The following is a 115,343-nucleotide window of genomic DNA, read 5'->3' on the forward strand; positions in this document are numbered from 1 at the left end:
TTGAGAGGTGTGCTGGAGGTATCAGAAGTGCGAATGCTGACATGAGTAACGATAATGTGGGTGAAAAGCCCACACGCCGGAAGTCCCAGGTTTCCTGCACGACGTTAATCGGAGCAGGGTGAGTCGGCCCCTAAGGCGAGGCTGAAGAGCGTAGTCGATGGGAACCAGGTTAATATTCCTGGACTTTTTATAAGTGGTGAAGTGGGGACGAAGAAGGCTAGGTGAGCCAGGCGTTGGTTGTCCTGGTACTTGCATGTAGGGGGGAAGACTTGGCAAATCCGGTTTTCCATAACTCTGAGGTGCGAAGTGGTTCTGACCTTTTGGTACAGAGAAGTCATTGATGCCCGGCTTCCAGGAAAAGCTGCTAGCCATAACTTATAGAGAACCGTACCGCAAACCGACACAGGTGGACAGGTAGAGAATACTAAGGCGCTTGAGAGAACTCGGGTGAAGGAACTAGGCAAAATGGTACCGTAACTTCGGGAGAAGGTACGCCCTTTCTGGTGATGGGATTTACTTTCAGAGCTGGAGAGGGCCGCAGAGACCAGGTGGCTGCGACTGTTTATTAAAAACACAGCACTCTGCAAATTCGTAAGAAGACGTATAGGGTGTGACGCCTGCCCGGTGCCGGAAGGTTAATTGATGGGGTTATCTTCGGAGAAGCTCTTGATCGAAGCCCCGGTAAACGGCGGCCGTAACTATAACGGTCCTAAGGTAGCGAAATTCCTTGTCGGGTAAGTTCCGACCTGCACGAATGGCGTAACGATGGCCACACTGTCTCCACCCGAGACTCAGTGAAATTGAAATCGCTGTGAAGATGCAGTGTACCCGCGGCTAGACGGAAAGACCCCGTGAACCTTTACTATAGTTTTGCACTGGACTTTGATGATGACTGTGTAGGATAGGTGGGAGGCTGTGAAGTGAGGACGCTAGTTCTCATGGAGCCGACCTTGAAATACCACCCTGTTGTTATTGAGGTTCTAACTTGGTCCAGTAATCCTGGATGAGGACAGTGTATGATGGGTAGTTTGACTGGGGCGGTCTCCTCCCAAAGAGTAACGGAGGAGCACAAAGGTACCCTCGGTACGGTCGGACATCGTACCAAGAGTGTAAAGGCAAAAGGGTGCTTGACTGCGAGAGTGACGGCTCGAGCAGGAACGAAAGTTGGTCTTAGTGATCCGGTGGTTCTGAATGGAAGGGCCATCGCTCAACGGATAAAAGGTACTCCGGGGATAACAGGCTGATACCGCCCAAGAGTTCATATCGACGGCGGTGTTTGGCACCTCGATGTCGGCTCATCACATCCTGGGGCTGAAGCAGGTCCCAAGGGTATGGCTGTTCGCCATTTAAAGTGGTACGCGAGCTGGGTTTAGAACGTCGTGAGACAGTTCGGTCCCTATCTGCCGTGGGCGTAGGAAAATTGAGAGGAGCTGCTCCTAGTACGAGAGGACCGGAGTGGACGAACCTCTGGTGCACCGGTTGTCACGCCAGTGGCATGGCCGGGTAGCTAAGTTCGGACGGGATAACCGCTGAAAGCATCTAAGCGGGAAGCCTCCCTCAAGATGAGTTTTCCCATGAAGCCCGTTGAAGACTACGACGTTGATAGGCAAGGTGTGGAAGCGCAGTAATGCGTGAAGCTAACTTGTACTAATTGGCTGATTGTCTTGACCATATAATCTGAGTGACTTCAGAATAAAATGTGACATTGATTTGAATACGTACAACGTATCGTGTAAACTCTGACTCTTTACCAAACCTGTGGCTTGACAATACAACTCAAAGCCCCAGGTAAACCAGTTTTCCTGGCGACTATAGCGATTTGGAACCACCTGATACCATCTCGAACTCAGAAGTGAAACATTTCCGCGCCAATGATAGTGTGAGGCTTCCTCATGTGAAAGTAGGTCATCGCCAGGGTTTTATTCCTTATAGCGGCTTCCACGCCGCTTTTTTTTATATTACATAACCTTTTGTACTTCAAATGCACGTTACTTAATTTGCTCTTTAAATCTGAAATTGAGTTTAAATGGCTCAGTTTCTTGTTTTTAATTTATAAAAAGTAATATGCATGTAAGAAAAAATGAGTAGGTGCTTACCTAATATGTAAGATATTTATCTTTTAATCTTATATAGTGCCCTGCAGAATATTCAATTTGTTCTATCTCTTTTGCAGTCAATTTTCTGATGGCTTTAGTCGGGCTTCCCAAATACAAATATCCACTTTTGAGTATTTTTCCTGGTGGTACAATGCTTCCTGCAGCAATCATGACATGTTTCTCTATGTGTGCTGAGTCTAAAATTATAGAGCCCATGCCAATTAAACAGTAATCATCGATAGTACAGGCATGTAATACTGCTTTGTGGCCTACTGTGATTCCTTGCCCTAAAATTAATGGCCTACCGCCTGGAGTATAAGGACCATCATGAGTGACATGCAACACAGCCCCATCTTGAATGCTGCAGGAGTGGCCTATTTGAATGTAATTGACATCACCACGGATAACAGCCATAGGCCATACAGAGACATCATCTCCCAAGGTAACGTTACCAATAACAGTGGATTGCGGATCAATGTAAACTCGTTCACCTAATTTAGGATACTTGTTTTCAAATTTACGAATGGAATAGCTCATGTTTATTTACACCATAGTTACAAATTCTTCAGCGCTGGTTGGATGAATTGCTATTGTATTATCGAAGTCTTTTTTACATGCGCCCATTTTTATGGCGACCCCAAAACCTTGTAACATTTCATCCGCGCTGTATCCGACGACATGTAAACCAATAATCTTTTCTTTTTTACCCAAGGTAACCAATTTCATCGCAGTAGGTGTTTTATCAATACTCAATGCATCATACATAGGGATGAAACGGGTTTGATATATTTTAATTTTATTTTGACCATATTTTTCAATGGCCTCATGCTCGGTTAAACCGACAGAACCTGATGGGGGATGAGAGAATACGACTGAGCAAATATTATCATAATTTAAGCAGGCATCAGGTTGATTCCCGAAAATACGATCTGCCAAACGCCTCCCTGCGGCTATAGCAACAGGAGTTAATGCAGGAGCATTAGTGACATCGCCAATAGCATAAATACCTTTAACAGAGGTGTTTTGGAATGCATCAACCAGGATTAATCCTTTGTCATCCATGTTAACTTTTATTTTATCAAGATTTAAATTACTAGTTCGTGGTTTTCGACCTACAGCCGATATAATGACATCAATATTTTCAATAATAGAGCCACTTTGACACAAAATACTTTTTCTGCCATCGCTGTGGAGATGGATACCTTGAGCTTTATGATTTTGGTGAATATAGATTCCCTGTTTTTGCATAATTTCCATTAAAGTATCGCCAATCATGTGATCAAATCGACTCAGTGGCCGTGTTCCTCTCATTAATAAGTGAGTTTCACTACCGAGCGAGTTAAGGATCCCTGCTAATTCAACACCAATGTAACCGCTACCAATAACAGCTACTTTAGTGGGTAATTTGGTTAATGAAAAAAAACCATCGGAATCAATGGCATGCTTAATACCATTAATTGCTGGTAGAGCTGGCTCACCGCCAGTTGAAATAATAATGTGTTCTGCTTGATAAATGGTATGATCTATAGTGATAGAACTTTGATCGTGGAAAATACCTTTGCCTTGAATCAGAGTAATTTTGTGCTGTGAAAATCGTTTCGCATAATTTTCTCTCAACCGTTCAATATATGCATTGCGTTTATTCACTAGTCGTTTCCAATCTAACTTGGCATTGTTTTCCAGAAAGAAACCATAATCAGTGGATTTATGGAGTGTTTCTGCAATGGCTGAAGCATTGTACATGATTTTTTTAGGGACACATCCTAAATTAACGCAGGTTCCTCCCAAGTGGCTTTGCTCAATAACAGCCACTTTGGCTCCATACTGCGCAGCACGAACAGCACTGGCTATTCCGCCACTCCCTCCTCCAAGAACTATAAGGTCAAAATGTTTTGTTTTCATGGTCAATTAATAGGAAAATAAAATAATAGTAGCAGGTCGTACTTGGTCTACCAAGAGATAAAAATGAGTTTTATAAAAATCTAAAATATTTTGCAACTTCAACTGGATTGTTTTAGTGCTGGTTGGTGTTGAAGTCGTGTATCAAACACCAACTTGCGCAAATATAACAGTAGCGTGATAGCCTCAAGTCAGCAAGGTATTAGTACTGACAATAGAAATATAATAGTGAGATTATTGCTCTAATTTTAATAAAAGTTCCTTCCTTGTTTTTTCATCAACAAAAGCAGTCTCAATAGCCATACGGGTAATATTATTCATTGTGTCGTTGCTATACCCATAAGCTTTTTGCACTCTTTTGTACTCTTGAGCAAGTGTCGTGCACATAAAAGGAGGATCATCAGAGTTAATGCTGACTTTAATTCCTTCTTCATAAAGCTTTGGAAAAGGGTGGCTATTCATGTCTTTGAATAATCCCAAAAATATGTTACTGGTTGGGCACACTTCCAATGCAATGCCTTGGTCTTTAACCATGGCCATGATGTCAGGCGAGTCAATCACTCGAACCCCATGTCCAATTCTTTTAATTGGCAGAGTTTTCATTGCTGCTTCCATTCCTTTGGCTGAATCAAATTCGCCAGCATGAACGGTGCATTCCAATCCGGAGTCTGCTGCTATCTGATAAGCTTTGGCAAATAATTGTGGGGGAAATTTTGCTTCATCTCCACCTAATCCAAATCCTGTTACACAGGGAAATTTATCTATAGAAGCTTGTTTTGCAACGCGTTCGCATGCTTCTACACCAAAATGGCGTACTGCGGTAATAATGATGCGCCCAACAATATCAAATTGGCTTTTGGCATCATCAATAGCCTGTTGGATTGCAGCTAAATGTTCCTTTGAAGGAATTCCACTGGATTGCTCGGCATGATCCGGGGAGTACATCATTTCAATATAGATAGCGTGTTCTTGAGCATTTGATTTAAGATAATCAAAGGTAATATCATAATAATCTTGTGGATTTTTAATTACGGATGCCAACGTATCATACACCTTAAGGAAATCGAGAAAATTTTTTGATAAGTAACTTTTCTCATCAGTTGCAATAAGACCATCAGGGAGCGTTAAATGGTTCCTTTTTGCTAGTTTTTTGGCTAGGTCAGGGGAAATAGTTCCTTCTAAATGTACGTGTAATTCTGCCTTTTTTAAATTCATAATATAGCCTATTATCTTACTTGAAAGAAGATTAATGGTAACTTAGATAAAAAAACGATAAAATATATTTTTTAAATAAAGTTATTTTGGATTGAGTATGAATACAGATGATATAAATAAAGCTTATGTCAGTCCTTACGATAAGTTTTTATATGAGTTTGATGCAACACATAAAAAGTCAGCATCACAATTGCATGAAATTAATAAGCATGAGCGTTTATTCAAAATGAGAGACGATAAAGATTATAAAGTCGATCAAAGTGAAATTTGGGAAGGGTTTTAAGCTTCCCAAATTTAACAATCCCTACTACGCAAATTCTCAAGCTAAGGCAAAGCAACCTGGCTATACCAGTGTTGATTCGCTCAGTAAAACCTGCTCTGTGATGCAACTAAGAAAAGCCCCCTGGTTGGTCTGAAACTTTGGCTCCAAATCTTATCCAATTAACTTTCTTATTTTATAGTTGGAGTTGAATTGACATGGCCTTTTTAGGTATTGGTTTTTTGGGATTATCCCAGCAAAGCATGTAAAAGTTTATAGGATAAAATCGTTAGCATTGAGGCTGCAGGTAATGTCAGAACCCAGGACATAAAGATATTACGGATTACAATGAGATTTAAAGCGCCGATACCTCTTGCCAAACCTACGCCCAGAACGGCACCAACCAGTGTTTGAGTTGCCGAAACAGGAATTCCAGTGCTGGTTGCAACAACTACGGTAGTTGCTGCAGAAAGTGTTGCAGCAAAAGCTCGGCTGGGTGTTAAAGCAGTGATAGAACTTCCTACGGTTTCAATGACTTTTCTTCCATACATGAGGAAACCAGTTACTACTCCGACGCAGCCTAATAAAATAATCCAGGAAGGGTAATTATCCGCATCAAATATTTGATTGGAATGCATGACCAGGCTGTGAACAATACTTAATGGGCCAACTGCTAGGGCAACATCGTTGGAGCCGTGGGCGAAAGCCATGGCACATGCCGTCATTGCCATCAGCACAGCGAAATACTTTTCTACCTGAATAAATCGTTCCCTACGTCTTATTTTATGATATTCAGGAATGCGTTTAATAAAGATCATTCCTAGAATAGTAATTATTATACTGGTGGCCAGAGTCACTGCCAAATCCTGTTTTAAATTCAAGTGAATATCAAAATGGTTAAGCCCTTTAAATACAGTGATAAAAGATAAGATAAAACCAATTAAAAAAAGATAAATAGGGATATATAGCTTGGCTTTGGTCAACGGGTTACTTTTTACAAATATGGTTTGCTGTATACTAATAAACAAAGCGTAGGCCGTAATTCCTGAAATCAAAGGAGATGAAACCCATCCAATAGCGATTCGAGCTACCTGGTTCCAATGTATGGCGTCAGGACCCAAGACTATAGTGCCAAAACCAACCATGGAACCTACTAATGCGTTGGTTATTGAAACAGGGACTCCCAGATAACTTGCAAGATTCATCCATATTGTGCAGGCGAACAAAACGCATAACATGCCTTCGATGAGGATTAAAGGTTCATTAGACAATTGACTGGTATTGATAATTCCATCACGCATGGTTTCAGTGACCCCTTCACCTCCTAAAAAAGCACCTGCAAATTCGAAAATAATGGCGATAAGCATGGCTTGACGGACGGTTACTGCCTTTGAGCCCATAGTGGTGCTCATGACATTAGCCAAATCATTGGCACCGACTCCCCAGGTCATAAGAAAACAAAGAATGAGAGCAGCAAAAAGTAGGTAAATTGAATAATCCATGAGTGATAACTACCGGGCAATAAGAATTTGAAGTCGACCACCAACTGTCTGGGCATGGTCAGCCAATTCGCCAATCCATTGGACCAGTTTGTATAGAAAAATTACATCTATAGCGGGGAGTTCCTTTTCTAATTCAAAGATTTTGTGCCTAATGTCTGCCAGTCTTTCATCACAGTCATGTTCGATTTCGTCTAATTTTACTATCATTTCTTCAACGATTTTGACTTCGCTGCCTCTGAACCCGGTTTCAAGCAATTCATCTAATTCATTAATCGCTGTGCAGGCTTGTTTAGAGGCATCAAGACATCGGCTTAAAAAAGGCATAAAAGATGGAATTAATTTTTTAGGTATGCTCATTTGCCTGCTTATAATTAAACCAGCTATATCTTCAGCTTTATTGGCAATTCTATCTTGAGCACTGAGCAGTTCTAATATATCTGTGCGGGCTACTGGTAAAAATAAGCCAGTAGGCAGATGAAGACGCAAATCACGTTTAATTAGATCTGCTTCTTTTTCAATTGTTATGATTTTATCTTTGATCTTGTTTGCAGTATCCCAATCATTTTTGAGCACCGCTTCAAAAAAAGGGTACAATTGCTTGGCACACTGATGTGCTTTACGTATGTGTTGTTCAATGGGCTTTATTGGAGATGGCCCGAACATATTAAATATACTACCCATAATTTTTGATCTCGGATAACAGATTTAGAGGATTATACCTAAACTTTTTGAGGAACAAAACTACTAATTATCTATAGTGAATACAGATTAGGAATTAAAGGGGTGTCTATTTGTAATCTTGTGAGTCCATCGATTAGTGCTACAATTCAATAAAGAATTTTATAATTCAACTGGAACAACAGGAGTGTTTCTATGATTAAGCGATGGCTATTAGTGATATTATTAATCTCTGGCAACGCTTTTTCCCAGCAGATGATAACCAAGGTTATCGAATTGAATTATTTGCAAGCAGATAAGGTCATTCAGTTAATCCAACCATTATTGCAGACAGATGAGAAAGTAAGTGGTTCAGGTCAGACATTAATAGTTAATGTGAGCCCCCAAACTTTAACGCAAATCAGAAATGTATTACATAAAATAGATGTCCCGCCTGTTGTTTTTAACATTACTGTTTATCAAGGGGATCCCGAATGGCTGAGCTCACAAGATGGAAATGATGTCGTTTATAGCACACAACCACAATATGAAGTGCAGCGCAGTCAATCTGTTAAAGTCATGAGCGGAGAATCCGCTTTTATTGCCACCGGTGAACAAGTGCCAGTAGTCACTTCAGTTGGTGTTGGTCTTTTAGCCACCGGGGTGTCTTATGAGCAACATAATATTCAAAACGGTTTATTAGTACATCCTGTTTTGCAAGGTTCACAGGTCAAATTGACAGTGAGGAGAGTGCGAGAACAGGAAAATGTTGAGAGTGATCAACAATTCGATAATCAACAAATAGATACTACGATCATGGCGCCATTGAATAAATGGGTTCCACTAGGTACAGCAGAAGGGGTACAAAATACCGATTCTTCTTCTACTTCTTATACAGCTGGAAGACCTTTTTCTCAAAATTCAACTTTGTATATCAAGGTATCAGTTGTCAAATCCATCCCTTCTGGAGAGACCAAATAAAATCATGGCAAAGCGTTTCATAAGCATCTGTAAGCCATGAGTATCATGATATTTCAGTATTGCAGAAACATACTCGCGACAGATTTGATTTAATTAAATGCAAAATGACAAAACTAAAGTCATTAATGGTATATAATTAAAGTGAACGGAGAGAATTTTGGGGGGAACTTCTTATGGCAATTATCAGTTCACTAGCCAATCACCTATTGATTGCCATGCCCTCCTTAAAGGATCCAAATTTTGAAAGGTCAGTGGTCTATTTGTGCGAACATAATGAGCAGGGGTCAGTGGGTTTAATTATTAACAGACCTTTGCAGTTTCCGTTATCTATTGTTTTTGAGCAATTGCAAATCGAACCAATTCGAGTAGAAAAAAATGGATTGCCTTTATTGTTTGGCGGACCAGTACAACCAGAAAGAGGATTTGTTATTCATAAACAAATGGGCGGTTGGCGCTCCAGTTTGTTTTTGCAAGATGAGGTGACGGTTACTACCTCAAATGATATCATTCGTGCCATAGCTTATGACGAAGGACCTAAAGATGTATTAATCACTTTAGGTTATGCTGCCTGGACAGAGCAGCAATTGGAAAGAGAAATTATGAGTAATACGTGGTTAGTTTGCCCTTATAAATCTGAAATTCTTTATGAAGTTCCCTTTGAAGACCGTTGGGAATATGCGGGATTAACACTGGGTATCAAAATGAACCAACTCTCTTCCGATGCTGGCCATGCCTAGAGGTGTGTATTTAGGTTTTGATTTCGGGTATAAACGCATAGGAGTCGCTGTAGGACAGCGGCTAACTTGTAGCGCCTCTCCTTTATCTACTATTGAAGCCAAAGCAGGAATCCCTGATTGGAATGCCATTCAAAAAGTGATAACCCAATGGAATCCACAAGCTTTAATTGTAGGTCTTCCTACCTGTATTGATGACCGTGAATTATATACAACATCAGCTGCTCGCCGTTTTGCAAAACAATTGCACAAGCGGTTTGCTTTACCTGTGCATTTAGTCGATGAACGACTTTCAACAGTCGAGGCTAGAGGGTATTTGTTTGAGCAGGGTGGATATCGCCAGATTAAAAAAGCCGAGGTAGATAGTATAGCAGCTTGTGTTATACTAGAGCAGTGGTTGCAACAATCGGAATAACTCAAAGAATATTATTCTTTATGACAGAAAATAAAATTTCGCGGGGGAACATGAAGCATTTTCTTGAAATTAGTCAATTGTCATCTGAACAAATTGAATCCTTATTGCAACGAACTTTATATTTTAAACATAAAAAACAATATCCTTCATATTCCCAAAGCATTATTGCTAATTTATTTTATGAAAACAGTACCAGAACCCGGATAAGCTTTGAGTTAGCAGAACGCCATCTGTCAATGTCTATAGTGAATCTGGATCTTCAGACTTCATCAGAAACTAAAGGCGAAGCCATTGAGGATACCATTAGAACGCTGGCTGCTATGGGTATCCAATATTTTGTAATTCGTCATAAGCAAGACAGACTGCAGCAAAATTTAGCCAATAAATTAGGCGATACAGTTCGTATAATAAATGCTGGTGATGGAACTCATGCTCATCCAAGCCAAGCGATACTGGATATGGTGACAATAATCGAACAAAAACCGCAATTAGATCAATTAAAAATTGCTGTTTTGGGAAATATTAAACATTCACGTGTTGCCAATTCTTTCCAATGCATTTGCAGTAAATTAGGGGTCGGTGAGTTGGTTTTGATTTCTCCAGAGATTTGGCAACCATCACAAATACACTTTGGACGTGTAACTGATAATCTCAAAGAAGGTCTGGCGGATGCAGATGTGATAATTTGTCTGCGAGTTCAAAGAGAACGTTTGCTGGAAAATGATCATTTGGATTTGGATTTTTATAGAAACAATTATGCTCTTACTCAAAAAAGCCTATCTTATGCAAAACCTGATGCTATGGTCATGCATCCTGGCCCTATTAATCGTGGGGTGGAAATTGATAGCGAGGTCGCTGATGGCAGACAATCTTGTATTTTACAACAGGTTACTAACGGTGTTTATGCAAGAATGGCTATCATTGAGCTGCTGGTAAGAAGTTAAATGTCTTTATATCCGGTTATCATCCTTCTTTAGTTTCTTGTCTATTAGTGGTTGATTAAAAGAAACCGTCAATTGACAATTCTTGCTCTGGAGTAAGTGGTTTTCCTACATCGGAAGCACAGGCATTTATTTTTAGTTTTTCTCCTGCGGTGCCGATGCAATAAAGCATGACTCCTTTATTGTTTATCATAAAGACTGTTATTTTCCCATGGTCAGCTTTTTTTGTTTTCGTAGCATGGACGCTAATTTTATAATTTAAAGGATTAGGGATTTTATTTAGTTTTTCATTAAAGCAATGAGTAATATTTGAATTAATTTCATCCGATGCATCATAGCATTGTGATAACAGCGATAAGGCGGTATCTGTATATTGATCTGCCATTGTGGATTGCCATGGATAAAATACTAAGAATAGTAAATAGATTAGTCTTGCTATCTGCATATAGTGTATTTTATTTAATTTATATGATTAATTATAGGTCCTTGTTGGATATGTTGGATAATAATTTTTTAAATTTTTAATTTAAGCCTGTCTCTCTTGAGTTGATAAGTTTGTATAGATGTATTTCCAGAGTAGTATTTTTTCCGTTTGATAACGCATTTTATCTGTATTAAAAATTAAAAGACCTCACGGTTAACTATTGTGTGTAAGAGCCATGGAACATCAAAATTATTTCAGGTAGGTCTATTAAGGTAGGTCTATGGATAAAATTTGGCCTTGCGTCAGTGGTTTTCCCTGTTCTCCGGCACAGGCATTTATTATTAAAGTTTGTCCTGTGGTTACTATGCAGTAATACATATATCCTGTTTTATCGACCATAAAGACTGGTATTCGCTCATTGGTGCCTTTTTCGTCAGTTTTAAAATTCATGATTAATTGAAAATCCTCTGCATTAGGCATAGCCTTGAGCTTCTTGGTAACGCATGGAGTAAAGTCATTACTAAGGTTTACTGATTCATCGTAACATGATTTTATAATCGCTAACGCATTATCTGTAGGTCTATTAGCTGTTGCAAATTGCCATGGTAACATTAATATCATGCAATGAAACAAGAATCGTATGCTTCTCATAATGGCCCCGTAATTTATATTTATGTATAATTATAGGACAATTTTCAGTGTATGTGATTAATACTAAATTGTTTTTTATATTCAATCATTTGAGAAGAAATTTTATTTGGGCAAATGCAAGATTTGTTTATAGGATAACGCCTGTTGCAAGTGTCTTAGCCTGACTTTATTACATTCATTAATATCAGCAATGGTTCTCCCTACTTTTAGTAAGCGATGATAACCACGGGCCGACAGTTTTAGTTTACTCATCACGTCTCTAAGAAACAGTTGTTCTTCAGATCCCAGTTCACAAACCATTTCGCATGTTTTGGAATTTAAATTGGCATTGAGACTACCTTGTCGTGCCATTTGTATTTCATGCATCCTTGTTACTTTTTCTCTAATAGCAGGACTTTGTTTTTCTGAATGGATATTGGGTTTAATTAACTCCTCTTGAGATAATGCGTGAATTGTAACCTGCATATCGATTCTGTCCAATAGTGGAGCAGAAAGTTTTGCCAAATAGCGGCTGATTCTATCAGGAGTACATAAACAATTGGCTTGAGAATTACCCCATTGGCCACAAGGACAAGGATTCATTGCCGCAATTAATTGAAATTTTGCGGGGAACTCTATTTGTGCAGCTGCCCTCGAAATGCAAATATGCCCTGACTCCAAAGGTTCTCTAAGTGTCTCCAGTACCTGCCGGTTAAATTCAGGTAATTCATCTAAAAATAATACGCCGTGATGGGCTAATGAAATTTCACCAGGTTTCGGCGGGTTACCTCCTCCGACTAATGAGATAGGTGAAGCAGTATGATGTGGTGCACGAAAAGGAGGCAAACGCCATTCCCTGAAATCAGGTAATTTGCCTCGAATTGAATTAATAGCTGCACATTCAAGAGCTTGCGTTTCGGAAAGTTCGGGTAGCAAGGTACTAAATCTTTTTGCCATCATCGTTTTTCCACTGCCAGGTGCGCCACTTAGCAGAATACTGTGTCCCCCACAGGCAGCAATGACCATAGCATTTTTGGCATGATGTTGTCCCTTAATATCAGACCAATCCAATTCATGATTATTTAATAAAAGATCTGGTTTGGAGGGTAAGCTCTGTAAAGGAGTACCTTGGCATAGATAGTCACAAACTTCGCGTAAGTTATTGGCAGTAAAGACTTTTGGATGTCCGGTTAAAGAAGCTTCGGCGGCATTGGCATTCGCTATAATCAGATGTTGATTGTCTTTATGAGCCGCAAGAACAGCAGGTATAATGGCAGAAACTCCTCTAAGCTCCCCACTTAAAGCCAACTCTCCAATAAATTCGTGATTTGCGAGGTTAGTGAGAGGAATTTGTTCTGATGCTGCGAGTATTCCTAGTGCAATAGGCAAGTCAAAGCCACTTCCCGTTTTAGGTAAATTGGCAGGACCAAGATTAACAGTAATCTTACGACATGGAAATTCGAATTGGCTATTTATAATAGCGCTGCGCACTCTGTCTTTACTTTCTTTCACTGCAGTTTCAGCAAGTCCGACCATAGTAAAACTTGGCAAGCCATTTGATAAATGGACTTCGACAGATACTGGTTGAGCGACAATACCGATAGTACTTCGCGTTTTGGTAAATGCGAGATTCATAAAATTTTTTCCTTATTATGTTGGACTTAAGTCGGCCAAATTTCTTATGTACGACTAATAGTTATTATTTATTATTTTTTAATTTCTTGCCGTTTAATGAAGTCCTCAAGCTGGTGCTGCAATTGCTCCAATTTTTCTCGAGTTCTGGCAAGTACTTTACATTGCACATCAAATTCTTCACGGGTAACAAGATCCATTCGGCTGAATGTTGATTGCAGTACTTCTTTAAATTTTTGTTGAATGTCTTTTTCAAAATTTTGTAGACTCGTAGGTAAAGTAGCGAAAAGCTTATTGGCTAATTCATCAAATTGCTTGGGGTCGAACATAATGGCTCCAGATTATTTTTGAATACAGTCTAGCAAAACTGTTGGATTACAACTATACCCAAGGTGTCTTGAAAAGCAATAACATAAAAATTGCGAGTTACAAATATCATGGGTGGCTCTGCATTTAACGTGATGGAAAAAATATGAAAATGATCACAGCAATTATCAAACCATTTAAACTTGATGATGTACATGAAGCTTTAATGGAAATAGGAGTGCCGGGAATTACCATATCTGAAACACGAGGATTTGGGCGTCAAAAAGGTCATACCGAATTATATCGAGGTGCGGAGTACGTGGTAGACTTCCTCCCTAAAATTAAAATTGAACTGGCATTGCCAGATAATATGGTTGAAGCAGCGATAGAGGCTATTTGCAAGTCCGCCTATACTGGTAAAATTGGTGATGGCAAGATTTTTGTTTATGCCCTGGAACAGGTAGTAAGGGTTAGAACAGGGGAAGTTGGTACAGACGCTCTCTAGAATGTATTTTAGGCCAAGGGGTTTCGCCAATAAATAGCTTTTTGAGTAATTACGGCATCCAGGGGGACATCCCAAGGACGTGATTCAATATAATCAACTCTTTGAAATTGATAGGCGACTCCTAAGAGATGCGCTTTTGATTTATTAGCCAAGGTACGATCATAATATCCTGCCCCCATTCCCAAGCGGGTACAGTAGGCATCGAAAGCAACCAGTGGCATGATAATCAAATCTAACTCGACAACGGGTAAGGCCAATGCAATATCGACATCAGGTTCAGGGATATCATACTTGTTCATTTTAAATGAAGTGTTGGGAGTAGCCGGTAAAAATGAAAGAGTAGAATCTTTATTTAATACCGGGAAATAACAATATTTACCCTGAAGAGGTGCGCTTTTCCACAGAGGCGTTAAATCAACTTCGCCATTAGTTGCAAAGTACAAGGCTATTCGCTTTGCTTGCCTGTATTGTTCCAGCGAACGGATACGAGTACAAATTTGATTGGAAGAGGAGGTTCTGTAGGATACAGAAAGCTTGGCTCTTACCTGTTTTATGGTATTTCTTAGAGCAACTTTATATTGGTCTGACATGATTTAGTATCGCTAATATTCTTTTTTATTATTAGATGGATTGGGCTTAAAGTTCAAGTGTTTCCAGGTATCAATATCTTGTTTTATGCATTAGCTGATTGTAAATGCACGATGTGATAAGTTTATAACATAAAATAATTAAAAAATACTATGCAAAAAATTAAAAATAAGGTATATAGCCGTCCTGGAATCTTGTTCCATTTAAGCGATTATTTAATGTTACTTTTAATTCTTTGAGGGAATGTTATGAGTGACTTGTTTGAAGAAGATGAAGAAGAAGTAATTGAAGTTGTCGACGATTTTGATGATGTTGAAATGGATACTGAAATTATAGAAGCTCCCGGCGTCAGTTTGGATGCGCGCAGGCGACTGGAAAATATGTTGGAGGAAAAGCGATTGCGAGATGAGTTGGATGATTTTGTAGATTATTAATTATGAGATCATAATGCCTACTCGTGTTATTGAAGAAAAAGGAGACATGACGCCGTCATTTGGAATTGATGATCGAATTTTTTTAGGTGAGGGATTATTTGAAACAATTAGAGTCAATAGTTCCAAGCCTTCCTTTGCTTATATGCATTGGGAGAGAATGGGGAATTCGGCTCGTCAATTGGGTATGCCTTTTGAAATTTCATTTGAGGATTGGTTTGAGCATCTTATTCAAAAAATCCAAAAAGATAACTTATACCATGGCGGGATTAAAGCCATTTTGAGTGGTGGTCCTGCTTCCAGAGGTTTGGCAGAACGAGGACAAGTCAGCCAATTAATATTTCAGACTTTTAATTATTCAATACAAAAGCATCCTGTTCGGTTAATCAGTATGAATTGGCTAAGAGATAAGGCTAATCCACTGTATCAATTAAAATCAGTGAATTATTTAGAGGCAATTATTGCTCAACGTCAGGCGATTGCAGTTGGGGCAGATGATGCCTTATTTTTTAACACAGAGAATCATGTTACTGAAACAACTTGTGCCAATTTATTCTTGATTGAAAATAACATTCTGTATACCCCTCGAATAGAGGATGGTATCTTGCCAGGCATTACCAGGTCACGCCTCATTTCTCTTTGTCAGCAACACAAAATTTCAGTGCAAGAAATATCATTAACGAAAAAAAGGATTGAGGACGCTGATGCTGTTTTTTTAACTAATAGTTTGCAGGGTATCAGAAGGGTGCTCTCTTTGGATAGCATTATTTTTGAAGTCAATCATCCAGTTATAGATAAATTGATCTTTTTATTAAATCAGAATGAATCTTGGTAAATCTCTATTAATTGAAAAAAAGACGATTACTTTTTTTTCATTATTCTGATAACAAGCAAGAAGAAAATCGCTAATCCAGCGAGAAAAATTCCACCATTTCTATAAAAATGTCCTGGCTGTGTCAGAGCATCCATTCCGGCATAGCCGAAATAGGTATAAATAATTTCTGCAGGGATTAGAAAAACAAAAGTAGTTAGCAAATAAAGGCGAAATGATATTCCAGTAACTCCCAATCCATAATTGACCAGATTAAAAGGGACTATTGGAAACAATCGCAAGAAAGCCACAAAAACCCATCCTTTTTCATCTACTCCGGCAATCAATTTATTTAGTTTTTCACCCTTTTTGGTTGAGAACCAATCGTAAACCAGATGTCTTGTTATTAGGAACGCGAACGCAGCACCACTGGTAGCTCCCAATAAATTAAGCAAGGTACCAAATACAGGTCCAAACACAGCTCCTCCAGCGAGAGTTAATACCATCGTTGGCAAAAGCAACAAGGTCGCGAGACAGTAGGTTATCAGGAAAAGAACAGGTGCAAGCCAACCCAGATCGTCTATATAATCAATGATCTCTAACGAATGATGATGAAAGACCACTGCGAAAATAATTAAAACTAATATGGCTAAAATGAAGAAAAATGTCTTAATGGTTTTTTGTGTTAAAGTTAAGATGCCCTTCACTTTATTACAGGAATTAAGGACTCGCAAGCTTTCTCTCAATATTCCGAGTAAATTATCATAAAAACAGATATTGCTTTTCACTTAAATTTTTTAAATGAAATCAACATGATTCATAAATCTGTCTATTCAAATCGTTGTAAATCTTGCAGAATAAAAGGCAATACAAAGATAACTGATGCGACATGATGACAAAAACAAATGAGGAAAATTTGACCTGGAAGGGAAAACAAAAACAGCTAGCCAGAGCATGGATAAAAATTTTTCTGGTGAAATGGTTTCGAATAGAGGTTAAAGGACAATATCAACCCAATACCCATTCTGTCATTATTGCCAACAGGACTTCTATAATTGATGTATTACTCCTTTCTGTATTTTTACCCGAACGATTAACATTAGCTTTACACCCTAATATGTTTAAAAAAATATGGGTAAAAATGTTATTGCTTTTTACTGATGTCATAGTAGTTGATCCTGGTAGCGCTCAAGCCACAAGAATTTTAATAAGGGCAATACAGGCTGGCAAGCGTTGTCTTCTCTTTCCACAGGGGTTATTAAGACAGCAAGAGGATAACTTAAAGGTATTTGAAGGGGCTGGATTGGTACTTCAAAAGACAGGTGCTGAGGTAATCCCTGTTCGGATTGAAGGGGCGGAGCACAGTATTTTTTCTAATAGCAAAAATAAACATCGAATACGGTTTTTTCCGAAAATTACTCTTCATATATTACCTGCTCAAAAATTTGGTCAAGCTGACAATACTGGTGTAGCTAGAGAAGCTATGAGTTTACGTTTATTTCAACTAATAAGTGATTTGTCATTTGCCAATAGTTTTAAGCCCTATGTTTTATTTTCTGCTTTAATTGAAGGAGTGAGCATAGGCACTAAAAACAAAAATAAAATAGAAGACAATAATCGTACGCCTTTAACTTATAGACAGTTCCTTGCTCGTTGTTTTATTCTGGGACGTCAAATTAAAAAACAAACGGCTGTAGGTGAAACTGTTGGAGTAATGATGCCTACTACTATAGCTGGCATGGTTACTTTTTTTGCGTTACAAGCTTATAGACGAATACCTGCCATGTTGAATTTTAGCATGGGCTTTTATAACTTATATTCAGCTTGTAATACAGCAAGAATTCAATCAATTTATACCGCAAGACAATTCATAGAAACTGCCAGATTAGAACCTTTGGTAGAGGAGTTACAACAGGCAGGTATAAGAATTCATTATTTAGAAGATTTTAAATTAACCATTCATTTAGGTAATAAGCTCTCCGGGGTATTCAAAGGTTTCTTTCCCACTCTAAGTTACCGTTTTCTTGGTGACAAAATATCCCCTGATGCAACAGGAATAATCCTGTTTACCTCTGGTTCTGAGGGAAAACCTAAAGGAGTTGCTCTTAGTCATGCCAATATATTGGCTAATTGTTGGCAAATGACTTCCAGAGTCGACTTTACTCCACGAGATGTTTTATTTAATTCCTTGCCTATATTCCATTGTTTTGGCCTTACAGCAGGAAGTGTGCTTCCTTTGGTTAATGGTTTGAATTGTTTTTTCTATCCTTCCCCCCTTCATTATAAGGTAATTCCTGGATTGGTTTATCAAACAGGGGCTACTATTTTGTTTGGCACAGATACTTTTTTAACGGGTTATGCAAGGGCCGCGGGCAAACATGATTTCAACAGTGTCCGCTATATCTTTGCTGGCGCCGAGAAAGTGAAACCGGAAACCATTAGACACTGGAGCGAATCGTTTGGGACAAGAATTTATGAAGGCTATGGTGCTACTGAGGCATCGCCAGTCATATCGCTTAATTGTCCGTTGGCATCAGTACCAGGCAGTGTCGGGATGATTTTACCTTTTATGGATTTCAAAGTAGAACCAGTAGAGGGAATTGTACAAGGCGGGCGTTTAAAATTACGCGGACCCAATATCATGTTAGGTTATCTTGATGAGGATAAACCTGGAGTAATTATAGAACCCAAAGAGGGTTGGCATGATACCGGAGATATAGTCACCGTGAATGCGGATGGATTCATTACTATAGCAGGCCGCGCCAAACGTTTTGCCAAGATTGCTGGTGAAATGGTATCTCTTACAGCGGTGGAAGGAATTGCAGCTTCAATTTGGCCTGAATTATTAAATGCCGCTGTTGTTCAAAAATCCCCAAGAAAGGGGGAGCAAATTTTCTTATTTACTGAAGCAGAGTATGCAGATAAAGTATCATTTATAAAAAAGGTTAAGGAGAGAGGGCAATCAGAATTGCTAGTTCCTCATATGATTTATCCGGCATGCCAAATTCCTGTCCTGCCTTCAGGAAAAATTGATTATGTAACGCTTGAAAAGCAATTTTTAAAACAGAAAGAAACCATGGAAACAGTATAAATGAAATTGATATGCATAGTATTAGCCCTTATTTTAACACTTATTATCATTTTGTATTTATTTCCTCAAATCAACTTTCGAGAAATGCCAAAGGGGTTAGTTGGGGGGCGATTGCCTGATGATAAGCCAAACTGGGTAAGTAGTTTGGTTAATGAATCGGATTCTCACTATATTGCTCCTTTGAAGGTTGAGAGTATGCCTCAATTGGTAGCATGCATTGAACGCAAGATCCCGGAATTGAAAATCCAGAAACAGGAGGCATCCTTTCTGGTGGGGTATAGACAAAGCCCCTTTTTCCATTTTGTTGATTGGTTATGCATCCATGCGGATGGGAATGTTATTTCAAGTGCCACCATGGGGTATTCTGATTTTGGCAAGAACAGAGAGCTGGTGGAGAAAATCAGATCCCTGTGTTTATGATTTATCTTAATCAATCCATGTCAATGCACCTTATCCTGGTTATTGCTGTGTGCTTCAACCAGGACATCAGCAGGGAATAAATCGAATTATCTTTTATAGATTTCAGCCACGGTTTTGGATAAACGCTTAGCAGAATAATTCAACCAACGAGATTGAGCGATGTATTGTATCCCCTCATTCAAATTAAAGCTTCCGGTCGCGATTCTTGCTTTTAGACTGTCAACCCCAAAAACAATTTCACAATCAGCAGGAGTATTTGCGCAAGCTGCTTCTACGATATCGGAGTTAATACGAATCGCATTATCAGGGGGAATAACACAACTGGAAGTCAATTCACAAGAATAGGATCCTATTGTCACATATCCCAGATCATCTGACGTATTAACAACGGTCAAATCTTGAGAAGCAAGGGCATTCAGGCTGCCTAGCGAGAATAAACTTGCCAAAAGTATCCTGTTTTTTTTTCTCACAATACAACTCCTTTTATGTTTTAATGTATGCTTATTGAGTTCAAAATATTATTTTTTTAGTACATAACTCCCTGGGGCATCCATTATAGGTGCGAATGGCAAGTGATTGATATCAGGGGAATTGATGAGTCTTCCGGAATGCAATTTAAGCCAATTTAACCATTCTGGCCACCATGAACCGGAGTGTTCTATGGATTTTTCAAACCATTGCTCAGCAGATAAATCCATGCTGTTATTAGTTCTATAACCATATTTTTGCTGAGTTGGCGGATTGATAATTCCTGCAATATGGCCAGATCCACCTAAAACAAAACGTTTTGGCCCCTTCATTAATTCAAATCCTTTATATGTTGTTTTCCAGGGAGCGATATGATCTTTTTGAGTAGACAGAAAGAAAGTGGGTATGTCGATATTTGTTACGTCAATAGGGGTATGATTAAGGCGAATTTTTCCAGGTTTTATCAAGTCATTATGCAAATACATCCAACGTAAATATTGAGAGTGCATGGTTGCGGGCATATTCGTTGAATCAGCATTCCAATAGAGTATGTCAAAGGGAACAGGGTTTTTCCCGCGCAGGTAATTTTTGATGAAAAATGACCATATCAGGTCATTTGCTCTTAGGGAATTAAAGCTGGATGCCATAAATTTCCCGGCCAGATAACCTTTGGATTTCATTTCTTCTTCAAGTTTATTAATCTGCTGCTCATCAATAAAAACAGCGATGTCTCCAGGATCACTGAAATCAATCATTGCCGCTAAAAAGGTTGCACTGCGAATGGAAAGATCCTTGGTTGCCTTATTGTAGGCTAAAAGAGAAGCCAGAAGTGTCCCGCCTATACAGAATCCCAGCGTATTGACTTGTTTAACACGCAATTGTTTTTGAATTACTGAAATGGCTTCTTTGGGGCCTTCATTTAAATAATCATAGAAACTTTTATTGGCATACGTTTTGTCAGGATTGACCCAGGAGATAATAAAAACAGTAGTCCCTTGTTCGACCAACCAGCGTATTAATGAATTATGCGGGCTTAAGTCTAAAATGTAGTATTTATTAATCCAGGGAGGAATTATAAGTAAAGGTATGGATTTTACTTTTATTGTTCTGGGGCAATATTGGATTAACTCCATCATGGAATTGCGAAATATGACTTTACCAGGCGTTGTAGCCAGATTCTCACCGATTTTAAATGCTTCCGTATCAGTCATTTTAATGATTAATCTGGAAGATCCTGCTTCAACATCGGACAGCAAATTATGTAATCCACGTAATAGGTTTTTGCCATGGCTTTGTAATGTTTCTGCCATGAGCTGAGGATTTGTGTGAATAAAGTTAGCTGGGGATAAAGCATCAAGATATTGCCGGGTGAAAAAACGTACTCTTTTTGCCAGATTCTCGTCACCGTATTCCATATTTTCCAGCAATGAATTCATATGCTCATTTGCCAAAAGATAATGTTGGCTTAGCAAGTTAAAAAAAGGATTATTTATCCAATCTTCCCCATTAAAACGCTGATCGTTAATAGGCAGTGGTTTTCCTTCAAGCCAATAATTAAATTGTGCTTGAGCCAGACTTAAGGCATCTTCTAGGTAATTCAACTGCATTTGCCATACTTTTTCAGGATTTTTTAGAATGACGGCAATCAAATTTTGGAAATGCTCCGTGAGATCGATGTATTGACTAACCAGCGATGAAAGCGGAATGGGTTTTTCTTTGAAATCGGTCATAATCTGCAGGCTTTTTTTAGCTACAGCCTGCATCAGTTCGCTTAGTTCAGTATCGTGAGTCATCCTGGCTCCTGAAAGCAAATAATTGAATAGCCTATTTTTATGGGTTTGTTTCTGTTTATCAAGAGTATTCTATATTAAATCCAGGGCTCATTATAGACATATGAATTATTGATAAGCCCATTCTGTTTATTACTAACCTATTGTAAAAAATATTAAAACGCATGAAATTGCCAGGATAGAATAGAAGATTTTATTTGCTTATTTCCTTATCAATAAGGTAAAATCTGTCTTTTATCGGATATAGAACCAAATTAGTACTATATTTATAATAAGGTAATAGAATTTTGCTTTGGATGATTGTGCCAGAAAAGCTCATTTAGAGGATCAGGTGTTATTGAATCAGTAAGCAATTGTATAATCCTTGTTCTTAATAAGATATTCTTTTCCTCTATCTGAAAATAAGACTTATTTGGTACTAGATTATTCGAGTAGGGGGTGTTATGCTGCGCGTCAGTAAATTGGCCGATTATGGAACAGTTGTAATGGTTTATTTAGCCAAGCATTCGCAGGAATTATGCAATGCGCGAGATATTGCTTTACATACGCATTTAACGGTACCTACTGTTAGTAAAATACTAAAACGCCTGACTAGTGCGGGGTTGTTAACTTCGGTTCGTGGTGTATCCGGAGGATATAGACTGCAAAGACCAGCGACTGAAATTTCTGTGTCTCAAATCATATTTGCTTTGGAAGAGCACAGAGGTTTCACAGAATGCAGTATGCAACCTAATGATTGTTTTCTACAGGGAGTATGTACCATTCAGGGAAATTGGCGATTAATAAGCCATGCGATAGAAACTGCTCTTGATAGTGTCAGTTTGGAGGCATTGGCAAAACCAACTCTTCCAACAAGGGATGTTGAGCGAGTTCGGCAATTAGCAAGTGGAGTAAATCGTGGCTAAAAGCAGTGAGCAACTAAATTCTCTGCTCGATAGAGAATATCAACATGGTTTTATAACCGACATAGAAGTTGAAACTTTTCCTCCTGGATTGGATGAGGATGTCATTCGTCGTTTGTCTGCAATAAAAGGTGAACCTGAGTTTTTGCTCGAGTGGCGGTTGAAAGCATTTCAGCACTGGCTCACTATGCCTCATCCTGAATGGTCAAGTGTGCACTATCCTCCAATTGATTATCAATCAATTTCCTATTATTCCGCACCTAAAAGTAAAAAAGATGCACCCAAAAGTCTGGATGAAGTTGATCCTGAATTGTTAAAAACCTATGAGAAACTAGGTATCCCTTTAAGGGAACAGGAAATGCTGGCAGGTGTTGCTGTTGATGCGGTGTTTGATAGTGTTTCAGTTGCGACTACTTTTAAAGCGAAATTAGCTGAAAAAGGAGTAATTTTTTGCCCATTATCTGAAGCAGTACATCAATATCCGGATTTGGTTAAGAAATATCTAGGCTCAGTTGTTCCTTACAGGGATAATTTTTATGCGGCTTTGAACTCTGCTGTGTTTAGTGATGGATCATTTGTTTATGTCCCTAAAGGTGTCCGATGTCCCATGGAGCTATCGACCTATTTCAGGATCAATGCCGCTTCTACCGGGCAATTTGAGAGAACACTGATTATTGCTGATGTTGACAGTTATGTGTCCTACCTGGAAGGATGTACCGCTCCGATGCGAGATGAAAATCAATTGCATGCCGCAGTCGTTGAATTAATTGCGTTAGATGGGGCTCAAATAAAATATTCAACGGTACAAAACTGGTATCCTGGTGATAAAGAAGGTAAAGGGGGGATATACAATTTTGTGACCAAGCGAGGGGCTTGTCGAGGTAAGAAATCCAAAATTTCCTGGACACAAATTGAAACAGGTTCGGCCATTACCTGGAAATACCCCAGTGTGATTTTGCAAGGTGATGATTCTGTTGGCGAGTTTTATTCTGTTGCCTTAACCAATAATTTTCAGCAAGCCGACACAGGTACGAAAATGATTCATTTAGGGAAAAATACGCGCTCAACAATTATTTCGAAAGGGATCAGTGCCGGGCGTGCGCATAATGCTTATCGAGGATTGGTACGCATCGCACCAACAGCCACTAATGCGCGTAATTATACCCAATGCGACTCCATGTTAATGGGTAGTCAATGTTCAGCGCATACTTTTCCTTATATAGAAGTCAAAAATCCAACGGCACAAGTAGAGCATGAGGCCACTACTTCAAAAATTAGTGAAGAGCAATTGTTTTATTGCCAGCAACGCGGTATCGATACAGAAGATGCGGTTTCTATGATCGTGAATGGATTTTGTAAGCAAGTTTTAAAAGAATTACCTATGGAATTTGCGGTGGAAGCCACTAAATTATTAGGTATAAGCTTAGAAGGGGCAGTCGGTTAATATGTTAAACATTAAAGAACTCAATGTTGCTGTCAATGGACAGTCTATTTTAAAAGGTATTAATCTTGAGGTTAAACCAGGAGAGGTTCATGCGATTATGGGACCTAATGGTTCAGGAAAAAGTACTCTCTCCAAGGTATTGGCAGGGCATCCTTCTTATGAAATAACTCGTGGTGAAATATCCTATTTGGGACAAGATTTGCTGCCTATGTCCCCGGAGGAAAGAGCGCGGGCTGGTATTTTTATGTCTTTTCAATATCCGGTAGAAATTCCTGGTGTAACCAATATCAATTTTCTTAAAGCATCAGTGAATGCGGTTCGCAAAGGACAAGGGAGAAATACCCTTGATGCTATAGAGTTTTTAAGTTTTATTCGAGAAAAATGTCAGCTTCTGGATATGGACGAAAGCTTTTTATACCGAAGTATTAATGAAGGATTTTCAGGCGGGGAAAAGAAACGTAATGAAATATTACAAATGGCTGCTTTGGAACCCAGGCTAGCCATTCTTGACGAAACCGATTCTGGCCTGGATATCGACGCATTACGAATTATTTCTCAAGGGGTTAATGCAATGCGCTCTCCTGAGCGTTCTATTATTTTAGTGACCCATTATCAGCGTTTACTGGATTATATTGAGCCTGATTTTATTCACGTCTTGGCAAATGGCCGCATTATTACGTCAGGAGATAAATCTTTGGCGCTGGAACTGGAGAAAAAAGGTTATAGCTGGCTTGAAGAAGTGGAGCAGTTATGAGTGATATTTTGGATTATTATCAACAGCAAGCCCAATCAGGTGTATCGCAAATACCTTGGCTTGCGCAGTTGCAGTCTAAAGCATTAACTGATTTGAAGCGTCGTGGTTTTCCCGGTCGGTATGACGAGGAATGGAAGTATACTCTTGTTGACTCCCTATTACAGCAGCATTTTGTACCACCTGATCCTACAGTAAAGCCTGCTCTTAAAACCGTCTTTGATGATTCGCCAGTCAAAAACCAGTTTTTAATACAAAATGGATTCATTTCCCAAGAGAACGAATGGATTAACGATCTGCCTGAGAACGTGTTAATTCTGCCTTTATCTCTTGCTTTAATACATTATGCTGATTTGATTAAGCCTCACCTTGGAAAGATTTTAGAGCAGGAACATGGTTTTCATTATTTAAATACAGCGATGATCCAATGTGGAGTCTTTATTTATATTCCTGCGGGAATTTGCCTGGAACAACCCATTGTTTTAAAGCATAGGCAAGATCAAATGAACCAGGCTGTGTACTTAAGGCATTTGATTCTTATGGAAAAAGAATCCCAGGCTACTCTTATTGAAGAATATCATGGCGAAGAAAACATTTGCTATTTCACCAACGGCATTACCGAAGTGTTTCTGGAGGCAGGTGCGAAACTTAATCATTATAAAATTCAAAGAGAAAGTAAATCAGCTTACCATTTAGGACATTTATCGGTTAAGCAATCCGCATCCAGTCAATTTTCCAGCCACTCGTTAAATTTGGGCGGGAAGTTAGTACGTAGTGATATAAGCATATCCATGCATGAAGAGCATGCACAATGCCTTATGAATGGAATTTACGCGCCAGGAGATGGACAACATGTCGATCATCATACTGTGGTGCATCATTTGGTGCCTAATTGTCGAAGCGAGCAAGATTACAAAGGGATTTTAAAGGGGCATTCCAGAGCGGTATTTAATGGCAAGGTTATTGTAGCCAAGAATGCGCAACATACCGATGCCAAGCAACAAAATAAAAACTTGCTTCTCTCCGCAAACGCAGAAATTGATACCAAACCGCAATTAGAGATTTTCGCTGATGACGTGTTATGTTCGCATGGCGCTACGGTTGGGCAACTGGATGAAGAGGCAATATTTTACCTGGCAACACGTGGTATTAGCCGGGATGAAGCTTCTCATTATTTGATCCAGGCGTTTGCCAATGATAATTTGCGCCTTATTCCGAATCGTGATTTGGCTGATTGGATGGGTCATTTATTAACTCAACAGTTGGGGTACGCAAATGAGTACTAATCCGTTATTAATGACATCCTTTGATGTCAACAAAATCAGGAAAGATTTCCCCGTTTTGCATCAGAAAATCAACGAGTATGATTTAGTGTATTTTGATAATGCAGCCACTACTCAAAAACCCAAGGCTGTGATTGATGCTATTGCTCAATTTTATGAGAAGGATAATTCCAACGTACATCGTGGAGTTCATGCCTTGAGTGTCAGGGCTACGGAAATGTATGAGGCAGCCAGAGCAAAGGTAAAACGATTTATTAATGCCAGGTCACCGAGAGAATGTATTTTTGTACGCGGTACGACAGAAGCCATTAACTTAGTGGCTCAGAGCCTTGTAGCTCCTCGTATATTACCTGATGAAGAAATTTTGATAACCCATATGGAACATCATTCCAATATAGTTCCCTGGCAAATGGTTTGCAAGAAAATGGGTTGCAAATTGCAAGTTGCCCCTATTTCTTTAAATGGCGAGGTAATACTTGAAGAGTTTGAAAGAAAATTAAATGAAAACACTAAAATGGTTGCGATCAATTACGCCTCCAATTCTTTAGGAACCATTAATCCTGTAAAAACAATGATTAAAATGGCTCATGAAGTAGGGGCTAAAGTATTACTGGACGGGGCACAGGCAACAGCTCACCTGATTGTAGACGTTCAAGATTTGGATTGCGATTTTTATGCGTTTTCCGGGCATAAAATGTATGGGCCCACAGGAATAGGTGTTTTATGGGGAAAAGAAGAATTATTAAATAGCATGACTCCCTATCAAGGCGGGGGTGAAATGATCAACTCCGTAAGTTTTGACGCAACGGAATACGCAGCCATTCCCCAAAAATTTGAAGCAGGCACCCCCAATATTGCAGGGGCGATTGGTTTGGCTGCTGCAATTGATTACATTTGGTCATTAGATTTGGATGCGATAGCGGAATATGAAGCACAATTATTAAACTATGCTACCAAGGCAATTGAATCAGTGAAAGGGTACAATATTATTGGAACGGCTGCCAACAAAGTACCTATTATTTCTTTTGTCCATGGAAAAATTCATGCCCATGATATTGGAACTATTCTGGATAGTGAAGGTATAGCGATACGCAGCGGGCATCACTGCACTATGCCTTTGATGGATTTCTACGATGTTGCCGCAACCTCTCGTATTTCCATGTCCTTTTATAATACGTTTAAAGAAATTGATTATTGTATGGAAGCCTTACAACGAGTTAAAGAGGTATTCGCATGAGTATGGAGTTGCGTGAACTTTACCAGGAAATCATTATCGATCACAATCGTAATCCTCGTAACCATCATGCGATGGAGGACGCGACCACTGAGGCTAAAGGGTTTAATCCTTTATGTGGGGATAAGCTAACAGTGTACCTCAAATTAGAGGATGATTTGATTCGTGATGTCAGTTTTGTTGGATGTGGCTGTGCTATCTCCCAGGCTTCTGCATCGTTAATGACTGATGCCTTAAAGGGCAAATCAATCAAAGAAGCTCATGAGCTGTTTCATCGTGTTCATCGAATGCTGACACAAGAGGAAGAAGATTATTTGATTTCCATGGATAAATTAACAGTTCTTGCCGGAGTTAAAGCATTCCCGGCGCGTGTAAAATGCGCCACTTTGGCGTGGCATACTTTGGAAGCGGCTTTAAACAAAGAAACGGAAGTGGTGAAAACAGAATAATGTTATGGCAATAGTGGCAGGGCTCGTGAAAGAGTTTGTCTGTATATCGCAAAATAGACCAGAGGCAGCTCATGTTTGGTTTTAAGAAAAAACAGAGTAACGAATCAATAAAGGAAGGCGTTATTACCGCGTTGAGGGGAGTTTTTGATCCCGAAATTCCGGTCAATATTTATGATCTGGGTTTGATTTATGATATTGCCGTTAATGACGAAGGCCATGTTCATATTCAGATGACGCTAACGACCCCAGGGTGCCCTGTGGCGCAAACCTTTCCCGGTACGGTGGAGCAGGCGGTCAATCAGGTTGAAGGAGTCAGCGATTGCACCGTTGAGTTGGTGTGGGAGCCGCCTTGGACCCAAGATCGCATGACAGAAGCTGCTCGTCTGGAGTTGGGAATATTTTATTGATCATGTCAGATAACTCCTGGTTACCCTCTGCTTCAATTCAATTATTACGTGCTCGAGCGGAGCTAATAGGTAAAATCCGTCAATTCTTTACTGAACGCCAATATCTGGAAGTGGAAACCCCTGTGATGGCGCGGCATGGGGTTACTGATGTTTACCTGAGCAATATCAAGGCGATTTTCAGAGGTGAAACATACTACTTACAAACTTCTCCCGAATACCATATGAAACGGCTGCTCGCTGCTGGCAGCGGGCCTATTTTTCAATTAGCGCGAGTTTTTCGCGATGACGAGTTAGGGCGTTGGCATAATCCGGAATTTACTTTACTTGAATGGTATCAATTAGATATCAATCACCATGTTTTGATGGATGAAGTGGATTTGTTATTACAAATTATTCTTAAATCCCAGCCTATGATCAGAAAAACCTATCAACAGGCCTTTGAAGAGGCTTGCGGTATTGACCCTTTTTCTGCATCCATAGAACAATTCACCAAGATATTAGCACAGCATGGTTTAGATGGTGTCTTATCTCCTCACGAACAAGACAGGGATCAATATCTGTTTTTATTAATGAGTCATGTCGTGGAGCCTTTTTTGGCAGAAGAATCAACCCCCGTTGCTGTGTATCACTTCCCTGCCTCCCAGGCTGCCTTGGCACAAGTAAAGGAAGGCGTAGCTGAGCGTTTTGAAGTGTACTATCAGGGAGTTGAACTGGCTAATGGTTTTCATGAGTTGACCGATGTCGAGGCGCAAAAAAAGCGTTTTATGCTGGATCAGCAACATAGAAAGCAAAAGGGATTGACGGCAATGGAAGCCGATGCCTATCTTTTGGAAGCCCTGGAACATGGGTTACCACCGTGCAGCGGGGTAGCCTTGGGGATTGATCGATTGTTGGCGCTCGCTTTAAAACAGTCAAGCATTGAAAAAATTCTCTCATTTAATTTTTCAAGATCTTAAGTCGTAGAAAATTAAATTAGTTCATCATTTTAGTATTTTTGCAGCCATAATAGCTAAGTCCTGTTATGTTTATACCGGATAAAAAAAAGTAACTTCATGTTTGTTATAAAACAGATTTATCACTCTGGAAGCAGGTATGGATTGAAATCGTTTGATTGTATTTAAGTCCGTTTCTCCCTGTAGTTTGATGGTAAAAATCAAATGTTTTGCTTTTTTTGATGCTATCCATTTTTTGATGAGGGTGTAGGCTCTGTCAGGATAGCAGGCAACATCGGAAAGCACCCAGTCATAAGACTCTGTGAGTTGTTCAGGATCTAAGGCAAAGGCGCTTTGCTTTAAGAAACTAACTCTGGGAAGCGCCATGATTTTTGTATCCAGTTCTGCTTTATCGACGGAAGTGACTTGAGTTCCGAGTGATTGCATCACGTAAGTCCAACCTCCCGGGGATGCTCCCAAATCTAAAACTGTTTCACTAGGCTTGGGGTATTTATTTAACAGGAACAAGGCTTCCCATAATTTTAAATAAGCTCTGTTTGGAGGATTAACTTTGTCTTCAATAAAATAACATTGTCCATCCGGCCATTTTTTTAGTCGTTTGGCGCTAAAGAGTAGAGTGTTTCTATCAAGAAGGCTAAATACGCCTATGGGTGGAATGTCATGGGCTACTGGAAAATGGGACATGAGTGGTGGGCATTTGCGAAGTTGTTCCTCAATCAAGCGCGATCGGCGAATTTCAGTAAGAGGGTGCAAATACCAGAATTTTCCGGCTTGCCGCAATATTTTTGCTGCTTCTGAAATGGATTGAAATGTTACTGTCTCAGGTTCAAGCCATACATCCAGTGCGAAACAAACATCAAGTTTCTGATGAGGAGAAAAAATGAGAGAGCCTATTTTATTGGATACTTCGCCTAACTCCTCACAAAGTGTTTCTATAAATTCTGGTTTTGACACATAGACAGTAGAGAAATGATTGGGCAGTTCCATGATAAATAGTGCTCACAGGTTAATAGTGACAAAGTCAAATGCCGTAATTTAGGCGATTTTGTAGTCTTTTTCTATATTTTTGTCCGGATTAGCGCTTTATCTGGCCTCCTGAATAACTTGCCTTGTTTATTTTACTGTCGTGATCCAAACGTTTCAGCAAAGCTTATTCACCGCACGTAAATTTTGCGCCCTGCCCCAAAGCAAAATAATCAGTTTATGCGTGAGGTGTATTATTTACTATTATCGATCAGGGTTATTTCAATGCGTTCAATGGATTTGCCGGGATGCGAGCGTTTGAGACGAATAAAGCCCACTTCCGAAGTGGAATGAACGTGTGTTCCCCCACAAGGTACTTCAGCAAAACCGTCTATTTTCCAAAACCGCCGTTGATTTGTCACATCATGGTATCCTTTATGGATAACCAGATCTTGTCTAATGATGGCATTATATTCGTCAAGCAGCTGGTCAAAAATAGAAGCGATATTAAAATTCGCTTTAAAATCTATTCGAGCTTTGAATTCTGAGATGTGAGCTCCTACTTTTTCAAGCATACTGGTTCTGGTCACCAGTTCCAGAACCAGTTCTGCCGCAAAATGAAGACGCATCAGTCGGTACCTTCGAGGCCAATCTATAGTCATTGTGACTGGGTCATTGAGGGCAAGATTATGGCCCTCGGGCAAGGTGTAATAAATAAGATTTCCATCTATTCGTGAACCGAGTACTTCAAGGCTATTGATGAATGCTCTATCGCTTTCCTGTCCTCCTGAAAATGAAAATGCGATGGTTTTTTCTAATAGAATTTCGTTGTCATTAATTGAGATTATCTTGGTATCGAGTGTATGATGGTAGGGATTAGACCAAAAAATTTTTTCCATAGCTACACTCCTGTCAATGAAGTCTTTTTCATAAACTCTGGAGCTGCATAAGCTCTTGTTTTGATATGAATCAATACAATAAGCAAACTGCCACATAAGGCACAGAATGGAATGAGTGACAACGCCCATTGATACGATTCGATTTCATATAATTTAAGTCCATTAGCGCTCATTTGCCCGCTCCAACTGCTATTCATTAATTTACCAATCAATGTGTGGAAAAAAGACCCGCCTAACATATTGATGCAATTCAAGAAGGCGATTGTGACGCCTAAATATTCATAGGGAACCAAAGAAGAACCTGCGGCGAATACAACAACCTGATAACAACACAACAGGCCAATTGCAAAGAAGAGGGTGCCCAGCTGCCACCAGTGAGGGGTCGAGGAGTAAAGAAGGATTAGGAATAAGAAGGCCAAACCAGCACCACAGGCAGCTATTACAAAGTAGTTTCCTAGTTTCTGACTGAGGAAAGCAAGTAAAGGACCACCAAATATCATTCCTAGAAAGATAAACGACATAAGAAATGCCGCATCAGTTTTGTTCATTGCGTATTTGGCGATAAGATAAGGGACTCCCCATACGTCTGCGAACCCCTCCAGGGCACCGACCATTAATAAATTAGCAAGAGCAAGAACCCAGATGATCCACGAAGAAAATAAAAAGGAACAGTGAGACAAATTCATCGTTTTTGTTTCTGAGTGAGTATTATTTGAGGGAGAGCGCAAGATCAAAAGCGCGCAGCATCCTAAGAGGATGGAGAAAATAGCTAAAGCCAGACCGACCTTTTGTCCGCTAAAATTCTGTATCAGGTGAGCAAGCGGTTTACCCCCATAGATCGCTCCCAATAAGCCCACGCTAAAGGAGAATCCGAGCATTCTGGAGTACTGTGAATGGCTGAACCATTCTGATACGACTTTGGAGACGCCAAGAAAGCCAGCTGCAGAGCCTACGCCTATCAAAAACCTGCCTGACAGGGCCAAGTAAAAATTATTGCTACCTATGAAAAGTAAAGTTCCAATACCACATAACATCGCAAAGGCAAATACAATGAAGCGAGTTCCAAATTTATCCAGCAGTAAGGCTACCGGGATTTGCATTCCTGCGTATCCATAATAATAGAATGCGGCAATAAGGCCAAAGCTTGCGGCATCAATTGAAAATTGCGCCATAATATCTTGCATGGTTAACCCAGGCCAAAGACGTAATAAGAATTGAAAAGTAAAAAAAGATAATGGCAATGCCCACATCACCAACGAGACGTAAATATTTCTTGGTGTGAAACAGTTTTGATTCATGATGCCCTCCAGTTGAAATCAGTTAGTGCTAATTCTTTGGAAGCCTCCCCAGAGAGGCAGAGAATTAGCAACAGCTGACCGCTCTAGGGGAAAGAGGGCAAGATAATAATAATGATTGAAAGGTTAGCGATAGACGGAGAATCACTGCAAAGCAAAACATTGGTATAAGAATTTACAAAAAATTCATGGTATGTTTTGCTGTCTGGATGATTCATAATCTTTGTCAGGTTGAGTTAATTTCGTCTTTTGATTAATTAAATTAACAAATTGTGTTTCTATTTGTCAATAGGGGCGCTGCTGTTTTCAGGTATTGGATGTCATTTTAAACTCGCCAGGACTGAGGTATTCTATTAACATAAAGGATTGAATTACATTTGTAGAGAGTGAATATTTTTAGTGAAGATAAGAGCGAATCTGAAATTAAATCATAAAATGGAATATTTTTAATGTATAACATTCTGTTAATTTTTATTGCATTCCTGTTGGTGCTTCTTAATGCATTTTTTGTATCCGCCGAATTTGGGATGGTTAAACTCAGAACTACGAGAATTCAAGCCATTAAAGAAAGTTACGGGTTAAGAGGCCGTATTCTTGAGCAAGTTCACCAAAATCTGGATGCTTATTTATCAGCATGCCAGTTGGGGATTACTCTTGCCTCATTAGGATTGGGTTGGATTGGAGAACCTGCTTTTGCCGAGTTATTGGAACCATTGTTTATTGCTTTGGGTATTTCATCAGTTCATATCGTTACCATATCCTCTTTTTTTATTGCATTTTTTCTCATTTCCTTTCTACATATTGTAATCGGTGAGCTCATGCCCAAGTCCATTGCCATTCGGCAATCCGAATTTATTTCAATATGGACGGCAGTCCCATTATATTGGTTTTATTGGATAATGTATCCCGCCATTTGGTTGTTAAATACCTGTTCCAATTTTTTTCTCAAACTGTCTGGCATGGATATAAAAAACGAATACGAAGGTTTTTATTCCAGTGAGGAGCTTAAATTAATTTTAAGCGGGCAGCATCTTCAATCGGAATTAAAGGAAGACGAGCGTGAAATCCTGGAGCATACTCTCGATTTGGCTGAATTAAATGTCACTGAGGTAATGCGTCCTGAAGATGAAATGATCATAATAGACATCAATGAGCCATTCGAAACGATTAAAGATAAAATTTTAAAATATCGTTATAGTCGTTATCCTGTATATGACTCCAAGACTAAGGAAATGATGGGAGTCATCCATGTTAAGGATTTGTTTGCTGATCTGTTGCTCGAGAAAGACATCAACACCTTAAAACCTTATGTACGACCAGTACTTAAAGTCAGTCATAAATTACCCGCTATGGATTTGCTTCGTAAATTCCGAGCCGGTATGCCCCATTTTGCTTTGGTATACAAACACAAATCGAGTTTACTTGGATTTGTTACTCTGGATAATTTGCTCCATGTACTGATTGGACGGATTAAAGACGAGTTTCATAAAACCCATGAAGATTGGGCGAAAAATGCGGATGGGACTATAACGACAAAAGGAGATTGCTCCCTTTATTCTTTAGAGCGGGCTCTTGATTGCGATATTACTTTATCGCCAGATGAAGAAGAACTGAATACACTATATGGACTCATCATTACGCGTCATGGAAAATTGCCCAATGAAGGTGAAATGATTCAATTTGTTGAATTTGATGCCTTGATTGAAAAGGTACAGGATTCTTTTATAACCAAAATTAAAGTGTTTCCCAAGATCAAAAACCAGGAATAGCATTTGCTCTGCGGTATAAAAAGCCAATGGGCAGCCTTTTATACCTGGTTTATTTAAGTCAAAGTTGACATATCGATAACAAATCGATATGTCACATCTCCTTTTAACAGTCTTTCATAAGCTGAATTTACTTCATGCATTTTTATTAATTCAATGTCTGCAGTGATTCCATGCGTCGCGCAAAAATCCAAAACTTCTTGTGTCTCTTTAATTCCACCAATCAATGAACCGTTAATTCTCAGTCTTTTTAAAATAACAGGAAACATGGGAACTTCAATTGGATCCGATGGAAGTCCAACCTGGGTTAGTTGTCCATCTACTTTAAGAAGATTTAAATATTGACCAAGATTATGTTTGGCTGAAACAGTATCAAGAATAAAATCGTATTGATTGGTCAGTGTTTGCATGGCATTGTTGTCGGTAGACAAGACAACATCATGAGCTCCCAAATCTTTCCCCGCTTTTATCTTGCTTGTTGAAGTGGTAAATACAGTGACATAAGCCCCCATGGCACGGGCTAATTTGACAGCCATATGTCCTAAACCACCCAGACCTACGATTCCTACTTTACTCATTTTGCCTACTTTAGCCCTTTTCAAGGGGGAGTAAGTGGTTATTCCAGCACAGAGCAATGGTGCTGCGGCGGCAGGGTCAAGTGATTCATCGATTTTTAATACAAAATCTTCCGTGACGACAATATACTTGGAATAACCACCGTAGGTCACACCTCCAAGATGGTTGTCTTGACTATTATAGGTAAAAGTTGCTCCAGATTTGCAAAATTGTTCTTCATGCTGATGGCAATAGGTGCATTGACGACAAGAGTCAACCATACAGCCAACACCGACTAAGTCGCCTGCTTTGAACCGGTGGACTTGATGTCCTATTTCCTTGACTCGTCCAATGATTTCATGTCCTGGTACCATAGGATAAAATGCTCCTCCCCAGTCATTATTGACTTGATGCAAATCGGAATGACAGATACCACAAAATAAAATATCAATTGCTACGTCTTGTGCGCCAACAGGGCGGCGTTCAAAAGTGAAAGGCTTTAGAGGAGCTCCCGCTTTGTAGGCGGCATAGGCAATAGTTTCCGACATTTTTTATCCTTAAAAAAATTATAATCAGTACTTACCAAGCCACCCAATATCTTCATTAAAAAATGTTTTAAATTCGGTTATTTAGTTTATCTAATCGCACACATTAAAAGCATTTTTTGCCTTGACCTTGGGGGTTTTAGTAAGTCCTGATAATATCTCACCCCATAATGGGCTGAGTCCCAAAAACATTGGTTGATTGAATTTTTAATTTACCTGCAAAATTGTTCTAACCAACATTGTCCATAAGGATCACAAACCTCCATTTCCTCACATGAGGGTACATAATAACGTTGAACTGGTACATTGATCACAACATTCGGTACAATCACATTAGGAACGATAATGTTTCTTGCTCCATTATAGTAATAATTTCTGTCGTAGTATCCATAGCCCCATGGGCTATATACTCTGATATCATCTCCGTAATAGTGAACATTACCTCGGGCAACACCTATGGTGATCCCGGGGCCATACCAGGCATTATTGGTGGTACTGGCAAATAGCCCTGAAACTAATAAAAATATCCTGACCATATTGTTCTTGTGCTTGCGCATTTTCTATCTCACCAGGGACTAAGAGGAAAGTAATTATCATAATGAAATTGGTGAAGTTTGCCAAATGAATTGAATTTTTTTTAATATCTGAGGGCGAAATTTTTTCAATATGCATTTTGGTTAATAATTAATCATTATATTCTATAATTTTATATATATAATATCGTAGTAGAAGACTGGAAATAAAATGCACAAGTTAATTGAACTGGAAGGCATAGGCCCAAAATATGCTGAAATGTTAAAACGAGTAGGAATTGAAAGTCAGGAAGATTTATTACGAGTTTGTAGTGGTCGCCGAGGACGTTTTAGAGTAGCTGAGCAAACAGGAATTAGTCATAAATTGATTTTAAAATGGACCAATCAAGCTGATCTTGCGCGCGTGAGTGGTATTAATGAAGAATATGCTGAGCTTCTGGAGCGGGCTGGCATTGATTCAATTCCAGAGCTAGCGCATTGTAATCCTGAACAACTTTATAGTTCATTAAAAGAGAAAAATGAACAATGTCATTTGGCGCAACATGTGCCTGGATTATCTCAAGTAGTCACTTGGGTTGAGCAAGCTAAAAAATTACCAAGGGCAGTTTATCATTGAAGTCAATTCATAGAAGATAACTTGGAAATGCTGCCTTATTTTTTTAGTTTTTTTGACATGATTTGATCAAATAATTTTTGTTTTTCTACAGGCAATTCGGCACGACGAATAGTCATCATTTCTTCAATAGTCCCTTGTACACAATCGGGAGTTAAACGATCAGTGATTAATACGCCATTCAGATGATCAATTTCATGTTGTAAGACCCGGGCATAAAAGCCACTTTCGATTTGTTGATGAATTTTTCCTTCTTCATCATAGTACTTTAGTTGAATTTCATCATATCTTGGCACTTTGCCTGCTTTACTGGATACAGAATAACAACCCTCAAAGTCGCTAATAATACGAGTGTTTGGTAGGGGTTCGTAATTTGGATTGATTAGGATATGCATTGGATAGACTTTCGCATTATTACGTAAAAGCTGAGCTTCTTCGGGGATGTAAACCGCGATAATTTGTTTGGCGGAATTGACTTGTGGTGCTGCCAAACCAACTCCTCCCAATGTATATAATTTTTTTTTCATTGCTTCAATTAACTCTTCATCTTCTTGATTCAAGGGAAATTGAATATTTTCAGCCCGAGTTTTGAGCATGTGATGGTTTTCTTTCTTTTCTATAGTAATAATTTCTAAAGCCATGACTTGTGGTATCCCTAATAACAAGCTTATTAAAATAAGAAATTGTTGAGATTTCTTATTTATTTTCATTAATTTGGTGGGTAGCAAATTCTGAGTTTACAAATTGAACAAGTAACCATTTTATATTGTCTTAAAAAATACTTCAATTCTGCAAAACAAATCGATGTGTGTTATAAAGTAAGGTCGGATTTTCAGAGGAGGTATGGATGATTGATGTTGGAAAAATTATAACCGACTTGGCCTGGCCTATCAGTATGTTGATAGCCTGGTTTGCAGGTGAACTTGGATATCGATGGGCAAAATTGCCTCATATTAGTATCTATGCGATAGTAGGATTTTCACTAGCATCAACTCAGATAGGATTATTGCCATCTATTCAACCACCATCTATTTTACTTTTAGCCAATATTGGTTTTGGGCTAATCTTGTTTGAATCAGGCTATAGAATTAATTTACGTTGGTTAAGTTATAATCCCTGGGTTGCGGCATCCAGTATTACCGAAGCAACTTTAACGTTTTGTCTGGTTTATATTTTAGTGAAATCCTTTGGGTTACAAACTTCGACCTGCCTTTTATTGGCTTCGTTGTCAATGGCGACTTCACCAGCCACTGTAGTCAGGGTGATTAATGAACAACGTAGTTCAGGCCAAGTGACAGAACGTGTTTTACATCTCTCCGTGATCAATTGTGTGCTAGCAGTATTTTTATTCAAAGTCATCATTGGCTTGGTTGTTTTCAGAACTTCAGGAAATCTTTGGGAAGCAGCTTATGCCAGCTTAACGGTTACAGCCATTTCAATTATTTGGGGGATTATTTTTGGAGTGGTAATGCCCATGTTGCTTAAAACAGTTAAAAGCACCTGTCAAGACAATACGTTGGCATTTGCTTGCGCTGTGATACTGCTGGTTATCTTAACCCATAATCTCAAGTTGTCTCCGGTTTTAGCCACATTAACCTTTGGATTGGTTTCCCGCCATGGGCGAATGGTCTTTTCTCCTTCACAGCCAGGATTTGGCACATTAGGTGATTTGTTATCGGTACTATTGTTTGTATTTATTGCAGCAACCATAGAATGGCAAAGGGTAGTAACTGGTGTCTGGATAGGCTTATCAATTATAACGGTCAGGTTCATAGCTAAAATTGTCGGGATTAGTTTATTTGCTCATATTAGTGGGATTTCGTTTAAGAAAGGTGTCTTGACTGGTTTGGCTATGACACCTATCTCTGTTTTCGTCATTTTGATTCTCGAACAGAGTCGATATATTGGTATTAATTTGGTAGATACCCTCGCCCCTCTGGCTATGGTTGCCCTGACTTTAGAAATATTGGGTCCAATAATGGTTCAACGCGCTTTAATTAAAGCAAACGAGATCTCTGCAATGAAGGAGTTTTGAAATGCCTTTACAACCATTCAAAACATCTAATTTACTGACTATGGGTGTCGAGCTGGAATTACAATTAATCAGTTTAAGTAATTTTGACTTGACTGCGGCCAGTCCTGATATATTGGAACTTTTAGGGCGCTCGTCTTTTCCTGGCAGTTTTACGCCGGAAATCACAGAAAGTATGTTAGAAATAGCGACAGATGTGCATGAAGAATATGATCAATTACTGAAACAACTGTTTCATATACGCGATACCCTGGTGACAGTCGGAGACCGATTAAATATTGGTATTTGTGGTGGGGGAACCCATCCATTTCAAATGTGGTCTGATCAGCGAATTTTTAATAAAACCAGATTTATAGAGGTCTCTGAATTATATGGCTATCTAACCAAGCAGTTTACTATTTTTGGACAACATATTCATATTGGTTGTGAGGATGGTAATCAAGCTCTTTTTTTACTTCATTCTTTAAATCGTTATATCCCTCATTTTATTGCATTGTCTGCTTCATCTCCCTTTGTTCAGAGTAAGGATACCTTATATAACTCTGCTCGATTGAACTCGGTGTTTGCCTTTCCATTAAGTGGGCGGGCTCCTTTTGTATTAAACTGGGATGAATTCTCACTTGGTTATTTCGAAAAAATGGAACACACGGGTATAGTGAAAAGCATGAAGGATTTTTATTGGGATTTAAGGCCTAAACCGGAATTTGGAACAATTGAAATGCGGGTCTGTGATAGCCCCCTTACGGTTGAGCGAGCAGCTGCTTTAGCGTGTTATATGCAAGCACTTTGCTGTTATTTACTGGAAAATAAAGAATCCTCTCCTCACGAGGATGATTATCTTGTGTACAATTACAATCGTTTTCAAGCCTGTCGATTTGGTCTGGATGGCACTCTGGTGCATCCCAAAACCTATGAGCAAATTTTGCTTCGAGAAGATATTTTAACCACACTACGTCGATTAAGGCCTTACGCTAATCAATTAAACAGTACTATGGCTTTGGAGCATATTTATGAAATCACTCACAAAGGCAGTGATGCCAGTTTTTTGAGAGAAATATATATAGAACATAGAACTCTTGAAAGTGTTGTCAATGAATCATTAAAGCAATTCAGGAATCCTAAGTAATTGACTAGGGTTGTAAAAAATCAAATAAGCTATTTTAGACTAAAAAATAGCTTATTGTTTTTCCCTAACTCTCGTCATACCCCATGACAACCAATATACATGGTCCTCCGGAAATGACATTAATCTTGTGATCCAAACAATACTGAATGGCCAAGTCACTCTCTGCTCCTGGTTGCATCCATATGTGTTTAATGCCTTTTTTGACTGCTTCCTTGACGGTTTTTTCAGTGATGGGTGGAGGGGTGATAATGGAAATACTGTGCACATCATCGGGCAAATCGTTTATAGAATGGATAACAGGCAAGCTTTCAATTACTGTTTCATGTGGATTTACAGGATAGACTTTTTTGCCATTCTGAAGATAGCATCGCAATACTTTATTGCCGTATTTTGATCTCTTAGAGGAGGCCCCAACTACAGCAAAAGCAGGAGATTTTAAGAATACTTCTATCTGTTGATTAATCATGGGTAAATGGACTCCTTTAAATGGTATTTCCAGTATCTCTCATTAAACCAGGACTTATGAAACACCCCAATCTCTTTGTTAAAAAAGTTTTTAATTCGGTCATTTAGTTTATCTAAACTCCCTCATTAAAAACATTTTTTGCCTCGACCTTGGGGTTTTTCGTAAGTCCTGTAAATATAGTTTATTTCATTTTTTTAATAAAATGTTGACCCTCACGCAACGTGATAGATTATAATCATTTTGTTTTTTAGAGTTACAAAATGAAATTTTATAAGATTAAAGAAATCAGCAAACTGACTTCATTAAGTATTCGTACCTTACAATATTATGATGAAATTAATTTACTAAAGCCATCAAAACGGTCAGAGTCGGATTATCGACTGTATTCATCGGATGATTTATTACGCTTGCAGCAAATAACTACCCTGCGGTACCTGGGGTGTTCACTTGCTTCAATCAAAAAAATTATTCAGCATCCTGATTTTAATCTGAAAACTTCACTTGCTGTACAAGCCAAGGCTTTGGAGGAAAAGGCGGAGCAAATTCAAGAAGCGTCTTCTTTGTTAAACTATATTGCAGCGCAAATTGAGGCCAGGCAACCAATCAATTGGTATAGTACAGCGCAAATCATTACTATTTTGGAGGCATCAATAATGAATAAGGAACTTGAAAGTACTTATCAGAATATAGCGAATCAATCGGAGCTGGGACAAAGTTCGAACTATGATGACCATTACAATCCTAAAAGACTGTATCCTATCCCCAGAGCTCCTAAACGCCAGGAAATTAATTTGGATCCCAACTCCATCACTTTCCATGGTTTTGATTGCTGGAATCATTATGAGGTGTCCTGGTTAAACTCCAAAGGTAAACCTGTTGTCGCTATGGCTCTTATTTCTTATGATTGTCATTCTCCATGCATTATTGAATCAAAATCATTAAAACTCTATTTTAACTCGTTGAATAACACAATTTTTCCTGATGTTGAAACTGTTGTTCAAATTATCCGTAAAGATTTGAGTCACTGCATTGGCTCCGATGTGGTTGTTAATTTGTATCCTTTGTCGGAAATCGCTAATCAAACTATTTATGCTGCATTCAGCGGTATTTGCCTGGATGGGCTTGATATTGAATGCTCTGTGTATCATGTGACCCCTGGTTTTCTTTCAACTTCACCTGAAATAGTTGAAGAAGTACTGTATTCTGATTTACTGAAGTCAAACTGCCTGGTCACTAATCAACCGGATTGGGGAAGCGTTCAAATTGCTTATAAAGGTAAAAAGATAAATCATGAAGGTTTGCTTAAATACCTGATTTCATTCAGAAATCATAATGAATTTCATGAGCAGTGCATTGAACGCATATTTGCCGACATTATGCGATTTTGCCAACCTGAATCATTGACTGTTTATGGACGATATACAAGAAGAGGAGGCCTGGATATTAATCCCATCAGGTCAACAGAGCCTTGTGTTTTTGATGGGCGAAACACTCGTTTAATACGTCAGTAAAGAGGTGGTTACCAATACAAGGAAATCTTCTGTTCGTAAATCATGAGGTATGATTATCATGTCTGGAAAATATGCTATTATCCAGGCACAAGAAGATAAACAGAACTTCAAGATGATTAATAAAGATATCGTTTTCATAGAAAATCCTACTGAAGACGATCACGGCGCAATCATTGATGGTATCAATCATTACGCTTCGCAATGTGGTTTGCCAAGTACCGGGGGATATTTTTTTGCCATCTATGATACCTACCAGAGGCTCATTGCCGCTATATCAGGTTTTGACAATTTTGGACCCGCAGAAATTGGAGGATTATGGGTTGCAGAAGCTTATAGAAACCAAGGATATGGCAAGGCTTTAGTCCAAAAAGCTGAGGAATGGGCAATGAAAAAGGGTTGTCAGGCTATGACTGTTTTTACCCTTAAGGATTGGCCAGTTTGCTCATGGTATCAAAAATTGGGATTTACAATAGAGTTTGAACGTCCTGGTCACAGGAATCATTTGACAGGGTGCTATCTTATAAAAAATATCAATTAATCATGACAAACATTAGTTTATGTTTACAATTTAATAATTAATTTTCAATACATTACATTTCTTCTATGCTAAGATTGCCTGGAAATTTGTACCAATTCAGGCATAAATCTTAAATTTAACTCCACAGATTTACTCATCGCTGTTCGGTTGGTCCATCGCTGAAATCCATAGATTAAAGAATAGAAACTTGGTTTTAAAGTTTATTTTGATTGATAGAAATCATGCATTAGGGAGGATTCATTAAATATGAAGAAATATCATCAATTACTTATGGGAATTACTTTACTGTTGTTTTGTGTAAGCAATTATGCCGGTGATACAGGAGCAATTGAAAACAACGACCTTTTCCGAGTTTTCATTCCTAATTTAAAACCAGGATATGAATTTTCTGCAACAGCTTTTTATCTGCAACCAGGAGCGAATAATTTAGGTTGGGGCGTGATTACTACAGTACTGCCAATACCATCGCCTAATTGGCAGGTCGTTACTTTTAATCCAGATTATCAAGTTGGGTTTAATGTGGGAGGGCGTTATGTATTTGCCAATTCTGGAAGCGATTTGCAATTAACCTGGTCTCATCTGCGTACCAATGATACTGATAATGTATTGGTGAATCCCTCATCGCAATGGATCTCTCCTTTTTCTCAGACTGGTACTCCTCCTACGCCTTCTGGCCAAATTACAGGAGTGGCTTTATTAAAGCTTGCACATGCCAGTCTTGATTTTAATTATGACGCAGTTAGTCTCGATGTTGGAAAATTTATTAACTTCGGTTCCAAATTACAGACAAGACTTTTTACAGGATTAAGTAGTGCCTGGATAAAGGAAGAGCTGATATCCACTTTTCGGGGCTTCTCACTCCCTATACTTTCATTAAATAATACATCCACTTACAAAGGTGTCGGTCCGAGATTAGGATTCAATAATAGTTATAATATTTCTCATGGGTTAAATTTGGTTGGACAACTCGCCGGTTCGGTCTTGTATGGCAGAATGCAACCAGCTCAATACCAATTCACAGGAACTTCCCAGCAATTGATTATCGCGGGAATCTTTGTGAATCGTGAGGGACTTGCTAATCCCAGTGTCAATCAACTGGTTCCAGCTCTGGATGCCAAAATTGGATTAAGTTACCTTTACCCATTGAAACAAAATTGGGATTTGAATTTTGAAGCAGGCTATATGGGGGCTTTGTATTTTAATCCTTTATCCAGTTATGAAACAAATACCAATGTGATTGCTTTGGATACTGGTTCGTTGTCTACATCAAGCGCCAAACACACGCAAAGTAATTTTTCTGTAGGTGGTCCTTATATTACCGTCAGCTTAAGAACCTAAACGCAATTGTTTCAGTATCATGGCGTGATCTAACAAAATATTAAAAACTGGATTTCCAATTTATTGTTAGATCAGGTCATGATAGACAATTAGTTTTATGAGTATTCTCAGGAGTTCTTATTCTTCTTATTTGGCTCGAAAGCATGTGATGATGTGATCATTTACCATACCAATGGCTTGCATGTAAGCGTAGATGATGGTTGAGCCAACAAAGCTCATCCCTCGTTTTTTTAGATTTTTGGATAACGCATCTGATTCTTTGCTGGTTGCTGGTATTGCTTGTATGCTTTCAGGACGATTTATGATAGGAGTCCCATCAACAAATTGCCAAACATAGGAATCAAATGATCCGTATTCTTGCTGAATAGACAGAAAAACCTTTGCATTTTTTCTGGTAGAAAAAATTTTAAGTCGGTTACGGATAATTTCAGGATTAGTTAGTAAGGCACTTAATTCATCATCGGTCATTTGAGCTACGGTTTGCGGGTTAAATTGTTTGAAAGCTCTCCGGTACCCATCGCGTTTTTTTAGTATAGTTTCCCAATTTAACCCCGCTTGAGCACCCTCCAGAATGAGCATCTCGAAATGTTTTTCATCATCATGAACAGGAATTCCCCATTCAGTATCATGGTATAGTTCATAATGGGGTTTGTTTTGCCCTACCCATTCGCATCGGTTTAGAATGATATTTTGACTCATAACGTAATTTTTAATTTAGTCTAAGAATATTTAATCCTGGAAATGGTGGTATTTATAGCATTGGTCTACTATTCTTTTTAAACTATTCATTAAGTTGTATGAGTTGTCAAGTAATGAAGGTAATCAGAAAATAGTTTATTAACAGTATAAGACTTAAAAAAAACACCAATCTGATTGTTAAAAATGTTTTTAATTCAGCCATTTAGTTTATCTAAACTACTTCATTAAAAACATTTTTTTCCTCAACATTGGAGATTTGCATAAGTCCGAAGTATAAATAAAATTGTTCTAAAAAAACTAAATTATAGGAGATTCTTATGACACAAGCCGCGTTTGGAGAGTTTTGTTGGAATGAATTAGCCACTTCAGATGTTAAAAAAGCAAAGGATTTTTATGGCAAGGTCTTTGGTTGGCAATTTAGAGAGATTGAGTCAAAGGAAATGACCTACACTCTAATTCAATGCAATGATAAGGAAATAGCTGGCATATGGCAAATTCCCAAAGATCAACAAAGTCATATTCCTCCTCACTGGATGGCTTATATTTATGTCAAGGATGTATCAGAGGCTTTAAAAAAAGCAAAACAGCATGGTGCTCAGGAAGTGAAAGGAATAACCCAGGCTGGTGAAATGGGGCGTTTTGCTATTATAGTCGATCCGACTGGTGCACATGTTGCCCTATGGGAGTCCCTTGAATAATACAAAATAGAATAGACAGGTTATGCAAGAGGTCTAATGTAGTTTGTAATTAATTCCTGGAGATTAAAAAATTGTAAAGGCCATTGGGTTTATTAGGGGAATGGTTTTATGAAAAGAGATTACTATTCATTTCCTGATCTCGGTCAGTTTTTGCAAGTTTGTCAGGAGCCTCTGTCAGGATTTTAGCCAATCCCCCATGTTTATTAATAATTTTCCCCAAACGACCATCAGAAAGCGCTTTTCTTTCTGATGGGTTTAGATTGCATTGTTCATGGCATTTGGGATCAAGAATTTTCTGTAATTTGCTTGCAGCAGTTAATTTGACTTGACGAGTTTTACGATTGAAATGATCAGTTCCAAGAATTAAATCCTGTATGAAATAAACGAAAGCCACTATGCCTAGAAAATTATAATGATAACTCCATTCATTTTTTCTTTTGTTAATATATTGAGTAAGTTCCTTAAGGATAGGGTGATCAGTATTCGCTTTGGACCGTTTAGGTGAAAAGATAGTCATTTGGGGAGGTGGATTTGTTTTTTCTGTTGTTTCCCCTTTTATAGGGGAGTTCAATTGATGTTTGACAAGTAACTCAGTTTGTTGACAAGGAGAATAACCTTGACGAGAAATTTGTTTAAAAACCCTATTACACATCTCATAAAGAGGATGATACTTGTTTTGATAACCTGTTTCTTTTGAATTCAGGTAATAGGAAGCGGCTTGGAACAAGGTCAAACTTGAGATGAATTTACGGTCATCAGGAAAACCACTCATCAGATCAGATAGAGGAATGCTCTTTAATTTTTCCTCTATGAGTTTTATTAACTCAAAATAGCGCTTGAACAGTACAGGATCTTTTAAATAATCACACGCTTCATTAAAATCTTTAATTCCATAGAGCTTGGCCGACGGGCTTTTGCCTAAATTTTCCAATTGAGGAAAAATATACCAAATCCAATGGCTTCTTTTTCTTCCTGCTTGTATTTCTATGAACGCTTGATCGTAGCCATAAGTATTACTATTTTGAGCATTGTGAAAACGGTCAAGTCTTTTATTTCCGGCCATGGATTTTTCCTTAATTGAATTGATTTTTATATTCACTCACCAGGTATGGTGCATTAATTGTTTATTTATAAATCAATTATAACAAAGTTATAAAAAATAATGACATTTGTTAACGAGTTGTTTTTGGTATGGAATCAAACGTTGTGGGTGCTTGTTCATTGGTTGTTTCAGCTGTTTTCTGTTCAGTTACTTTTATATGCTCCCGAGAAGATGAGCCAAATAAAGTAAATCTAGAGTCTAATGAGATCACTGTACTGTCAGTTGACGACAAAGCAGGCTCTTTATCGTGAACCGTTAATAAATTTTTCACCTCTCCTGCAGGGTTTGAATGACTGGCTAAATCAAGATTTAATTGTTGCCCATAAACATTTAATGCTTCATCCAAAACTGCGTCTTGGTGTTTCGCAGTTTCTTCTGCTTTTAATTGAGCATCCTCTGTTTCGGCCATTTTTTCAGCAGTCCACTTGATTAAACCAATAACCGCCATAACGCTACCTACTGCAAACATGATAGGAATCATAATCGGGGGAGCGGCAATCACACCAGCTACCACAAGTAAACCGGCTATTGATATTAAGGTACTGGCAGCTGCTATAGCAAAGGTACTGTAACTTAATGGCAAATTAATGGTAGATTTCAAATTGTCTCGTTCAATTTTAGCAAGCGGAGCTATGATTTCTTCTATGCTATCGTCAGTTTTAGTTATTTCTTTTTGTAATGATTTGATTTCATTTAGGAGCGCGTTTTGTTCGGAATTTTTTATAATTGAATGGATTAAAGCAATTTTATCTACAAGGGTTTTCAATTGCTCAGCGCGTTTAGTGTAGAGTTGATTTAGTTTATAAGCGTCGCTCTCTTTATTGTTTCCAGGGATGATATTTTTTTTCTTAAGTACTGCATTAATGAAGTTCAACTCTTCTTTTAATTGTTTTTGTTCCATTTTATTGGAATAAGATTTTTTAAGTTCATGTTGAAGTTCTATGGCACGAATTTCGAATAAGTCATTATATTTATCATGGTCAGGTTCTATGCGTTGCGCTACAAGATTTATAAATGCCTTTTTCATTTTGTAGGAATTTGCCAGCTGAAATTTTTCAGCAATTTTTCCAAAGAATCCCAAACCCTCCATGATAGTGACTGCGGAGGCGATTACTGTTCCAATAATTGCGGCAGCCAGTCCACCGAGTGTGATCGCTGTAATAGAAAGAGCGATAATAGCAGCAATTAGAAGGGATGATACAATTTTTTCGGCTATCGGTTTTTCCGGATCACTCACAATAGAAATTGATTTGGCGAGTGTGGCCACTAGTTGCAGTATTCCTCCTACCAGTGGAATTTGTCGATAGGCGCTTAAAAAGGAGTCAATGACATTAAACACATGACTAACTCCCGTTGTTATGGTTGAAACTGTGGTTGTTCCGGCATGAATTTGCTCGCCTAACGATTTGGATTGTGCAAGTTGATCCTGAAGATTCTTTTTAAGAGTTTTCATCTTGTCTGACAATGGGATGGGAGTTCGATATTTTTTGGCCATAAAAAGAACCCTAAAGGCACATATAAAACTATATGAATTATTTTAGTACATAATTTTACTTGTTAATTTTCTTTTTGGGAAGATATTTGTTTGGAATTTAAACAAAAAACCAACAAAGAAGACCTGGGTATACTGTTTTTATTGTCTCATTCATGGTGTTTTAATTATTGCTGGCAAAAGTTTTATAATGAATAGTATATTTCGTTTGCCAGTGTGAGGAAGGCACTTGCTTTGAGTTAAGGGAAAATGAAATAACCTTTTTACTTGCCAGGTAATTATTCTGGCTAAATAATAATCCAAATTCAGCGCTGTTTTCTACGAAAGGCGATAATAGAAAACCGGATTTTGCCATATTGGAAATGAGCCTATATTGTCTTAGGGTACCATTGTTTAATTCCAAATTGGCTTGAAGCTGATGAGGCTTGAAAAAGATGGTTGCGAGCATACCCCAAAACGTTGGTTGAATATCTATTTCGACAAAAAGAGGTATATCAGTATCGGGTATTTTAACTTGCTCTCCAAAAGTATGAATTTCTGTTTTTAATGGCACTAAAGGTGTTACAGGCTTGTTAACTAATTTTTTTCTTAAAAATAAAAAATCATTTTCGAACCGTACTGGTTGATAATGATTAATCAAGGTTGGCCAGCTCATCCCGTCTTCCATTGAAGGAATTCTATTGTCAATTGGTTCTACTTTAAAAATGATATTATCCGGTTTGTTCTCACTCAAAAGATAATTCTTATTGATTTCTGCCATTTTTGCGGTAAAAACAGAATAACTCTGAAAGATTGGCCTTGGTGACCATTGCATTCCCGAGGCGATTAATGATGTTTGATTGTAGGAATAAATATCAGTAGTACCTGGTAATATGGGGAAATCATCACGGGCTTTCAAATAATTCATAGTTAATGAAAAATTTTCTTTTAACCAATTCTTATGTTGAATTCTGTTTTTAAGACCATAATAAGCGGCGGTATAGGTGGAAATGAAATTATCGTGAACGGATATTTTGGTATAGTGCCCGTTGATATAACTCGCTGTATAAAGGGATAGGGCTAATACTGGGATTATTACTTTGTTGTTGGGATTTAAATACGGCAATAAAAAAGAGGCTAGCAAAACAGAGGTACCAGCGATAAAGGCATGGCCAAAATGTCTTGTGAAACCCGTTTTATAAGACAGGAAAAGAAAAACAAAATAGATACAAAATAGAAAGACTTTGGATAATAGTGAAAGCTGTTTTTGCAAAAGAATTGATAAGAGAATACAAAAAGAGGTAATCCCAAAGAATATTAGTTCTTTATTGTCTCCTTCAGTTGCCATGGCTTCAGTAAAACCTGAGGCGAGCCAGATCGTGTTACTAAGATAAGCTGGCAGATGGAAAATAGACTGTCCGGATGCTATCCAAAAAAACAACAAGGACACTACTGGAGATGCCAGACAGATCACAGCAAGAGTACGCTGTTTATAAAGGCTCAAAAAGACAGAACACAAGAGTATGGTAATGATACTTAATATTAAAAGAGAGCCTTTGATCAGAGGAAATAAACCGAATGGGGTAAAAAGCAAAGCAAATAAAGTGAAAAAATTGCTTTTTAAGAGGCTCTTTTTTCCATGAATTTCTTTATGAATGAGTAATCCAATGATTAACGAATAGGAAAAAAACAACGCATCCCGAGCATAAATCATACTGAAAAGAAGTATTGCAAAAGCGATACTCCAACGCCATTTAATGCCTTGCATCAAAAGAATAATGGCTTTCCAGTAACACAGGGCCAAATACAAACTTCCGCCAACCATCATGAAATCTGTAGCAGGGTGGTAGAATTTAGTATAGATGGAAGAATAAGGTCCTAAGGTAAAAAAAATATCTTTGCCAAAAGCCAAACCTTGGGCAACTGCTTGATTGAGTCCTACTGCCCAAGAGGCATCAAGACCGGGGGCTGGCATTTTGGGGGATAGTGGAATAAAAACTGCGATTATAATAATGAGCAAAGCGAATTTTAATAACCAGTTCAATACGAGTGGAATTATTTTAAGGGTTGAAAAAACGATCGTTTGATAAGGAAAATGGGCTTGGGTTCTAGTCATTTTGTTATAGGTATATCACATTAAGCATCATATCATAGCATTCCTTGCTGCTGAATTAACAATGTCTTTATCGCTTCCTTTCTTTCCCTAAACAAAATGAGCCACAGTACCTACTAACTCTTCGTTTATCTCAAATAAACATAATAGACATTAAATAACAGGAATAAACCAATAATAAAGAATATTACAGCTGCTATTTTTAGTCTCATTGGATTATCGACAAATGATTGGCCTACTCTAACTGCGGTATTGGGGCATAAAAATCTAATTAAACCACCAAGCAAGACTAACCATGCAAAAAGAGTAATAACAACAGGCCAGCCCATTACCCAGATATTATGACTGACGACTAAAAGTAAACCTATAATCAAGGTTACTATAGCCATAATCAATTGTGACCCGCGATGAGCTATAATCTCTGCCATAGCTGATTTTGCATGCTCATTATGGAATAATAAGAATAAGCTTACTATGACTAAATACCAGCCAATCACTGTGGCTAGAAATGTAGTTAACATCTTCAAACTCCTTACAATGACCTCCTACTTTAATTATAGCAATTTTGTGAGCTATGTGTCGGAAAGTTAAAGGAAAATTGAGAAATAAGCGAAATGATACACTGTTATTTGATTTGAAAATGGAGAGTAATTTAACATGATGAAAAAAATTAATTTATTCAAATGGGTTATGATCTTTATTCTGGGTACAAGTGCGCTCCAGGCTGCAGGATTATCAACCCAACGTATTGAACAATTATCTAATGCCAGGGTAACGGTGTGGAAAACAATTATCTATCCCTCTTCAAAACAAGTTTTGCCCATGCACAGGCATGATAACGATCGGGTTTTGGTTGCATTGACGGATGGGACATTGAAAATTACAAACAATAAAGGAAAAGTACACTATTTAAAATTAAAGAAAGGTAAGGCTTATTATCTCACCAAAGACATTCCTGACGAATTACACAATGATGAAAACGTAACTAATCATCCAATTCAGGTGATGGTAATTCAGTTAAATGATAAAGCATGATTAGGGGGGAAGTGGGTAATCTGATGTTGTATTAATACCTAGTCAGGAAAACAATTTTAGTAAGAGTACTTGGAACTTTGCCCCTGTCATCGAGATCTCAGGTCGTATTATCATCTAATAGGAGAGTTACTTCCATCTTTATTGCTTATTATTTGTGCTATCATTTAATCATTGCTTCATTCATTGACAGGATTTCGAGAATGCATACTCAACGTGGATTGGAAGTAACGACAGGCTCCATAGAGGCAGTAGATAGTATCAATTATTTTCATGAACAAGTATTAAGTTCCGGTCAAAACGCAATCCAAATTCTGGATTCAGCAAAAAAATATACCGACAATTTATTAATTCAAACTTATGCGGCTGCTTTTTATTTGTATGCACAAGAAGATGTAGCGAATGAACAAGCCAGCAATTATTTGCAAGCAGCATCCAGGTTATTAACATCAGCGAATGAACGTGAAAAATTAATTTTTGAAGCAGTAACGAATTGGTCTAAGCGAGATTATGCCAATGCCATTAGTTTGTTAGTAACTCTGCTTGAAAGGTATCCCAGAGATACTCTGGCACTTAAATTTGTGGAATGGCTTTTTTATTGTACAGGACAGGCTTTTAATGCCGAGTATTTTCTTAAAGTATGTGATAGGTGCGCTCCCGAGAATCAGGATGAGTCACATTTTTTAGCGATACATTCCTTTGCTTTGGAGTTATGCGGACAATATTCTAAAGCCAGGGAAATGGCTGAAGAGGCTATCATAATGAATTTGCTCACTCCTTGGGCACATCATACCCTGGCTCATGTGTATTTATTAACAAGTGATATTACTGGTGGTATCAATAGACTTCGAGATTTACAAAAAACCTGGGAGGACATTTTACCTTTGTTGAAAGGTCATAACACCTGGCATTTAGCGCTATTTTATTTGGCAAATCGTAATGAAGAGGAAGTTAAAAAGTTATATCCCCATATTTCAGGGGCATTGCCTGATACTGTGCTTGAGCAGTTGGATACTATTTCCCTTTTATGGCGCATGGATATGGCAGGTTTACCCCAAGACAGATTATTAAATCAGGTTGTGGACCATTTAAGTACCCATCCATTGGAATATTATACCGGGTTTACGAGTGCTCATTTTATTTATTGTCTGGTGAGATCGGGTTATAAAAACGAAGCGGATGAGTCGTTGAAAAGAATGAAGTCTTACGCCTGTTCACCTTCTTCTGATGCTCTATGGGGCGATGTCGTTTTACCTTTATGTCAGGGTATTTATGCCTTCGCCGATGCCGATTACAAGACTGCCTTGAAGTTGATGGAGCCAGTGATTGGCGAGTGTGCACAATTAGGCGGAAGCGATGCACAGATAGAGCTTTTTTTCCAGACTTATTTGTTGGTGTTGATACACACTAATCAAAAGGACAAAGCGTTACAATTTTTTACTGAACATTTAAAGTATTACAATAATACGCCATTGAGTGACTGGTGGTTCCAATCGGCTAATAAGACTTAGAGGTATAGCACTTGGAATGATGAAGTAAAATACATTGGTCAGCCAATGCATCTATTCATTTAGCCTGCATACAGGTTGGTCTGTGAACTTTACCTGATGCAGGTAGTTTGATTTCTGCCATTCCGCATTCGTCTGTTCTAAAAAAAGTGATATCTAATGTTTTCATGCTTTGCAAAGTTTTAGAATGCGGAAATTTGAAGCGATTATCAAATCCCAAAGATGCAATGGCATAAAGCGGACTTACTTCCAGCAAAAATCGATAGGATGAAGACGTTTTACTCCCATGATGAGGCACAACTAAAATTTCGGATGCCAGCTGACTGCCGTAGTTTCTTATCAGGTACTCTTCAGCCGCTTTTTCAATATCTCCTGTTAATAAAACCCTGCCAGTCGAATTACTTACCTGTAAGATACAAGAGTTATTATTTTTTTTAGTGAAAGATTCCCGGATAGGTAAAAAACGAAAAATCACCCCATCCCATTGCCATTGTGGGTATGAATGACAACTACTTCCACGTTTATAAAAATAGGGATCATTCACTATTAATTGATTGACTTGCATCTCTTTTTCAAGAGAATTTAATCCGCCCTTATGATCTTTATCGGGATGACTTATTACTATTTTGTCAATTGTCTTTATTCCAATTGACCTGAAAAAGGGTATTATCGCCATTTGCCCTAAATCACTCCCCTGAAAATAGGAATCTCCCGTATCGTAGAGTAAAACATGATGTTGTGTTTGTATCGCAACAGCCAGCCCTTGCCCAACATCCAAAATATTAATTAATGCCTCACCCGGATAAATTGCAGTACGAGGCGGAAATAAGGGAATGATAATCCAAAGGATAGCCAAGTGTCTGAATGGCTTGACAGGTAATAATACCCTTAAAAACAGTCCTGCAGTCATAGCGAGCATCATTGTTACCGAGGTGATGGACCAGGTGATATTGATCACTGCTATTTGCTCAACATACGTTAGCCCTTGCAGTAACAAGGCAACAAGCCATGCCAATGGTTTCATTAATATCCATGACCAATCAAATGGGCTCATAATCATAGTCATTAAAGCCAAGGGTACTATCAGAAAGCTGACTAAAGGTATGGCGAATAAATTGGCAAGAATTCCATTAATAGAGCCATAGGAGTACCAATGGAGAGTTAAAGGCATCAATCCAATGAGGCAGCTTAATTGTAATGCTAGTGTTTTTTTATAATTTTTCAGTGGCCAACGTTGGTGAGTCAATAAAAGACAGGCCACAGCAAGAAATGAAAAATAAAACCCTTGCAGGAATACGGCATGGGGTTCAATACACAAGACTAAGAATAAGGCATATCTCCATATTTGCCATGGCGTAAAGCGTTGTTTTCCAATCGCGTATATTGTGTAAAGTAGACAACCAATTAAAGCACGCTGTACAGGAGGTTCAAACCCGGCTAAAAAAGCATAGGGCAAGGCGGCCAGTAATCCACCGATACTCGCTATGGTATTGGCCGATAAGAGCAAACAGCAACGATAGCTCATTGACCAAATCCATCTTATCACTATAAAGAAAATGCCAGAGACCAGAGCGATGTGCTCTCCTGAAATCCCGAATAAATGTACCGTTCCTGTTCTTCGGAACAAATTCCAATGTTCTGAACTGATATGGTGAGTTACATTTAACGTCAATGCTTCGATAATGCCTGCTGTTTCCATATCAGGTGACAGTTTGGTCAGAGCATCACCTATTTTTTCACGTAGTGTTAACCAACTGAAAGAGGGGGGGTGATTGCTAATTAGTTTATTATTCCCATAACGAATATAACCAGTCCAATGGATATGACGAGCTGCCAGGTAGTGTACATAATTAAAACCTCCTGGGTTGCGGAAATTACGAGGTTTTTTTAGTTTCACTGAAAGTTGCCATCGCTGACCAGCGCGTAAGACAGGTGGTTTGTTATACCAGTTTAATTGGATCAAGCCTTGAGCAGGGTTATTATTAATTTTTTCAATTGCAAAATGGAATTGAGTTTTGTTAGGACGTTGCATGGGGATAGAAGCAATTGTTCCTTCCAATTGGGCTTGAATGATTACTTGCGTATCAGGCATGCCCTTGGGTAATACAATCCACTGGTGAATCAGGGCAAAGCCGCACCCGGCGAGGAAGAACAGGACAATTGGATATCTTGGTGTGATATAAAAGAGTAAAGGAATCGCAATAGTTAGATAAATATTATAGGTATAGACATAAAGTACGCCTATTAAAAAGCAAAAAATTTCCATTTCAAATTAAGTTGGACTTTCCCTTACTGGCCAATCTACTCGAATTAAATCCTCTGTGTAAAGGATTTTTTACAGCATTAACTGGGATTCCAGCATTCTGGTTGCGCATTAGCAGAGGAATCTACTGCTGTTTTTACATTGGCCTGATTAATTGACATGCTGGCACACTCAGTATCTTTGGCTTGGGTTCCGACAGGGGTTGCGGTTAAGGTATACGTTGTGGCTGTCAGGTTTGAAATATTGATAGTATAGTACCCGTTCGGCGTTGTTTGAGGAAATGCTGGTAAGGCGCCACATGCTGCAGCATAGGAAAAATTCTGTGAATAGCAGCGTTCTAAAATGATTTGATCTTGCGTCAATGTGGCGTGAGCATCGGCACGGCGGGATTTTTGGATATATTGTAAATAGGATGGATAGGCAATTGAAACCAGAATTCCCACAATGACCATGCTGATCAGAACTTCAACCAGGGTAAACGCTGATTGTCTCATATAGTTATTCTTCATAAAATGTTCATTGCTGCGCATTTGGGTATCCTCTATTGAATTTGCCACCAGCCTATTTTTCTTGGTGTAATGTTAGGGGCGATAACAGTGGTTTGTGTTCCATCCGATTGGGTGATCAGAATGACCAGGTTGTTATCTTTGTTAGGCCCAAGCACAGTTGGTGAGTTGGCATAACTGTTGGACAAACCAATTCCAACTGGGTAGGCTCCATTATACTGATCGGCTATATCGAAGCCTCCATCGCCGGAAATATCAAATCGTGCATATTGGAAAGCTCCACCATTTAAGAAATTCAGTTCCAGCAGCATGGATGTGAATCCAAGACCGCACGAATTAAGAGGGGGAGTGTTTATTGTTGCAATAAATGCTCCGTTAATTAGTTCAGGTGTTGTGATTAGTCTTTGTCCTACTATAGGCAGATCGGCAAACCATCCCACTTTGTTGCTCCAGTTGATGGTATTGGCCGTGGCAGTGATAATGTTTGTAGATAAACCGGATGTCGCTGAGTTAACCAAGGTCAAAGTTTGTTGTTGCAGATTGGCACGAACATAAGGCACGGATGAAAGCGGCTTGTCCCATACTCCATAAATGGTTTGTCTTTGGGTAGTCACTAAATCGGCTGTTGTTAGAAGTTGCCCGGTACCAAACACAACAAAAAGGCCTGGATTGCGAGGATAATTAGGGTTTAATGTTACTAAAGGAGGTGTAGTGATAGGCTGTGGTGTTCCTGCAGAATCTCTTGCCTGGAATAATACGCGGGCACTCCAACTGGCAGGATCAGCGGAAGAAACATCTATTGCCCATAAATTGCCTTGTAAATCCCCGGCATATACTACAGTAATAGGATCAGCTTGCAGTCCGTCTTTTTGCCCCAAAGCGACTGTCGATAATCCTTGGGGTAAATTGACATTACAAGCTGAAGGCACAGCAGCACAAAGATCTATTTTTCTTAGTAGTGTACCTGTTTGAGGGTCGACAGCATAAAATACAGATGTGTTGTTTGTACTGTTGTATCCATTGCCAAAAAAGACGGCAAAATTTAATGAAGATGGACTTCCTGATCTGATTTGACCTATTTGAGGTTTGCTGTAAGTTAACCCCAAATCCATATCCGTAAATTCCCATAGCACGGCATTGGCCACTCCTGGTTCAGAACTCAGGTTTGTCGGATTAGTGATATCCAGGGCAAAAATGCTTTTACCACCTGCATTTTCACCTCCTACCAGAATGGTATGCCAGGAACCATCTGAAAATTGTACATCAGCGCTTTCAGGAGATCCGTTGACAAAGAATAAATGATTTTGATTGTACAGGGGAGAGGTGAGTTGATGAAGATTATTAAATACTGCATTGGGAATAAACGCAAAAAACTCTTCTCCGGTGGTCGCATTAAAGGCGTGAAGCATTCCGTCATTTGCCCCAACGTATAACATGGGCTGTCGATTGGCATTGGCTTTTGCAAAGCTGGTGTAACTGGTTGTTAAGTAAGGGGATCGTGGCGGGCCAACATAAATTACCTGGCTATCGATAATGTCTCCCAATACATGCGAGCGATCACGGAATGTTCCTCCGTTTCTTTTTTCCAGGGCAGCATTGCCACGTAGGTATTCTAATCGTTTTTCTCCTAATAAATCACTTGGTTGTAATTGTGCTTGTTGTGCTGCATTAATATTGGCCCAGCGAAACGGTATTCCATCTGCGGCTATGGGATCCCAAGTGGCTATCTTTCGATTGTTTGACCATCCGGTTCCTGATACTAAGGAATCAAGTGCCGATTGAGCTGACCATTGTATAGAATTGGTTGGTTCTCCGGTATTCTCATCGAGTTCTATGGCTGTCAAATTACCTGTCCAATCCTGATAAGGGGTGTCTCTGGTTATAAAGTTGGCTTGATATTCCACAGTACTGCTGTCAATACGAGTTGAGCTGATGGCTGCGGCAGAAGTTGAAAAAGAGCCATTTTGAATATTTGAGAGAATGGAATTCAAACTATTGACTAGGGCTTGAGGACTTGTCGCAGGGTAGTAGTTTTCTGTACCTCCTGCAACGGCCATAGCCCTGAGGGTTGCTGCTGCCTCAGGATTTACAGCAGGATCGACACCAGCTCCCATCCCTATTATAAAAGTTAAAACACCATCATTTTTTAAAGCTTTTATTTCGTTGATCACATCGGATAGAGCCTGACTGTTTGTGCTGTTCAGTGAGCCATCGGCATTAAATGTTGCGGTGACCCCATAGCCAGTCGCAGCCGCACTACCTAGTGGTGGCCAATACCTTGATTGGAGGTCTTGGGTTGGTAATCCATCAGAAATTAATATGATGTATTGTTTTTGCGGGCAATTGCCACTGGTAGTTCCTACAGTCTTCATAAAACTTCGAGAGCGGGTCAATAGTCCTGCAAGAGGGGATTGTACTGCGGCCGCTTTTATTTCAGTGGTCGCAGTGGAGTTGGTTTCAGGCTTCAAATGGGGTAAAAAGGCATTAATGGCATTGGTAACACTGGTCGTGGTTGGATTTGTTCCTGCTGTAGTCATATTAACTCGCATATTACCCGTGTTAAAAGATTGATTACTGTAATAGCCAAAACCTCGTTGCACATACATTACCTGTTGTGAAAAGGGGACAAAACCTGCATTGGTAGGTCCTGTAGCAAAACTTCCAATCGAAGGTCTGGTTGAAGAATAGGAAAGAAGCACATTACCATTATTATAATTGCCAAGAGAAAAATTTGGAGGATAAGGGGTTGCTGGAGATGGGCCATTAAAACTGACAAAAACCCCAGGAAATCCACTTCCAGCATAGAGCACGTCATTAATAGTTGGATCATCGCTTGATCCACCAATTTGTAAATACTGGCTTGAAGAAACCAGCGTAGTACCATACAAGTTTCCAATGGATGAACAGTTACTTGAAACAGTTGATGAAGCGGAACCGTAATTATAACAAGGATTGATAACGTACCGATTTCCAGCTACCGGTGTGTTGGTGAACACAAAATTACTACCGGGTGGCGACATGTAATAAACCCAGGTGTTATACGAGCTGATGTTACTTGTACTGTAGGTGCCCAATGCAAAGTCGGTGGTAGGCATGTAATTTTCAATAATGGCTTTCACTCCAGCTTTTGCCACATTGAGCCGGCTTGCGCTGTTATCGACTTTATTACCGCTCTGGATGACAGTATAAGGCGCCAAGCCGTTGACATCAGGGCCTTGTACTGGCGGGGTGAAACCAGCTGGTACGGTATAATTCACCGGTGAACTGGAATTGTAAAGGGAGCTTAAACCGGTTGACAGAGAGCCGGATCCCGTCATAATTGCCCCACTCAAATTACCATCCATCGATTGAGAGTTACCTATAAGTATCAGAACTTGAGGATGAATCGGGCTGGCAATGATGAGTGGGATTTGTGGAATTGTTAATGGAACGGCATAAAGAGAAACAGAAGCAGACAATAAAATAGCTATAAATGTTCGCGGTAGAATTTTAATTGCCTTCTGAATTCCCTTTCTGATTAAATTCCAAAATTTTAAAGCGTCCATGATAATCAAAACCTACTGTTGAATTTGAATTGTACTTTGTATGAGTACGGAAGTATCCCCGCTTGCTCCTGCTGATCGGGCAGTTATTCTGTAGACATTACTCGGTTTTTTCATATTCTGACCTGGCATAATAACGGATGGCAGTTTTTCAAGAAAATAGCTGGCTTGTGCCCCTGTGTTGCCTTGAAAGCTATTAATGACGGCCGAACTACTTGACCAGTTAATCGTTTTCCAAAGTGGAGTAGTAGCACTTTGGTCAAATAAATACATTCCATTATTACTGGCGAGAAAACTTTGAGGATTATAAGTACCATTTATAATCAGATTAATGGCTTCATTAATGGCGCCTTCAGTTTTTTCAAAACTGATTTCTGAATCGGTTGCATTGGTTGCAATCCGAGTTTGAGACGTGTTTTGTGATATCTGGGTCAAGGCTAAAACAGTGAGCATTGACATAAGCACAAGAGAGGTTATCAGGACATAACCCTGTTGCTTTGTATATTGATTTGTAGAGGTTATGTTCATGATATGGAGTTCCTCAAGTTGATGGTCAATTCAAAAACATGCCTTAAGCGGTTATCAGCGGGTACCGTGATTTGCGTATCCAAAACGTTATATTGTCTCGTTGTTAAGCTTCCTGATCCGAGTTGACCTGCTATCAAAAATCCCAAACGAATAGCATAGACCTGTGCCCAATCGGTTACGGCATTGGCAGAAACGTATCGAGTAACGACTCCGTTATTGCCAATACCATACTGGACTTTCATGATTTCCACACCAGGAACTAATGGCTGTATAGTCCAGCTGTTGCCAACGAGAGAGGCTCGCATTAATGCGCTTTGCCCTCCTTGGCCTTGACCAACAAAAAATGCAGTTTGTTGGATGGGTATGAATTGGGAGCCGGTTTGAAAATTGACAGGGAAAGCACTGCTTCCATTTTGCAGTACTCCAGCACCTGCATCATGAGTAATCGTAGTTCCTGCTACTCCAGTGATTTGAAATATTACGGTTTTACCACAATCAGAGACCGATCCAAACATTCCAGAGGTAAGGGACATCCCGCTAGTGCCTTGAACTACAAAGGTACTGCTGCCGGGATCAATCGTAGTTATTCCTGTTGGATAGCTGTCAGAGGTAGAACCTAATACCACCAACACATCACTACCTTGCTGAGCATTGCCAACAAGGGTAGAGTCTAATGCGGGTGACCAATGACTGGCATTGGTGCTATTTGCAGGATTACTTTGGGTTATGGTAAAGCTCGCTCCGCTTCCATTGTAACCCATAAGGATTGTTGGTGTTGTATTTAATACTCCCAAAGGCCTTGGGCCACCAGCATTTAGACTGGAAACTGCGGTGATGATGGATCCACAGCCGGCAAATCCAGCCGATCTGATCGTTGGTATGAGTAAATTGGATATGGCATTTTCAGTGCTTTGAATAAGATCCTGAGAATTAGAGGCTTTGTAGAGTTGGGTTTGGGCAAGGTATATTTGTAAAATAGAATAAGTGAGTATCAATCCAACCAAGGTGGCTATCATCAACTCGACTAATGAAAATCCTTGTTGTAGTCTGTAGTTAATATTCATATCTGACTCTGTACTCTGAATTGAACGAAATTGGCAGTTCCTGAAGAAGCGCTGCTTGCCCCTAACTCATTTTGTGCTTTGCTATCATCCCATTGTACAGTGACGGTAATCACGGTATTCCCTGCCACACCAGAGAGGGCAGAAGTTATTGAACCACTTCCATTAGGCAGTTGCGACACCACCCTGGTAAGCCAATACCAGGTATCATATTGTGCCAGTTGATTTGGATTGCACACCGATGCATTGCATAATACTGAAGGAGCAGTCACCGACGTAGGGTATCCATTACTACCAATATTACTGACATTATAACTCCCATTCGATGCTGCTTCTGAATTCGCTCGAATTCTGTCAAAAATATCATAGACCGCCTGTACGGCTTGGAGTTTTGCATAACTGGAATTATTCGCTTTATTACTGACTATCAACATGCTGGCAATCCCTAACATGCCAACGGCTAATATGACTACGGATATCAATACTTCCAGCAAGGTCATCCCTTTATATTTTGCGAATGTACCCATTCGGTTCATCATATTCTATCTCCGCTAAGGGCAGTTTAGAGCCCCATTATTCCAGACAGCCTGGCCTGGTACAGATCCTGATTGAACAAATCCAGTGGCCAAAACCATTGCCGAGCGGGCAAACGCATTTCCTCGGTTATCACACATAGTGAAGTTACTTTGAGTTGTTGATAACCCATGTGGGTCAAAAACAACACTGGCTACGTTCGAAGTGATAACAGGATCATTCACTGAGGTTTGATGCGTTTTTAAAAGAGTAGGTGCTCCTGCTACTGGTTGGGTTACTACTATCCATCCTGAGCTCCAGTTGGCTCCACAGGCAGTTGAACCTGGTGAACCTAACGGACATACTGCCACATTGACTGCCCGATCAAGTGCCACTCCACGCGCGTAATTTAATGAGCTTACCAGTGAATCAATGTTTGAAGTTAAACGGTTATTCAAAATCATGGTTCTTAACGAAGGGACAATTAGAGTTAAGATGATGGCAAAAACAGATAGGGTTACTAATAATTCAACCAATGTGAATCCAGCTATGGAAAGAGGGTTGCTGTTAAGAGGGACCTCAGTATCGAAGCTATCTTTACAAAGATCATTGTAAATTATGCTTTTTGTTTGTATATTTGCTATATTAGATTGTGTGGGCAAAACAGTTCTATCCACGCAAAATAACATATTAGCCAGGTTGCGCAGAGTGAACTTTTGTGATTCCTTTATCACCTTGTTCAAAGCATTATCCCTATCGTTTGATCAAACCCACTGCCTTGTTAATTATAGATCAAATTAATTAAATTTTTTACAAATGGTTGTATCAATTAGTTATTGCAATTTTAAGAGTAGCAGGGTTACCGAGGTTAAACAGAGAGAATTATATAGGAGCCAGAAATAATGGTCTGGCAAAAAAATTTTACAATCTGAAGATTTCATCGTGGTTATTCATCCCAATCCATAAATGATTCTATGTTTAAATCTGTTTCTTCTTCGACAGGTTTTTTTAGGGTTTTATGGCAATGATAGTTATCTTTGAATGTTTTTAAGGCATCTTCCAGGCTCACAAATGTGTAACCATTTTGTTTGTATAAATTGATAATATCGGGTAGGGCATAAGCATTCAGTAAGTTAGCATGGATTAACAGGATTTGCGCTTGATCTGGATTACGATGATATTGCGTATGGTCTTCTGCTTTTAAAGTTTGTTGCCAGATAAAATCCAGATAAAAAGGCTTCAACTCATCCAGGTAAGCTCGCCTGCCCATCTCAGGAACAGACAATAAGCGTTGATTAAAGACAAAATCTTTGCTGTCAATGGTAATCGGGGCAACTTGGTAGTGATGTTTTTCAAGATAGCAGAGGATTTTATTTTTTTTATTACCAGAACTCATCGCCAAGTAGGGATAGCGAAAATACTTGGGTGCAGTGAGGACAGGCATTAAAAGTGAATCTGCTTCTTTAATTTCCTGTATATATTCTTTCGCTTTAAGTTTGTTTAAATTGGCATGAGAAAAAGTATGGTTGCCCAAGCCGAAACCTGCATCACGAAATTTATGGAGTATTTCCCAATTATCAGGCCTTACTTCTTTGGCAATGATAAAACCTGTTGCTGGGACTTTTTCATCCTTCATTGTATTCATCATCATATTCAGATGAAAGTTGCGGTATTCACCAACAAAGGGCAAATCATCAATTGTGATTGCTATCGCTTTTTTTTGAGCAAATACGTTGTTAAATCCTATCAGGAAAAATATTGAGAAAAGTAGTAAATATCTCGTAACAGTCTTGATTTTCATTCGAAATTTAATATGTGTAAGTTCAATTGAGAAAAATATTGTCACTATTGTAACAAAAATTACGATGAATAGCTTATATTTAAGAATTTATTAAAATAAGAAATACAAATAAACAGCCTTACTTTTAAAGTAAGGCTGTTTATGAATGAAAAACGACGTTAATTGTTCAAATGAATTATACTGTCGGTTTACTAGTTTCTTCTGCAGTGTTTTGATCTTTTAAGTCATCCTCTTCGTCTTCTTCAGATGTGGTTGGTGCTTTTTTAAACCAGCTACCAACATATCCAGTAACTGAACTCGTAATGGAATAACCCTCTTTTTTGGGTTTTAATGCTTCCAGCTCTTCCTTACGTTTGGTGACACAAGCTTCAATGGCATCAGTACGACATGTTTTTATCATGTTTTGTATTAACGTCAAGACAGAAATCAATTGGAATCCAGCGATGTCTGAAAACATGTTGTTTTCTCGAATGGATTCCTTAGTGATTTTTTTATTTGACTGTTCAGGACGTTCAATGACCATATGACGAATGAACTTATTGGCAGCAGCAATCAGTACTTCCTTGTCTTCACAGCAATCTGCATTAGCATGAAGTATAGTGCTTAAACCAGTATGTATCACAGTAGCGCTGATTTTATCGTTGCTTAATGGATCTTTTCCATACTCCTGGGCTATTTGGCCACGAACAATATACATCGCTCCCGCAAGAATTGCCATTTTTTCAGACGACTCAAGAGACTGGTTAGGGATCTTGTCCAGTTGTTCTGCCATGGTTTGTAAAAATTTCAGTTGTGCTGAACGGGCTTGGCTTAAAGCAGAAATTTTAGCTACGTTCTTATCAGAAAGTTCATCAAGAATTAATTGATGAAGAGCACCTTTCATCTCATCCCAGGATTTGAATTGCTCAACAATGGATGAGTCGATTTGTTTTTCCACATGGAAGCTATTCGCATTGGCTTTGGTTTTTCCATCAGCAGTCAATTTTGCCAAAGCACTATTTTCAGCTGATTCTTCTTGCTCATAACTCAATTTGGCTAGAGAGAATATCTTTTTTAACGAAAGGACTTGCAGGAAATGCTCTTTTTTTAAGCCTTTACGAGAATCATTGTTTTCATAAATGAAATTTAAGAATTTATTTAATCCTCTGTAAAACATAATGTTTTGCTCAGAGGTCGGTATGTTTTCATCAGTAATACCCATTCCATCCATCAAGCGAGTAAACAGTAAGCTGTTTTCTTTCTTTTCCATCACCCGCAGATTATTTTCAACGTCTTTGCAAACTAGCAGCATAGCACCATAAAACACATGGACATAGCTTGCTAATGAACGTGGTTTCAGTTCATCTATTTTTGCTTCTAGTTGATTGAGAACGGCAGTCAGAAATTGAAGCTCTTCTTTTCTGGGGTTAGGAAGGTCTTCAATTTTGTCTTTTTTTTCGCGTTGCAGGATGATTTTAACGGTGTCATTAAAATGACTTTTTAGTACATCAAATTCCTTTAAAACAAACGTCATGTTAGTCTCCAAAAATCCAAGTAAGATTAATGTAAGAAATACTTACAGTGGCCAGTGTAAACTAAACTTAAGCTGACGTCATGTATTTTCATTATACAATTTAAAAATATATAATATTCATTTAAAAATTGAGAAACCTGGCTTGGGCGTGAAGATTTATCAAAACGGAATGGTAGGTTAGGGAATAATTGACTTTATGGAGTTTATTCCTGGAAACGCTATGTCCAATATACCACAGGCTCACTCCAATGCTTCACTAAATGGTACTCCGATTTAGTTGTTTAAATGAAAGAGGTATATTTTGAGTTTTCAAGCAGATAAAGAGATTCAACAAAAATTCTTTAATTACACCTTGTTTGTACTGGCTTTTCTGCTGATATGTCGATTGGTTGCCAATTATTTTTTTCCTTTATTTGATACGACCGAATCCCGTTACGCTGAAATTGCACGCAAAATGTTGGAAACAGGTAACTGGGTGACTTTGCAGCAGGATTATGGCGTTCCTTTTTGGGCTAAACCACCTTTATCCACCTGGTTGTCTGCTTTTTTTATGCAACTATTGGGTGTTAATGAATTTGCAGTCCGCTTGCCGGGTCTTTTGCTGTCTATTGGTGTTTTATGGTTGATTTGGGGACTGGCAAAAAAACAGAGCGGCTCAATGGCTGCGCTTTTTTCCTTATTAATACTGGCAGGATCGCTTTATTTTTTCCTTGATGCAGGCACAGTGATGACTGACCCCGCATTACTTTTTTGTATCACGCTTGCAAGTGTCTCATTTTGGCAAGCCATGGTTTATGAAAACAAAATATGGTCTTATGCATTTTTCACAGGATTAGGCCTGGGTTTATTAGCAAAAGGCCCAATTGCTGTGGTACTGGTCGGAATGACTGTATTTTTCTGGGTTCTCTTACGTAATGAATGGCTTAATCTATGGAAAAGATTACCGTGGTTTAAAGGCACATTTCTTCTTTTGTTAATTTCTATGCCCTGGTATGTTCTGGCTGAATTACGAACTCCTGGATTTTTAAATTATTTTATCCTGGGAGAGCATTTCCATCGATTTTTAACCCCGGGCTGGTCTGGTGATAAATACGGAATAGTACATCATGTACCTAAAGGAACGATATGGTTATATGCTATAGCAGGCATCTTTCCGTGGAATATTATAGCAGGCGGCTGGTTGGTGAAACATGGAAAAATGCTGCCTTCGCTATGCCAAAGTGAAGACGGGTGGTTAAGTTATTTAACTCTTTGGATGATTACTCCACTTCTTTTTTTCACTTTTGCCAACAATATCATATACCCCTATGTGTTTCCTTCTCTACCTGCATTTGCTTTGCTTTTTGCTGAAATTTTGAATCGTTTGAATCCAGGACTGAAACATTTGAAGTGGATCTTTATCTCCTCATTACTCTGTGGTGTTTTATTTTTGGCAGGGGCTTTTGTTCTTGGTATAAAACCAGACGTTGTGCCTAATACACATAAACAGATTATTACTGCATGGTTGAATCAGAAGCCAACTGCACGCAGCCATCTGGTTTATTGGGGATACAAGACTGATTTTTCCGCTGAGTTTTACTCGAGAGGTCAAGTGAAATCAGTTAAAAACCCAAACGGATTATGTAAATTACTCTCCAACCATTTGGAAAACTATTTAGTTATCAATAGCAAAGAAACTCAGCAGATTCCCGGGGAATTACTTGCAAGATTCACACCCATCAACAAGTTCAAAGTTCATCGGGATACCTTGATATTGTTTTATTCACCTGTGCTGAGTTGTTGAGCAGTGGTTTCCGATTCCATCTCATAGTAAAGTAAAGCAAACGAAGCTCAAAATAATAAATCCATGGCAAAATTATATTTCTACTATGCCGCTATGAACGCAGGTAAAAGTACGGTATTACTGCAGTCTAGCTATAATTACAGAGAGCGAGGTATGCAAACTCTGTTGTTTACCCCAGCTATCGATACACGTTACCAATATGGAACTATCTGTTCACGAATCGGTCTATCCGAACAGGCTTATGCTTTTAACAATTCGGATAACCTGTATGTTTTAACTCAAGAATTTCAACTACAAACTCAGAAATACTCTTGTGTCCTGATTGACGAGGCTCAATTTTTGACTCGAGAGCAAGTGTATCAATTAACGGAAATAACAGATCAAATGTCTATCCCAGTACTAGCTTATGGCTTGCGTACTGACTTTAGAGGCGAATTATTTCCGGGAAGTCAATTTTTACTGGCATGGGCAGACGAGTTAATCGAATTAAAGACAATTTGTCATTGTGGCCGTAAAGCAACTATGAATATGAGAATTGATGAAAATGGGCAAGCTGTTGTTGAGGGTGAGCAGGTATTGATAGGCGGCAATGAATCCTATGTTGCTACCTGTCGGTTGCATTATAAACGAAGTGAAGCAGGGATGAAGTCCCCAAGAAATAAATTGTTCAATAAAGATACCAATACTTTTTAAGTTTTGATATAATTTGCCGCAGTTTTTAGGCCTTAAATAAAGGAGAGGTGGTGTCGCATTCTGTCGCAGTGGAGTCGAGAACTTTTGTTCCCCGTGGTGACTTTATGGCTTGGGTAGTGTGTCTTTCCGCGGGGCTTTTCTTTTTATACGAGTTTTTTCAACTCAATATTTTTGATGTTATTAATCAGTCGCTTCGAGAAGATTTTCATATAGATGCCACCCAATTAAGTTGGATGTCGAGCACTTATTTATGGGCTGATATTCTTTTTCTTTTACCAGCCGGTCTTATTCTCGACAGGTTTTCAACCAGGAAAGTTATTCTCACCGCAATGTTTGTTTGTGTTGTTGGAACAATAGGGTTTGCAGTTACGGAATCATTTTTTCTCGCCTCATTTTTCCATTTTCTCTCAGGAATAGGCAATGCGTTTTGCTTTTTATCTTGTGTTGTTTTGGTCTCTCATTGGTTTCCTCCCAGAAGACAGGCATTAGTCATTGGCTCATTAGTTACCATGGCATTTATTGGTGGCATGATGGCGCATACCCCTTTTGCTTATTTGAATGATCTGTTTGGCTGGCGACGTGCCTTGTTAATTGATGGGGTTGTTGGAGCTTTTTTAATATTATGGATTTACATGATTGTGCAAGACAGGCCTGAAGAGTCACCAGCACATAAATTAACCAATGAAGGACAAATACTATCGAGTTTCATGAAAGCTCTATCCAATAAACAAAATTGGCTGGCAGGCTTGTATACCTCTCTGCTTAATTTACCCATTATGGTTTTGTGTGCCCTATGGGGCGCAAGTTACCTGCAGGTAGCTCATCATTTGCCTGATATTGCGGCAAGCAATGTCGTAAGCCTTATTTTCATGGGGAGTGTTGTTGGTTGCCCTTTGGTTGGTTGGTTATCCGATACTCAGGGACGTCGCAAACCCTTAATGATTTTCGGAGCGATAGCTACTTTGATTACTACTATTCCTCTATTTATCAATGTGGTTCTGACTCAAATGAGTCTCAGTATCCTCTTTTTTGCTTTGGGATTATTTACCAGCACGCAAGTGATTTCTTACCCCCTGGTTGCTGAAAGCAATCAGCCAGAAAATACTGGTGCTGCAACTGGAATTGCTTCTGTCATTATTATGGGTGGGGGCGGTGTTGCTCAAGTTCTGTTTGGTTGGCTTATGACACATCACGCGGGAACAAATGTTACGGCATATACGGTTAGCGATTTTCAATTTGCCATGTGGATGTTTCCTGTTGCCGCAATTGCAGGACTGGTTGCTGTGCTCATGACTCGTGAAACATACTGCAAGCGATAGAGAGGAGAAATAATGCAGGTAGTGGATGAATTTAAAGCATTCGATGTTAAAGCATCGCTAATGCCATGGCTGGTTTGTTTTGCAGCAACCATGTTTTTCTTTTATGAATTTATTCAGGGAAATATGTTTGCTTCCATTGCAGCAAATATCATGCAGGATTTTCAGATTCAAGCAGATAAAATGGCTTACTTATCCAGTATCTATTACTTGGCAAATGTGATTTTTCTGTTTATTGCCGGAATCGTTTTGGACAGGTTTTCAATCAAAAACACCATTTTAATAGCTATGTTTCTGTGTGTGATTAGTACGTTTATCCTCTCCTACTCAGATTCGTTTTATGTGGCTTTATTTTGCAGGTTTGTGACCGGAATAGGTAGTGCATTTTGCTTTTTGGGTCCCGTGCGTTTGGCGTCTCATTGGTTTCCTCCCCAACGTATGGCTTTAGTGACTGGCGCGATTGTAACTGTTGCAATGACAGGAGGAATGCTGGCGCAATACCCCTTAACTAAACTGGTTCTATATGTTGGATGGCGCCAAGCAGTTCAAGACGTAGGGATATTGGGCTTGGCCATGTTAGTTCTCATGTTTTTTTGGATTAAAGAAAGACCTCAAGTCGCAATCAAAAAAGAAGGAAAACCTATCAATGTGCTTTTGGCTGCAAGAAAAGCCTACTTAAATGCTCAAAATTTGCGAGCAGCCTTATACACTAGTCTTATGAACATGGCCATTGCTGTATTTGGCGCCATGATGGGGACTTTATATCTTGAACAGAGATTAGGCATTAGCCCTGATCAGGCAGCTATGATCAATGGTATGTTGTTTTTTGGAGCCATTATAGGTTCACCTTTGATGGGGTGGATATCTGATAAGGTAGGGTTGCGTGTGTTGCCTATGAAAGGGGGAGTCCTTGCCTCTTTACTTATTTTGCTGGGAGTACTTTATTTACCTGTTTCAGTGACAATGATGGCCGTATTGTTCTTTTTATTAGGATTATTTACTTCAGCTCAAGTCATTAGCTATGCCTTGGTTGCTGAAAGCAGCCCTCCCATGATGACTGCAACGGCTGTCAGTGTCGTGTCCATATTAACTCAAGGCGGGTATCTTATTTATCAAAACCTTTTTAGTGCTTTATTGATGAATTATGGTGATGTTCGTTTGATTAATGGTGTGCCAGTTTATTTACTCGAAGCGTATCAGCATGCAGCAATCATTTTACCCATAGGACTATTGATCGCATTACTTTTGTTGTTTGGATTAAAAGAAACTCGTTGCCAACAAGTTGAGCATACAGTATGACCGGACGAGTTTGTGTATTAGTAATGGATTCCTTTGGCATCGGAGCCAGCCTTGATGCAGCTAGGTATGGAGATGCGGGTGCTAACACCTTGGTTCACATTTATGAAGCGTGTAAACGAGGTGAGTGCGATATAGAAGGGGTTCGCAAAGGTCCTTTAATGCTTCCAAATCTTGCGGGCAAGGGGCTTTACCATGCTGCTATGGCCAGTTCCGGGTTACCCTTTATCGATTTGGCTACTTTAGCTATTCCTTCTGGATATTATGGATATGCAGTGGAACAAAGCTTGGGCAAAGATACCCCCAGTGGTCATTGGGAAATGGCTGGGGTGCCCGTGACTTTCGAGTGGGGATATTTCCCTGATAAACCTTACTGTTTCCCTGAAGAATTAATTTCAGAATTCATTAAGCAGTGTAATTTGCCAGGAGTTTTGGGAGAAAAGCATGCTTCGGGAACCATCATTATAGACGAGTTGGGTGAGGAGCATATTCGTACCGGTAAGCCGATCGTATACACTTCTGCCGATAGCGTATTTCAAATTGCCGCACATGAAGAGGCATTTGGTTTACAACGTCTCTATGATATCTGCAAAATTGCTCGAAATTTAGTAGATAAATATCAAATTGGTCGAGTGATTGCTCGCCCTTTTACAGGAAATCCAGGGTCGTTTAAAAGAACAGGTAATAGAAAAGATTATGCTACACCTCCTCCGGAAAAAACATTGCTTGATTTTCTAAAGCAAGCCGGTCGGGAAGTGATAGCTATAGGAAAGATTGCAGACATCTATGCTCATCAAGGGGTCACCCAAGAAATCAAAGCGGATGGCAATATGGCTTTGTTTGATGCCACTTTATCTGCAATGAAAATAGCCCCACAAGGCAGCTTGGTATTTACTAATTTTGTTGATTTTGATTCTTCTTATGGGCATAGGCGTAATGTAGCTGGTTATGCGCATGCACTAGAAGAATTCGATACGCGATTGCCAGAATTAGACGCTGTTTTACAACCCGATGACATGGTCTTTATTGCAGCAGATCACGGCTGTGATCCTACATTCCCTGGATCTGATCATACCCGAGAGCATATCCCTGTATTAGTGTTTGGTCCCCAAGTAAATAGTAAATTTATTGGGCGCAGAGATTGTTTTGCTGATATCGGTCAGAGCATTGCAGAGTATTTGCAATTATCCTCGCCACTCACTCATGGTGTTTCTTTTTTATAATTTTATATCCACTCCCTTACGATCGTTCAAACCGAACCACGATCGTAAGGGAGTGGATATGACGATTAATATTTTTGAGATATTTAAGAACACTTAATTTTTCTCCCAATCCCCATTGATTTTTTACGTATCATCCCCATTTACTTTATTTCTGCAATGTAATTGAGGATTTTATTTTGGAACAATTTCATGGGACAACAATACTTTCAGTACGACGCGGTAATCAGGTTGTCATTGGCGGTGATGGGCAAGTTACCCTAGGCAATACCGTGATGAAAGGCAATGCACGTAAAGTTCGGAGATTGTATAAAGATAAAGTGATTGCTGGTTTTGCAGGAGGTACTGCTGATGCTTTTACTCTTTTCGAACGGTTTGAAGCAAAACTGGAAATGCATCAGGGGCATTTGATTAGAGCAGCTGTTGAATTGGCTAAAGATTGGCGAACCGATAGAATTCTTCGTCGATTAGAGGCGGTGCTTGCAGTGGCGGATAGCAAGGCTTCTTTAATTATTACCGGTAATGGCGATGTCATTGAGCCCGAAGAAAGTTTAATTGCAATCGGTTCTGGCGGCCCCTTTGCTCAAGCTGCAGCAAGAGCTCTTATGGAAAACACCCAGTTATCTGCCAAGGAGATTGTCCAGAAAGCTTTAACAATCGCTGGCGACATTTGTATTTATACTAACAATAATTTAACCATAGAAGAATTAAATGATGAAGGCAAATAATATGGTCATGACCCCTCGAGAGATAGTTCAAGAATTAGATAAGCACATTATTGGTCAAGATGATGCAAAACGTGCCGTAGCCATTGCATTACGAAATCGCTGGCGTCGAATGAAAATCAAAGATCCAGTATTGCGCAACGAGATAATGCCTAAAAATATTTTAATGATAGGTCCTACCGGTGTTGGTAAGACGGAGATTGCAAGGCGTTTGGCTAATTTGGCTAAAGCTCCATTTATTAAAGTAGAAGCAACCAAATTCACGGAAGTAGGATATGTGGGGCGTGATGTTGATTCGATCATTCGTGACTTAACAGATATGGCAATCAAGCAAGAGCGTGAATTTGCCATGAAAAAAGTGGAGCACCTGGCAGAAGATGCGGCTGAAGAACGAATCCTGGATGTTTTACTCCCTCCTGCTCGAGGAACATTAACTCCTGGTGAGAAAAACACGACAGCTCGTCAAGTGTTTCGTAAGCAATTGCGCGAAGGTGAGCTTAATGATAATGAAATTGAAATTGAAGTAGCGGCAACGCCTGTTGGCATTGAAATTATGGCTCCTCCAGGTATGGAAGAGATGACTAGCCAATTGCAGTCTATGTTTCAACAAGTTGGAAGCTACAGAACGAAAACTCGAAAAATGACCGTTGCCAAGGCAATGAAGATTTTGAGAGAGGAAGAAGCGGCAAAATTAATTAACGAAGAAGATATCAAGTTAAAAGCGATTGAAAGTGTTGAGCAAAATGGAATAGTGTTCATTGATGAGTTGGATAAAATTGCCAAACGCTCTGATACTGTAAGTGGAGGAGATGTATCACGTGAGGGAGTTCAGCGAGATTTATTGCCATTAGTCGAAGGAACTACCGTTTCAACAAAATACGGCATGGTAAAGTCTGATCATATTTTATTCATTGCTTCAGGTGCTTTTCATGTAGCTAAACCTTCTGATTTGATTGCTGAATTGCAAGGGCGTCTGCCGATACGCGTCGAGTTGTCAGCCCTCTCGGTGGAAGATTTCGTACGAATCCTTACTGAGCCAAGCGCCTCTTTAACTTTACAGTATTCCGCTTTGATGGAAACCGAAGGATTGACTCTTACCTTTGATGAAACAGGAATTCGACGTATTGCTGAAGTAGCCTGGCAAGTGAATGAGCGTACGGAAAATATCGGAGCAAGAAGATTATATACCGTCATGGAACGTTTACTGGAAGTGGTTTCATTTGAAGCGACTGATAAAGCTGGCGAAACTGTGCATGTTGATAAAGCTTATGTCGATAAGAATTTAGGCCAACTAATCGCTGATGAGGATTTGGCTCGCTATATTTTGTAATCCAGAATAGTTAAACTGAAATCAAGAATGAAATCTTTTTAACATATCAACTTTTTGTGGGGGATATTTCTCGAAAAAGAGATATCCCTCATGTGACTCTGATTGTCCAACCATGCAATTTACTTTTACAAAGGGCAAGGCAATGCTAATTATATTCTGATATCATTATGTACATAATGGTTGTTTATATCAGAAATAAATGAAAACTCAGAGAATTATCCATCCCAATATTGATATTAGAAAGTTTCCTGAAGTAAATGCAGATTTTTCCATGACCGATATTAGCATGGGAGATTTGCATGCTAATGCCTTGCTTTTTCTCAATATCCTTGTTCGCCAGGGAATAATTGCTATTTCTCCCGAAAATTATGCCAAATTTTCTGAAATTTATACTTTGCCAGAGCTTCAGGCAGATTATTGGGGGACAGAAGCACCTGTTTTTAGCGCTGAAAATAAAAAGGAGCGCCTGAAAGAAATCAAGGAACAATATAATGAGTTAATTGCGCAAATCAAAATTATTAATACTAAAAAACTGGTTCGCTTGATAGGTGATGAATTAGTCGATCGCGGTGTTATTGATTATTTCATCTTAAAATTATTACAAGCTTTGCACGATCAAGGCGCTGATTTTGAAATATTACTATCAAATCATGGAATTGAGTTTGTCGAGGCCTGTGAACTATTCAAGGAAAATGGAAATAAATTAGTAGCAAAAAGATTAGGAAATATTCAGCATGGTAATTCGTTTCATGCTTTGCAAGAAGCAATAGCTGCTGGTGCGATTTCAAATGAAGAAGTATTAAATATTTACCATCAAGTTTACAAAAGGCACTTGAAGATTATTTCTTACTCATTGGATCCAGAAGCAAATGAAATTAAAGTGTTTAGTCATGCTGGCATCGGTTTAAATCATATCCGAGGGCTCGCCCAAAAATTTAAAGTACCCTATTTAGAGGAGTCGGCTGTTGATTTGGCTAAAACAATTGATGCAATTAACAAAAAATTCGCAGAAAAAGCATCTACGGGAGAAATTCACACGCTTTATACCCATGACATGATGTATAGAGGTTATGCAGGTGAATATTTGAATTCAACAGACGAAGTAGTTGCCGCAACGGTCTGGGGACGTGAATATGAGGATTTGATTCGAACGTCTAAAAAATTTAAAGTCACCTTTATTCATGGCCACGATAGTTACGATCCTGAAAAGGTAGAACATGTCACTTTAAATAATCAACTAGGGCAATTCCAAAATAATGTAGGTGATTTATATCTGTATTCCACCAATGGCATGAGAGCGGTTCCAACACAATGTTTGAATCCAGATAAAAAAGTTCAGAGCCTAAGGGAAAAAAATCGACCAGATAAACCGAATGATTATGTTGTAAAAATCCATCATACAAAACCATCATTTTTTAAAACGACTCATCCCAAGATGACATTCCCGGACAGCTACAAACGAATATGGGATAGCACACCAGGACATTCCAATATAACCAAAATTAAGGCGTTACTTAAAGATTATACCAAGGAAGACAGTATTTTGGGTTCTTTCTGGGGATTAATATTCACATTGCACTGGGGAAGACATCATGTTAAATCCGTGCATCAGATTGCACAAACCCAATATACATCAGTAGAAGCTATTCTTTCGGATTTGAAAGCACTTAAGCCAAGAGCAGGTGGATCACTGGATAAACGCATTAAGTTTATTGAGTCACAAATTATAACTCAGAGAGGTGATAATCCAGATTTACAATTCAATTTGAAATAGTCTTTTTGTTTTGTCTTTTTCGCTTAAGTTATATTTATTTGATTTTTAAATGACAATATCATTCAGGTTTTTGAGACTTTATTTTTGTTATCCATTCGATTGCAGGGGTTATCTTGACCCCGGAATAAACCTGAAATCATTACATGTGGTTATTTAAGTACTGTTCCTGTTTTCTTGAATAATTCTTCCAAATTAATATCCAGGGATTTTTTCAATTCTTCATTATGCCTCTTAAATGCGGCTCTCCATTGTTCCGCCAGAGACGCTTTGGAATATTGCAACTCTAGATGAGTTGGCAAGCGATAAGGTAATAATTGAGTTAAATCATAAAGAGTAACGTGGCTGAGATCACGGCTTAACATGTAGTGCCCATCAGCGGTAGCATGGATCAGTTCATGATAAATCAGAGCATTGATCATTTCATCCACATCCACAGCAAAAGGTTGTTTGCTGGCATCCACCAGATCATTAAAGCTTAATCCCTTTCCATGCTGTTGCGCTAACCATAACTGGTGCAACCAGAGCAACGCATGTGAAAAACCATCGAGGGACTTCCCTCCACGACGCTGATGGTGCACTGAAAAGGCATAACTGATTTCAGCGCCTAACAAAGTAATAATCCACACCCAATAAACCCAAATAAAAAATATAGGTACTGTGGCAAATGCCCCATACAACAACGCATAGGTATTGTAGCGTATCAGGTAATAAGCAAATGCATGTTTAGCTGATTCAAACAGGATTGCGGCAACCAATCCACCCCAAAAAGCATGACGGATTTTGACAGGACAATTGGGAACCACCACGTACAAAAAGGTAAAACCGATTAGTGAAAGAAAAAAAGGGGAATAGTGAAGAATAGTGTAAGGAGCTCGATGATCTGCCAATATTGGCATGGAGAATAAATAGGAGCTTGCTGCCAGGCTCAAACCTAATAAAACCGGGGCAAGAGAAATGATAGCCCAATAGAGTAAAAAGGCAGAAACACCATGCCGAGAGGAACTCACTCTCCAGATTTTATTCATTGCTCGTTCAATAGTGAACATGACCAATAACGCAGTAAAAATTAGAAAGACTATACCCCAAATTGAGAGTTTTGATACTTGAGAGGTAAACTGCTGCAAATAGCTTTGCACAATTTTACCTGTGGCCGGAACAAAATTGTCAAAAATAAAATTCTGTACCGGCTCCGCCAAACCTTGGAATACTGGAAATGAAGAAAATATTGCCAAACCCACAGACATCAATGGCACGACTGCCAGTAAGCTTGTAAAGGCTAATGCCGAGGCAATATAGGTACAATCGTCTTGTATGAAATGTTGGATAACAAACCGAACAAAGCGATCGCAGGAGTAGAATTTAGTTTTTACTTTTTCTTTCCAATTCATGGATTAAATACAAGATTTTTATTGTATAACTATATCGTTTTATGCCCGTTTTTGTATAGTCAGGACTTACGTAAATACCAAATTCATTATCAAAAAAGTTTTTAATTTGGTCATTTAGGCTGTTTAAATTCCCATGACAAATCAATTACATAAAAAGTTATGTATCTAATCATCTAATTTATCAATAATATAATATTCCTTTACAATTTTGTGATCATCCAAGTACTCTATCCAATCCAGGCAAGTCAATGTCATATCTCAAAACTGTTAAAGCAAAAAACCTATAAAAACAAGATATAATTATATCAATATGATTCAAATGTTTACATTTTTGTTACATTTGAACTACCAGGAAGCATAATCCTTGAACTATTATTAATATGAATAATAGTAAACTTTGAGGACAGGACATGTTAGTAGAATCTGTTATCGGTATAGTGAGAGCCGTCAATGGATTACTTGAAAAAGTAAATGCGCAAGGACAGGCAAGCCTGGTAAAGTCAGGTGCTCGATTAGAGGAAGGGGATGTACTTACTTTATTAAGTGGTCAGGCTTACATACAATTTATTCATGGATTTCCTGAAGCCCTAGCTTTGGGAAAACCGATCAAATTGGATGGTATTTCACCCGCACTGCAAAATGGTGTGGAAGATTTAAATGAGCAACTGGTCCAGGAAGCGATAGCCAAAGGTATTGATCCTTCAGTCATACTTGATGTTCTCGGCTCAGCAGCAGCAGGTGCGGTAGCTGTTGGTTCAGGCGGCGATGCTTTTATTATCGATCCTTTGTTTGGTTTCGGACATGTCACAGCAGGATATCCTACCGGCCCTATTTCCTTTGCTTATGGGGCAGACACTCAGCAATTATTTTGGTTTGTGCCAGAAGAGACAGGGGTGATAGAATCTGAATTGACTCAAGAGCCTGAGTCTACTCCGCAAATTCCTCAATTCACCACAAATCAAGCAGTGCTAACAGTCTTTGAGGATGCATTGCCAAGCGGTATTCCTGATTCAGCAGGACAAGCAAGAACAGCAAGTTCTTCTCTAAGTGCTTTGCTGACCTCTTCACCAGACGTTGCTTCTTCCTTTGCTTTTAATAGTAATTCAAGTTCTCTTCCTACATTAAAATCAGGTGGTATAGACCTTAGTTATGAGTTATCCGCTGATAAACGTACCTTAACCTTAAGAGAATCAAGCACTCAAGGGCCAGGGGCAGAGGTCATGAAATTTGAGCTGACAGCCGATGGGCAGTTAACTCAAACATTAATGAATTCAATTGATCACCCAACAGCTGATAGCGATGACGGCGAATGGATGAGATTAGACCTTTCACCTTTAATTGATGTGACTTTCACAAGAACAAGTGATGGCACTGTTTTAGAGTCAAGAACACTGCCTGCTAATGCAGTTGTTGCAGGAATTCAAGACGATGTTCCAATAGCAAGGGCTCAATTGACCAATAATGAAATCCTGCTGGATGAAACTATAGGAATGAAAGTCGGTGATGCTGATGCAGCTAATGACGATTTTAATCCAACAACTACAGTGGATCCTTTTAATAATATTTATGGTACACCCATAGGTTTGGTGCAAAATGCGAAACTCATTGATACTAGTGCTTCTGAAATGGGGGGGGATTATAAAAATGCAACAATGGCCCATTTGTTAAAAATTACCAATGCGGTTTCAGGATTACAGACAACTGACGGCACTCCTATCAATCTCTTTTTGGAATCTAATGGTGATATTACGGGACGAGCAGGTGACATTGGTGCTCCTGCACTTTTTGCAATTCGCATGAATCCAAATACTGGTGCAATTAGCGTTGCACAGTATGGCCCAATTAAACAATTTGATACCAACAGCCATGATGAAGCAGTTGATTTAACAGGACGCATTTCAGCCGTCGTTACCGCCAAAGACAGTGATGGTGACGAATCTAACGCAGAAATACCGATAGGACAACTGATTATTTTTGCCGACGACGGTCCGAGTGTGACGATGGCGGTGAGCGATAATAATGCGATCACCTTGAACACCCAGGATGCGGAGACGATTGGTGTACTTTCTGACAGCGACAGCGCAAGCTTTGCGGCCGCCTTTGCAGTGACCCCGAATTACGGGGCCGATGGTGCGGGTACGACGGTGACCACTTACGCCTTGAGTGTGTCCGCCCAAGGGGTGGATTCCGGCCTTGATAACAACGGCAACAACATCTACCTGTACAACATCGCAGGTTCTGTGGTGGGTTCGACGTCAGCCACGCAGGCAGGCATTACCACAGGCAACACCATCTTTTCATTGGGTGTGAACAGCAGCAGCGGGGTGGTGACTTTAACGCAACATCAGGAAGTGGACCACGGTTTGCCGGGAGCCAGTTCCAATTACGCGGCTCAGGAAGCGATATTGAATACGGGCCTGGTCTTTTTGAACGCCACCGCAGTGACGACGGATGGGGATGGGGATACGGCGACCGCCAGTGCGTCCTTGGATTTGGGCGGCAATGTGAAGTTTGATGACGACGGTCCGAGCGTGACGATGGCGGTGAGCGATAATAATGCGATCACCTTGAACACCCAGGATGCCGATACGATTGGGGCAGCCAGTGACAGCGACAGCGCAAGCTTTGCGGCCGCCTTTGCAGTGACTCCGAATTACGGGGCCGATGGTGCGGGTACGACGGTGACCACTTACGCCTTGAGTGTGTCCGCCCAAGGGGTGGATTCAGGCCTTGATAACAACGGCAACAACATCTACCTGTACAACATCGCAGGTTCTGTGGTGGGTTCGACGTCAGCCACGCAGGCAGGCATTACCACAGGCAACACCATCTTTTCATTGGGTGTGAACAGCAGCAGCGGGGTGGTGACTTTAACGCAACATCAGGAAGTGGACCACGGTTTGCCGGGAGCCAGTTCCAATTACGCGGCTCAGGAAGCGATATTGAATACGGGCCTGGTCTTTTTGAACGCCACCGCAGTGACGACGGATGGGGATGGGGATACGGCGACCGCCAGTGCGTCCTTGGATTTGGGCGGCAATGTGAAGTTTGATGACGACGGTCCGAGCGTGACGATGGCGGTGAGCGATAATAATGCGATCACCTTGAACACCCAGGATGCCGATACGATTGGGGCAGCCAGTGACAGCGACAGCGCAAGCTTTGCGGCCGCCTTTGCAGTGACTCCGAATTACGGGGCCGATGGTGCGGGTACGACGGTGACCACTTACGCCTTGAGTGTGTCCGCCCAAGGGGTGGATTCCGGCCTTGATAACAACGGCAACAACATCTACCTGTACAACATCGCAGGTTCTGTGGTGGGTTCGACGTCAGCCACGCAGGCGGGCATTACCACAGGCAACACCATCTTTTCATTGGGTGTGAACAGCAGCAGTGGGGTGGTGACTTTAACGCAACATCAGGAAGTGGACCACGGTTTGCCGGGAGCCAGTTCCAATTACGCGGCTCAGGAAGCGATATTGAATACGGGCCTGGTCTTTTTGAACGCCACCGCAGTGACGACGGATGGGGATGGGGATACGGCGACCGCCAGTGCGTCCTTGGATTTGGGCGGCAATGTGAAGTTTGATGACGACGGTCCGAGCGTGACGATGGCGGTGAGCGATAATAATGCGATCACCTTGAACACCCAGGATGCCGATACGATTGGGGCAGCCAGTGACAGCGACAGCGCAAGCTTTGCGGCCGCCTTTGCAGTGACTCCGAATTACGGGGCCGATGGTGCGGGTACGACGGTGACCACTTACGCCTTGAGTGTGTCCGCCCAAGGGGTGGATTCAGGCCTTGATAACAACGGCAACAACATCTACCTGTACAACATCGCAGGTTCTGTGGTGGGTTCGACGTCAGCCACGCAGGCGGGCATTACCACAGGCAACACCATCTTTTCATTGGGTGTGAACAGCAGCAGTGGGGTGGTGACTTTAACGCAACATCAGGAAGTGGACCACGGTTTGCCGGGAGCCAGTTCCAATTACGCGGCTCAGGAAGCGATATTGAATACGGGCCTGGTCTTTTTGAACGCCACCGCAGTGACGACGGATGGGGATGGGGATACGGCGACCGCCAGTGCGTCCTTGGATTTGGGCGGCAATGTGAAGTTTGATGACGACGGTCCGAGCGTGACGATGGCGGTGAGCGATAATAATGCGATCACCTTGAACACCCAGGATGCCGATACGATTGGGGCAGCCAGTGACAGCGACAGCGCAAGCTTTGCGGCCGCCTTTGCAGTGACTCCGAATTACGGGGCCGATGGTGCGGGTACGACGGTGACCACCTACGCCTTGAGTGTGTCCGCCCAAGGGGTGGATTCCGGCCTTGATAACAACGGCAACAACATCTACCTGTACAACATCGCAGGTTCTGTGGTGGGTTCGACATCAGCCACGCAGGCGGGCATTACCACAGGCAACACCATCTTTTCATTGGGTGTGAACAGCAGCAGTGGGGTGGTGACTTTAACGCAACATCAGGAAGTGGACCACGGTTTGCCGGGAGCCAGTTCCAATTACGCGGCTCAGGAAGCGATATTGAATACGGGCCTGGTCTTTTTGAACGCCACCGCAGTGACGACGGATGGGGATGGGGATACGGCGACCGCCAGTGCGTCCTTGGATTTGGGCGGCAATGTGAAGTTTGATGACGACGGTCCGAGCGTGACGATGGCGGTGAGCGATAATAATGCGATCACCTTGAACACCCAGGATGCCGATACGATTGGGGCAGCCAGTGACAGCGACAGCGCAAGCTTTGCGGCCGCCTTTGCAGTGACTCCGAATTACGGGGCCGATGGTGCGGGTACGACGGTGACCACTTACGCCTTGAGTGTGTCCGCCCAAGGGGTGGATTCAGGCCTTGATAACAACGGCAACAACATCTACCTGTACAACATCGCAGGTTCTGTGGTGGGTTCGACATCAGCCACGCAGGCGGGCATTACCACAGGCAACACCATCTTTTCATTGGGTGTGAACAGCAGCAGCGGGGTGGTGACTTTAACGCAACATCAGGAAGTGGACCACGGTTTGCCGGGAGCCAGTTCCAATTACGCGGCTCAGGAAGCGATATTGAATACGGGCCTGGTCTTTTTGAACGCCACCGCAGTGACGACGGATGGGGATGGGGATACGGCGACCGCCAGTGCGTCCTTGGATTTGGGCGGCAATGTGAAGTTTGATGACGACGGTCCGAGCGTGACGATGGCGGTGAGCGATAATAATGCGATCACCTTGAACACCCAGGATGCCGATACGATTGGGGCAGCCAGTGACAGCGACAGCGCAAGCTTTGCGGCCGCCTTTGCAGTGACTCCGAATTACGGGGCCGATGGTGCGGGTACGACGGTGACCACTTACGCCTTGAGTGTGTCCGCCCAAGGGGTGGATTCAGGCCTTGATAACAACGGCAACAACATCTACCTGTACAACATCGCAGGTTCTGTGGTGGGTTCGACGTCAGCCACGCAGGCAGGCATTACCACAGGCAACACCATCTTTTCATTGGGTGTGAACAGCAGCAGCGGGGTGGTGACTTTAACGCAACATCAGGAAGTGGACCACGGTTTGCCGGGAGCCAGTTCCAATTACGCGGCTCAGGAAGCGATATTGAATACGGGCCTGGTCTTTTTGAACGCCACCGCAGTGACGACGGATGGGGATGGGGATACGGCGACCGCCAGTGCGTCCTTGGATTTGGGCGGCAATGTGAAGTTTGATGACGACGGTCCGAGCGTGACGATGGCGGTGAGCGATAATAATGCGATCACCTTGAACACCCAGGATGCCGATACGATTGGGGCAGCCAGTGACAGCGACAGCGCAAGCTTTGCGGCCGCCTTTGCAGTGACTCCGAATTACGGGGCCGATGGTGCGGGTACGACGGTGACCACTTACGCCTTGAGTGTGTCCGCCCAAGGGGTGGATTCAGGCCTTGATAACAACGGCAACAACATCTACCTGTACAACATCGCAGGTTCTGTGGTGGGTTCGACGTCAGCCACGCAGGCGGGCATTACCACAGGCAACACCATCTTTTCATTGGGTGTGAACAGCAGCAGTGGGGTGGTGACTTTAACGCAACATCAGGAAGTGGACCACGGTTTGCCGGGAGCCAGTTCCAATTACGCGGCTCAGGAAGCGATATTGAATACGGGCCTGGTCTTTTTGAACGCCACCGCAGTGACGACGGATGGGGATGGGGATACGGCGACCGCCAGTGCGTCCTTGGATTTGGGCGGCAATGTGAAGTTTGATGACGACGGTCCGAGCGTGACGATGGCGGTGAGCGATAATAATGCGATCACCTTGAACACCCAGGATGCCGATACGATTGGGGCAGCCAGTGACAGCGACAGCGCAAGCTTTGCGGCCGCCTTTGCAGTGACTCCGAATTACGGGGCCGATGGTGCGGGTACGACGGTGACCACTTACGCCTTGAGTGTGTCCGCCCAAGGGGTGGATTCCGGCCTTGATAACAACGGCAACAACATCTACCTGTACAACATCGCAGGTTCTGTGGTGGGTTCGACATCAGCCACGCAGGCGGGCATTACCACAGGCAACACCATCTTTTCATTGGGTGTGAACAGCAGCAGTGGGGTGGTGACTTTAACGCAACATCAGGAAGTGGACCACGGTTTGCCGGGAGCCAGTTCCAATTACGCGGCTCAGGAAGCGATATTGAATACGGGCCTGGTCTTTTTGAACGCCACCGCAGTGACGACGGATGGGGATGGGGATACGGCGACCGCCAGTGCGTCCTTGGATTTGGGCGGCAATGTGAAGTTTGATGACGACGGTCCGAGCGTGACGATGGCGGTGAGCGATAATAATGCGATCACCTTGAACACCCAGGATGCCGATACGATTGGGGCAGCCAGTGACAGCGACAGCGCAAGCTTTGCGGCCGCCTTTGCAGTGACTCCGAATTACGGGGCCGATGGTGCGGGTACGACGGTGACCACTTACGCCTTGAGTGTGTCCGCCCAAGGGGTGGATTCAGGCCTTGATAACAACGGCAACAACATCTACCTGTACAACATCGCAGGTTCTGTGGTGGGTTCGACATCAGCCACGCAGGCGGGCATTACCACAGGCAACACCATCTTTTCATTGGGTGTGAACAGCAGCAGTGGGGTGGTGACTTTAACGCAACATCAGGAAGTGGACCACGGTTTGCCGGGAGCCAGTTCCAATTACGCGGCTCAGGAAGCGATATTGAATACGGGCCTGGTCTTTTTGAACGCCACCGCAGTGACGACGGATGGGGATGGGGATACGGCGACCGCCAGTGCGTCCTTGGATTTGGGCGGCAATGTGAAGTTTGATGACGACGGTCCGAGCGTGACGATGGCGGTGAGCGATAATAATGCGATCACCTTGAACACCCAGGATGCGGAGACGATTGGTGTACTTTCCGACAGCGACAGCGCAAGCTTTGCGGCCGCCTTTGCAGTGACCCCGAATTACGGGGCCGATGGTGCGGGCACGACGGTGACCACCTACGCCTTGAGTGTGTCCGCCCAAGGGGTGGATTCAGGCCTTGATAACAACGGCAACAACATCTACCTGTACAACATCGCAGGTTCTGTGGTGGGTTCGACATCAGCCACGCAGGCAGGCATTACCACAGGCAACACCATCTTTTCATTGGGTGTGAACAGCAGCAGTGGGGTGGTGACTTTAACGCAACATCAGGAAGTGGACCACGGTTTGCCGGGAGCCAGTTCCAATTACGCGGCTCAGGAAGCGATATTGAATACGGGCCTGGTCTTTTTGAACGCCACCGCAGTGACGACGGATGGGGATGGGGATACGGCGACCGCCAGTGCGTCCTTGGATTTGGGCGGCAATGTGAAGTTTGATGACGACGGTCCGAGCGTGACGATGGCGGTGAGCGATAATAATGCGATCACCTTGAACACCCAGGATGCCGATACGATTGGGGCAGCCAGTGACAGCGACAGCGCAAGCTTTGCGGCCGCCTTTGCAGTGACTCCGAATTACGGGGCCGATGGTGCGGGTACGACGGTGACCACTTACGCCTTGAGTGTGTCCGCCCAAGGGGTGGATTCAGGCCTTGATAACAACGGCAACAACATCTACCTGTACAACATAGCAGGTTCTGTGGTGGGTTCGACATCAGCCACGCAGGCGGGCATTACCACAGGCAACACCATCTTTTCATTGGGTGTGAACAGCAGCAGTGGGGTGGTGACTTTAACGCAACATCAGGAAGTGGACCACGGTTTGCCGGGAGCCAGTTCCAATTACGCGGCTCAGGAAGCGATATTGAATACGGGCCTGGTCTTTTTGAACGCCACCGCAGTGACGACGGATGGGGATGGGGATACGGCGACCGCCAGCGCGTCTTTGGATTTGGGCGGCAATGTGAAGTTTGATGACGACGGTCCGAGCGTGACGATGGCGGTGAGCGATAATAATGCGATCACCTTGAACACCCAGGATGCGGAGACGATTGGTGTACTTTCCGACAGCGACAGCGCAAGCTTTGCGGCCGCCTTTGCAGTGACCCCGAATTACGGGGCCGATGGTGCGGGTACGACGGTGACCACCTACGCCTTGAGTGTGTCCGCCCAAGGGGTGGATTCCGGCCTTGATAACAACGGCAACAACATCTACCTGTACAACATCGCAGGTTCTGTGGTGGGTTCGACATCAGCCACGCAGGCAGGCATTACCACAGGCAACACCATCTTTTCATTGGGTGTGAACAGCAGCAGTGGGGTGGTGACTTTAACGCAACATCAGGAAGTGGACCACGGTTTGCCGGGAGCCAGTTCCAATTACGCGGCTCAGGAAGCGATATTGAATACGGGCCTGGTCTTTTTGAACGCCACCGCAGTGACGACGGATGGGGATGGGGATACGGCGACCGCCAGTGCGTCCTTGGATTTGGGCGGCAATGTGAAGTTTGATGACGACGGTCCGAGCGTGACGATGGCGGTGAGCGATAATAATGCGATCACCTTGAACACCCAGGATGCGGAGACGATTGGTGTACTTTCCGACAGCGACAGCGCAAGCTTTGCGGCCGCCTTTGCAGTGACCCCGAATTACGGGGCCGATGGTGCGGGCACGACGGTGACCACCTACGCCTTGAGTGTGTCCGCCCAAGGGGTGGATTCAGGCCTTGATAACAACGGCAACAACATCTACCTGTACAACATCGCAGGTTCTGTGGTGGGTTCGACATCAGCCACGCAGGCAGGCATTACCACAGGCAACACCATCTTTTCATTGGGTGTGAACAGCAGCAGTGGGGTGGTGACTTTAACGCAACATCAGGAAGTGGACCACGGTTTGCCGGGAGCCAGTTCCAATTACGCGGCTCAGGAAGCGATATTGAATACGGGCCTGGTCTTTTTGAACGCCACCGCAGTGACGACGGATGGGGATGGGGATACGGCGACCGCCAGTGCGTCCTTGGATTTGGGCGGCAATGTGAAATTCGACGACGACGGTCCTGTTGCATCAAATATAACCAGATCAGGATTAGCAAATGAAGGTGCTGATACAAACCTTATGCTAATTCTTGATACTTCAGGAAGTATGGCGGGTTCAGGAATTCAAACCTTAATTAATTCGACTTTGGAATTACTTGAGCGATATGAGGCGCTTGGTAACGTAAAAGTACGTATTGTAACTTTCAACACAAGTGCAACGGCTATTGGCTCTGTTTGGATGACCGTAGATGCAGCTAAAAATGCACTCCTTGGACTTACTACAGGAGGCAATACAAATTTTGATGCGGCGCTTATTACAGCTATGAATGCATTTAATTCTGGTACTGTTGGTGGAGCTGATGGAAGAATAGCGGGAGCACAAAATGTGTCGTATTTTATCTCTGATGGTAATCCAACGGTTAATCAAGATTGGCCTAGTATTCCAGGTACATTAACACAAAATGGGATTCAGCCAAGTGAGCAAGCAGCATGGGAAGCTTTCCTGCAAGACACTAATGGTACATCTGCTGGTGGCGAAAAAATTAGATCTTATGCCTTAGGCATGGGTACAGGGATTACTGTCAGCAATCTTGAGCCTATAGGATTTAATGGGGTAAATGGTACAGATATTCCTGCTGTTGTCGTTACAGATATTAGTCAACTAGATAGTGTATTAGCAAGTACAATTACTGCAAGCCCAATTAGCGGTACTTTGATCTCAGATCCTAACCCTGGTGTTAGCTTTGGAGCTGATGGAGGGCACGTTCAATCTATTACAGTGAATGGTATAACTTATACTGTTAATGCAAATCTTAGTTCTCTTTCTACAAGTGGCTCTGCTACTCAAGGATCAAATACTCATTCCTACGATAATTCAACGCATGTGTTAACAGTAACAATTAGTACGGGTGAATCGCTTACCATAGATATGGATAATGGTAGTTATACATTTACACCACCAGCAAATATTACCAGCTCAATAAACCGCATAATCAACTATGTTCTAGTTGATGGTGATGGTGATACTGCTGCTGCGACAATTACTTTTAACATAGATATTTCTGGATTGAATGATCCGTTGGTAGTTCGTGATGATTTAGTTCTTACCAATCAACCCGCTGTAGGTGGTAGAGATGTCATTTCTATACCGACATGGGCATTACTGGCTAATGATACGGGTGGAAGTGGTGTGTCTACAGTCGACAGTGTGACAAATCCAGCTGCTGAAGGTACTGTAGTTATCGATGCTGGTTCTGTAGATTTTACCGAAGAATCTAATAGTGCAGCGGATGGTACCTACAATGGAAGTACATCTGATCCTTTTAGGTACACTAATATGACAGGTTCGGAATCAGGAACTGCAAAGGTTGATCTCAATCGAGCGCAAGCTGGAGAAGGATCTTTAGATGGAACATTCAGAAATGAGATTTTATTGGGTCGTGATAATTCTGTTGACACAATAAGCGGTAATGATGGTAACGATATACTGATTGGACTAGGGGGGAATGATATTTTAAATGGTGGTAGTGGCGATGATATTCTTGCAGGTGGCGCTGGTAATGATATGTTAGATGGTGGTGCAGGCAATGATACAGCTACTTATATTGATGCTACTGCAGGTGTCACGGTTTCCTTAAATACCAGTTCTGCACAAAATACTGTTGGTGCAGGAACGGATACACTTACCAATATAGAAAATCTGACCGGTTCCAAATTTAATGATACTCTAACTGGAAACAATAGTGCGAATACAATCAAAGGATTGGAGGGTAATGACACAATAAGTGGATTAGGTGGAAATGATATTTTAGATGGTGGTGCCGGAGACGATGTCATTATTGGTGGGTTGGGTGATGACAGACTCACTGGAGGCTCAGGCGCTGATCAATTCATACTTGTGAAAGGACAAGGTGGTGCTAGTGCAGGCGCAGCTCCGATCGACACTATCACAGACTTTGAAGTGAACATTGATAAGATTGTTATCAATGGTAATAACATTACTGGTGTTAGTGTTTCCACCCCTGTCTCTAACACTTATACCATTACGGTTAATTATTCTGATGCTGCTACGGAACACTTTAAGGTGACATTATCCAATGGTGCTTTATTGAATGATTCTGGAAAAACTCATTTGAACGGAGTGGTTATAAGCGGCGGCACAGCTACTATTGATGGAACAATCGTTGGCGCAGTTTTGTATCTGGATTTGAATGCCAATAATCAGGAAGATGAAGGCGAACGGCTTGGTATCACTGACCAGTATGGCCATGTGGAATGGGTCGTTGACCTTTCTAAATTTGATGTCAATGGTGATGGCCAGTATGTTATAGGCGAGGCGCGTGCTGTCCAGACAGGTGGTTTTGATATAGATACAGGATTAAGTTATGAAATTAATCTTTATGGGCCAGTAGGTTCAGCAGTCATATCACCACTGACAAGCCTCTTGCAAGCTCAGTTAGAAGCTGGTATGGATTATGAGACAGCTAATGCTGCTTTGGTCGCGCGCTTGGGACTGCCTGAGGGAACACAAATTATCAGTTTCAATCCCATTACTGGCAGTGGTGAAGTCTTGGCTCAAAACGCAGGTGTAATGACCGCGGCCATTCAGTTTGCTGAAATAGCCGCAATACACTATTCAACCGATGAAAGCCATGTTTCATTCGCTGTCTTTGAGGCCATTAGTAAAGCATTACTTGATCTTCCGGAAGGGATAGTCGCTGATTTTAGCGATCAGGGTTTCTTACAGTCTATTTCAAATCATCTGGGATTAGATACTCTGGTTACAGCGGATATCATTGATTATATGGCGAACAGCCAGAAAGCGTTAGAGGCTAGTATTTTGACTCTTGCGCCCGGAGAAGATGCTCTGACTGCCATCAGTAAGATACAGCATGTCACGCAAGGCGTATACGCTCAAGTTATAGAAATGGCATTGATAGGTTATTTACCACTCGATACCCTTAAAGACATGAGTGCCGTACTTAAGGCTTATGTTGATGGAGATATTACGGATGAACAACTTAATTCCTTTGAAGACAAACTTTCCGCTGTGGTTGTGAATTGGGAAGATAATAATGTTACGGACACATCTCATCAGGCTGCATTGCAAACAGAACATACTGCTGATGACTTTTTAGCCAAATCAGAGGTTAATCATGAATTGGCGCAAGAAGTTAATGCCGTGATCAATGATTTTATGGATGAACATAATATTTCTCTCTACTATTATGATCAACAGACTCAAATGACACAGGAATCACAAGAAGAACAACAGCCAGAAGAGGCTCAGGCTGAAGAGACGACAATGCATGACGACGTTGTTCAAGATCTGTTGCTTGATGATCATAGTCTTACCATGTTGGCTAATAATCCCGAATTAAATGGTGGTAATGGCAATGATGTTCTGCATGGCACCACTGGAAATGATTTTATAAGAGGCGGCCAGGGAAATGATATGATGACAGGTGGTGGTGGTGTTGATACCTTTTTCTGGTTAAATGGCGATGATGATGGTGGTGTAGATACCATAACTGATTTCAAGGCCAATCCTGTCGATCAATCATCAGATGCCAGTGTTCTTAATTTAAGTGATTTGCTATCTGATGCGGATCTGGAAACCAATAGTTTGGATAATTATTTGAATGTTTCTACCACAGAAGAGGGTGACACAGCCATTAAAGTAGATCCTAATGGCAATGGAAATTTTGATGCCCCAGCGCAAACCATTATATTACAGGATGTGGATTTAACAGCGGTTTTCGCTACCAACAATTCGCATGATATTGTGAATCAAATGATCGCTAATGGAAACTTGATAGTAGAACAGTAAGATGAACTCATTGCATTGGTGAATACTAAGTTCACCAATGTGTTATGAATTAGAAAATATCCTCGCGACATTTTTCTCGCTGCTATATACTCATACGTTCATTCAATAATAAGCCTTGCAATTCATTTTGCGTTGTTAACATGATGAAAAAAGGCAAGAAACGCTATGGAGCAGTATCATGTCTAATCCTTATGTCTTGGTTTTATACTATTCCCGCACTGGTGCAACAGCACAATTAGCACAATATATTGCACGTGGAGTGGAAAGTGTGTCTGGGATTGAAGCCAGGTTACGTACTGTTCCTCCTGTTTCTACCACCTGCGAAGCAGTGGATAAACCTGTCCCTGATACTGGAGCAATTTATGTTTCTTTGGATGATTTGCGTCATTGTCATGGTTTGGCTTTAGGCAGCCCGACTCGCTTTGGTAATATGGCTGCTCCAATGAAATATTTTTGGGATGGAACGACTTCTTTATGGCTGGGAGGAGATTTGGTAAACAAACCAGCTTGTGTGTTTTCTTCTTCAGCAAGTATGCACGGTGGACAGGAGACGACTTTGATTTCCATGATGATTCCTTTGTTGCATCATGGCATGATTTTATTGGGTGTTCCCTATACTGAACCAGTCCTAACCAATACGCAGTCTGGCGGCACACCTTATGGAGTAACCCATGTGGCTGGTGCTGATAGCGATAATCCATTAAGCCAGGATGAGATCACATTGGCTAAAGCAATGGGGGAAAGACTAGGACGTATAGCAATGGGACTGAAGGTTTGAGAGGGTTTGGATGTTTATTTCCCCTCTCCCTTACCCTCTCCCCAAAGGGGCGAGGGGATCCTTAATGAAACTAAAGCTTTCTTAAAGTTGATGGTTATGTGAGTTGATTGATACTGATATTTAAACAAAAACTCCCTCTCCCGCGAAAGAAATTGTATAAAAAATTAGGTTATGATTCGCGGGAGAGGGGTGGGGAGAGGGAAATAAGTGGTTCCAACTGATGCTAAATTATTGAAACAAGCAAGATCTCTTCGGAAAAGGAGCACTGATGTTGAAAAATGTTTATGGTACTATCTAAGAGCGCATCGATTAAAAGGATATAAATTTAAAAGACAAGTTCCTATCGGAAATTATATTGTCGATTTTGTTTGTATTCAGAGAAAACTCATTGTTGAATTGGATGGTGGGCAACATCTTCTAAATAAAGAGTATGATAAAGACAGGACTACCTATTTTAGTTCATTGGGTTATAAGGTTTTGCGGTTTTGGAATGATGATGTCTTATTGAGAACAGGGGATGTACTTGAGAGTATTGTCGGATGTTTAGAAGAATCATAAGTTTGGTAAAATTAATATTTAACCGTTCAGTAATGACAGCGGAGTAGCCTAAGTAATGAAAGTAATTAGTTTTAACGCCAATGGTATACGCTCTTCTGCCCGTAATGGATTTTATGATTGGTTTGCAGGGCAGGATGCCGATTTTGTTTGTATTCAGGAAACGAAATCACAAGTCGAGCAATTAATTCCGGAAGAACTCTATTTTCCAAGGGATTATTTTTGTGATTATTTTGATGCTGAAAAGAAAGGCTACAGTGGGGTAGCCATTTATTCAAAATACAAACCCGTGCGTATTGTGAAAGGGCTGGGGTTTGATTATTGTGATAAAGAGGGGCGTTATATCCAATTTGATTACCCTAAATTAAGTGTGATTTCTCTTTATTTGCCTTCTGGAACAAGTGGGGAGGATCGGCAGGAAGTGAAATATGCGTTTCTGGGGCAATTTGCCAGACACTTGATGAGTTTAAAAAATGAGGGGAGAGAGTTAATCATTTGTGGTGATTACAATATTGCTCATAAAAAGATAGATTTAAAAAATTGGCGAGGAAATCAGAAAAACTCGGGATTTTTACCCGAAGAGCGTGCCTGGATGGATGAATTGTTTGGTGCTATGGGGTTTGTAGATGCTTTTAGGGTACATAATCAGGAAGAAGAACAATACACCTGGTGGTCTTATCGGGCTAGAGCCTGGGAAAAAAATGTGGGGTGGCGGATTGATTATCAGGTGATTACGCCTGGCCTGACTGAATGTGTAGCAGACAGCCGAATTTTTCGTGAAGCGCGTTTTTCAGATCATGCCCCCTTAATGATTGAATACAAGGGAGACTGGTGTGTTTAAACTCGCTAGCTGGAATGTTAATTCATTAAAAGTCCGTCTGGAACAGGTGTTGGAATGGCTCGAGTCAACACAAGTTGATGTGCTTGCCATGCAAGAGACTAAGTTGACTGATGAGAATTTTCCTGCGGCTTCATTTACAGACAAAGGCTATCAAGTCATTTTTTCAGGCCAGAAAACATATAATGGAGTGGCTATTGTTAGTCGACATCCTATGACTGATATTCAAACCGATATTCCAGAATTGGAAGATCCTCAGCGGCGTATCCTGGCTGCTACGGTAAAAGGTATAAGATTGATTAACCTTTATGTACCTAATGGAGGAGAGCTGATCTCAGACAAGTACCAATATAAACTGGATTGGTTAAACAAAGTTACTCATTTCATTCAACATCAGTTAAGTATTTATTCCAAAGTAGCAGTTGTAGGTGATTTTAATATTGCACCTGAAGACAGGGATGTCCATGATCCAGTTGAGTGGGAGGGTTGTGTTTTGGTCAGTCCTGCTGAAAGGCAAGCATTCATGAAGATACTTGAACTGGGTTTACATGACAGTTTCCGTAATTTTTCTCAGGAAGAAAAAGCGTTTAGCTGGTGGGATTATAGAGCCGCAGCATTCCGACGTAATCGCGGTTTGCGCATTGATCATGTGCTATTGAGCCATGAGTTAAACGCCTTATGCCGACAATCCAAAATTGATAAAGAGCCAAGAAAAGTAGAGAGGCCATCTGATCATGCACCGGTTTGGGTTGAGTTAGAGTTATAAATGTCTGAGCTGTTTGAGAAAAAATTGCTTTATGAGATCATTTCTGCTATTGTTTTGACTCATTTGTGTAGAGTATGGTGCTTGGCAATAGAGTCCAGGTGGCGATACTTATTTGAAACTAGAAGAGAGTGGTATTATGAAAGCATCAGTTCATCCTGATTATCAAACAGTTAAAGTAACATGCAGCTGTGGTGAAGTATTTGAAACTCGTTCTACTTTGTGTAAAGATTTGAACATAGAAGTGTGTTCAATGTGCCATCCTTTTTATACAGGCAAACAAAAGTTGGTTGATACTGGTGGTCGTGTTCAGAAATTCCGTGACAGGTATAATATGCGTACTGGACAAGCCAAATCAAAAGAATAATATTTTAATTCTTGGATTTTTAATAAAGGCACAATTTTTTTGTGCCTTTTCTCTAAGAGAAGATTAAAAATTCAAATTTTTAATATGATGTTTTCACCGCGTGATCTGAAATAGAGAGTATGCACTTTGGATAATGAAGTAATAAAGCAGCGGGCATTGGATTATCATGAGTTCCCTGTTCCTGGGAAACTCTCTGTTCATCTTACAAAATCGACTAATTCTCAAGATGATTTGTCTTTGGCCTACACGCCGGGTGTCGCTGCTCCAGTTTTAGCTATAGCGGAAGCGCCCGAAAACGCTTATCGTTTTACCAGTAAAGGCAATCTGGTTGCGGTGATGACCAATGGCACTGCAGTGCTAGGTTTAGGGAATCTTGGACCTTTAGCGAGTAAGCCTGTAATGGAAGGCAAAGCGGTATTATTTAAACGATTTGCCGATCTTGATGTCTTTGATATAGAAATCGATGCAGAGGATCCACAGTCTTTTATTGCTACTGCAAAACGGATTGCCCCGACTTTTGGCGGCATAAATCTGGAAGACATCAAAGCCCCAGAGTGTTTTGAAATAGAACAAGCTTTGATTGAGCAGTTAAATATTCCTGTATTCCATGATGATCAGCATGGTACTGCCATTGTAGTTGCAGCTGGCTTGTTAAACGCTTTGGAACTACAGAACAAGAAATTAAGCGACATTAAAATTGTCTGCATGGGTGCTGGAGCTGCTGGCATTGCTTCTATGCGACTTCTTGTGGCATTAGGAGCTTCCAAAAGCAATATGCTTCTTCTGGACACCAAGGGAGTTATTCATTCAGGCAGAGAGGATTTAAATCCCTATAAGTTTGCTTTTGCCAGAAATACTTCCTGTCGAACACTGGAAGATGCTTTGGTCGATGCTGATGTGTTTATTGGCGTTGCAAGGCCAGATTTGCTGAATGCCCATTTATTAAGTTTGATGGCGCCCAATCCGGTGATTTTTGCTTTATCTAACCCTGATCCTGAAATCAAACCCGAATTGGCTCATAGTGTGCGTAAAGATCTGGTGATGGCAACAGGCCGAAGTGATTATCCTAATCAAGTTAATAATGTATTATGCTTTCCTTATATTTTTCGTGGTGCGTTAGATGTACGTGCCACTTGCATTAACCAGGCCATGCAAATTGCAGCTGTTGAAGCCATTCGTCAATTGGTGCATGAGCCTGTTCCTCAGGTAGTGAAGGACAATTACCCAGGAGTTGTGAATTGGGATTTTGGACCTGACTATATTATTCCAAAGCCTATCGATCCTCGTCTTAAGGAGAGGGTTCCTGCTGCTGTAGCGAAAGCTGCAATAGCGAGTGGCGCAAGTCAATTTAATAATTTATAAGGTAATAACGCCTTATAGAAGTAGGCAGTTTAGGTCTTAATAGCGTTTAAATGAAGGATATCTTGGAAAGTTCTTTGGAAACCATCCGCTGGTTTTCTGGAAAGCTGCAAGGTAAGCTTTTATGTGCTTATTAAGATATGCTGGGATGCAGAAATGGGAACTAAGATAGGATTTAAGAATACTTGACTAATTGTTAAGGAGATAATTTTGCATACTGAAAACCGAACTAACTATGCAATGATAGGATGGCTACTTTGTGGGCTAGGGGCAATATTTTATAGTTATGAGTATTTGTTACGCATTGCACCAAGTGTAATGGAAAATGCGTTAAGGACTCATTTTAATTTATCGGCGTCTGGTTTTGGCTTCCTTTCTTCAATTTATTATCTAGCTTATGTTCCTATGCAATTGCCAGTTGGGGTTTTATTGGACAGATATGGGCCGAAAAGACTGTTAACAATGGCTTGTTTGGTATGCGTTATTGGAACGTATATGTTTACTGGGACAACTATTTTTTGGGTAGCCGCAACCGGTCGCTTTTTAGTTGGATTTGGCTCCGCTTTCGCCTTTGTCGGTGTGTTAAAGATCGCAACTCTTTGGTTACCTGAAAATCGATTGGCCATGATATCTGGCATGACGTCCGCATTAGGACCCATCGGTGCTATGCTGGGCGATAACTTTCTGGAATTGTTCATCGTTAAAATGGGTTGGGTTAAGACACTTAACATGACAGCAGCTTTTGGTATTGTATTGACTTTAGTCTTGTGGGTAGGGATCAAAGATAGGAAAGGGCACCATAGGCAAAGTGGAACAGTACCTACTCTTAAGAAAGGGTTAGTTGATCTGGGTATTATTATTACCAGCCGACAGATATGGGTTAACGGAATGTATGGTTGTTTAGTCTATCTGCCTACTACGGTTTTTGCAGAATTGTGGGGTATTCCCTATTTACACCATGCCCATGGTTTAACAACCCAAGCAGCAGGATTAGCTAACTCTATACTATTTTTGGGATTCATTATTGGTGCTCCAATAATGGGATATATTTCAGATCGCTTGTATCGACGTAAATTCCCAATGTTAATTGGTGCTAGTGGTGCTGCAATTGTCATGATGATGATTTTATATTTGCCCGGGTTAAATGAATCCAATATTCAGGCGTTAATGTTTTTATTAGGATTGCTTTATAGTGCTCAAGCCATCGTTTTTGCTGTAGGTAGAGAGTTGAGTCCTGGTGAGGCAGCTGGAACAGCAATGGCGGTGACTAACATGATAGTCATGCTTGGCGCAATGTTTTTGCAACCGTTGGTAGGACATTTATTAGACTTCAGCTTATCAACTCATTTAAGTGATGCTACTGGTATTGCAGTGGATAACATGAGTAAACTATATACTGTAGATGATTATCAGTTTGCCTTATCCATAATTCCATTGGGTATACTGATAGCAGCCATTTTAACTTTCTTTCTAAAAGAAACTCATGCAAAAGCACCTAAATAATATGACTACTAAAAAACAAATTTCATATGGTGTCCTGGTTTGTTTTGTCGGGGCTGTTTTTTACTGTTATGAATTTATCCTCAGAATTGTTCCAGGAGCTTTGCAAACGGAGTTAAGTACGGCATTGGGACATATTTCTGCTACCACTTTTGGGCAGATTTCAGCCCTGTATTATTTTGCATATTCGCCCATGCAAATGCCAGTAGGGATGTTAATGGATCGCTATGGGCCGAGACGACTTTTAACTTTTGCCTGCTTGTGTTGTGCCTTAGGTTCCTGGATGTTTACTTTGACCTGGTCAATTCTACTGGTGGGTATTGGTCGATTCCTGGTGGGATTTGGTTCATCCTTTGCTTTTGTTGGTGTTTTATCTCTGGCCTTGCATTGGCTGCCACGCCGTTATTTTTCTTTAGTGGCTGGTTTGATTACTACCCTAGGTATGCTAGGACTAGTTTATGGTGAAATCAAAATAACCGAATGGTCTGAGATCATAGGTTGGGATCATGTTTTAATGCACATTGCAATGATCGGTTCTGCGTTGTGTATCTTAACATTCTTTGTCGTTAGAGATGGTCCAGAAGGATATCAGCCCAACAAATATCCTTGGCCTGAGTTTTTTCATAATGTGCTTAAGGTACTTATGTCTCATGAAGTGTGGCTTATTGGATTTGTTGGAGCCTGTCTTTATACTTCATTATCAGTATTTGGAGAGCTGTGGGGTAAAACTTATTTGGAGCAAGCTCATCATTTAACCAAAGTCGAAGCTGCAAAAACTGTTTCTGCTGTTTTTCTTGGATGGGCAGTAGGAGCTCCGTTGGCTGGGTACATATCCGATATTACACGCAGGCGATTGCTGCCTTTGGTGATTGGTGCGATAGTATCGTTAATATGCATTAGCTTTGTTTTGTATTGCCCCGGGCTATCCTATCTTACCTTGAATATATTGTTATTCTTGTATGGTGTTTTCAGTGCGACTGAAATTATAGTTTTTATTATGGCTAAGGAATGTAGCGGTGCCAAATTATCAGGGACAGTTTTTGCAGTAACCAATATGATTATTTCTCTGGCTGGTGCTGTTTTTCAACCGCTTGTGGGAAAGTTACTGGATACATTTGGCGATAGCGGTATAGTGGCAGGTGAACATATCTATACTGTTGATGATTATCAAGTCGCACTTTCGATACTACCTATTTCATTACTTTTGGTAACTATTCTGGCTTTCTTTATTAAAGACAAAGACCACTCCAATAACTCTTAATCCCTGACAAAGATTCTTCTTTGTTTTTGTCAGGATGGACAGTTGAATATCGCAATCAGCTCTTTAACAGGTAGCCGCAACTGACTTCTGCAGCTTATCCAGCGCGGCACATAGAAACTCTTTATTTGTGCTTTTTTGTAATGATGTCGTGTAAATTCAGTATCATGATTCGATATAACGACAGGAATTCCTTTGGAGGCTGTTTCCTGGGCTAATTCTGCCAGTTCAATTTGATCTTCTAAAGAAAATAATTTTTGGTTATAGGGTAATGTTTGATTGTTTGCGGTTAGTGGCACATAGGGTGGGTCACAGTAAATGACATCCCCAGGTTCAGCTAAAGCAAAAGTGTTTCTAAAATCGCTGTGAATGAACTGGGCCGAAGGGCATTTTTTATAAAACAGCACCATTTCCTTACGTGGAAAATAAGGTTTTTCGTAAAGACCAAAAGGCACATTGTATTTTCCTTTTGAATTGTATCGGCACAAACCATTATATCCATGCCGATTAAGATAGAGAAAAACTGCTGATTTTTGATTTAAATCCATTAAATTATTAAATTCACTTCGCAGTTCATAATATTTTTCTTTGCAATTGGCTTCAGGGGTAAAATATTGCTGACAATAGTCTATAAAAGATTCGCCATTTACTTGTAGAATTTTATAAATATTAATCAAGTCAGAATTGCTTTCAGCCAGTAGATAGGATGAGTAGCTGGCATTCATAAAAACCACACCTGAACCTGCAAATGGCTCAATTAAACGCTGACCAGTGGGTAAAGACGAGATAATTTCATTTAAACAATTGTACTTACTTCCTGCCCATTTCAGAAAAGGTCTGATTTTTACCATAACTTATAAAATCAATATTTTAGGATGAAGTATCTCTTATTTTTAGGATAAAGAACAGAACAATGAATCAAGGTTCCTTATCTGATTTACAGTATAGCCCTTCTAATTGGTTTCGCTGTATTTTAAAACTTGTCAAATTTGTACTTTTTAAAACTGATATTCAGGCTTTTAATTAATACATGATCGCAATGATAAGCAAACCAATGGCAATAAATCCTATAAAGCCTAAAGCTGGATTTCCTCCAGGAACCAAATGAGTGTCTGATGGAGATAGGCTACAGGTTTGTCTCCCTTTCCATGCCATGATAGCAGGTAATAACAACAGTAAAATGACACAACAAACCCCAGCATAACTTAATGCATGCAGGTAGATACCTGGGTTAAACAACACTACTGCCAATGGAGGAATAAAAGTGAGAGCCAGCGTATACTTGCCTTGATTACCAGATTTTTTAAGTTTTAATCCATCAGCAAGAAAATCAAATAATCCTAATGAAACTCCCAGAAATGCGGTAACCATACAGATAGAAGTGAAAAAACCAAAAAATCCACTGATCCACTGATTGCTTACTGATTGACTAAGTGCTTCAGTGAGACCGCTGGTTGCATGCTCCGAGTTCATTAAGGACAATAAACCATTTTCTCCCTCACGTGAGATAACACCCATAATCACTGCATCCCAGACGATGTAGCAGAATAATGGGATAAGCGAACCAAACAAAATAACCCGACGCAGGCTACGTATATCATCATTAAAATAATCACGTAAGCTAGGCACGATGGATGCAAATCCAAAAGAGGTAACCAAGATCATGAGAGTACCAGTAAAGGCTTTCGCTGATCCACCTGTTAATCCCACTGTGGATACATGCGGACTGATAATGATAACCAATAAAATATAGACGCCTAGCTTGCCAAACATAAGTCCACGATTAACGTAGTCTACAGAGCGTATACCGCTATATACAATAAGGCTGAACATGGCAGTAAATATTACAGACGTTATCCAATTCGGTAAGTCAATGTGTACTTTATGTAGTAGGCTGCTAAATACATCACTTCCACCTGAAATATAGGCTGCCAGGAGCGTATAAAGAAGAAGAAGATAGGTTATCCATGCAATCACTTGACCTGGTAGGCCCAGGGTTGATTTCGCCATTGAAATCATATTGCTTCCTGCTGGGAGCCGTAGATTTACCTCAAGAATTAACAAAGCTCCTGCGGTCATCACCAACCAGCAAAAAAACAGGAAAAATAATGAGTTAGCAAATCCCACCTCGGCTGTAGAGACAGGTAGCGCTAGCATCCCACCACCAATCGAAGTGCCTACTATGAGTAATATACCGCCAATTAATTTTGAATTGATCACGAAGTATAACCCAAAAACAGTACAAATATAGAACAAAATGATACTTTGTTCCTCAAAAAAAGTCAACTTCCTTATTATAGACCTCGATCATTTTTCTGCTCAAATGACCTGACGTTCAATTTACACATCCTGCTTATTAGGTTTTAATGTTTTAGCTGCTATCAAAGTAAAAGTAACGCCAGTAATAACATTAATCATTTTTATTTAAAAAGCGCAACAAATTCATGTGCCAACAAAACTACAGAAATAATAATCACCGTGAACTGTGATATTTTACCTCCCGGAACCCAAAAGGGTGATTTGTAACGCTTTCTGCCAAAATAACACATTAGGGCTGGCAATAACAGTAGTAATATGATGCAAAATATACCGGCGTAGCGCAAAGCATAAATATAAGCCCCGGGATAATAAATGACGATCAGTAAAGGCGGCAAAAAAGTCAAAACAAATAAACCAAATCCATGGCGGCCTCGCTCACGCAATTTTAAGCCATCGGCAAGAAAACTGAATAAACATAGTGATACACCTAAAAAGGCAGTTAACATACAAATAGAAGTAAAAAAATTAAAGAGAGCACTGATGGTGGTGTTTTGGACTTTATCGGTTAACAAACTGGCTAGTGCACTGGTTGTACGCGGATTTTGCATTAGACTTTCAAGTCCATTGCTCCCGGCTGAAGGAAGTGAACCAATAATTACGGCATCCCATGCTATGTAGCATATTAAAGGTATTAATGAACCAATAAAAATGACTTTTTTTAATGTCTTAATGTCATCATCAAAATAATCTCTCAGATTTGGCACGATAATAGCAAAACCAAAAGAAGTAATTAAAATCATAATGGCACCACCAATGTGCCGATAATCACCATGTTGAAAATAGTGAAATTCGATGTGCGGGGCAATAAGGATAACGAGTATGCAGTAAACGGCTAATTTACCTAACATGAGAGCACGGTTAGCAACGTCGACAGAATGAATGCCGCCATATACCACCAGGCCAAAAATTAAAGTAAATATCGAGCTTGCTTGCCAATCACTGAGATGCCAATTGACCTTGGACAAAAGGCTGTTCAATACATCAGCACCGCCAGAAATGTAAGCAGAAAGCAAGGTGTACAATAAGAAGAGGTAACTAATCCAGGCAGTAAGTAATCCATAATCACCCAGAGTTGCCTTAGCCATAGAAACCATGTGTTTTCCTCTGGACAAATACAGATTTGCTTCCAGGATGAAAAAGGCCCCGAAGGTCATAAAGGCCCAGCAGATAAGAAGAAACAGAGATGATTGCCAAAAACCGGTTGCTGCATTGGCTACTGGGAGAGCTAACATTCCACCGCCAATGGAGGTACCAACTATCAATAAGATGCCGCCTATAAATCTTGAACGCATTAATAAACCTTTATTTTACATAAGCCACTTGTTGTTGCGCGGGTTGAGCAGGGCTTGTAAACCACTGGATCTCGATTCTTCTGTTCTGAGCGCTGCCATGAATAATAGCATTATCAGAAATCGCATTTTTATCTCCATAACCCTCTGCTTTTAGTCTTTTAGCTGCAATGCCATTAGCCCAGAGAAAAGTCATCATTGTTTCAGCTTGCGCTTGAGAAAGCTTTCTCTTATGACTGCGTGATCCAACATTATCAGTAAATCCCGCAACATAAATTGTACTTTGAGGATAAAAATTTAATAGTCTGATGATGTTGTTTAAGCCAGGATAGCATATTTCATTAAGACGGGGGCTGCTAAACATGAAATATTTGTCTGTAGGAATAATTAACGTTCTTGTATCTCCATATTCAACATACTGAATATCCTGTTTTTGCAGGTCTCTGATAATTTTGCGTTTGCTGTCTCTGTAGATACTTGCAACGAGACCTACCGTACCGCCAGCAGCTGCTCCAATAAGCGTTCCTGAAGCAGTGCCACTGGCGATTACTCCAGCTACTGCGCCAATCCCGGTGTCTACTCCCACTCTTTTAACAGCGCGTCGATCGGGTTGAAAATTGTTATAAGGAGGATGAAAGCAGCCCGCAAGAAAGCAAATCATTAATCCATAACCAAGGATTCGTGTATTGGCTAATTTGCGTGACATATCCACTCCTTTAATCAATGATTTAATCATTATTAAGCATCTCATTAAATTTCGCAATCTAACACTTTATATTTTTACAGGGCGTATATAAAAAAATAATTTTCTTCGTCTATAATTAAAATTATCAAGGAAGAAACAGAGTGATGCACTGTGAAAGGAAATTCAATGTGCTAACTCGCCCAAATGCAAGGAGCGGTATGCCTGGGTCATTACCTGGTTTGCCGAGAAAGCTATGAAAATTCCAGTCCAACTCAAAAATCTAGGCGGTAATATCCCAGAAAATGATATTGCTTTGCAAGTTTCATATTTTGTTAAATCTCAGAATGAAGAATTGCTTCCCCAAAGTGACTCTTATATTTCTCCTGTTTCAGGCAAGATTGACATCAGCTTTGGGAATAATCTTGCGCGAAATAAAGATGTTTTCTTTGCTGTTGCATTACAAAGCAACAATATTCTGGCTCAAACCTCAACATCTGCTACTCAATTAAGAGACGAAGTACCCATTACTTTGGAATTTGATTATAGCCCGCTGGTGTTATCAGAGCCTGATGATCAAATTGTTTCTCCCAGACCATTGTTTGTTTATGGGCGCTTGCTTGATAAAAAGGGCAAGAAAAAACTGGAAGATGTTCAAATCATTTTTGAAGCAACACGTGCTAATGATGGAGGTTTACAACCTATCGCAAGCGTAAGAACAGAAGCTGAGGGTTATTTTTTTATTGAGTATCCGCAAGGTAGTTTTATTGATGCCTATGCCCGTGTGGGATTGCCACTTCGTGACAACCCAATCCCTATCCGCCTTGATGAAATCAGGATTGATGGTGACATTTCGCATAAGGTATTTCCTCGCAATGTCATTTTAGTCGCAGAATTAATCGAAGCGGAAGAAGCGGTTGTCGAGAAGGAATGTGGCTGTGAGGTACTGGATGTTCATGGGAGTAAAAGGATTTTGGAGGAATATTCCTTTTATAGCGTGGTGCGCACTACAGAGCCTGAAATATTAGGGTATGTTTTAAAAGAAGAAGATGAAATTACTTTGGATGAAGTATTAACTCAACATCCTATCCGTATTTGGGAGATTATCGATCCTATTTTTCAATTACCCGCATTTAGCCATCTTGCAAATCGTGCAAGAGTAAACTTGCCAGAAGTCACAGAAAGAAGCATCAATACAGAAATAACAACAAGAACTCACGGCCGGGCAAATCCTGCACCTAATCCGCCTCAAGACAATGAACTGGCTGAAACTTTAAAACAAATTAAAATTAATCGCAGCGTGTTAAATAATTTTTTACAAAGAGAAACCAATATCACCAAAGATAACATTGTCAGTCTCATTGAAATGAATGAAAGTTATCGCTTTAAGCAAAAAATGACTTTGGGAGAAACAAAACCTCTGGGAAGAGTCGTATTGAATTCTGAGAATTCCGTGGATTGGGATTTGGAACCCACACTATATCAGGCTGTATCAGTTGCCCATGGGCATTTACTTCATTATAAGTCAGAATGGATTGCCGATGGTTATTCTCTTGGAGATCTCCTTTACAGCTTACCATTGGCTCCAGGCCAAAAGAAACAGATGGTAGTATTTGATTGGGAACGAAGAGAGTCAGCCACCAATATACAATCTTTAGAGTATGAAGAAAGTTTATACAATTCACTTAGCCGCGATAGAGATATCTTTGAAATCACGAAAGGAGTGATTGAAGAAAACATAAAAGGTAAATCGAGTGCAACTACGGCGAGTGCCAGTGCTGGTATTGGAGGGGTGGTGGGTGGTTTACTTTTTGGGGTTTCAGGTGGGGTTGGCCATTCTGGCTCGACTGCCTCTCAAAATAGTCTAAGGCAAACTTCGGCAAGTGACTTGCAAAAAATTAGAGATCGTATTGTTCAATCGGCTAATGCTGTTCGTAGCCAGCGTTCTTCAGTGATTCAAACGGTTTCTCAGGGAGAGCGTTTTGAAGTGTCCTCTGAAACAGTCGCTAACTATAACCATTGCCATGCCATTACGATTCAGTACTATGAGGTATTACGTCATTTTAAAGTGCGTCAGCGTTTTGCAGAAGCGCGCGAATGCTTGTTCGTTCCATTGCTTATGAGTCAATTTGAGTTAAATAAACTATTACGTTGGCGAGAAAGCCTTCAATTCGCCTTATTGAATCCCAATCTATCAAAAGGGTTTGACGCTGCAGAAAGAATTAAAAATAAATGGATCGGTAGCAATTTTCCAGGGGGGACTTTCGCTTCCGAGAAAATTCTTAATGCATCAGGCAACTTCCAGATTAAATTTATCATCCGCAGGCCTGACGATAAGATGGTTGAAGTGGATGATTATTCAAAGCCTATCTATGGTGGCCAGAATATGATTATCGGATATCAGAAAAAAACAGTCGAGGATATCAACGAAGCAAACTGGCAAAGTTTAATTCCTTTTCTGGGCTCAGATACTCCTAAAGGATTTTATGATCATCATTTAAGAGATGCAAAAAACAAGGATGAAGTATTTCATCGATTGCTTGGAGAGAAAATTGCAACGGCATTTGTTGGTGCGCTCACTTTTCATGTTGCGGATGAGACAGGTAATGAAATTTCCTCAATCTCTTTTGATACAACCCTGACTTCAAAATATAGAAAAGAAGGTGTTTTAAATGTTTCTGTGCGGTTTATGGGACCTTCCCAATTTAGCAGAGACAAAGTGCATTATATTAAAATTCGTTGTGGTATGACCAATGTGTTACCCGATTATTCATCAATTATCGTTACTTCAGGATTTATAAGATACAAGACGTCTCATTATGAAGGTTTTTTATGTCGTTTCCAAAGTATTTATGACGATTTATCTCCTAGCGATGGTGTAACGCTTTATGCTGGTCCTTCACTTGATGAATTACGTGATCCAAGAAAAGAAGATATTGCTCTGGTAAATTCGCTGATTGACCATTTAAACGATAATTTGGAATGGTATCACAAAGCGATCTGGCAACTGATGTCTGCCGAAAGAAGGTTTTTACTTCTGGATGGTATCGTATTGCCCGGTAATAAAGGGTTAGGCAGAAGCCTGGCATCGCTGGTGGAAAATGAGCTAATTGGTATTGTAGGTAATAGCCTGGTTTTTCCTGTGGCAAAAGGATTAAATCTGGATCCTAATTTTGGTGCTTCGGATTCTCTGACCGATTACTATATGGTGGCTGCTGGTGATCCTGTCAATGTTTCAATCCCAACGAAAGGTGTCTATGCCGAGGCGATGATGGGGCGTTGTAATTCTTGTGAAGAAAAAGATGAAAGTCGCTTCTGGCGTTGGGAAGAGTCTCCTATACCCGACACTCCAACAACAATCAATCCGATCAGTACCGAGAGTCGAAGAGCGGAACCTGGTAATTTACAACCTGTGGCTTTTCCCAATCCAATGGTTAATATTCAAAATGCACCAAATGCGCCTGATCCCACTGGTTTGGCAGGAACACTTTCTTTATTGGGTAAAGGAGACTCATTCAGAGATATTACAGGCCTTGCTCAAAATCAAACCAACGCGTTGGATGCTTTGAAAGCATCCTTTGATGCGACCAAAACATTTGGGCAAGAGGCGGCGAAATTGGAAATTCAAAAAATGATGGATAAACGATTAGACAATGCGATTAAAGCGATTAATAACAATCCCAATCTGGATCCAAAACAAAAAATGGAGCTCACAGAAAAGGCATTAAATGCTTATCTTGGCGCAGGAGCCAATACAACGCAGCCACCGAAAGATGCCAATGCTGACAAGTTGCAGGAAGGCATTAATAAAAATCTGGATAAAGTGAACAGCAGCAAGAGTGGCGAGATGTCTGTAACAAAACCGGATGGAACCAAAGTCAATACAAAATTTGACGGGGGTACCACGTCTCCAGCTATTGAAACCAAAATAGGTAAAGGCGGCATTACCCCTATGAGGCAAGAAAACAGCAATGCCTGTTGGGCAACAGTCGCTACCATGATGTTGCGGTGGAAAGACAGCAAGAATTATACAATTGAGGAAGTTTTAACGAAAGCAGGAGCTCAATACCTTAATTATTACAAGCAAAAGGTTGGCTTGCCGTATACAGAAAAACAGAATTTTATTACCTCTTTAGGCATGAAAGGAGAGCCCTTAGCCAATTATACAGCACAAAATTACCGTGATTGGTTAGTTGAGTATGGGCCATTATGGGTCACAACAGATACCGATCAAGGGAAAGGTTTTTCAGCACATGCTTTGATTATTACTGGTATTAGCAATGACTTAAAATCCCTGGAAGTTATCGATCCCTTACAAGGTAAAAAGCTTGTTCAATCTTTCGATGAATTTGCCAATGCATTTAAGGAGCTTATTACAGACAGTGATCTTTTGCCAACAACGCAAGTGGTTCATTTCCTGGAGAAAATTGAGGCAACAGAGGGGGCTCCAACTCCTGCTGATATTGTTAAAAGTTTAAATGAATACAATCCCGCTAACTCAGAAACCCTGGTAATTAATATGGTTGAATTCAATACGGGTATTTCAGGGATAACCAATTACAAAGATTGGAAAACAGACAGTTCCGTGATACACAACAAGCGTAAAAATGCTTACAGAGATCCTTTTGGTATTAAGCACCTCGTGCTTCACGAAACAGCGGCTGAAAGCGGTGATGGCTTTGATGATTCCAATAACGAAACCTCACATATGTCAGTTAAAAGAGATGCAAGCATTTTACAATTTAATGACTTGGTCGAGTTTGAAAATCATGGTTCAGGTATGAATACAACCAGTATTGGCATAGAGTTTGTGAATCGTGGATGGCTATCTTCTTCCACAGCTGATGGTGGTGAAGGGATACCTGCGAAAGAATCCAGCATGACTGCAGCACAAAAAGAAACCTACAAAGAGGCTAATGGGTATTTATGGGCGTTTTGGGGATATGGCTTTAACATTTATCGTGTTCCCCCCTCTCTTGATCAGTTAGAAAAAGAGGTGGAACTTGTGAAGTGGCTCACCAGAGATTTCCCTTCCTTATTGCAATCCATCAGCGGTATTTCTATTTATAACCTCTTCCCCTCAATTGACGATACCTGGTTACAGCTTGTTTCCTATGCTGAAGTGAAAGATGTATGGACTTTCAAAGCAACAGATATACCTCCTGAGGCAGAAAGGACTGATAAGAATCTCTTTGTTATGACAACAGGTTATGAGTATCTGGAGCCCAGTTACTTAACAGATAAGAGTGGTATTATTTCACATAATGCTTTTTACGAGAATCACAGCGATGGTTCGTTCCTAACATTATATACCTGGCTGCGTTTGGAGAAAGGAAAATCAAAAACGGATGCATTGGATATTGCCAAGAAACTGATGAAGGATCATTACATCCGTGTTTCTTTAACTAGTGATACCGACAAGAAAATAATTTTGCTAAATGTTAAGGATGGTAATTTGGTTTGAGGTGTGCGTTCCAGAATCAGGTAATGCAACTCTATGTTTATCCGATATACAATCTTTGGGAGTAGAGCTTTTGTGTAAATTGTTATCCGCCCCCTCATGGTCTTGGCTCAGATTATTAATCAGAATTAACTTGTTCTATGTCCCCGATTTAAAACTATTTTAAAATGATAAATTATGGCATGATGAGGCTTTAGTTGTACTTTCTTACATAAGAACAGGACTTAAGAAAACCTCCAAGATCGAGGAAAAAAAAGAGATTGGGGTTTTGCTTAAGTCCTGAAGAAAATATAATGCGAACAAAGGGTTAGTACGCCAAGGAATTCATGGAGAACTATATGAGTAAAAAAGCGATAGCAATAAGTATCGTCATCGCACTTTTTTTCATTACTGCAATTTGGTTTGCGTACAACTTTGTCAAACAAGAAGAAAATCAAAATTGGCTCACCCTTTACGGAAACATTGATATACGTGACGTTTCATTATCTTTTCGTGTCTCAGGGCGTATTCTGTCTATGGATGTTGATGAAGGTGCTCATGTTAAGAAGGGTCAAGTACTCGCAAAGCTTGATAAAGATACTTTTATAGCCAATCTGGAAATGGCGAAAGCCCAATTGGAACAAGCCATTGCCAATCAAAAAAATGCAAGCAGAACTTATAAAAGACGTGAACAACTGGTAGACAACGGGGCTGTTTCAAAAGCTCTTTTCGATGATGCCGTTGCGATGAAAGATTCGAGTAGTGCGGAAGTTTCTGTGGCTAAAGCGAATCTTGAGAAAGCTCAAATATCACTGAACGATACGGAAATTCATGCTCCTACTCATGGGACGATACTGACCAGAATTCAGGAACCAGGAGCTATTGTTAATATTGCGGAGCCAGTTTATACATTGGCTATTGATAATCCGGTATGGGTAAGGACTTACATTGATGAACCTTTTTTGGGTAAAATTTATCCGGGACAGGAGGCTTTGGTTTACACGGATTCCAATCCGGAAAAACCCTATAAGGGGCATATTGGTTTTATTTCCCCACAGGCAGAATTCACACCCAAAATTGTTGAAACAACTCAATTGCGAACGGATCTTGTCTATCGTATAAGAGTAGTTATTGATCAACCTGATAACGGATTAAGACAAGGAATGCCTGTTACTGTGAAAATCCATTTGAAAGCGAATTCATAGTAATGAATAGTTCAAAGCCACTTGTCAGTATTAATGGGGTCAGTAAATGTTTTCCTGGAAACATTGATCCTGCGTTAGATAATGTTTCTGCAACAATTTTTGAAGGGCAAATCACGGGTTTAGTTGGACCGGATGGGGCGGGAAAATCAACTCTTATGCGTCTTATATGCAGCCTGATGATGCCTACGGAAGGAACAATTACAGTAGATAATCTCAATACCCGGACTGGCTCGGAAAAAATCCATGCGATTACTGGCTATATGCCGCAAAAATTTGGTTTATATGAAGATTTGACCATTATAGAAAACTTGAGGCTTTATGCTGAACTTAGAAATCTGCATGGTGAGAAACGTGAAGATCAATTTAGAACATTACTTAAATTTACAGCACTAGAGCCTTTTCAGAAACGCCTGGCTGGTAATCTCTCAGGGGGAATGAAGCAAAAGTTGGGACTGGCTTGTGCCTTAATGGGTGAGCCTAAACTGTTATTACTTGATGAGCCGAGTGTTGGTGTTGACCCAATATCCAGAAGAGAGTTGTGGAGTATGGTCCAGGGTCTACTTGGAAAGGGTATGGGCGTTGTTTGGTCAACTGCTTATCTTGATGAGGCTGAAAAGTGTGATCAAATTCTTTTACTCAATGCTGGCAAGCCAATATACCATGGAAAACCGGGAGATTTTTTGCAAAAAACCAAGGATCGGACTTTTCAAATTTGCGGTGTTTCCCTGTTCAATCGTCGCCGGGCTCTAATGAGCGCCCTTAATACCCCTGAGGTCATTGATGGTGTCATCCAGGGAAAGAATATTCGTATTGTCATTAGTGATAAAAAAATAAAGCCAAATTTGGATGGTATAACTCGGGAACCTGGTGTTCACTTTCAAGAAGTTGAACCGCGTTTTGAAGACGCTTTTATTGACAGCCTGAAAACTAAAATAAGCGGCCGCTCTTTATTAGCCGAGCATATCGCAGCAAAACCTCATAGTGACAAGCCTATTATCGAGGCACGAAAATTAACGAAACGCTTTGGTAATTTTACTGCCGTTTCGAATAATGAATTTACAATCAAACGCGGTGAAATCTTTGGCTTATTAGGCCCTAATGGAGCAGGCAAATCAACCACATTTAAAATGATGTGCGGTTTATTGCAACCGACTGAAGGTCAAGCATTTGTCATGGGGCTTGATTTGAAAACCTCATCCTCAGAAGCAAGAAGCCGTATTGGGTATATGGCTCAGAAATTTTCGCTATACAGTCATCTCGATGCGTTGCAGAACATGCGTTTTTTTTCTGGCTTATACGGGTTATCCGGAAAAAGGCAGGAATCACAGATCAACAGCATGATTGAAATTTTTGATCTTAAAAAGCACTTGAAGCAAAATTCGGGTGATCTTCCATTAGGATTTAAACAACGTCTAGCTCTGGCCTGTGCCGTAATGCATGAGCCTGATGTGTTATTTCTTGACGAGCCAACTTCGGGGGTTGATCCATTGACCCGACGCGAGTTTTGGACACATATTAACGGTATGGTGAATAAAGGTGTGACTGTGATGGTAACCACCCATTTTATGGATGAAGCGGAATATTGCGATCGTATCGCTCTTATTTACAGGGGGAAGAATATTGCCACAGGAACACCAGATGATTTAAAGGATAAAATACGTAACACTACATTACCCAATCCTACTTTAGAAGACGCTTTTATCGAGTTAATCCGATTGGATGAGTTGCGAGAGGCAGTACATTAACACAGGGAGAACAGTGGTTGAATATTCGCTTTCTAAAGGCTTTGGTCATTAAGGAAACTCTGCAAATTATCCGTGATCCCAGTACTATATTAATTGCTTTTGTGTTGCCCTTAATTTTGCTTTTTATTTTCGGTTATGGTGTTAACCTGGACACTGATCAAGTCAAGTTTGGCCTGGCCTTAGAGAGTTATGATTCTTCGACTGTCAGTCTTTCTCAATCTTTTAGCAGTTCCCGATTTTTGGAGGTATCCATTTCAACCAACAGGCAGGAGTTTCGTTATGGCTTGGTTAATGACAGAATTCGTGGTTTTATTGATATCCCTCAACGTTTCACTGCCAATAGTCTGAGTGGAAATCCTAAGCCGGCTCTGCAAACTATAGTGGATGGTTCTTATCCGCAAGTTGCCGGTTTTGCAGAAAATTATGCGCTTGGCGCTTTGCAAACCTGGATTAGCTCCCAAGCTTATGAGCATGGTCAAATGGCAGTTAATTCCGGCATTAACCTTGAGCCTAGATATTGGTACAACCAGGAGCTAAAAAGCAGGAATTTTCTTATTCCTGGCTCAATAGTTATTGTTATGACTTTGATTGGAACATTGCTCACCTCACTGGTGATCGCTCGTGAATGGGAAAGAGGAACGATGGAGGCGATGATGGCAACACCAATCTCTATTGTTGACATTATCTTGGGAAAATTAATACCCTATTTTGTGTTAGGGATGGGTTCCATGTTTTTATGCACCATTATTGCAACATTGTATTATGGGGTGCCTTTCCAAGGAACTCTTTTGGCGTTGACATTAGTTTCCGCTGTTTTTCTGGTTGCAGCTTTAGGGCAGGGATTATTAATTTCTACTCTTGCAAAAGATCAGTTTGTGGCTTCGCAATTGGCTTTAATGTCCGCATTTTTACCCTCATTTATCCTTTCCGGGTTTATTTTTGAAATTTATTCGATGCCAAACTGGATACAAGCACTCACTCATTTGTTTGCAGCACGTTATTTTGTGACAAGTCTGCAAACCTTATTTTTGACAGGTAACATTTGGCCTCTTTTGATTCGTTGCCTTTTTGCAATTGCACTGATTGGATTCGCATTCTTTTTTATTACAGCTCATAAAACCAGAAAAAGGCTTGATTAATGGCAAAATTATCTCCAACAACAAGAATTTTTGCTCTTGTCATTAAGGAAATATTGACTTTATTCAAAGATCCGAAGGGGCGAATTGTATTGATAGCTCCTCCTCTCCTCCAGTTATTGATTTTTTCTTTTGCAGCGACTATGGAAATTAAAAATATTTCCATAGGCATTTTGAATCAGGATTCTGGAAAGCATGGTTATGAAGTGATTCAACGCTTTATAGGCTCACCAACTTTTTCAAAAGTTTTTTTTATTCAAAAACAGTCTGATATCAAACCTATTATTGATAACCAGGAGGCAATGGTTGTAATGACCATCCCGCAAGATTTTTCTCGTAAAATCGAATCGCATTCACAAGCGAATATTCAGTTAATTTTGGATGGCCGACGTTCCAATGCAACACAAATTGTAAATGGTTATATCAGCAATATTATTGAAAATTATAATCAGGAAATTCAAAAAACGAGTGATTCAATCATGACCCCTCCGGTGATGGTGACTCGTAGTTGGTTTAACGAAAACTTGCTTTATCTTTGGTTTACCGTTCCTTCATTAATTTGCATATTATCCATGCTGATTTCTCTTGTGGTTACTGCTTTGTCGGTAGCCAGAGAAAGAGAATTGGGAACTTTTGATCAATTGTTAGTGTCACCTCTTACCCCCTATGAAATTCTTATAGGAAAGACTATTCCTGCCATTATTATTGGGTTGGCAGAAGGTTTTTTGATGTGGATTGCTGCGGTTTGGTTATTTGCTGTTCCTTTTTATGGCTCTTCATTACTGATGGTTTATGTTTTATTTATTTTTATTATGTCAACGGTGGGTGTTGGTTTATTCATTTCCTCTATGTGTAAAACCCAGCAGCAAGCTATTTTGGGCGTATTTATCTATATGGTGCCTATTGTGACGCTTTCCGGTTACGCGTCTCCGGTTGAAAACATGCCGGAATGGCTTCAGGATTTAACCTGGTTTAACCCATTAAAATTTACCTTAATAGCAGTAATTGGCATTTTTTTAAAGGGGATGCCGGCTTTAGAGGTATTTATCACAACGTGGCCACTTCTACTGGTTGGGGCTGTGACATTATTTATTGCGGGCTGGTTTTTTAAACAGCGTATGGAGTAAGAAACAGTATGGACAGAAAATTAGTGCTACTATTTAGTATTTCTTGTTTATTTGGCTGTACTGTCGGCCCTAATTATCAACGGCCGGACATTAAAATTCAGGAGAAATGGCCAACAAATAAGGCAGAGATAAAAACTTCCAGTAGTGCCCCTATCAATTTAACCTGGTGGAAGTCATTTCGCGACCCCTTACTTGACCGATATATTAACGAGGCGGCTACTAATAATCTTGATATAAAAATAGCAGAGGCTCGTATCCTTCAAGCCCGCGCAATGAAGCAAATGTCTATAGCCAATTTTTACCCTCAGATAAATGGTTCGGCAATAGCTAATTCTTTGCAAATCAGTAAGGGTACATTGGAGGGTATTTTTGCAAGCTCTCCAACATACACTCTTATTGATAGAAATCAATGGATATATAATTTAGGTTTTGATGCGCAATGGGAGTTGGATTTATTTGGTAAAACAAGAAGAAAGGTTGAGGCAAGTAAGGCAAGCCTGGATGAATCTTATGAATCTCGCCGTACCATTTTATTATCCACGATAGCTGAAATCGCTAGAAGTTATATAGAATTGCGAGGCGCTCAACAATTGTATGGCATTGCGCAAAAAAATGTGGAGTTGCAAAGAAAAACGCTAACCCTTGTCCGTCAACGCTATAAGGCAGGAGTTAGCAGTGAAGTGGATGTTTCTTTGGCAGAGGGCCAGTTAAAAAATACAGAATCTGTTTTACCTAATTATATTGCTCAAATACAGGTGAACGCTTATCAAATTGCCGTTATGCTGGGTAAAGATCCACAAGCGATTCTCAAAGATATTGCAAAAATTCAATCTTTACCCAAACCACCCAAAAAAGTACCTATGGGATTACGTTCGGATATTCTGCGTCAACGCCCGGATATAAGAGCGACAGAGAGGCAATTAGCGTCCGCCGTTGCTGAAATTGGTGTTGCAGTTGCTGATTTTTTCCCGCAATTCAATCTTTCAATTACCAATCTTGCTTTTCAGAGCACCTCACTTGATACCTTATTTCAATCCAGCAGCGGGTTTTGGCTCATGGGTCCCCAAGTCAGCTTACCTATATTTCATGGTGGCCAGATTAGAGCTAATGTTGAGAGTAAGAAGGCGGCTGCTCAGCAAGCAGCAATCCAATACAAAAAAGTTATCCTCCAGGCATTACAAGATGTTCAAAGTGCTCTTGTCCGTTATAGCCAATCGCTTGATACAAGCAATAGTTTGCGCGCTGCCATTATTGCTAATAAGAGGGCAGTGCAATTTGCTAAGAAACGATTTCAATATGGTGAGGATGATTATTTATCACTATTGCAATCAGAGGCTGCTCTTCTGAACGCTGAGACTCAAGAAGTCAATTCAGAGGTTTCTTCATTGACTGCATTGATTAGTCTATATAAAGCGCTTGGCGGAGGTTGGGAAAACTTTGAGGCTTAAAGTAGGCTTTAAACATCTACGTATGCTCTAAAATCAGGAACGTTATCAATAAATTAATGTAATAAGTTATGGATAAGGCAGGCCATTATCTTGAATCGTTCGGGCTGAGGAGGCATTTATGCCGTCTCGAAGCCTTGTATGGAATTTAATGTTTCTTGCCAAGGCTTCGAGACGATGTTTATGTATCTCCTCAGCCCAAACGGACCCTAGATACTGACAGCTTCTTATATAATCCTTATCCATTACGTTAAATTAGCAAAAATCAGACAAGTAGCTTGAAAACGTAGAAATGGCTATAGAACGATTTACGTTTACTACCATGAAAATATCTCTTACAAAGGTGTTAGAAACCTATTCATATCGGGTTGTTGGTTTAAACGGTACTGATAAACAATATAAAAAGCCATGACATTTTTTAGATAGTTTCTTGTTTCTTGCCAGGGCAGTGTTTCAATCCAGATATCTATTTCTTTGGGAGGATGATTTTTAAGCCAATAGACTACTTGTCTGGGACCCGCATTATAAGCGGCGGCAACAAGAACAGGGTGGTTACTGAAGCGCTTGGTCAAGTGTTGTAAGTAAGCAATCCCTATATTGATATTCTTTTGGGATAAAAACAATTGCCTATGATCCGAATACGGTATTTTGCTGGTTTTGGAAATGGCGCTGGCTGTTTGTGGCATGACTTGCATTAGCCCTTTAGCCCCGGCAGACGATACTACATCTTCTCTAAAACCACTTTCCTGGCGAATAATAGCATATACAAGCTCGGGTGGTATGGCGTATTTTGACGCATATACTTTTATTGTGTCTTTGTAGGCCAATGGAAATCTTAATGCTAATTGATTATTGAGGGTGTCATTATTGCTTAAGTAGACTGATTTTCCGTGCCATTTTAGTTCGGTAGCTATCCAATAGACCAGAGCGCTTGCTTCATTTTTGGGTAATTCACTAATGAAGTCATTTAATAATCTTGATGCCTGCAGTAGCTGTTTGGAGTTGTAGAGATTTTTAACTTGCTCTATGACAGGTTGATAGGGTTTGAGAATCTCTTTGTTGGTAGTGGGTTTTTCATTATCAAAGCTGGGTCTTTTTTTCAGGCGTTTGCTGGCTAGAAAACCATAATAATGTCTGTTTTTAGCTAGTGGCTCATAAATTTTAATTGCCTCTGCTTTTTTCCCTTGTTCTTCTAGGGAGCGGGCCAACCAATATTGCCAACAAGGCATCTCTTTATTTGGGGCGTTGTTAATTAATTTCTCAACTTGTTTCCAGTTTTTATTTTTCAGAGCAAAGCGTATTTGCCAATCGACTAACACATCGGTGTAGTATTCAGGTTTGATTTTGGCAAACCACTCTTGCGCATCGGCATGATTCCTCATAGCCTTGTATAAAGCCAAATGGGCAAGAAAAGCTTGTCTTTGCCGCTCATTTAACATGATTTTGGTTTTTTTCTCTTGCCACAATTTCAGCGCTTTATCCATGTTGATGGATACTAATCTTTTTAATCCATAAAGATAGAAATAATCGTTCAATTTGCCAGGGTTCAATCTGGAAATATTGGAAGGATTCTCATAAACACTGGTTAAATTTTTTATTTCTGTATCGTGAGGTGTTTTATATTGTTTTAACAGGTAACGAGCCAGATGAACATTACGGTTGTCCAGTGCCAGTGTTATACGTTGCGTAATGAATTTTTGATCAAAGCTATCCTGCTTTAACAGTAATGCAAATAGGGTATTGCATGCTTGGGGTCTTGATTCTCCTGTTAACCAGATTGGAATAGAGCCTGCTATAGCCTCCTTATATGATCCTAAATTAAATTTGGCAATTTGCGCAAAGCATCTGAGGTTTATGTCATTGGTGGGTTGATAGTACTTATTATAATTTTCCCAATCCTTTATCCTGGCCAGTTCATATAACCATTTGTCACGCAATTTATTAGCTAGGGGGGTGTTTTCTTTTACAAATTCCAAAAATTCTGGCGATGGGTTAATAGGAAGCTGTTCATACCATGCAAGATAGCGATTAAACCTGTCCATGTAAGCTTGTCCAGATAAAGCAAACAAGTTGAAAGAACAGAGAAGCCCACATAAAAAAATTAATAATCTTTTCATAATTCCTCTTAATAAGGCTTGAGGGCAATTATTTGGCACTTTTAAATGCTTGCTAATTGTTCACGCATATGTTTAATGGTTTCACTATAGTTACTGCTATTGAATATAGCAGAACCTGCAACAAATTGGTTAGCTCCGGCATGTGCTAATGAAGCAATATTTTGAGGTGTGACCCCTCCATCCACACAAAGATCGAGATTTGGATACTGTTGCCGAATTTTGGAGAGCTTGGGTATAACTTCAGGTATAAGTTTTTGACCTCCAAATCCTGGGTTCACTGTCATTACCAAAACAAACTTTAGATTATGGGCACACCAGGTTAGTATGTCGATTGGCGTAGCTGGATTGAACACTAAACCAGCTTCACACCCAAGGCTATTGATTAACTGCAAACTCCTGTCTAAATGAATAGTAGCGTCTGGATGAATACTAATACGCTTCGCACCTGCTTTGGCAAATGCTTCGATTAGTGCATCAACTGGTGTGGTCATCAAATGTACATCAATGGGCAAACTTGGAAATTTCTTGCTTAAAGCGTCACAGAAAGCGGGGCCAAAGGTCAGGTTTGGTACATAATGGTTATCCATGACATCAAAATGAATAAAATCGGCGCCGGCCTTCATAACAGCATCTACTTCCTCTCCTAAACGGGTCATATCGGCTGACAGCAAAGAGGGTAAAATTTGGAATGTCATGATTCTGGTAATTCGATGGTTTGCTTCTACATATAATAAGCCGACTTTGGTAAACATTCCAGCATTACAATTTGGATTCCTATTAAGTTTTATTGTTTTAATACTGGACTTGAGTTTGACTTAATAAAGTTCAGGA

92 protein-coding genes, 2 rRNA genes and 1 pseudogene (1 of these 95 running past the window's edge) are annotated in these 115,343 nt (G+C 40.3%); 54 read left to right on the top strand and 41 right to left on the bottom strand.

Annotated features, from left to right (window positions below):
• Nucleotides 1–1,672, top strand: a 23S ribosomal RNA gene (locus tag OQJ02_RS02880); it begins 1,221 nt to the left of the window's first position.
• Between the two features lie 129 nt (nucleotides 1,673–1,801).
• Nucleotides 1,802–1,917: ribosomal RNA gene (gene rrf, locus OQJ02_RS02885) — 5S ribosomal RNA — on the top strand.
• Between the two features lie 179 nt (nucleotides 1,918–2,096).
• On the opposite strand, the gene OQJ02_RS02890 is transcribed toward rrf, so the two are convergent.
• The 3 genes from OQJ02_RS02890 to OQJ02_RS02900 form a co-directional block, all read right to left on the bottom strand.
• On the bottom strand, nucleotides 2,097–2,633 hold the full coding sequence (locus OQJ02_RS02890) for a gamma carbonic anhydrase family protein (protein ID WP_265717788.1): 537 nt from the start codon (nucleotides 2,631–2,633) through the stop codon (nucleotides 2,097–2,099).
• A gap of 6 nt (nucleotides 2,634–2,639) precedes the next feature.
• Nucleotides 2,640–3,998, bottom strand: coding sequence for a glutathione-disulfide reductase (gorA, locus tag OQJ02_RS02895; RefSeq protein ID WP_265717789.1), 1,359 nt, complete (start codon nucleotides 3,996–3,998; stop codon nucleotides 2,640–2,642).
• 231 nt (nucleotides 3,999–4,229) lie between these two features.
• Entirely contained in the window at nucleotides 4,230–5,210 is a 981-nt protein-coding gene (locus OQJ02_RS02900; RefSeq protein WP_265717790.1) for an adenosine deaminase, read from the bottom strand.
• Between the two features lie 97 nt (nucleotides 5,211–5,307).
• On the opposite strand from OQJ02_RS02900, the gene OQJ02_RS02905 reads away from it, so the two are divergent.
• Nucleotides 5,308–5,493, top strand: coding sequence for a CBU_0585 family protein (locus tag OQJ02_RS02905; protein ID WP_265717791.1), 186 nt, complete (start codon nucleotides 5,308–5,310; stop codon nucleotides 5,491–5,493).
• 224 nt (nucleotides 5,494–5,717) lie between these two features.
• On the opposite strand, the gene OQJ02_RS02910 is transcribed toward OQJ02_RS02905, so the two are convergent.
• Both OQJ02_RS02910 and OQJ02_RS02915 read right to left on the bottom strand, forming a co-directional pair.
• Nucleotides 5,718–6,971 carry an inorganic phosphate transporter gene (locus OQJ02_RS02910; RefSeq protein ID WP_011213192.1) on the bottom strand — a complete coding sequence of 418 codons (1,254 nt, stop codon included), beginning with the start codon at nucleotides 6,969–6,971 and terminating at the stop codon, nucleotides 5,718–5,720.
• Between the two features lie 9 nt (nucleotides 6,972–6,980).
• The gene (locus tag OQJ02_RS02915; protein WP_265717792.1) at nucleotides 6,981–7,652 is read right to left on the bottom strand and encodes a TIGR00153 family protein; all 672 of its coding nucleotides are present in this window, start codon (nucleotides 7,650–7,652) and stop codon (nucleotides 6,981–6,983) included.
• Nucleotides 7,653–7,844: 192 nt separating this feature from the next.
• Here OQJ02_RS02915 and OQJ02_RS02920 point away from each other — a divergent pair, with 192 nt between their 5' ends.
• From OQJ02_RS02920 to OQJ02_RS02935, 4 genes are all read left to right on the top strand, one after another.
• Complete coding sequence (locus tag OQJ02_RS02920) at nucleotides 7,845–8,609, top strand: type II/III secretion system protein (RefSeq protein WP_265717793.1); 765 nt, start codon at nucleotides 7,845–7,847, stop codon at nucleotides 8,607–8,609.
• A gap of 173 nt (nucleotides 8,610–8,782) precedes the next feature.
• Nucleotides 8,783–9,346 (top strand): YqgE/AlgH family protein, encoded by a 564-nt coding sequence (locus OQJ02_RS02925; RefSeq protein ID WP_265717794.1) that lies wholly within the window; start codon nucleotides 8,783–8,785, stop codon nucleotides 9,344–9,346.
• Nucleotides 9,339–9,758: a Holliday junction resolvase RuvX gene (gene ruvX, locus OQJ02_RS02930; protein ID WP_265717795.1), complete on the top strand. Its 420-nt coding sequence runs from the start codon at nucleotides 9,339–9,341 to the stop codon at nucleotides 9,756–9,758. Before OQJ02_RS02925 ends, ruvX begins: the two co-directional genes overlap by 8 nt.
• 50 nt (nucleotides 9,759–9,808) lie before the next feature.
• Entirely contained in the window at nucleotides 9,809–10,702 is an 894-nt protein-coding gene (locus OQJ02_RS02935; RefSeq protein ID WP_265717796.1) for an aspartate carbamoyltransferase catalytic subunit, read from the top strand.
• Nucleotides 10,703–10,757: 55 nt separating this feature from the next.
• Here OQJ02_RS02935 and OQJ02_RS02940 read toward each other — a convergent pair whose 3' ends face one another.
• The 4 genes from OQJ02_RS02940 to ubiK form a co-directional block, all read right to left on the bottom strand.
• Nucleotides 10,758–11,084 (bottom strand): hypothetical protein, encoded by a 327-nt coding sequence (locus OQJ02_RS02940; protein ID WP_265717797.1) that lies wholly within the window; start codon nucleotides 11,082–11,084, stop codon nucleotides 10,758–10,760.
• A 306-nt stretch (nucleotides 11,085–11,390) separates the two neighbouring features.
• Entirely contained in the window at nucleotides 11,391–11,774 is a 384-nt protein-coding gene (locus OQJ02_RS02945; RefSeq protein ID WP_265717798.1) for a hypothetical protein, read from the bottom strand.
• A 102-nt stretch (nucleotides 11,775–11,876) separates the two neighbouring features.
• Nucleotides 11,877–13,388 (bottom strand): YifB family Mg chelatase-like AAA ATPase, encoded by a 1,512-nt coding sequence (locus OQJ02_RS02950; protein ID WP_265717799.1) that lies wholly within the window; start codon nucleotides 13,386–13,388, stop codon nucleotides 11,877–11,879.
• Between the two features lie 71 nt (nucleotides 13,389–13,459).
• On the bottom strand, nucleotides 13,460–13,714 hold the full coding sequence (gene ubiK, locus OQJ02_RS02955; RefSeq protein ID WP_011214812.1) for a ubiquinone biosynthesis accessory factor UbiK: 255 nt from the start codon (nucleotides 13,712–13,714) through the stop codon (nucleotides 13,460–13,462).
• A gap of 143 nt (nucleotides 13,715–13,857) precedes the next feature.
• Here ubiK and OQJ02_RS02960 point away from each other — a divergent pair, with 143 nt between their 5' ends.
• Nucleotides 13,858–14,196 carry a P-II family nitrogen regulator gene (locus tag OQJ02_RS02960; RefSeq protein ID WP_011213200.1) on the top strand — a complete coding sequence of 113 codons (339 nt, stop codon included), beginning with the start codon at nucleotides 13,858–13,860 and terminating at the stop codon, nucleotides 14,194–14,196.
• A gap of 8 nt (nucleotides 14,197–14,204) precedes the next feature.
• Here the strand turns inward: OQJ02_RS02960 and OQJ02_RS02965 are convergent, their stop codons facing one another.
• A complete protein-coding gene (locus OQJ02_RS02965; RefSeq protein WP_265717800.1) occupies nucleotides 14,205–14,786 on the bottom strand; it encodes a 5-formyltetrahydrofolate cyclo-ligase in 582 nt (193 codons plus the stop codon).
• A 246-nt stretch (nucleotides 14,787–15,032) separates the two neighbouring features.
• On the opposite strand from OQJ02_RS02965, the gene OQJ02_RS02970 reads away from it, so the two are divergent.
• Nucleotides 15,033–15,218: a PA3496 family putative envelope integrity protein gene (locus OQJ02_RS02970; protein ID WP_265717801.1), complete on the top strand. Its 186-nt coding sequence runs from the start codon at nucleotides 15,033–15,035 to the stop codon at nucleotides 15,216–15,218.
• Nucleotides 15,219–15,231: 13 nt separating this feature from the next.
• A complete protein-coding gene (locus OQJ02_RS02975) occupies nucleotides 15,232–16,050 on the top strand; it encodes an aminotransferase class IV (RefSeq protein ID WP_265717802.1) in 819 nt (272 codons plus the stop codon).
• A gap of 26 nt (nucleotides 16,051–16,076) precedes the next feature.
• Here the strand turns inward: OQJ02_RS02975 and OQJ02_RS02980 are convergent, their stop codons facing one another.
• Nucleotides 16,077–16,760, bottom strand: coding sequence for a TVP38/TMEM64 family protein (locus OQJ02_RS02980; RefSeq protein WP_322783402.1), 684 nt, complete (start codon nucleotides 16,758–16,760; stop codon nucleotides 16,077–16,079).
• 155 nt (nucleotides 16,761–16,915) lie between these two features.
• Between OQJ02_RS02980 and OQJ02_RS02985 the strand changes: the two genes are divergently transcribed.
• Both OQJ02_RS02985 and OQJ02_RS02990 read left to right on the top strand, forming a co-directional pair.
• Nucleotides 16,916–19,117 (top strand): AMP-binding protein, encoded by a 2,202-nt coding sequence (locus tag OQJ02_RS02985; protein WP_265717804.1) that lies wholly within the window; start codon nucleotides 16,916–16,918, stop codon nucleotides 19,115–19,117.
• A complete protein-coding gene (locus OQJ02_RS02990; protein ID WP_265717805.1) occupies nucleotides 19,118–19,537 on the top strand; it encodes a DUF1499 domain-containing protein in 420 nt (139 codons plus the stop codon).
• A gap of 86 nt (nucleotides 19,538–19,623) precedes the next feature.
• Here OQJ02_RS02990 and OQJ02_RS02995 read toward each other — a convergent pair whose 3' ends face one another.
• Entirely contained in the window at nucleotides 19,624–20,007 is a 384-nt protein-coding gene (locus OQJ02_RS02995; protein WP_265717806.1) for a hypothetical protein, read from the bottom strand.
• A 48-nt stretch (nucleotides 20,008–20,055) separates the two neighbouring features.
• Nucleotides 20,056–21,798 carry a PHA/PHB synthase family protein gene (locus OQJ02_RS03000; protein ID WP_265717807.1) on the bottom strand — a complete coding sequence of 581 codons (1,743 nt, stop codon included), beginning with the start codon at nucleotides 21,796–21,798 and terminating at the stop codon, nucleotides 20,056–20,058.
• A gap of 440 nt (nucleotides 21,799–22,238) precedes the next feature.
• Between OQJ02_RS03000 and OQJ02_RS03005 the strand changes: the two genes are divergently transcribed.
• From OQJ02_RS03005 to epmA, 8 genes are all read left to right on the top strand, one after another.
• Nucleotides 22,239–22,700: an SUF system Fe-S cluster assembly regulator gene (locus tag OQJ02_RS03005; RefSeq protein ID WP_027228414.1), complete on the top strand. Its 462-nt coding sequence runs from the start codon at nucleotides 22,239–22,241 to the stop codon at nucleotides 22,698–22,700.
• Complete coding sequence (gene sufB, locus OQJ02_RS03010) at nucleotides 22,693–24,141, top strand: Fe-S cluster assembly protein SufB (protein WP_265717808.1); 1,449 nt, start codon at nucleotides 22,693–22,695, stop codon at nucleotides 24,139–24,141. The genes OQJ02_RS03005 and sufB overlap by 8 nt, the downstream gene beginning before the upstream one ends.
• Before the next feature lies 1 nt (nucleotide 24,142).
• On the top strand, nucleotides 24,143–24,895 hold the full coding sequence (gene sufC / locus OQJ02_RS03015; RefSeq protein WP_265717809.1) for a Fe-S cluster assembly ATPase SufC: 753 nt from the start codon (nucleotides 24,143–24,145) through the stop codon (nucleotides 24,893–24,895).
• Entirely contained in the window at nucleotides 24,892–26,178 is a 1,287-nt protein-coding gene (gene sufD, locus OQJ02_RS03020) for a Fe-S cluster assembly protein SufD (protein WP_265717810.1), read from the top strand. The genes sufC and sufD overlap by 4 nt, the downstream gene beginning before the upstream one ends.
• Nucleotides 26,168–27,412, top strand: coding sequence for an aminotransferase class V-fold PLP-dependent enzyme (locus OQJ02_RS03025; protein ID WP_106183353.1), 1,245 nt, complete (start codon nucleotides 26,168–26,170; stop codon nucleotides 27,410–27,412). The genes sufD and OQJ02_RS03025 overlap by 11 nt, the downstream gene beginning before the upstream one ends.
• Nucleotides 27,409–27,858 carry a Fe-S cluster assembly sulfur transfer protein SufU gene (gene sufU, locus OQJ02_RS03030; RefSeq protein WP_265717811.1) on the top strand — a complete coding sequence of 150 codons (450 nt, stop codon included), beginning with the start codon at nucleotides 27,409–27,411 and terminating at the stop codon, nucleotides 27,856–27,858. The genes OQJ02_RS03025 and sufU overlap by 4 nt, the downstream gene beginning before the upstream one ends.
• A gap of 71 nt (nucleotides 27,859–27,929) precedes the next feature.
• A complete protein-coding gene (locus OQJ02_RS03035) occupies nucleotides 27,930–28,265 on the top strand; it encodes an SUF system Fe-S cluster assembly protein (RefSeq protein WP_265717812.1) in 336 nt (111 codons plus the stop codon).
• 2 nt (nucleotides 28,266–28,267) lie between these two features.
• The gene (gene epmA, locus OQJ02_RS03040) at nucleotides 28,268–29,221 is read left to right on the top strand and encodes an elongation factor P--(R)-beta-lysine ligase (protein ID WP_265717813.1); all 954 of its coding nucleotides are present in this window, start codon (nucleotides 28,268–28,270) and stop codon (nucleotides 29,219–29,221) included.
• 69 nt (nucleotides 29,222–29,290) lie between these two features.
• On the opposite strand, the gene OQJ02_RS03045 is transcribed toward epmA, so the two are convergent.
• The 3 genes from OQJ02_RS03045 to OQJ02_RS03055 all read right to left on the bottom strand — a co-directional run bounded on the left by OQJ02_RS03045 (nucleotide 29,291) and on the right by OQJ02_RS03055 (nucleotide 32,378).
• Nucleotides 29,291–30,205, bottom strand: a complete 915-nt coding sequence (locus OQJ02_RS03045; protein ID WP_265717814.1) for an SAM-dependent methyltransferase — start codon at nucleotides 30,203–30,205, stop codon at nucleotides 29,291–29,293.
• A 230-nt stretch (nucleotides 30,206–30,435) separates the two neighbouring features.
• Nucleotides 30,436–31,080, bottom strand: coding sequence for an alanyl-tRNA editing protein (locus tag OQJ02_RS03050; protein WP_265717815.1), 645 nt, complete (start codon nucleotides 31,078–31,080; stop codon nucleotides 30,436–30,438).
• Between the two features lie 2 nt (nucleotides 31,081–31,082).
• Entirely contained in the window at nucleotides 31,083–32,378 is a 1,296-nt protein-coding gene (locus OQJ02_RS03055; RefSeq protein WP_265717816.1) for an MFS transporter, read from the bottom strand.
• Between the two features lie 446 nt (nucleotides 32,379–32,824).
• Between OQJ02_RS03055 and OQJ02_RS03060 the strand changes: the two genes are divergently transcribed.
• Nucleotides 32,825–34,144, top strand: a complete 1,320-nt coding sequence (locus OQJ02_RS03060) for a hemolysin family protein (protein ID WP_265717817.1) — start codon at nucleotides 32,825–32,827, stop codon at nucleotides 34,142–34,144.
• A 53-nt stretch (nucleotides 34,145–34,197) separates the two neighbouring features.
• On the opposite strand, the gene OQJ02_RS03065 is transcribed toward OQJ02_RS03060, so the two are convergent.
• Both OQJ02_RS03065 and OQJ02_RS03070 read right to left on the bottom strand, forming a co-directional pair.
• Nucleotides 34,198–35,244: an NAD(P)-dependent alcohol dehydrogenase gene (locus OQJ02_RS03065; protein WP_265717818.1), complete on the bottom strand. Its 1,047-nt coding sequence runs from the start codon at nucleotides 35,242–35,244 to the stop codon at nucleotides 34,198–34,200.
• Nucleotides 35,245–35,453: 209 nt separating this feature from the next.
• Nucleotides 35,454–35,798 (bottom strand): hypothetical protein, encoded by a 345-nt coding sequence (locus tag OQJ02_RS03070; RefSeq protein WP_265717819.1) that lies wholly within the window; start codon nucleotides 35,796–35,798, stop codon nucleotides 35,454–35,456.
• 187 nt (nucleotides 35,799–35,985) lie between these two features.
• Between OQJ02_RS03070 and OQJ02_RS03075 the strand changes: the two genes are divergently transcribed.
• The gene (locus tag OQJ02_RS03075) at nucleotides 35,986–36,390 is read left to right on the top strand and encodes a DUF4332 domain-containing protein (RefSeq protein ID WP_265717820.1); all 405 of its coding nucleotides are present in this window, start codon (nucleotides 35,986–35,988) and stop codon (nucleotides 36,388–36,390) included.
• 35 nt (nucleotides 36,391–36,425) lie between these two features.
• Here OQJ02_RS03075 and def read toward each other — a convergent pair whose 3' ends face one another.
• Nucleotides 36,426–37,028, bottom strand: a complete 603-nt coding sequence (gene def, locus OQJ02_RS03080; protein WP_265717821.1) for a peptide deformylase — start codon at nucleotides 37,026–37,028, stop codon at nucleotides 36,426–36,428.
• Nucleotides 37,029–37,234: 206 nt separating this feature from the next.
• Between def and OQJ02_RS03085 the strand changes: the two genes are divergently transcribed.
• Nucleotides 37,235–38,422: a cation:proton antiporter gene (locus tag OQJ02_RS03085; RefSeq protein WP_265717822.1), complete on the top strand. Its 1,188-nt coding sequence runs from the start codon at nucleotides 37,235–37,237 to the stop codon at nucleotides 38,420–38,422.
• Between the two features lies 1 nt (nucleotide 38,423).
• Complete coding sequence (locus OQJ02_RS03090) at nucleotides 38,424–39,545, top strand: YbdK family carboxylate-amine ligase (RefSeq protein ID WP_265717823.1); 1,122 nt, start codon at nucleotides 38,424–38,426, stop codon at nucleotides 39,543–39,545.
• Nucleotides 39,546–39,609: 64 nt separating this feature from the next.
• Here the strand turns inward: OQJ02_RS03090 and OQJ02_RS03095 are convergent, their stop codons facing one another.
• Nucleotides 39,610–40,011, bottom strand: coding sequence for a CoA-binding protein (locus OQJ02_RS03095; RefSeq protein ID WP_265717824.1), 402 nt, complete (start codon nucleotides 40,009–40,011; stop codon nucleotides 39,610–39,612).
• Between the two features lie 260 nt (nucleotides 40,012–40,271).
• On the opposite strand from OQJ02_RS03095, the pseudogene OQJ02_RS03100 reads away from it, so the two are divergent.
• The 4 genes and pseudogenes from OQJ02_RS03100 to OQJ02_RS03115 all read left to right on the top strand — a co-directional run.
• Nucleotides 40,272–40,424: pseudogene (locus tag OQJ02_RS03100) on the top strand (MerR family DNA-binding transcriptional regulator); the annotation flags it as partial.
• A gap of 240 nt (nucleotides 40,425–40,664) precedes the next feature.
• On the top strand, nucleotides 40,665–41,522 hold the full coding sequence (queF, locus tag OQJ02_RS03105) for an NADPH-dependent 7-cyano-7-deazaguanine reductase QueF (RefSeq protein WP_265719788.1): 858 nt from the start codon (nucleotides 40,665–40,667) through the stop codon (nucleotides 41,520–41,522).
• A gap of 58 nt (nucleotides 41,523–41,580) precedes the next feature.
• Complete coding sequence (locus tag OQJ02_RS03110) at nucleotides 41,581–42,060, top strand: GNAT family N-acetyltransferase (RefSeq protein ID WP_265717825.1); 480 nt, start codon at nucleotides 41,581–41,583, stop codon at nucleotides 42,058–42,060.
• Nucleotides 42,061–42,306: 246 nt separating this feature from the next.
• Nucleotides 42,307–43,398, top strand: a complete 1,092-nt coding sequence (locus OQJ02_RS03115) for an Lpg1974 family pore-forming outer membrane protein (protein ID WP_265717826.1) — start codon at nucleotides 42,307–42,309, stop codon at nucleotides 43,396–43,398.
• 126 nt (nucleotides 43,399–43,524) lie between these two features.
• On the opposite strand, the gene OQJ02_RS03120 is transcribed toward OQJ02_RS03115, so the two are convergent.
• On the bottom strand, nucleotides 43,525–44,097 hold the full coding sequence (locus tag OQJ02_RS03120) for a DNA-3-methyladenine glycosylase I (protein WP_265717827.1): 573 nt from the start codon (nucleotides 44,095–44,097) through the stop codon (nucleotides 43,525–43,527).
• A 317-nt stretch (nucleotides 44,098–44,414) separates the two neighbouring features.
• Here OQJ02_RS03120 and OQJ02_RS03125 point away from each other — a divergent pair, with 317 nt between their 5' ends.
• Complete coding sequence (locus tag OQJ02_RS03125; RefSeq protein ID WP_265717828.1) at nucleotides 44,415–44,795, top strand: VOC family protein; 381 nt, start codon at nucleotides 44,415–44,417, stop codon at nucleotides 44,793–44,795.
• A 106-nt stretch (nucleotides 44,796–44,901) separates the two neighbouring features.
• Here OQJ02_RS03125 and OQJ02_RS03130 read toward each other — a convergent pair whose 3' ends face one another.
• The 4 genes from OQJ02_RS03130 to OQJ02_RS03145 all read right to left on the bottom strand — a co-directional run bounded on the left by OQJ02_RS03130 (nucleotide 44,902) and on the right by OQJ02_RS03145 (nucleotide 50,002).
• Nucleotides 44,902–45,858, bottom strand: a complete 957-nt coding sequence (locus OQJ02_RS03130) for a DUF1810 domain-containing protein (protein ID WP_265717829.1) — start codon at nucleotides 45,856–45,858, stop codon at nucleotides 44,902–44,904.
• A 109-nt stretch (nucleotides 45,859–45,967) separates the two neighbouring features.
• Nucleotides 45,968–47,392: a T4SS effector SidA gene (sidA, locus tag OQJ02_RS03135; protein ID WP_265717830.1), complete on the bottom strand. Its 1,425-nt coding sequence runs from the start codon at nucleotides 47,390–47,392 to the stop codon at nucleotides 45,968–45,970.
• Between the two features lie 160 nt (nucleotides 47,393–47,552).
• Nucleotides 47,553–49,484, bottom strand: coding sequence for a hypothetical protein (locus OQJ02_RS03140; RefSeq protein ID WP_265717831.1), 1,932 nt, complete (start codon nucleotides 49,482–49,484; stop codon nucleotides 47,553–47,555).
• A 125-nt stretch (nucleotides 49,485–49,609) separates the two neighbouring features.
• Nucleotides 49,610–50,002 carry a hypothetical protein gene (locus OQJ02_RS03145; protein WP_265717832.1) on the bottom strand — a complete coding sequence of 131 codons (393 nt, stop codon included), beginning with the start codon at nucleotides 50,000–50,002 and terminating at the stop codon, nucleotides 49,610–49,612.
• Between the two features lie 136 nt (nucleotides 50,003–50,138).
• Here OQJ02_RS03145 and OQJ02_RS03150 point away from each other — a divergent pair, with 136 nt between their 5' ends.
• Nucleotides 50,139–50,516 carry a hypothetical protein gene (locus OQJ02_RS03150; protein ID WP_265717833.1) on the top strand — a complete coding sequence of 126 codons (378 nt, stop codon included), beginning with the start codon at nucleotides 50,139–50,141 and terminating at the stop codon, nucleotides 50,514–50,516.
• A gap of 200 nt (nucleotides 50,517–50,716) precedes the next feature.
• Nucleotides 50,717–52,024, top strand: a complete 1,308-nt coding sequence (locus OQJ02_RS03155) for a tetratricopeptide repeat protein (RefSeq protein ID WP_265717834.1) — start codon at nucleotides 50,717–50,719, stop codon at nucleotides 52,022–52,024.
• A gap of 55 nt (nucleotides 52,025–52,079) precedes the next feature.
• Here OQJ02_RS03155 and OQJ02_RS03160 read toward each other — a convergent pair whose 3' ends face one another.
• From OQJ02_RS03160 to OQJ02_RS03200, 9 genes are all read right to left on the bottom strand, one after another.
• Nucleotides 52,080–54,287, bottom strand: coding sequence for a DNA internalization-related competence protein ComEC/Rec2 (locus OQJ02_RS03160; protein WP_265717835.1), 2,208 nt, complete (start codon nucleotides 54,285–54,287; stop codon nucleotides 52,080–52,082).
• A 77-nt stretch (nucleotides 54,288–54,364) separates the two neighbouring features.
• Entirely contained in the window at nucleotides 54,365–54,814 is a 450-nt protein-coding gene (locus OQJ02_RS03165) for a type IV pilin protein (RefSeq protein WP_265717836.1), read from the bottom strand.
• Nucleotides 54,815–54,825: 11 nt separating this feature from the next.
• Nucleotides 54,826–58,335 (bottom strand): pilus assembly protein, encoded by a 3,510-nt coding sequence (locus OQJ02_RS03170; RefSeq protein WP_265717837.1) that lies wholly within the window; start codon nucleotides 58,333–58,335, stop codon nucleotides 54,826–54,828.
• Between the two features lie 12 nt (nucleotides 58,336–58,347).
• Nucleotides 58,348–58,860, bottom strand: a complete 513-nt coding sequence (locus tag OQJ02_RS03175) for a pilus assembly PilX family protein (RefSeq protein ID WP_265717838.1) — start codon at nucleotides 58,858–58,860, stop codon at nucleotides 58,348–58,350.
• On the bottom strand, nucleotides 58,857–59,924 hold the full coding sequence (locus tag OQJ02_RS03180; RefSeq protein ID WP_265717839.1) for a PilW family protein: 1,068 nt from the start codon (nucleotides 59,922–59,924) through the stop codon (nucleotides 58,857–58,859). Before OQJ02_RS03180 ends, OQJ02_RS03175 begins: the two co-directional genes overlap by 4 nt.
• Nucleotides 59,921–60,460 (bottom strand): type IV pilus modification protein PilV, encoded by a 540-nt coding sequence (gene pilV / locus OQJ02_RS03185; protein WP_265717840.1) that lies wholly within the window; start codon nucleotides 60,458–60,460, stop codon nucleotides 59,921–59,923. The genes OQJ02_RS03180 and pilV overlap by 4 nt, the downstream gene beginning before the upstream one ends.
• A gap of 12 nt (nucleotides 60,461–60,472) precedes the next feature.
• Nucleotides 60,473–61,177, bottom strand: coding sequence for a GspH/FimT family pseudopilin (locus tag OQJ02_RS03190; RefSeq protein ID WP_322783367.1), 705 nt, complete (start codon nucleotides 61,175–61,177; stop codon nucleotides 60,473–60,475).
• Nucleotides 61,178–61,380: 203 nt separating this feature from the next.
• The gene (locus OQJ02_RS03195) at nucleotides 61,381–62,235 is read right to left on the bottom strand and encodes a polysaccharide deacetylase family protein (protein ID WP_265717841.1); all 855 of its coding nucleotides are present in this window, start codon (nucleotides 62,233–62,235) and stop codon (nucleotides 61,381–61,383) included.
• Between the two features lie 175 nt (nucleotides 62,236–62,410).
• On the bottom strand, nucleotides 62,411–63,760 hold the full coding sequence (locus tag OQJ02_RS03200) for a lpg0634 family Dot/Icm T4SS effector (RefSeq protein WP_265717842.1): 1,350 nt from the start codon (nucleotides 63,758–63,760) through the stop codon (nucleotides 62,411–62,413).
• Nucleotides 63,761–64,049: 289 nt separating this feature from the next.
• On the opposite strand from OQJ02_RS03200, the gene OQJ02_RS03205 reads away from it, so the two are divergent.
• The 8 genes from OQJ02_RS03205 (at nucleotide 64,050) to wip (ending at nucleotide 73,885) form a co-directional block, all read left to right on the top strand.
• Nucleotides 64,050–65,531 carry an ArnT family glycosyltransferase gene (locus tag OQJ02_RS03205; RefSeq protein WP_265717843.1) on the top strand — a complete coding sequence of 494 codons (1,482 nt, stop codon included), beginning with the start codon at nucleotides 64,050–64,052 and terminating at the stop codon, nucleotides 65,529–65,531.
• Nucleotides 65,532–65,594: 63 nt separating this feature from the next.
• Entirely contained in the window at nucleotides 65,595–66,224 is a 630-nt protein-coding gene (locus tag OQJ02_RS03210; RefSeq protein ID WP_265717844.1) for a thymidine kinase, read from the top strand.
• A 50-nt stretch (nucleotides 66,225–66,274) separates the two neighbouring features.
• The gene (locus OQJ02_RS03215) at nucleotides 66,275–67,543 is read left to right on the top strand and encodes an MFS transporter (protein WP_015444770.1); all 1,269 of its coding nucleotides are present in this window, start codon (nucleotides 66,275–66,277) and stop codon (nucleotides 67,541–67,543) included.
• A 12-nt stretch (nucleotides 67,544–67,555) separates the two neighbouring features.
• Nucleotides 67,556–68,839, top strand: coding sequence for an MFS transporter (locus OQJ02_RS03220; RefSeq protein WP_038837651.1), 1,284 nt, complete (start codon nucleotides 67,556–67,558; stop codon nucleotides 68,837–68,839).
• A complete protein-coding gene (locus OQJ02_RS03225) occupies nucleotides 68,836–70,059 on the top strand; it encodes a phosphopentomutase (protein WP_265717845.1) in 1,224 nt (407 codons plus the stop codon). Before OQJ02_RS03220 ends, OQJ02_RS03225 begins: the two co-directional genes overlap by 4 nt.
• A gap of 176 nt (nucleotides 70,060–70,235) precedes the next feature.
• A complete protein-coding gene (gene hslV, locus OQJ02_RS03230; protein WP_010946377.1) occupies nucleotides 70,236–70,784 on the top strand; it encodes an ATP-dependent protease subunit HslV in 549 nt (182 codons plus the stop codon).
• Between the two features lies 1 nt (nucleotide 70,785).
• Complete coding sequence (gene hslU / locus OQJ02_RS03235; protein WP_011213230.1) at nucleotides 70,786–72,111, top strand: ATP-dependent protease ATPase subunit HslU; 1,326 nt, start codon at nucleotides 70,786–70,788, stop codon at nucleotides 72,109–72,111.
• Nucleotides 72,112–72,310: 199 nt separating this feature from the next.
• Entirely contained in the window at nucleotides 72,311–73,885 is a 1,575-nt protein-coding gene (wip, locus tag OQJ02_RS03240) for a Dot/Icm T4SS effector Wip (RefSeq protein WP_265717846.1), read from the top strand.
• A 149-nt stretch (nucleotides 73,886–74,034) separates the two neighbouring features.
• Here wip and OQJ02_RS03245 read toward each other — a convergent pair whose 3' ends face one another.
• Nucleotides 74,035–75,273 (bottom strand): YihY family inner membrane protein, encoded by a 1,239-nt coding sequence (locus tag OQJ02_RS03245; RefSeq protein WP_161504140.1) that lies wholly within the window; start codon nucleotides 75,271–75,273, stop codon nucleotides 74,035–74,037.
• 410 nt (nucleotides 75,274–75,683) lie between these two features.
• On the opposite strand from OQJ02_RS03245, the gene rtxA reads away from it, so the two are divergent.
• From rtxA to OQJ02_RS03295, 9 genes are all read left to right on the top strand, one after another.
• A complete protein-coding gene (rtxA, locus tag OQJ02_RS03250) occupies nucleotides 75,684–88,589 on the top strand; it encodes an enhanced entry virulence factor RtxA (RefSeq protein ID WP_322783368.1) in 12,906 nt (4,301 codons plus the stop codon).
• Between the two features lie 178 nt (nucleotides 88,590–88,767).
• Complete coding sequence (gene wrbA, locus OQJ02_RS03260; protein WP_265717847.1) at nucleotides 88,768–89,367, top strand: NAD(P)H:quinone oxidoreductase; 600 nt, start codon at nucleotides 88,768–88,770, stop codon at nucleotides 89,365–89,367.
• A 207-nt stretch (nucleotides 89,368–89,574) separates the two neighbouring features.
• Nucleotides 89,575–89,925: an endonuclease domain-containing protein gene (locus tag OQJ02_RS03265; RefSeq protein ID WP_265717848.1), complete on the top strand. Its 351-nt coding sequence runs from the start codon at nucleotides 89,575–89,577 to the stop codon at nucleotides 89,923–89,925.
• A gap of 55 nt (nucleotides 89,926–89,980) precedes the next feature.
• The gene (locus OQJ02_RS03270) at nucleotides 89,981–90,763 is read left to right on the top strand and encodes an exodeoxyribonuclease III (protein WP_265717849.1); all 783 of its coding nucleotides are present in this window, start codon (nucleotides 89,981–89,983) and stop codon (nucleotides 90,761–90,763) included.
• Nucleotides 90,756–91,526 carry an exodeoxyribonuclease III gene (gene xth / locus OQJ02_RS03275; RefSeq protein WP_265717850.1) on the top strand — a complete coding sequence of 257 codons (771 nt, stop codon included), beginning with the start codon at nucleotides 90,756–90,758 and terminating at the stop codon, nucleotides 91,524–91,526. Before OQJ02_RS03270 ends, xth begins: the two co-directional genes overlap by 8 nt.
• A 136-nt stretch (nucleotides 91,527–91,662) precedes the next feature.
• Nucleotides 91,663–91,890 carry a 50S ribosomal protein L31 gene (rpmE, locus tag OQJ02_RS03280; RefSeq protein WP_010946387.1) on the top strand — a complete coding sequence of 76 codons (228 nt, stop codon included), beginning with the start codon at nucleotides 91,663–91,665 and terminating at the stop codon, nucleotides 91,888–91,890.
• Between the two features lie 126 nt (nucleotides 91,891–92,016).
• The gene (locus OQJ02_RS03285; protein ID WP_265717851.1) at nucleotides 92,017–93,252 is read left to right on the top strand and encodes a malic enzyme-like NAD(P)-binding protein; all 1,236 of its coding nucleotides are present in this window, start codon (nucleotides 92,017–92,019) and stop codon (nucleotides 93,250–93,252) included.
• A gap of 207 nt (nucleotides 93,253–93,459) precedes the next feature.
• Nucleotides 93,460–94,752 carry an MFS transporter gene (locus OQJ02_RS03290; protein ID WP_265717852.1) on the top strand — a complete coding sequence of 431 codons (1,293 nt, stop codon included), beginning with the start codon at nucleotides 93,460–93,462 and terminating at the stop codon, nucleotides 94,750–94,752.
• On the top strand, nucleotides 94,733–96,010 hold the full coding sequence (locus tag OQJ02_RS03295; protein WP_062727231.1) for an MFS transporter: 1,278 nt from the start codon (nucleotides 94,733–94,735) through the stop codon (nucleotides 96,008–96,010). Before OQJ02_RS03290 ends, OQJ02_RS03295 begins: the two co-directional genes overlap by 20 nt.
• Nucleotides 96,011–96,039: 29 nt before the next feature.
• On the opposite strand, the gene OQJ02_RS03300 is transcribed toward OQJ02_RS03295, so the two are convergent.
• The 4 genes from OQJ02_RS03300 to cmpA all read right to left on the bottom strand — a co-directional run bounded on the left by OQJ02_RS03300 (nucleotide 96,040) and on the right by cmpA (nucleotide 100,321).
• Nucleotides 96,040–96,858, bottom strand: coding sequence for a Dam family site-specific DNA-(adenine-N6)-methyltransferase (locus OQJ02_RS03300; protein ID WP_265717853.1), 819 nt, complete (start codon nucleotides 96,856–96,858; stop codon nucleotides 96,040–96,042).
• A gap of 172 nt (nucleotides 96,859–97,030) precedes the next feature.
• Nucleotides 97,031–98,227: an amino acid permease gene (locus tag OQJ02_RS03305; protein ID WP_265717854.1), complete on the bottom strand. Its 1,197-nt coding sequence runs from the start codon at nucleotides 98,225–98,227 to the stop codon at nucleotides 97,031–97,033.
• A gap of 200 nt (nucleotides 98,228–98,427) precedes the next feature.
• Complete coding sequence (locus OQJ02_RS03310; protein ID WP_265717855.1) at nucleotides 98,428–99,618, bottom strand: amino acid permease; 1,191 nt, start codon at nucleotides 99,616–99,618, stop codon at nucleotides 98,428–98,430.
• A gap of 10 nt (nucleotides 99,619–99,628) precedes the next feature.
• The gene (gene cmpA, locus OQJ02_RS03315) at nucleotides 99,629–100,321 is read right to left on the bottom strand and encodes a C-OmpA-like family protein CmpA (RefSeq protein WP_028378194.1); all 693 of its coding nucleotides are present in this window, start codon (nucleotides 100,319–100,321) and stop codon (nucleotides 99,629–99,631) included.
• 232 nt (nucleotides 100,322–100,553) lie between these two features.
• On the opposite strand from cmpA, the gene OQJ02_RS03320 reads away from it, so the two are divergent.
• From OQJ02_RS03320 to OQJ02_RS03345, 6 genes are all read left to right on the top strand, one after another.
• Entirely contained in the window at nucleotides 100,554–105,761 is a 5,208-nt protein-coding gene (locus OQJ02_RS03320) for a papain-like cysteine protease family protein (RefSeq protein WP_265717856.1), read from the top strand.
• 335 nt (nucleotides 105,762–106,096) lie between these two features.
• On the top strand, nucleotides 106,097–106,942 hold the full coding sequence (locus tag OQJ02_RS03325; RefSeq protein WP_265717857.1) for an efflux RND transporter periplasmic adaptor subunit: 846 nt from the start codon (nucleotides 106,097–106,099) through the stop codon (nucleotides 106,940–106,942).
• A gap of 2 nt (nucleotides 106,943–106,944) precedes the next feature.
• On the top strand, nucleotides 106,945–108,687 hold the full coding sequence (locus OQJ02_RS03330; RefSeq protein WP_265717858.1) for an ATP-binding cassette domain-containing protein: 1,743 nt from the start codon (nucleotides 106,945–106,947) through the stop codon (nucleotides 108,685–108,687).
• A gap of 17 nt (nucleotides 108,688–108,704) precedes the next feature.
• Entirely contained in the window at nucleotides 108,705–109,826 is a 1,122-nt protein-coding gene (locus tag OQJ02_RS03335) for an ABC transporter permease (RefSeq protein WP_265717859.1), read from the top strand.
• Nucleotides 109,826–110,950 (top strand): ABC transporter permease, encoded by a 1,125-nt coding sequence (locus OQJ02_RS03340; RefSeq protein ID WP_265717860.1) that lies wholly within the window; start codon nucleotides 109,826–109,828, stop codon nucleotides 110,948–110,950. The genes OQJ02_RS03335 and OQJ02_RS03340 overlap by 1 nt, the downstream gene beginning before the upstream one ends.
• Nucleotides 110,951–110,958: 8 nt before the next feature.
• Entirely contained in the window at nucleotides 110,959–112,398 is a 1,440-nt protein-coding gene (locus OQJ02_RS03345) for an efflux transporter outer membrane subunit (RefSeq protein ID WP_265717861.1), read from the top strand.
• Nucleotides 112,399–112,730: 332 nt separating this feature from the next.
• Here the strand turns inward: OQJ02_RS03345 and OQJ02_RS03350 are convergent, their stop codons facing one another.
• Together OQJ02_RS03350 and rpe are read right to left on the bottom strand one after the other, a co-directional pair.
• A complete protein-coding gene (locus OQJ02_RS03350) occupies nucleotides 112,731–114,512 on the bottom strand; it encodes a transglycosylase SLT domain-containing protein (protein ID WP_265717862.1) in 1,782 nt (593 codons plus the stop codon).
• A 41-nt stretch (nucleotides 114,513–114,553) separates the two neighbouring features.
• The gene (rpe, locus tag OQJ02_RS03355) at nucleotides 114,554–115,207 is read right to left on the bottom strand and encodes a ribulose-phosphate 3-epimerase (RefSeq protein ID WP_265719791.1); all 654 of its coding nucleotides are present in this window, start codon (nucleotides 115,205–115,207) and stop codon (nucleotides 114,554–114,556) included.
• Nucleotides 115,208–115,343 lie beyond the last annotated feature (136 nt).

The sequence above is a fragment of the Legionella sp. PATHC032 genome, from assembly GCF_026191185.1.
In the GTDB taxonomy this organism is placed as follows: Bacteria; Pseudomonadota; Gammaproteobacteria; order Legionellales; family Legionellaceae; genus Legionella.

Coding starts and splice junctions, on each gene's coding strand:
- OQJ02_RS03310 (WP_265717855.1), bottom strand. CDS start 99,618: ATGCGTTCAAGATTTATAGGCGGCATCTTATTGATAGTTGGTACCTCC.
- OQJ02_RS03035 (WP_265717812.1), top strand. CDS start 27,930: ATGTTTGGTTTTAAGAAAAAACAGAGTAACGAATCAATAAAGGAAGGC.
- OQJ02_RS02990 (WP_265717805.1), top strand. CDS start 19,118: ATGAAATTGATATGCATAGTATTAGCCCTTATTTTAACACTTATTATC.
- OQJ02_RS03075 (WP_265717820.1), top strand. CDS start 35,986: ATGCACAAGTTAATTGAACTGGAAGGCATAGGCCCAAAATATGCTGAA.
- OQJ02_RS03085 (WP_265717822.1), top strand. CDS start 37,235: ATGATTGATGTTGGAAAAATTATAACCGACTTGGCCTGGCCTATCAGT.
- OQJ02_RS03125 (WP_265717828.1), top strand. CDS start 44,415: ATGACACAAGCCGCGTTTGGAGAGTTTTGTTGGAATGAATTAGCCACT.
- OQJ02_RS02940 (WP_265717797.1), bottom strand. CDS start 11,084: ATGGCAGATCAATATACAGATACCGCCTTATCGCTGTTATCACAATGC.
- wrbA (WP_265717847.1), top strand. CDS start 88,768: ATGTCTAATCCTTATGTCTTGGTTTTATACTATTCCCGCACTGGTGCA.
- OQJ02_RS02960 (WP_011213200.1), top strand. CDS start 13,858: ATGAAAATGATCACAGCAATTATCAAACCATTTAAACTTGATGATGTA.
- wip (WP_265717846.1), top strand. CDS start 72,311: ATGAAAACTCAGAGAATTATCCATCCCAATATTGATATTAGAAAGTTT.
- gorA (WP_265717789.1), bottom strand. CDS start 3,998: ATGAAAACAAAACATTTTGACCTTATAGTTCTTGGAGGAGGGAGTGGC.
- OQJ02_RS02925 (WP_265717794.1), top strand. CDS start 8,783: ATGGCAATTATCAGTTCACTAGCCAATCACCTATTGATTGCCATGCCC.
- OQJ02_RS03150 (WP_265717833.1), top strand. CDS start 50,139: ATGATGAAAAAAATTAATTTATTCAAATGGGTTATGATCTTTATTCTG.
- OQJ02_RS02915 (WP_265717792.1), bottom strand. CDS start 7,652: ATGGGTAGTATATTTAATATGTTCGGGCCATCTCCAATAAAGCCCATT.
- sufD (WP_265717810.1), top strand. CDS start 24,892: ATGAGTGATATTTTGGATTATTATCAACAGCAAGCCCAATCAGGTGTA.
- OQJ02_RS03130 (WP_265717829.1), bottom strand. CDS start 45,858: ATGGCCGGAAATAAAAGACTTGACCGTTTTCACAATGCTCAAAATAGT.
- OQJ02_RS03325 (WP_265717857.1), top strand. CDS start 106,097: ATGAGTAAAAAAGCGATAGCAATAAGTATCGTCATCGCACTTTTTTTC.
- OQJ02_RS03220 (WP_038837651.1), top strand. CDS start 67,556: ATGCAGGTAGTGGATGAATTTAAAGCATTCGATGTTAAAGCATCGCTA.
- OQJ02_RS03340 (WP_265717860.1), top strand. CDS start 109,826: ATGGCAAAATTATCTCCAACAACAAGAATTTTTGCTCTTGTCATTAAG.
- OQJ02_RS02985 (WP_265717804.1), top strand. CDS start 16,916: ATGATGACAAAAACAAATGAGGAAAATTTGACCTGGAAGGGAAAACAA.
- OQJ02_RS03270 (WP_265717849.1), top strand. CDS start 89,981: ATGAAAGTAATTAGTTTTAACGCCAATGGTATACGCTCTTCTGCCCGT.
- OQJ02_RS02890 (WP_265717788.1), bottom strand. CDS start 2,633: ATGAGCTATTCCATTCGTAAATTTGAAAACAAGTATCCTAAATTAGGT.
- OQJ02_RS03175 (WP_265717838.1), bottom strand. CDS start 58,860: ATGAACATAACCTCTACAAATCAATATACAAAGCAACAGGGTTATGTC.
- OQJ02_RS03295 (WP_062727231.1), top strand. CDS start 94,733: ATGCAAAAGCACCTAAATAATATGACTACTAAAAAACAAATTTCATAT.
- OQJ02_RS03225 (WP_265717845.1), top strand. CDS start 68,836: ATGACCGGACGAGTTTGTGTATTAGTAATGGATTCCTTTGGCATCGGA.
- OQJ02_RS03145 (WP_265717832.1), bottom strand. CDS start 50,002: ATGTTAACTACATTTCTAGCCACAGTGATTGGCTGGTATTTAGTCATA.
- OQJ02_RS03060 (WP_265717817.1), top strand. CDS start 32,825: ATGTATAACATTCTGTTAATTTTTATTGCATTCCTGTTGGTGCTTCTT.
- OQJ02_RS03090 (WP_265717823.1), top strand. CDS start 38,424: ATGCCTTTACAACCATTCAAAACATCTAATTTACTGACTATGGGTGTC.
- OQJ02_RS03115 (WP_265717826.1), top strand. CDS start 42,307: ATGAAGAAATATCATCAATTACTTATGGGAATTACTTTACTGTTGTTT.
- OQJ02_RS03180 (WP_265717839.1), bottom strand. CDS start 59,924: ATGAATATTAACTACAGACTACAACAAGGATTTTCATTAGTCGAGTTG.
- OQJ02_RS03165 (WP_265717836.1), bottom strand. CDS start 54,814: ATGCGCAGCAATGAACATTTTATGAAGAATAACTATATGAGACAATCA.
- OQJ02_RS03045 (WP_265717814.1), bottom strand. CDS start 30,205: ATGGAACTGCCCAATCATTTCTCTACTGTCTATGTGTCAAAACCAGAA.
- OQJ02_RS03350 (WP_265717862.1), bottom strand. CDS start 114,512: ATGAAAAGATTATTAATTTTTTTATGTGGGCTTCTCTGTTCTTTCAAC.
- queF (WP_265719788.1), top strand. CDS start 40,665: ATGAATAAGGAACTTGAAAGTACTTATCAGAATATAGCGAATCAATCG.
- OQJ02_RS02950 (WP_265717799.1), bottom strand. CDS start 13,388: ATGAATCTCGCATTTACCAAAACGCGAAGTACTATCGGTATTGTCGCT.
- OQJ02_RS03005 (WP_027228414.1), top strand. CDS start 22,239: ATGCTGCGCGTCAGTAAATTGGCCGATTATGGAACAGTTGTAATGGTT.
- OQJ02_RS03300 (WP_265717853.1), bottom strand. CDS start 96,858: ATGGTAAAAATCAGACCTTTTCTGAAATGGGCAGGAAGTAAGTACAAT.
- def (WP_265717821.1), bottom strand. CDS start 37,028: ATGGCTTTAGAAATTATTACTATAGAAAAGAAAGAAAACCATCACATG.
- epmA (WP_265717813.1), top strand. CDS start 28,268: ATGTCAGATAACTCCTGGTTACCCTCTGCTTCAATTCAATTATTACGT.
- OQJ02_RS03155 (WP_265717834.1), top strand. CDS start 50,717: ATGCATACTCAACGTGGATTGGAAGTAACGACAGGCTCCATAGAGGCA.
- OQJ02_RS03050 (WP_265717815.1), bottom strand. CDS start 31,080: ATGGAAAAAATTTTTTGGTCTAATCCCTACCATCATACACTCGATACC.
- OQJ02_RS03025 (WP_106183353.1), top strand. CDS start 26,168: ATGAGTACTAATCCGTTATTAATGACATCCTTTGATGTCAACAAAATC.
- OQJ02_RS03110 (WP_265717825.1), top strand. CDS start 41,581: ATGTCTGGAAAATATGCTATTATCCAGGCACAAGAAGATAAACAGAAC.
- hslU (WP_011213230.1), top strand. CDS start 70,786: ATGGTCATGACCCCTCGAGAGATAGTTCAAGAATTAGATAAGCACATT.
- ruvX (WP_265717795.1), top strand. CDS start 9,339: ATGCCTAGAGGTGTGTATTTAGGTTTTGATTTCGGGTATAAACGCATA.
- OQJ02_RS02975 (WP_265717802.1), top strand. CDS start 15,232: ATGCCTACTCGTGTTATTGAAGAAAAAGGAGACATGACGCCGTCATTT.
- OQJ02_RS03160 (WP_265717835.1), bottom strand. CDS start 54,287: ATGGAAATTTTTTGCTTTTTAATAGGCGTACTTTATGTCTATACCTAT.
- cmpA (WP_028378194.1), bottom strand. CDS start 100,321: ATGTCACGCAAATTAGCCAATACACGAATCCTTGGTTATGGATTAATG.
- OQJ02_RS03330 (WP_265717858.1), top strand. CDS start 106,945: ATGAATAGTTCAAAGCCACTTGTCAGTATTAATGGGGTCAGTAAATGT.
- OQJ02_RS03345 (WP_265717861.1), top strand. CDS start 110,959: ATGGACAGAAAATTAGTGCTACTATTTAGTATTTCTTGTTTATTTGGC.
- OQJ02_RS02965 (WP_265717800.1), bottom strand. CDS start 14,786: ATGTCAGACCAATATAAAGTTGCTCTAAGAAATACCATAAAACAGGTA.
- ubiK (WP_011214812.1), bottom strand. CDS start 13,714: ATGTTCGACCCCAAGCAATTTGATGAATTAGCCAATAAGCTTTTCGCT.
- OQJ02_RS02970 (WP_265717801.1), top strand. CDS start 15,033: ATGAGTGACTTGTTTGAAGAAGATGAAGAAGAAGTAATTGAAGTTGTC.
- rpmE (WP_010946387.1), top strand. CDS start 91,663: ATGAAAGCATCAGTTCATCCTGATTATCAAACAGTTAAAGTAACATGC.
- OQJ02_RS03120 (WP_265717827.1), bottom strand. CDS start 44,097: ATGAGTCAAAATATCATTCTAAACCGATGCGAATGGGTAGGGCAAAAC.
- sidA (WP_265717830.1), bottom strand. CDS start 47,392: ATGGCCAAAAAATATCGAACTCCCATCCCATTGTCAGACAAGATGAAA.
- OQJ02_RS03055 (WP_265717816.1), bottom strand. CDS start 32,378: ATGAATCAAAACTGTTTCACACCAAGAAATATTTACGTCTCGTTGGTG.
- OQJ02_RS03070 (WP_265717819.1), bottom strand. CDS start 35,798: ATGCGCAAGCACAAGAACAATATGGTCAGGATATTTTTATTAGTTTCA.
- OQJ02_RS03170 (WP_265717837.1), bottom strand. CDS start 58,335: ATGGACGCTTTAAAATTTTGGAATTTAATCAGAAAGGGAATTCAGAAG.
- sufC (WP_265717809.1), top strand. CDS start 24,143: ATGTTAAACATTAAAGAACTCAATGTTGCTGTCAATGGACAGTCTATT.
- OQJ02_RS03245 (WP_161504140.1), bottom strand. CDS start 75,273: ATGAATTGGAAAGAAAAAGTAAAAACTAAATTCTACTCCTGCGATCGC.
- OQJ02_RS02945 (WP_265717798.1), bottom strand. CDS start 11,774: ATGAGAAGCATACGATTCTTGTTTCATTGCATGATATTAATGTTACCA.
- OQJ02_RS03195 (WP_265717841.1), bottom strand. CDS start 62,235: ATGAAAATCAAGACTGTTACGAGATATTTACTACTTTTCTCAATATTT.
- pilV (WP_265717840.1), bottom strand. CDS start 60,460: ATGATGAACCGAATGGGTACATTCGCAAAATATAAAGGGATGACCTTG.
- rtxA (WP_322783368.1), top strand. CDS start 75,684: ATGTTAGTAGAATCTGTTATCGGTATAGTGAGAGCCGTCAATGGATTA.
- OQJ02_RS03095 (WP_265717824.1), bottom strand. CDS start 40,011: ATGATTAATCAACAGATAGAAGTATTCTTAAAATCTCCTGCTTTTGCT.
- OQJ02_RS03320 (WP_265717856.1), top strand. CDS start 100,554: ATGAAAATTCCAGTCCAACTCAAAAATCTAGGCGGTAATATCCCAGAA.
- OQJ02_RS02900 (WP_265717790.1), bottom strand. CDS start 5,210: ATGAATTTAAAAAAGGCAGAATTACACGTACATTTAGAAGGAACTATT.
- OQJ02_RS03065 (WP_265717818.1), bottom strand. CDS start 35,244: ATGTCGGAAACTATTGCCTATGCCGCCTACAAAGCGGGAGCTCCTCTA.
- OQJ02_RS03140 (WP_265717831.1), bottom strand. CDS start 49,484: ATGACTAGAACCCAAGCCCATTTTCCTTATCAAACGATCGTTTTTTCA.
- rpe (WP_265719791.1), bottom strand. CDS start 115,207: ATGACATTCCAAATTTTACCCTCTTTGCTGTCAGCCGATATGACCCGT.
- OQJ02_RS03210 (WP_265717844.1), top strand. CDS start 65,595: ATGGCAAAATTATATTTCTACTATGCCGCTATGAACGCAGGTAAAAGT.
- OQJ02_RS02920 (WP_265717793.1), top strand. CDS start 7,845: ATGATTAAGCGATGGCTATTAGTGATATTATTAATCTCTGGCAACGCT.
- OQJ02_RS02935 (WP_265717796.1), top strand. CDS start 9,809: ATGAAGCATTTTCTTGAAATTAGTCAATTGTCATCTGAACAAATTGAA.
- OQJ02_RS03000 (WP_265717807.1), bottom strand. CDS start 21,798: ATGACTCACGATACTGAACTAAGCGAACTGATGCAGGCTGTAGCTAAA.
- sufU (WP_265717811.1), top strand. CDS start 27,409: ATGAGTATGGAGTTGCGTGAACTTTACCAGGAAATCATTATCGATCAC.
- OQJ02_RS02910 (WP_011213192.1), bottom strand. CDS start 6,971: ATGGATTATTCAATTTACCTACTTTTTGCTGCTCTCATTCTTTGTTTT.
- OQJ02_RS02905 (WP_265717791.1), top strand. CDS start 5,308: ATGAATACAGATGATATAAATAAAGCTTATGTCAGTCCTTACGATAAG.